Origin of the sequence: Streptomyces sp. NPDC050509 (assembly GCF_044457965.1) — a bacterium.
Taxonomy (GTDB): domain Bacteria; phylum Actinomycetota; class Actinomycetes; order Streptomycetales; family Streptomycetaceae; genus Streptomyces.
The window spans coordinates 1-112,365 of the sequence record NZ_JBITHL010000004.1; the positions used below are offsets into that span (position 1 = coordinate 1).

Genomic DNA, 112,365 nt, shown 5'->3' on the forward strand with positions numbered 1-112,365 from the left:
GGGGGGGGGGGGGGGGGGGGGGGGGGGGGGGGGGCGGGGGGGGCGGGGGCGGGGGGGGGGGGGGGGGGGGGGCGGGGGGGGGGGGGGGGGGGGGGGGGGCGGGCGCCGCGGGGGGGGGGGGGGGCCCTGGGGGGGGGGGGGGGGGGGGGGGCGCGGGGGGCGCCCCCGCCGCACCCCACCCCACCCCCTCAGGAAGCCCCTCAAGCGGCGGTGAGCTGCTCCGGAAGCGCCGCCGCGTGCACCACCACCAGCCCCGACACCGCTCGCGTCAGCGCCACGTACAGCCGCCGCAGCCCCGTCCGTTCGTCCGGTTCGCCGTCGACCACCGCCGACGGCTCGTCCAGCACCACGTAGTCGTACTCCAGCCCCTTCGCCAGCGACGCCGGTACGAGCGTGAGCCGCGCCTCGGCGTTCGTCTCCTCGCCCGGCGCGAGATACCCGAGCCCCGCCGCCGTCAGCGCCTGGGCCAGCGCCGGGATCCGGGCGTCCGCCGCGATCAGGCCGATCGACCCCTCGTGCGCCAGCGACTCCCGGCACGCCGCGACCGTCGCCGCGTCCAGCTCCGCGGGCTCCGCCACCGCCCGTACCGCGAGCGATCCCGGCGACTCCCGTACGGAGGCCACGGGCGCCAGCCCCGGCGAGATCGCGGGCAGCAGCCGGGACGCGTACGCGATCACCTCGCGGGGCACGCGGAAGCCCGCCGTCAACTCCTCCACCAGCGCCTCGGGTTTGCCGAGGTGGTGCAGCGCGTCCGCCCAACTCGACGTCGCCCACGGTGTCGTGCCCTGTGCCAGGTCGCCCAGCACCGTCGCGGAACCGGTCGAGCAGCGCCGGCCCACCGCGCGGTACTGCATGGGGGAGAGGTCCTGCGCCTCGTCGAGCACCACATGGCCGAGCGAGTGCGTACGGGCGATCAGATCGCCCGCCTCGTCGATCAGCACGGCGTCCGCCGGAGACCACTTCGCGGACTTCACGCTCCGCGCCGGCTTCGCCCACAGGATCGTCTTCTGCTCGTCGGCGCTCAGTACGCCGTCCGCGTGGACGGCCAGGAACTCCGCGTCGCCGAGCAGCCGCAGCACCAGCTTCGCCGGATCCACCTGCGGCCAGACGGACTTGACCGCCGCCTTCACCGCGGGGTTGCGCGCCACCGCGTTCTGCACCCGGTCGTCGGGCGCCTCGCCCGCCTCCTCCATCCGTACCAGCACGGCGTGCGCGATGCGCTGCGGCAGGGCCTCGTGCGCCGCGCCGTACCGCATGTCGCGGGCGAGCAACTGCTCGACCATCTCGGTGAGTTCGTGCACCGGCACCCGCCAGCGCCGCGAGCCGCGCACCACCACGACCGGCTCCGTCGGCTGCGTGACGTGGGACCGTACGGCCCGCCGCAGCACCTCCGCCATCCGGGCGTCGCCCTTGATGACGGCGGCGTCGGCCGGATCCGTGCCGCGCACCTCCGTGCCGGCCGCGACCAGATCCGCGACCGTCGCCTGCTTCACCTCCAACTCGCCCAGGGTGGGCAGCACCTGCTCGATGTAGTGGAGGAAGGAGGCGTTCGGCCCGATGACCAGCGTTCCCGTACGGGCCAGCCGCTCGCGGTGCGCGTACAGCAGATACGCGACCCGGTGCAGCCCCACGGCCGTCTTCCCGGTGCCGGGCCCGCCCTGCACGCACACCGTGCCGCCCAGACCGCTGCGGACGATCTCGTCCTGCTCGGGCTGGATCGTCGCGACGATGTCCCGCATGGGGCCGACGCGCGGACGCTCGATCTCGGCCTGGAGCAGCTTGCTGGAGGTGTCGGCCTCCGTCGGGTCGGAGAGGTGCTCGTCCTCGTACGCGGTCAGCTCACCCGCCGTGTAACCGAAGCGGCGGCGCAGCGCCACGTCCAGCGGCTTCCCCCGGGACGCCTGGTAGAAGGGCTGCGAGACGGGGGCGCGCCAGTCGATCACCATGGGGTCGCCGTCGGCGTCGTGGACGTGCCGCCGCCCGATGTAGAACGACTCCCCCTCGGCGCCCTCGGCCTCCTCCGCGCCGACGGCGTGCAGATAGTCGAGCCGGCCGAAGAAGAGCGGGGTGTGGGCGAGATCGGCGAGCGCCTTGACGCGCTCGTCGATCTGGGACTGGAGGACGGCGGCGTTGACCCAGTTCGCGGTGACATCGCGGATGTCGAGGGCCTGCACGTCCTCGCGCATCGCGCGCAGGGCCGAGCGGGAGGCGCCGAGGTGGGCGCGTTCGCGCGCGAGGGGGCCAGGGGGGTCGAGTGGCGCGGGCACGGTGTTGCCTCCGGGGCTGTACGCACGCCGACGGGCCGCGCTCCGTCCGTCCGGCGCCGTACGGGGTCCGTACGTGCGGGACGGCCGGGCGGCGGGTTCCGTTCCGGCGTGGCTCACGTCATGGCGGTCGGCCGTCCGGTTTCCGTCCGGACGACGGCGCTCCCAGAGGAGGGAGGCGGGCAAGGTGCAGGAGTGTAGCCAGCGGACGTCGGCCGGGCGAATGCTTTTCGCCGCGCGGGAGCCGTCACCCCGTGGTACAGCACGAGGTCCATCCCTCAGGGGACCCCGCCTGGCCGAAAGTCGTACACGGGCTCACATGAGGTTCAAACCAAGGGCCGATGTGCTCCACAGGCGCCGGAGCGACCATGGATACATGAGCACAGCAACTTTCACCCCGGTCCACGCCCCGCAGAGCGCGCCGCTTCCCGGTGCGACCGCGACGGGCTCCGTCCCCCACCCGGGTCACCCGGTCGGCAACACGCTGCGCGCGGCCAAGGTCTTCCTGACCACGGCGTTCAACGTGGCCGTGATGGGGGAGTACGCGGAGGAGGCGGGCATCAAGCACCGTCGCTGATCCACTAGGGTCGCGGCCGTGACCTACCGGACCGTGACCTCTCGCTCACTCATCGCAGTGGGCGCGCTCGTCCTCTCCCTCGCCGTGTTCGCCACCGTCTGCGTCACCCGGCCCGTCCCGCTGGCCGACACCCGTGTCTACCGTGCGGAAGGCGCCGCCGTCCTCGGCGGGGACGACCCCTACGGGATCGAGCTGTACGGCCCCGGCCCCGGCGGATCCGGTCCCTACGGATCGGGCCTCGACGGCACCGGCCTCGACGGCACCGCGTACCCGCCCTTCGCCGCGATCCTCTTCGTACCGACCACCTGGCTCTCCGCCGGCGCCCTCAAAGTGGCCTTCGTCCTCGGCAACATCGCGCTGCTGGCGCTGCTCGTACGGCTGTCCCTCCGGCTGGTGGGCCGTTCCTCCACCGCCCCCGTGGCCACCCGATACGCGGTCGCCGCGACCCTGGCCGTGGCCGCCGGACTCTGGCTCGAACCCGTCGCCCGGACCATTCTCCTCGGCGAGATCACCCTCGCCGTCGCCTGCCTCGTCCTGTGGGACCTGGCGCGCCCCGACCACGCCCTCGGCAAGGGCTTCGCCCTCGGCATCGCGGCGGGCATCACCCTCACCCCGGCCCTCTTCATCGCCTACCTGCTGCTCACGTCCCGGGTACGGCAGGGGCTGACCGCCCTCGCCGCGCTGACCGGCACCGTGCTGCTCGGGATGCTCGTACTCCCGTACGCCAGCGGCGAGTTCTGGACGAACCAGATCTTCCGGACCGACCGCGCAGGCGCCGCGTGGGCCGCCGGCAACCAGTCCCTGCACGGACTGCTGGCCCGCCTCCTGCACACCCCCGAGCCGGGCGCGGTCTGGGCGGTCGCGGCCCTGCTCACGGCCGCCGCCGGACTGTGGACCGCCCGCCGCGCCGTCCTACGGGCGGGGTCGGAGAGCTGGGGCGTCCTGCTCACCGCCCTGACCGCGCTGCTCGTCACCCCGGTGAGCTGGTCGCACGAATGGGTCTGGTGCGTACCGCTGCTGGCGGCCCTGCTCGCCGAACGCCGCCTCCGCACGGCCGCGCTCGCCGGGGCGGTCTGGACGGCGCGGAGCTTCTGGGCCGTACCGTACGAGGGCGAGCCCGCCCTGCGGCTCCCGTGGTGGCAGCAGCCCCTGATCTCCCCGTACGCGCTCTGCGCCCTGGCCCTCCTGGCCCACACGGCCTGGCGGCACACCCGGGCCCGCGCCGGCACCGGGCCCCTGTCCACCCTGCCGGGGCCCCGGTCCCCCCGGGGCCGCCCCCTCACCCCTCGGTGAGGAGTTCGTCCGCGTCGACGATCCGGTACGCGTACCCCTGCTCCGCCAGGAAGCGCTGCCGGTGCGCCGCGAAGTCCTGGTCGATCGTGTCGCGCGCGACCACCGAGTAGAAGCGCGCCTCGTGGCCGTCCGCCTTCGGCCGCAGCACCCGGCCGAGCCGCTGGGCCTCCTCCTGGCGGGAGCCGAACGTACCGGAGACCTGGATCGCGACCGTCGCCTCCGGCAGGTCGATCGAGAAGTTCGCGACCTTCGACACCACCAGCACCGAGATCTCGCCCTGCCGGAACGACTCGAAGAGCTTCTCGCGCTGCGCGTTGCTCGTCTCGCCCTTGATGACCGGCGCGTCCAGATGCTCGCCCAACTCGTCGAGCTGGTCGATGTACTGGCCGATGACGAGCGTCTGCTCCCCCTGATGCTTGCGCACCAGCGCCTCCGTCACCTTCCGCTTCGTCGCCGTCGTCGCGCAGAAGCGGTACTTCTCCTCCGTCTCGGCGGTCGCGTACGCGAGGCGCTCGCTGTCCGTGAGGTTGACCCGTACCTCGACACAGTCCGCAGGAGCGATGTACCCCTGCGCCTCGATCTCCTTCCACGGCGCGTCGAAACGCTTCGGCCCGATGAGCGAGAAGACGTCCGACTCGCGGCCGTCCTCCCGTACGAGCGTCGCCGTCAGCCCGAGCCGCCGCCTGGCCTGGAGATCGGCCGTGAACTTGAAGACGGGCGCGGGCAGCAGATGCACCTCGTCGTAGACGATCAGGCCCCAGTCGCGCGAGTCGAACAGCTCCAGGTGCGGGTAGATGCCCTTACGGCGCGTCGTCAGCACCTGGTACGTGGCGATCGTGACCGGCCGGATCTCCTTGCGCGTACCGCTGTACTCGCCGATCTCCTCCTCGGTCAGCGACGTGCGCTTCACCAGCTCGTGCTTCCACTGGCGGGCCGAGACGGTATTGGTCACCAGGATCAGCGTCGTCGCCTTGGCCTGGGCCATCGCACCCGCCCCGACCAGCGTCTTCCCGGCCCCGCACGGCAGCACGACCACACCGGAACCGCCGTGCCAGAACCCCTCGACGGCCTGCTTCTGATACGGCCGCAGCGCCCACCCCGACTCGTCCAGCTCGATCGCGTGCGCCTCACCGTCCACGTAACCGGCCAGGTCCTCGGCCGGCCAGCCCAGCTTGAGCAGCGTCTGCTTGATCTGGCCGCGCTCGGAGGGGTGCACGACGACGGTGTCCGGGTCGATCCGGTTGCCGACCAGCGGCTGGACCTTCTTGGAACGGAGGATCTCCTCCAGCACGGGCCGGTCGGTGGAGGTCAGGACCAGGCCGTGGGTGGGGTGCTTGGAGAGGGTGAGCCGCCCGTAGCGGGCCATCGTCTCGGCGACGTCCACGAGCAGGGCGTGCGGCACGGGGTAGCGGGAGAACTCCACCAGCGCGTCGACCACCTGCTCGGCGTCGTGCCCGGCGGCCCGGGCGTTCCACAGGCCCAGCGGGGTCAGCCGGTAGGTGTGGATGTGCTCGGGGGCGCGCTCCAGTTCGGCGAAGGGCGCGATGGCACGACGGCAGGCGTCGGCCTGGTCGTGATCGACTTCGAGCAGCAACGTCTTGTCGCTCTGGACGATTAGGCAGGACACACATACCTCCGGATATAAGGTCGTCTCATGACAGAAACAACGCCTGTCACAGCACGGGCTATGCCCCGCGCCCGACGCCGGAAGGGCGTCCCGGCCGGCGCGCCGGGGATGCGCGCCGCTATCTATGTTCGCCTATCGCGCGAAACCGACGAGACGACTTCGCCGGAACGCCAGCGCGCGGCCTGTGAAGCGTTGTGCGAGGCACGCGGTTGGGAGGTCGTGGCCGCCGAGGAAGACATCGATGTCTCGGGCTTCTCGCGCGGGCTCGACCGGCCGGGACTGCAACGCATCCTGACCAGGCTCGCCGAGCTGGACGTGATTGTGTTCTTCAAGATCGACCGGCTTGCACGCTCGACGGTCGACTTCGCGGAGATCATGCGACTCGCCGAGCACCAGAGCGTTGCGCTCGCGTCGGCGACGGAGCCGCTCGACCTCACGTCGTCCATGGGCCGGGCCATGGCGAAGGTGATCGCGGTCTTCGCCGAGCTGGAGTCCGACACCATCGGGATGCGGGTGTCCAGCGCGCACGAGCACCTGCGCCGCGAGGGCCGCTACACCGGCGGTCGGGTCCCGTACGGGTACATGGTTGTCCCCAACCCCAACGGGGCGGGCAAGGTCCTCGCGGTCAACGAGGTCGAGGCCAAGACGATCAAGCGGATCGTGGAACGGGTCCTGACCAAGGACTCGCTGATGCAGATCATCAACGACCTCAACAAGGAGGGCGTCCCGTCGCCCGGCCACGCCTCACGCCAGACCACAGGCAAGCGCAGCGACTCCAAGCAGTGGTACACGACGACGCTGCGCAGCCTTCTGGGCAACCCCCAGTTGCTCGGCCAGGTCATCGAGGACGGAAGGCCGATCCTGCGGACGGACGGCCTGCCGCTGGTCAACCGCCCGCCGATCCTCGACACGGACACCTGGCAGGCGCTCCAGGACGAGTTGGAGCGCCGGGCCAATCCCGGTGAGAAGCGCCGGGAGGGGACGTCGCTGCTGCGCGGCATCATGCACTGCGCAGTCTGCGGCGAGCGCATGTACACCTTCAGCGGGCGCAACGGTCAGCTTCGGTACCGGTGCATCGGCCCTCTGAAGTACCGCCAGCGGGCGGCGAAGGGGGAGGAGAAGCCGGGCGTGAAGTGCTACGGGCCGACCGTGGCCGGGGTGACCACCGAGGAGTACGTCACCGAGCAGTTCCTCGCGAGGTACGGGCACCTTTCCGTGATGCGGATGGTCCAGGAGGTGGGCGAGGACTTCCGCCCGCAGATCAGGCAGGCCGAGGAAGCGTTGGCCGACCTGCAAAAGGATCGCTATGACCGGGGCCTGTTCAGAGGCGACGACGGAGCGATCCGGTACGCGGAGCAGTACGCCAAGCTGGAAGAGCGACTGGCGACCCTGAAGGAGAGGCAGCGAACGGCGAAGCCTGGCGGCGTGAAGGCGGAGCCGACCGGAGAGACGCACGCCGAGCAGTGGAAGCGTTCGGACGTGGCCGGTAAGCGAGATTTGCTGTTGAACGCGGGCGGCTACGTGGAGGTGGCACGCGCGCGGCGTGGCGGCAAGAAGCTGGACACGTCGCGTCTGTCGGTGTACTTCGGCGAGGAGGGGCACATGCGGCGGGCGGCAGCGACGAAGGATAGCGAACGGGAGACCGAGGCGGCTGACAGCCAGAGCTGACGCCGACGTCACCGGACACACGCAGCGGCGCCCCCACCGGATGGACGAGGTGGGGGCGCCGCTGCGTGTTCAGGGAGTCTTCGCCATCTTCGAACATGCAGGTCGGAGGCTCTGGCGTGGCGCTTGCTCGGGATACTCATGCTGATCTCGGGCGGCCCACGGCCGGCGACGGCGTCCGCGAGGGGCGCAGCAAGATCTTCGTTGTTTGTAGTGTGCGGCAATGACAAGAAGCGAACGGCTCGCGGAGCAGTCGGACTGGTACTGGCGCAAGAACTTGCGGCCACGGCTGGAGGGTCTTACCGACGAGGAGTACTTCTGGGAGCCGGTGCGCGGCTGCTGGAGCATCCGACCACGTGGTACGTCGGCCGCACCGATGTCGGAAGGTTCGGGAGAGTGGACGATGGACTTCGCGTCCCCTGGCCCGGAGCCGGCGCCGGTGACCACGATTGCCTGGCGGCTGGCGCACATCATCGTCTCCTGCCTGGGCTATCGGGTCGGATGGTACTTCGGCGGCCAGGACGTCGACTCCGAGACATTCGCCTACGCGGGGACCGCTGACGAGGCGCTGAAACAGCTCGATGAGATGTATGGGAGATGGAACGCGGGGGTCCGCGAGCTCTCGGACGCTGACCTGGAGAATCCGCCCACGGTGGGTCCCGAGCGGTTTCCCATGGAGAACAGAGTCCTGCACGTCAACAGGGAGCTGATCCATCACGGCGCTGAGATTTCCCTGCTGCGCGACCTGTACCGCTGGCAGGACGGAGCCGTACCGCGCCGAATATGACTTTCGGTAACCGGCGATCGAGCTTCGGAAACGTACGTGGACTCCGTGACGCTCCGTGGCTGCGAGCTCTAGGTGGCGTGCTGGTCGGGGTTGTGCCAGGGGCCGATGACCTTGATAGAAGGGCGGCAATACGACAGCGTCGCACCGTCGCGGGTTGTGAACTCGACTGTCTCTGCGACGAGTTCGCAGAGGGCGTCCCCGTCCGTCTCGGACAGTGCCTTCCTGAGCGTGGGGACGGACTCTGCCAGGTCCCAAGAGGGGGAACGCGTCACGCCACAAGATCTACCGGTTCAGGGCCCGCCGCGAGGACGAATCCCGAAGATTGATCACGACCCGATACGCGCCCTAGGGCATCCGGATGCCAAACGACCAGTGTCGCGCATCGCGCGCCGATCCGGCACCCGCGTCGATCGGCCGCCCGCGCGGATCCGGCACCCGGGCGTATCAGGCACCCGCCCGGGGACCGCGTATCCCGGCGGGGCGGGGGCATCAGGTGGCTATGACCGCTGAGACGGAACGGACCGGGCCGGCGCAGGCCGCTCCCGGGGACACTTCACGTGGCGCGCAGGGGTGGCGGAAAGCACGAGTCCCCCGGCGCTCCTGGGGCCGGAGCGCGCTCCGGGCCCTGATCATGGCGGTCGCCTTCGTCGCCCTGGTGGGGTTCGCCGCCGTGCTGGCCGAGATGACGCTGACACCGTCCCCGGTCTCCGCCGACCTCGCCGGGTCCAACCTCCGGCCCGGACACTCGCTGCTCCAGTACGCCGAGGACTACACGTTCCTCGCCGCGTGCAAGCAGATCGGTGGAAACCTGCTGATGGGGGCGCCCTTCGGGGTGATCCTTCCGCTGCTCATGCCGCGCAGGCTGCGGATGGTACGGGTGCTGGTGCTGACCGCCGTGGTGATGGCGCTGGTGGAGCTGGCGCAGGGCGCGATGGTCGAGGGGCGCGCCTTCGACATCGACGATGTGATCCTGAACACCGGCGGCGCGCTGATCGCGTATCTGCTGCTGGGGCGGTGGGTCTCGCGGCGGTTCCACATGCTGAACGCCCCGCGGCCGGAGCCGGGGCCTCGACCGGAGCCGGGGTCCGGGCCGGGGGGCGGGAAGCCGAAGGTGTCCGTGGAGAAGCCCGCCGCACCCCTGTCCGCCCGGCTCCGGCGGCTCAGGCCGGGTCGTCGGCCAGCTCCGCCACGCCCGTGATGCGGTGCAGCGGGTACGTACGGACCTCGTCGGCCGTGTGGTCGTACGCCGTCACGTAACCGCCCTCCACCCGTACCGGCGCGATGACGCGCTGGCTGGCCGCGCCGTCCGCGCTGACGTAGCCGATCCAGACCGCCGAGCCCGTCATGGCGGCGGCCTGGACGGTCGCGAGCGTCTCGGCGGACGTCGTCCGGGGGAGCGCCCCGTTCACGTCGGCCAGGGAGAGACCGGCGGACATCGCCGCCGCGGCCGACAGCGTGGCCGATCCGGACACCGTCGGCTCGGGCACCGGCCTGCGGACCACCGTCGCGGCCATGTCCCCGGCCCGGATCGCCCGGACCGCCGCGCTCAGCAGCGTCCGGTCCGGCGTGGGCGGCCCGTCAGGGACCGGTACCGGCGCCGCGCGGGGCGGGGTGCGGTGCGCGTGGGCGCGAGTGATCATCACATCGCCGTCGGCGGACTCGGCGGCGGGCGCGAACCCCATGGTGCGCAGCCCTTCGAGCAGCGCCCCCGCGTCCGCGTGCGCCGCGAGCACGGTCGGGGCGAGGCGGCGCAGCCGCAGGCCCTGCGAGCGCTTGTCGGCCAGGATCTCGTCGAGCACGGCCTCGTCGTCGCACCGTACGTACGCGGAGGCCACGCCGACCCGCAGATGGCCGTGCTTCCGCGCCACGTCGTCGATGAGGTAGGCGAGCGGCTGCGGTACGGGCGTACGGCTGTGGTTCTTGAGGAATTCGTGCAGGTCGGAGGCGGATTGCCCGGCGTCCAGGGCGCGCCGTACGGACCCGGGCGTGAAGCGGTAGACGGTCGCGCCGCCCTTCGACTCGACCTCGGCGGCGACGGACAGCAGCTCGGCGAGGGGGCGCAGGAGCGGGCCGGGTGCCACGGCGGTCAGGTCGGCCTGGAGGAGTACGTGGTCCAGGGCCTCGGGCAGGAGCGGCGCGAGGGCGTGGGCGGCGCGGAGCCCGGCGGGGGAGAGGCGGGTGGCCTGGTGGGCGGACTGGTGGGCGGGGCTCCGGTCCGTACCCGTACCCGTATCCGGGCCGTCGCCGTCCAGCAGCGCGCGGGCGTGGGACGACAGCGCGCCCCGGCCCGTGATCCCCAGCATCTCCGCCTCGTTCAGCGTCCACGCCGCGAGGCGCCCGCGCAGGTCGTCCGAGCGGCCGGCGGCGGACGCGCCGCGCAGGGGGCGTTCCCAGCGCAGCCGGGCGAGCAGCGACTCGGGGTCGGGGGCGGTGCCCGCGGGGAGGGTGGCGAGGAGTTCGAGGATCCGCCGCCGTACCTCCGGCGCGGGGCCCCGGTCCAGGTCCGTGCCGAGCGCCGCGAGCGTACGGCCCTTGGAGTCCTGGCTGCCGACCAGGCCCGCCGTGCGGGTCGCCGTCAGCCAGGCGCCGGCGAGGTGGGCCCAGCGCTCGGGCGCGGGCCGCTCCTGCCAGTCGTCGTAGGCCGGGGTCGGCGCGTACCGCTCGTCCGTCTCGCCGTCCGACGCCAACAGCCCTGCCGCGTAGGCGAGTTCGACCCAGAAAGCGGCGACGGGCTCGGTGACGTCGAGGGCGGTGGCGGTGCGCTTGAGGTCGCGTACGGAGAGCCCGCCGGCCCGCAGGACGTTCGGGCCGCCCTCGTTCCAGTCCTTGGCCAGCTCCTCGACGGTGGCGAGGGCGGTGAACGCCTGGCCCGCGGCCGTGCTGTCCACCACCTGCGGTCGGGCGGTCTCCGGCCGGGCGGCTTCCGCGCGGGCGGCCGGCGGCAGGAACCGGCCGGCCTGGGCGCGCGCGGCGGCCGACCCGGAAGCCGCCCCCTCCGTACGCGGTGCGACCGCGGGCGCCGCGGGCTCCGGCTTGCGGTGCGCGCGCCCGGCGCGCAGATGGAGCGCGGCCTCGCGCGGCAGGACGACCGTCCGCGTCGTCGCGGGCAGCAGCAGCCCCCGGTCGCGCAGCCAGCGCACGGGCGGGGTCGGGCTCGACGTCACCTCGCCGTACGGCGGCCCCCACACCAGCCGGTCCAGCACCGACAGCGCCTCCATGGGCGCGGTGTCGAGCAGCGCCGCCATACGCGTCCGGTCGATGAAGAGCGCGGTGAGCGAGGCGACGGCGGAGACCGGGTCGTGGGTGGAGGGCAGCGCCGTCGCGGTCAGGATCTCCTGGAGCCGGCCCGGCGACATCCCGGCCGTGGCCTCGGCGACGGTCGGGCCCAGCCCGGTCGGCGAGGGGTGGGTGGCGGACGGCGCCAGCAGCTCGCGGGCGGTACGGACGAGGCGCAGCCGGTCGTCGGCGCCCCAGATCAGCGCCTGGTCACGCAGGGTGGCCACGGCGGTGGGCAGCGCCGCCTCGATCCGCTCGTCGCCCTCGTCGCCGGTCAGCAGCGCGCGCAGCGTGTCGTACGGCGCGGGCTCGGGCGCCACGGCGAGCGCCTCCGCGGTCTGGAGCGTGAACCGGTCGAGCCGTTCCAGCGCCCGTACGACGGAAGCGCGGGTTCCGGCGCGGGTCGCGAGCTGGGACAGGTCGCCGGGCACGGGGTTGAGCAGATCGGGCCTGGCGCGCAGCAGGGCGGCGAGCGAGTCGTCCCCCTGGGTGCGCAGGGCCTCCGCGAGCGTGCGCGGTGGCGTACCGCCGGTTCCTTCGGGCACGTGCGCCTCCTGCTCAGCCTTCGCGGGTCCCCATCCGTTCCACGTTAGCCCGTGAAGGCCCCACCGCTCGTGTACCTGGGGTGGGGCGGGCCGCGGGTTTTCCGGGGTGCGGTGGATTTCCGGCGTTCTCCGGCGTCCTCCGGCGTTCTTCGTACTGGCTTGGTACCGGCTTCGTACCGGATGTACGGGGTGGACGCACGGGGGAGGAGTTCGACACCATCGCGCTGTGGCCGCCGTGGTGGCGGTGGTCACGCCTGCCCGGGGTGTGCGGTGCGTGTGTGCGGAGGACAGTGTGGGGATCGAGAGCGATCAGCTCGTCTACGACTACCTGAGTCGCGTCGGGGACGCGGCCCAGCAGCAGCACCTGCCCTCGGGGGACCGGATGCGGCTGGTCTCGACGCTGCGCAACGAGATCGACAAGCAGCGCGGGAAGTTCGGCACCGACAGCCCCGCGGCCGTCCGCCGGATCCTGGGACGGCTGGGCGAACCGCACGTGGTGGTACGGGAGGCCGCCAGACGGGACGGCGATACGGCGGCGGCGCGCGCCCCGGACGCGCCGGAGGTCGCCGTACCGGTGCAGCGGACGGGGCTGGCGAAGGGGCTCGGCCTGCTGGGACCGAAGGGATCCAGGGAGCCGAAGGGTTCCAGGGACGCGAAGGGGGCCAAGGGGGCGAAGGCGCCCGCGACGCCGAAGGAGTCCACGGAGCCGAGGCCGCCCGAGCCGCCGAAGCCGCCGGAAGCCCCGCCCACCGAGCCCCCGCCCGTAGCGCCGCCCCTCGTCCCGCCTCCCGTGGGCGTACCCGACACCGGTCCGGAGGCCGACCCGGGGCCCAGGATTCCCGCTCAGGCGTCGGATTCCCCCGCCACCCCGGCGGCCTCCGCACCCGCCCCGCCCGCCCCGCCGAGGACACCGCCCCGCGCGCACCGGCAGCCCGACTGGTGGCGGATCGAGCAGGGCCCCCCGGGGCCGGCGGGCATGGCGGACCTGTCGATGGAGCCGACGCACGGCTTCGTGGGCGGGGTCGAGATCCCCGACATGCTCAAGCCACCGCCGAAGAGGACGGCGAAGCCGGCGGAGGCCACGGATCCGGAGTCGGCGGCGGACGGCGCGGACGGCGCCGGTACGGAGGCCACCGAGGCCCCGGAGGACGCGGAGAGCGGCACACCCCGCCGCCGGAGGCTCCGGCTCCGCCCCCGGCCGCGCCAGGCCAAGGCCAAGGCCAAGGGCAACGGCCTGTCCAACCCGTTCCTGCTGCTGGCGGCGGCCCTGCTGGTCGCGGGCGCGTTCCTCGGCTCCTGGCTGGCGCTCGGCGGCGGCTGGCTCCTCGCGTACGCCTCCCGGACCCTCTCCCGCGCCGAGGCGAAGTGGGCGGTCTTCGGCCTCCCGGGCGTGTCAGCGGCCGGCGGTCTGGTCTGGATCTGGGGCCGGACGGACGGCCGGTGGGGCGAGGTGATCCCGAAGGACGGGATGGCGGACGCGCTGTCCGGGGTCTGGCCGGTGGTGCTCCGTACGGCGGCGGTGTCCTCGGCGCTGTACCTGGTGTGGCGCGCGCGGCGGAAGACCGCGCGCTAGGCCCGCGTCCGTGTGCGCGTCGGGTGGCGCTACCGCAGGGTGATGGCCTGGACGGGACAGGTCGCCACGGCCTCGCGGACCGCCGGATCGTTCCCGTGGTCCGCGTGGTCCGCGTCCCCCGCGCCGCCCGTGTCCTCCGGCAGCAGCTCGGCCACGCCGTCGTCGTTCTGGGTGAACACGGCGGGCGCGTGCAGGACGCACATCGCCGCGCCGATGCACCGTTCGGTGTCGATGCCGATCCGCATGCCGGTGGCCATGGCGTCGGCGCTACCAGGCGATCGGAAGCTCGGCCACGCCGCCCAGCAGCGCGTGCGGGACGCTGCCCCGTACCTGCTCCGGAGCGACGGCCAGCCGGAGGGACGGAACGCGGCGCAGCAGGGTGTCGAGGGCGATCTCCATCTCGGCGCGGGCCAGGTTCTGCCCGACGCACTGGTGGATGCCGTAGCCGAAAGCGACATGGCGGCCCGCCTTCCGGCGGATGTCGAGGAGGTGCGGATCCTCCCAGGCGCTCGGGTCCCGGTTCATCAGCATCGTCGAGATGATCACGCCGTCACCTTCCCTGATGGTCCGCCCGGCGATCTCGATGTCGGCCGTCGCCACCCGCTGCAAACCGTCCGTGACCGAGATGAGCCGGGTCAACTCCTCGACCGCGCCCGCCGTCAGCGACGCGTCGTTCCGCAACGCGGCGAGCTGGTCCGGGTGTTCGAGCAGGGCCAGGACGGAGGTGGCGATCGTGCTGGACGTGCTCTCGTTGCCGCCGACCATCAGGACCGAGCAGATCGTCACCAGCCCCTCCAGATCCACACCGCCGTGGTCCGTGGAGCCGTGGTCCCGGGCGCTCGCGATCATGTCGTCGATCAGCCCGTCGCCGGGCACCCGCGCCCGCCGCGCGATCAAGTCGCGGAGATAGCCCAGGATTTCCTGGAACGCCAGCGCGGGCGAGTCCGCGTCGTCCGCCTCGGCCGGGAAGAGCGCGCGCCGGGAGCACGCGTCGAGACGGGGGCGGTCCTCCTCCGGTACGCCCAGCAGCGCGAAGGTCGAGTCGGAGGCGAGCGGCAGGGTGTAGGCGGGGACCAGGTCCGCCCGGTCGCCCTCGGCGAGCATCCGGTCGAGCAGCGCCTCGGCGGTCCGCTCGATGTGCGGGCGCAGGGCGGTGATCCGGCGGATGCCGAAGCCCGAGGTCAACAGCTTGCGCTGGCGGGCGTGTTCGGGGTCGTCCGTGCCGATCAGGGGGAGGGCGGCGAACCGCTGGGAGCCGAGCCGCTCCGTCAGGAAGGGGAAGTCGGGGTGGTCGGTGTTGGAGGAGAGCCTCGGGTCGGGCAGCAGCGCGCGCCCCTCGGCGTTCCCGGCGACCAGCCAGACCTGCCGGCCGTCGTACAGGCTCACCCGCGACAGTGGCCCGGCCGCGCGCAACAGCTCGTAGCCCGTGGGCATTTGATACGGGCAGGTGCGTTCCATCGGATAGCCGGGGCCCTGGTCCGCCTGGTCGGCGGTCGATGTCGAAGGGGTGTCGGCCGGGGGGTCGGCGGTAGCTGTCACGGTCTTCCTCGCCATCTTCGGGTTCCGTGGTCGCCCGTGAACACCCTGCCGACCAGCGGCGGTCGGCGCCTCAGGAAGCGCGCGGGTTCATCCGTACGGGGCCGCGGGTGTTCACATGTACGTGGGCCGTCCGGCGTCCCGGGCCGTTTCTCCCGGTCCCTCCGCCTCGTTGTTCCTGGCGCCCTGCGGACGGCCTAGGCGAAGGCGGCGTACTGTGAGCGACGGACGGATCGGCCACGAGGAAGCTCCGGGGGAAGCCCCGGGGGACGCCACGCGTCTCATGGAGATCGCGGGGGGCGGTTGCGCCTCGCGCGTACTGGCGGTGGCGGCCAGGCTGCGTATCGCCGATGTGCTGGACGGCGGCTTCCTGCCGGCCGACGAGATCGCCGAACGCACCGGGGCCGACCGCGACGTACTGCCCCTCCTCCTCCAGGTGCTCGTCACGTGCGGGATCTTCGAGCGCGACCGCCACGGGGCCTTCGGACTGGCGGCGGGCTCCGCCGCGCTGAGGAGCGATCACCCGGGATCCCTGCGGAACTTCGTCATCCTGCTGGCCGAGACGTACGACGACGCCTTCGGCGGGCTGCTGGAGACCGCCCGTACCGGACGGTCCGGGTTCGAGCAGGTCTTCGGCGTCCCGCTCTACGAGTACCTGGGACGCACCCCGGAGGCGGAAGGCGTCTTCGACGCGGCGATGGCGGAGCTGGCGGTTCCGGCAGCCGCCGCGCTCGTGGAGCGGTTCGACTTCTCCGGGGTGCGGCGGGTGGTCGATGTCGGCGGCGGCGACGGCACGATGATCATGTCGATCCTGACGGGGAACCCGCACCTGGAAGGCGTCTGCGTCGACCGGCCGAGCGTCTGCGAACGGGCGGACGCCAGGCTGGCCGCGACCGCCGGACACCCCCTCGCCGGCCGGCTCAGGTTCCACCCCTCGGACATCTTCCAGGAGGTGTCCGAGGGAGGTGACCTCTATCTGCTCAAGAACGTCCTGCACGACTGGTCCCACGAGGGCGGCGTACGCATCCTCAGCGCGGTACGCCGGGCGATGACCCGTACCGCGCGGACGCACGCCCCGGGGGTGCCGCGGCCCCGGCTGATCGTGATGGAACCGCTCCTGGAGACGGAATCGGACGCGGCCCACTCCCTCTTCCAGACGGTGATCTGCGGAAAGGAGACCCGCAGCTTCGGGCGCCACGACGATCTGCGCGCGCTGCTGAGCGCGGCGGACTTCGGCGTGCTCTCCGTCGAGCGGCTGTCCAGCGGGCACCACGCCTTCGAGTGCGCGGCCGGCCGAACGGCGTCACCCGGCTGATCCGCCCCCGGCCACCACGGCGTTCCCGTCCGCCCCTGCTTCCCCGGCCTTCGGGCTGTACGGCGCCCCCGGCACGACCAGCGGTGACCCCGTCACCGGGTCGGGGACCACCACCGACTCCAGCCCGAAGACCTCCCGTACCAGCTCCGCCGTGACGATCTCCCCCGGCGCGCCCTCCGCCACGATGCGGCCCGCCTTCATGGCGACCAGGTGATCCGCGTACCGGGCCGCCTGGTTGAGGTCGTGGAGCACGATCACGACCGTACGGCCCTGCTCGTGGTTGAGGCGGCGTACCAGGTCCAGGACCTCCACCTGGTGCGCGATGTCCAGGAAGGTCGTCGGTTCGTCCAGGAGGAGCAGTTCCGTCTCCTGGGCCAGCGCCATCGCGATCCAGACCCGCTGGCGCTGCCCGCCCGACAGCTCGTCCACCGGCCGCTCCGCGAGCGCGGTCACGTCCGTACGGGCCATCGCGTCGGTCACCGCGCGCTCGTCCTCGTCCGACCACTGCTGCCACCAGTGCTGGTGCGGCTGCCGGCCCCGCGCGACCAGGTCGGCGACCGTGATCGCCTCCGGCGCCACCGGCGACTGCGGCAGCAGGCCGATCGACTGCGCGATCCGCCGGGTCGGGATGCGCGCCAGCTCCGTACCGTCGAGCAGGACGGAACCGCCCTTCGGCCGCAGCAGCCGGCCCAGCGCGCGCAGGGTGGTCGACTTGCCGCAGGCGTTCGGGCCGACGATGACGGTCACCCGCCCGTCGGGTACGGCCAGGTCCAGTGCGTGGACGACCGTACGGTCCTCGTAGGCGAGCGTCAGCTCACGCGCGACGAGCTTGCTCATCCCTTGCCTCCCGTGCCGGTTCCCGCGGTGCGTCCGCGGATGATCAGCCAGATCAGATACGGGGCGCCCACCGCCGCCGTCAGTACCCCCACCGGCAGTTCGGTCGGCGAGAACAGCCTGCGCGCCAGGAGATCAGCCAGGACGACGATCACCGCGCCCATCAGCGCCGAGCACACCAGCGGGATCTGCGCCGTACGCGTCATGCGCCGGGCGATCTGCGGCGCCAGCAGGGCCACGAAGTCCACCGGTCCCGCCGCGCCCGTCGCCACCGACGCCAGCACCACACCGAGCAGCACCAGACCGAGCCGGACGCGCCCGAGCCGTACACCGAGCGCGGTGGCGGTGTCGTCGTCCATCGAGACCGTGCGCTGCGCGTACGCCGCCCACGCCACCGCGGGCACGGCAGCCAGCAGCACCCAGCCGAGCGGTGTGGCCACGTCCCAGCCGCGCCCGTTGAGTGAGCCCGTCATCCAGACCTGGGCCTGCTGGGCGACCAGGTAGTCGCCCTTGGTCAGGAAGAGCGTGGTGATCGAGCGCAGCGCGATCGCGAAGCCGATCCCGATGAGCACGAAGCGCGTGGCGTGCAGGCCACCGCGCCACGCGAAGACGTACACCAGCGCCGCCGCCACGATCCCACCGGTGACGGAGAGATAGGGGAGTACGGAGAAGGACGTCACCCCGTAGGTCATCGCGCCGACCGTGAGCGCGCTCGCGCCCTGGCTGACGCCGATGATGTCGGGGCTGGCGAGCGGGTTGCGGGCGACGGTCTGGATCAGCGCGCCCGCGACGCCGAACGCGAGCCCGACGAGCAGCCCGACCACCATGCGCGGCAGCCGCAGCGTCCCGACGACCAGCTCCTGCGCGGACGGCTGCCCGGTGAGGACCTTCAGGACCTCGGCGGGGGGTACGAAGCTCTCGCCCACGCTCAGATACGCGACGCACACGGCGGCGAGGAGGACGGCGAGCCCGGCGGCGGCGACGGCGGAGCGCCGGTGCAGCAGGAACGACGCCCGCGCGGCCCGTATCCGCGTGTACCCGGCGGGCCGCACGCCGGACCGTGCCGGTACGGCGTCCACCGGGGTCCTCGTCGTGACGCTCACGCGGGCACCGCCTTCCGCCGTACGAGCGTGACCAGGAACGGCACCCCGATCAGCGCCGTCATCACCCCCGCGGGAACCTCGCTCGGCGGGAAGACGATCCGGCCGATCACATCGGAGACCAGCAGCATGACGGGACCGATCAGCGCGGCCATCGGGAGCACCCAGCGGTGGTCGGTGCCGACCAGCGCGCGGGCGATGTGCGGAACGGCCAGCCCGATGAAGGCGATCGGCCCCGCCGCCGCGACGCCCACGCCCGTCAGCACGGTCGCGCCGACGCCGCCCAGGATCCGTACCGCCCCGACGTTCTGGCCCAGCCCCTTCGCGACGTCCTCGCCGAGCGCCAGCGCGTTCAGACCACGCGCCACGGAGACCACCAGGACCGTACCGACGAGCAGGAACGGCCAGACCTGACCGGCCACTTCGGCGTTCCGGCCGGCGAGCGACCCCACCTGCCAGAAGCGGAACTCGTCCAGTGTCGCCGCGCTCGTCGTCAGGACCGCCATCGTCACCGACACCAGCAGCGCGTTGATCGCCGCGCCGCCGAGGGCGAGCTTGACGGGGGTCGCGCCGCCGCGCCCCCGGGCGGCGATCGCGTACACGGCGACGGAGGCGACGCCCGCGCCCGCGAACGCGAACCACACGTAGCCGGTCAGGGTGTGCACCCCGGCGAAGGCGATGGCCAGGACGACGCCCACCGAGGCGCCCTGGCTGACGCCGAGGATGCCGGGGTCGGCGATCGGGTTGCGGGTGATGCCCTGGAGTGCCGTACCGGCGAGGGCGAGCGCCGCGCCGACCATCAGCCCGATCAGCGTGCGCGGGACGCGGAGTTGGCGGATGACCTCGGCGTCGTCCCCGTGCCCGGTGCCCAGCAGCGCGTCGACGACGGTGGACGGGGCGACGGCCCGCGCCCCGACGGCGAGGCTCAGCAGGACCGCGAGCAGGACGGCCACGACCCCGGCCACCGTCCAGCCGATCCGGCGGACGACGAGTCCGCCCCTTGCGGTACGGGGCGGCGGGGTCGTCGGGACGACGGCGACTGGCATCGGAACCCATCGGAGGCGGTCGGCGCGGTCGGGGGCGGAGACGTCGGAGAGGGCGGTAAGGCTTGGCGGAGAGAGTGGGTAAGGCTTGGCTAAGTCTAAGCACCCGGATCAAGCCACCTCACGGGGCCGACCTGCCCGCGGGCGCCCCGGGCAGAATGGCCCGCATGGCACCCTCCACGACATCGACGACAACGACGGCATCCACGGCATCGGCGGCATCGCGTACGGACCGTCCGGGGCCGGTGGTCGGCTTCGACCTCGACATGACCCTCATCGACTCACGGCCCGGTATCCACGCCGTCTATCAGGCGCTTTCCGCCGAGACCGGGGTGCACATCGACGCCGACCTCGCCGTCAGCCGGCTAGGCCCGCCGCTCGACCAGGAGCTGAGGCACTGGTTCCCCGAGGCGCGGATCGCGGAGATGGGCGACCGGTACAGGGAGATCTATCCCACATTCGCCATCGCCCCGACCCTGGCGCTGCCCGGCGCCCGCGAGGCGATAGCCGCAGTCCAGGCGCTCGGTGGCCGCGCGATCGTCGTCACCGCCAAGCACGAGCCGAACGCCGAGCTCCACCTCGGCCACCTCGGCATCGAGCCGGACGCGGTCATCGGCTGGCTGTGGGCCGAGGCCAAGGGCGAGGCGCTGCGCGAGCACGGCGCGTCGGTGTACGTCGGGGACCACACCGGCGATGTGCGCGGGGCGCGTACGGCGGGGGCGCTCTCCGTGGCCGTACCGACGGGTCCGTGCGACGAGGAGGAGCTGCGTACGGAGGGGGCGGACGTCGTCCTGACGGATCTGACGGCGTTCCCGGCCTGGCTGGAGGGGTACGTCGGCAACTCGACGGCGCTCTGACGTACCCGGCCCTTCAGCCCTTGTCGCGGCTGCGCTGGGCTGCGACCGAGCGCAGGACGCCCGCGCCGGCGACGGCGAACCCCACGCCCATCAGCATCGAGACGGCGTAGGCGATCGTCGGGAACGGGTCCGAGCCGAGGAACAGCGGCGTCACCGTGACGAGGGTGGCCACGGCACCGAGGATGAAGACGATCGCACCGGCCCGGACCAGACCGTCACCGGGTCCGGCCTCGTCGCGCGCGGAGCCCATCGGCCGGCCTGTTGATCGGGGTGCAGGAGTAGCAGTCACCTCACCAGGGTAGTTCCCTGCGGAAGGCAGCGGACAGGAACCGTCCGGCAACGTCTTGTCACCAGCCCCTGGGCCATTAGCCTTGGGTGTGGCGGGTCGACGACCCGCTGTAGTGCTATCCAGAGCCGTTTCGCGCGCGCCAGCGCCCCAACGAGTACAAGGACGAGGACAGACGTGCCTACCGGCAAGGTCAAGTGGTTCAACAGCGAGAAGGGCTTCGGCTTTCTCTCCCGCGACGACGGCGGCGACGTCTTCGTCCACTCGTCGGTCCTCCCCGACGGAGTCGACGCCCTCAAGCCGGGCCAGCGTGTGGAGTTCGGTGTCGTCGCGGGCCAGCGCGGTGACCAGGCGCTCTCCGTGACGGTCCTCGACCCGACGCCCTCGGTGGCGGCGGCCCAGCGCCGCAAGCCGGACGAACTGGCCTCGATCGTGCAGGATCTGACGACGCTGCTGGAGAACATCACCCCGATGCTGGAGCGGGGCCGCTACCCCGACAAGGTCCACGGCGCGAAGATCGCGGGCCTGCTCCGCGCGGTGGCCGACCAGTTGGACGTCTGACCGCCGGCCGCCTCACGCCCGTAGCCGTACCCCGAAGGCCGGAGCGCGCACGTCACCTCATGTCCCACCGACATGGCGTCACGTCCCCGCTCCGGCCTTCTTCCGCGCCTCCCCGACCCGTGCCGAGGGAGTGGCTCAGACGAAACGCAGGGCGTCCGCCGGGAGGGCCGGAACCAGGCCTTCCGCCGCCGCGCGGGTCAGGAGGCCGCGGATGGCGGCGTAGCCGTCCTCGCCCAGGTCCGCGGTGAACTCGTTGACGTACAGGCCGATGTGCTGGTCCGCGACGCCCGGGTCCATCTCCTGGGCGTGCTCCTGTACGTACGGACGCGACGCCTCCGGGTCGTCCCAGGCCATCCGGACCGAGCGGCGGACCGAGTCCGCCAGCAGCCGCAGGGTGTCCTCGCCCAGGGAGCGCTTCGCGACGATCGCGCCCAGCGGGATCGGCAGGCCCGTCGTGGACTCCCAGTGCTCGCCCATGTCGGCCAGGCAGTGCAGCCCGTAGTTCTGATAGGTGAAGCGCGCCTCGTGGATGACGAGTCCGGCGTCCACCTTGCCGTCCCGTACCGCCGGCATGATCTCGTGGAAGGGCAGGACGACGATCTCGCCCACCCCGCCGGGGACCACGTCGGCCGCCCACTGCCGGAAGAGCAGATACGCCGTCGAGCGCTCGCTCGGTACGGCGACGGTCTTCCCGGTCAGGTCGGTGCCCGGCTCCTTCGTGAGGACCAGCGGACCGCAGCCGCGGCCCAGCGCGCCGCCGCAGGGCAGCAGCGTGAACTCGTCGAGGATCCAGGGGAGTACGGCGTACGAGACCTTCAGGACGTCGAACTCGCCGCGCTCCGCCATGCCGTTGGTGATGTCGATGTCCGCGAACGTGACGTCGAGTTCCGGCGCCCCCGCCACCCGGCCGTGTGCCCAGGCGTCGAAGACGAACGTGTCGTTCGGGCACGGCGAGTACGCGATCCGAAGCGGCGCCGTGGAAGCGGAAGTGGAGGGCGTCATGACGGCTCCTCGAAAACGGGGGTGAGCAGGGTGAACGCGTTCCGCAGCGACTCCAGCGCCCGGCCGATCTGCCACGACGCGCGGTCGCGCGGGCCGACGGCGTTCGAGATCGCGCGGACCTCCGTACACGGTACGCCGTGGACGGCGGCGGCCTCCGCGACCCCGTACCCCTCCATCGCCTCCGCCGCGGCCCGCGGATGACGCGCGGTCAGCTCCGCCGTACGCGCGGCCGTGCCGGTCGCCGTCGAGACGGTCAGGACGGGCGCGAGGAGCGCGGGGACGGCGGGGTCCGTGTTCAGCACCGCCGCCATCCTGGCCGCGAGTTCGGCGGGCGGACGGTGTACGGAGCGGCCGAAGCCCAGTTCGTCGACGGCGGCGAAGCCGTCGGGGGAGTCCGCGCCCAGATCGGCCGCGACCATCGAGTCCGCGACGACGAGCGAGCCGATCGGCGCGTGCGGCGCGAAGCCGCCGCCGATCCCCGCCGAGACGACGAGATGGTACGGAGGGTCGTACGGGGAGGACGCGAGCGCAGTCGCCGTGGCGACCGCGGCGGCCGTCGGGCCGACCCCGCCCGCCATGACGTCGATCACCGGTATCTGCACGGAGCCGGGCCGCGGCGTGTACTGGGCGTGGCCCGTCATCTCGTAACCGCCGGTCAGCTCCCGTACCCCACTGGCCGCGTACCGGCCGAGCCCGGCGGCCACGGCGTCGGCCTCCGCCGCCACGGCCGTCACGACCAGTACACGCATGACGGAACCTCTCGAAGCGACGGTCAGGGGCGGATCAGCGAGGGGCGGGGTCGGCCGGCGACGACCGGGACGGCTCAGGAGCAGGAGCGGGAGCAGAAGCGGGAGCTAGCTCTTCTTGAACTGGAAGTGCCAGACACCGGTCAGGGACTTGCCCGAGGTCTCGACCACGCTGACCTGCGTCTCGTTGGTCGTCTCACCGGTCTGGCTGGAGAAGAACGCGCTGGCCGGGATGGTCCGGTACGTCTTCTTGTACGGCTCCTGCTCGGCGGGCTGGCCGTTGATGAAGAGTGTCCAGCCGCGCTCGGCGATCTCCGGGTCGACACCGAAGCGGATCTTGTCGTCCACGGCGACCGTCAGCGTCCTGTCGGCCTTCTTGTTGAGGCAAGGCTGCATGTCCGCCTCCTTGATGGCCTTGCCGTCGTTGTAGCAGGCCGCCTCGGTGTTGACCGAGTCGCTGTTGACCGTCACGGTCGCGAGCGGCGTCGGCTTGTCACAGGCGGCGAGGACGAGGAGTCCGGCGGACACCGCGCCGAGGGCGGCGCCGGCCCGGCGGTACCTACCAGAGAAGAACGCAACGGTCATGGGCGGAAGGCTATCGCCCGCCCCGGTTCACGCCACACGCGGGTGCGGCGAGCCGCGCCGCGCCGTGGTCAGCAGTCCCCGTACGGCCACGAGCGCCCCCAGCGCCAGGATGCCCGCCGCCACGCCCATCCCCAGCACCCCGTTGAGCGGCAGCGCGATACCGATCGCGCCCCCGACCACCCAGGACATCTGGAGCAGCGTCTCGGAGCGGGCGAACGCGGACGTCCGTACCTCCTCCGGGACGTCGCGCTGGATCACCGCGTCCAGGGACAGCTTCGACAGCGCCTGCGAGAACCCGGCGACCGCGCACAGCACCGCCATCATCACGCCGCCGAAGAGCAGCGCCGCCAGGACCGTGGTGAACAGGGCGATGCCCAGCATCGTGGCGATGATCACCTCGGGGCCGCGCGCCTTGAGCCAGGCGCCGACCGTCGTACCGAGCGCGTTGCCCGCGCCGGCCGCGACACCGACGATGCCGAGGGAGACGGCCGCGTTCTGCCCGGCGATCGGGTGTTCGCGCAGGAGGAAGGCGAGGAAGAAGGTCAGGAAGCCGGAGAGGAGGCGGTGCGAGGCGTTGGCCTGGAGACCGTGGAGTACGGAGGGGCCGACCGTCCGCAGCGTGGGCCGCCGCTCCTTCTCCCCCCGGCCGTTCCTGCCGTGGTCCACGGTGACCAGCCGGGCCTTGCGCTCCCCCTTCGCCGAGTCCACCGTGGGCGGCAGCGTGAACGCCAGGACCGTACCGCCGAGGAAGATCAGACAGGCCCCGTACAGCGGCCCCCGCGGCCCGATCAGATGCAGCCCGGCGGCGATCGGCGCCGCCACACCGGTGGCCAGCAGACCGGCGAGCGTGACGCGGGAGTTGGCGCGTACGAGCGAGAAGCGCGGCGGCAGCAGCCGGGGCACCACCGCGCTGCGCACCACCCCGTACGCCTTCGAGGCGACCAGCACCCCGAGCGCCGCCGGATACAGCTCCAGGCCCCCGGTGATCACCGCGGTCGACATGGCGATCGCGAGGACGGCGCGGGTCAGCATGGCGGTGGCCATGGCGGCGCGGCGGCCGTGCGGCAGGCGGTCCAGGAGCGGGCCGATGACCGGGGCGAGCAGGGCGAAGGGCGCCATCGTGACGGCGAGGTAGAGCGCGACCCGGCCGCGCGCCTCGTCGGTCGGCACGGAGAAGAAGACGGTCGAGGCGAGCGCGACGGTGATCATGACATCGCCCGCGCCGTTCACTGCGTGCAGCTCGATCAGCTTGCCGAGCCCGGACTCGCCCGCGCCGTGCGCGTGGGTCGCCTTCCTGATCCCGCGCGCGGAGGCGGTGAACGGCAGGCGCAGCGCTCGTCCGACGGCCCGCCCGGTCCTCCGGAGCGGGCCGTCGGACGCGTACGCGTCGGACGACCTTACGGCTGCCACCTCGTCATAGTGCCCCAAGGGCCTCTGGCGCGAACCGATCCGGCGGATGACGGGGCCGTGACAGTCCCGCGACGGAGGAGCCGGCACGGGCCGCCGGAGGGCCGGAGGATGTTCACCCGACGCCGTCTGCCCAGGCCGGCGCCGGGTACGCGTACGCCCGGCGCGGATACACCCGGGCGGGGGACGGGGACACGTACACCTGGACGAGGCCGGGGCGCGGGGCACGAGGCCGGGGCGCGGGGCGTCAGGCTCCCGTGTCCCGTCTGCCCCCCGTCCCGGTCGCGCCGCGCCCGTACCGTAGGACGCCGGGGAACTCACCCGGCCGGTCGGGAGAGCCTCCTCCACAGCTCACCGTGGGGTTCCACTCGGTTACGGCCTGGTTGCGGAGTGGCCCGAAGCGCGGGAAAGGCGACGTGCAGGTGGGCGGCGGGCGACGGAGAGGGTAGCGTGCGTAGCGCGCCACCGGCGGTTGTTCTCGGCCGCGCGCCTCTTTGTCATCCCGCAGAATGGATGACAGTAGGCGTGCCCGAGGAGAGATCGGGCGTGGACGTCGATGCGGCCCTCTGGTCCGCTCCGCCCTCGGCTCGTACATCGCGATTCGGCCGGCGCACCCGTGAGACGGCGTAGGAGAGAAGCGAGACCTGTGAGTGCTGCGACGACGCGAAGCCGAATCCCTGACCGTCTGTGCGCCGAGGCGGTAGACCTCGCCCGGTCGGCTGCCGAGGAGGCCGCCGCCCCCGGTGTGGTCGGGGAACATGTCACGGCGGTGGCTGACGGGGACAGGGTCGTCACCCACTTCTTCGAGTGCAAGGAACCCGGTTACCGGGGCTGGCGCTGGGCGGTGACGGTCGCCCGCGCCTCCCGCGCGAAGAACGTCACGCTGGACGAAACGGTGCTGCTGCCCGGCTCGGACTCCCTGCTGGCCCCCGAATGGGTGCCCTGGAGCGAGCGGCTGCGCCCCGGCGACATGGGCCCCGGCGACCTGCTGCCGACCGAGGCGGAGGACCTGCGCCTGGAGCCCGGCTACTCGGGCGAGGACATGCCCCCGCCGAACTCCGTGGTGCCCGAGGTCACCCCGCGGAACCTCGCGGACCTGGTCGAGGCGGAGGACGCGGCCGAGGTCGCCGCCGAGGACGCCGCCGGCCTGGCCTCCGACCTGGCGGGGCCCGGCACCGACGCCGCACCGGCCGTGCCCGCGCGCGGCACGATCGCGGCGGTCGCCGAGGAACTGGGCATGCGCCGGGCGCGGGTCCTCTCCCGCTACGGGCTCCACGTGGCCGCCGACCGCTGGGACGAGTCCTTCGGCGCGAAGACCCCCATGGCCCAGGCGGCACCCGCTCCCTGCGTCTCCTGCGGCTTCCTGCTGCCCCTGGCGGGCTCGCTGCGCCAGGCGTTCGGCGTCTGCGCGAACGAGTTCTCCCCGGCGGACGGCCGCGTCGTCTCCCTGGCGTACGGCTGCGGCGGCCACTCGGAAGCGGCGGTCATGCCCAAACCCCTGCGCCCGGCGCCCCCGGTCCTGGACTCGGTCGGCGCGGACGCCTTCCCGCTCCGCCCGGCCCGGGACAGCGGCTCGGTCCTGACGGGCGCGGCGCCGGACGGGGACACGGAGGATCTGGGGCACTCGTAGGCGGGGCGGGCAGGGCCCGTTCCGGCGGGGCTCACCCCCCCCGCTGTCCGCGCACTCCTGGCTGTCCCCGCCGCTCCGGCACTGGTGCCCCGAGCGGCCGGGGCCGCCCGTGCTCTCCGTGAGCCGCGGCTCGCACAGCACCCCGGCGCGGGTCGGGCAGGGCGGCAGCGGCGCCGGATGGGCGCGGTCGTACGCGTCGTTCCAGACGCCGAGCGTGACGAGCAGCGCGAACGCGGCGACACACAACTGGGCGCCGCCCGCGTAGGGGTGCCCGGTCCGCAGAAAGCCCACGGCGACGCACACCACGGCGAGCGTGAACACGGCGCACCAGACCGTGGGCGTCCAGTCCATCGGCGGCGCCTCGACAACGGTTCCAAGAGGCCCGTCGCCCGCCACCGCCCGATCCCACCCGCGCGCCAGCAGGAACACGCCCATCACCAGGGCGACGAGGACCTCCAGCACGAGCACGAGCGCCCCGGCACACCCACCGCCCAGGCCGCTTCCGCCGCCGCCGCTCGTCTCCGCCGGAAGCGACGCACGGGTTCCAGGGGTGAAGGCCATCCTCGTACATTCGTACGGAACCTACCCCTCCGTACCCCCGGCACCCGAACCGAGACCCGACCGCGGCCGACCCGGTGTCCGGCTACCGTGTGGCGCCGTCAGGCCAGAGCACGGTGCCCGGTGATGCCGACGCGCATGGAGGTTCCTCCCGCAGGTACATGGAGACGGGTGACGAACTCGGGGTAGCGGGGTGGGTCGCAGCGACAGCTACGGTTGGCGCAGGTAGGTGCGTTGCCAATCGGCCGAGGACATGCCCTGTGCGGCGTCGGCGAGTTCGATGGCTGAGGCGGTCTTGAGCTTCGCGCGGGTGCTGTCGACCCATTCCTGGGCGTTGCGGTAGCCCTGTTCGAGGTACTCCAGGCCCTGGATCATGCACTCCAGCTGGTCCGCGTCATGGGCGACCAGGACTTCCAGGGAGTCGCCGTTCTCGTAGTCGTCGACGATTGCCTGCACGCCTGCGGCTACGGCGGGGTGGGCGTCGGCGACCTGGTCGGCGGTGACGGTCTCGTTCTTCTTCGCGTCGAGGTAGCGGCGGCCGATCCACGGGATGTCACCGACCCGCGTCTCCTGGGTGTCGTGGAAGGTGCACAGCAGGGCGACGCGTGCGGGGTCGGCGCCCTCCATCATGGCCAGTACGGAGCCGATGACCGCGGTACGGAAGCTGTGCTCGGCGATCGTCTCGGGGTCCTTCACTCCCACGATCCACCAGCCCGACCGCTTCGAGCGCTTCAGGGCGCCCATCTCCATCAGGTAGCTCACGGAACCCTTGGCGTGCCGGTCATCGCTCATGCGGCCAGTCCTCTCCGGTGGATCACGAGTTGTTCAGCCTTGGACCGTAATGCCGGGTCTCTTTCGGCAGGTACATGGCCATGTATGCCTTGGGGACCGGTACCGGGGCTCGGCCTGGTCATGGACGACTGCGGTCTCCAGCCCGGGTGAGGGGCCTGGTCATGGAGGCGAAGACGGGAGAGTCGGGGAAGGGCTGCTGTTCGCCGACCTTCTCGTAGCCCCATGCCTCGTAGACGGCCTGTACGGCGCCGTTGCCGGCGGTGGGGTCGACGAGGAGGGTGACACGTTCCTCCGTACGCCGGGAGAGCCACGTGTCGTGAATCCGGCGGGCGACGCCCCGGCCGCGCCACTGTTTGCGGACGACGATCTCGTTGAGAGCGACGGTGCGGCGGCCGTCCTCACGGGTGTACGCGCCCGGCAGGGGCGTTGTCATCGAACTCCACCAGCCGGTACCCGCCCCAAGGGCCATGCCGAAGCAGAAGCCTGCGACCTCATCACCGTCCCGCCCAAGGGCCGCTGTCCACCCGGGACGCGCCGCGTAGGCGGTGAGCCGTTCGTCGAACCGTTCGACGTCGTGGAAGGGTCCGGTCAGCCCGAAGTCCCGGTGACGGACCTCGGAGTGCAGATCGAGAATCGTCTGCCGGATCCGGGGCAGTTGCCCGGCGGTGTACAACTCGACAACGACGGTCATGCGTGACCTCCTTGTGTGGTGGCGTACCGCTCGGTCCACAGGGCGGTGGTACGAGCTCCGGGCGCTGCGGTGGACAACTCGCGGGTGAAAGCAGCTGCCAAGTGGCCGGTGCGTCCGGTCGGTGCACCTTTTCCTGCGGGGGCCAGTACGGATGCGGCGGTGACGCAGGCCTGCTCGAAGTCGTGCTGCCGAAGCTGTGCCAGCGCCAGATGAGCGGTGTAGTACTGGCGGTTACGGACGCATTCGGGACGCAGCACGGCGAGGGTGCGATGAAGGTACGCCTCGGACTGGTCGTGGCGCCCCAGATACGCCATCGCGAGGGCACCGAGACCGAAGAGTTCCGACTGGTCGTAGAAGCCGAGCCAGGTGGGCCGGGGTTCCGTCAGGTCTGTTCGTGAGAAGGAGTCGACGGCCAGGTCGAAGCTGCGGAGGGCCGCCAGATGATCCCCGGAATTGGCTTGGTTCACGGCAAGTCGCGAAGCCGCCAGGGAACGCATCAGCGGATCTCGGCGGCATGCTTGTGTGGCACGACCCGCATCGGCCGCTGCGAGCGCGTCTTTCCGGCGTTGCTGCTGATTGAACAGGATCCCCGTATGCCCCCACAGGAAAAGTTGTATGTCGGAGCTGCCGGCGAGCCCTGCCAGAGTCATGGCCCGGTCGATATGGCGCTCCGCACGGTCCGGCCGCCGTGCGTCGAGCGCCGCCCACACGGCGGTGCCGGTGAATGCTGCGGCGAGGTAGTAGAGGCGTGAGCGCACACGCTGGGAGGCGTGCCCGGCCTTCTGTAACTCAAGGGCGCGCTGCACGAAGGAGAGTGCGCGAGTCTCCAGATCGGCTGTACCGCCGTGCTGGTTGTCCGCGGCGATGAGCTCCGCGAAAGCGGCTTCCAGACGGTTGGCGTCCGCCATGCCGACGCGCCGCGTAGCGGCGTCGGATGGAGAGGGGAATATGGTTGCTGCCGCGACTGCGGCAGCGGTCCCGGCGAATGCGCGACGCCGCACAGGATCCTCCGTATGCACTGACGTGGTTGACGAGCTGGAGCGACAGGCCGTGGCCGCGAAACCTAACTCTTCGGCCAAGCAGCCGAATTCCTCTTCAAGTGCTCGGCGTTGTCGTGCTCTTGGCGCCTTGGTTTTTCCGGCGATCCAGTTCCGTACATGACGATCGGTCACCGTTCCCGTCCTGCCGGTGAAGGATTCGATGCGCAGGTTGAGCGAGTCTGCGAGCTCCTGCTGGGTGAGGCCGGCCGCTGCCATTCGTGCTGCCAGAAGCGTATTCCGCGTCATCCCGCAAAGGTAGCGATGTGGGACAGGAGCTGTCATGTGGTGGGCAAGTAGGTAAAAGTTTCCGGTCGTCGGCAGGGCTTGATGTCCTTCAGCTTCCTGGGAAGACCGCTGCCGGGGCGGTTGGCTGACGCAGGTGAACCTCATCCCAAAGAAGGACACTCGGCTGCCCGTACTCATCGGGCCTCCGCCTCAGCTCTTGCTCGTCGGCGCCCCCGAGTCGGTGCGGGCGGCCCGTGCCTATGTGCGTGAGTTCGTGGCGTTCCATGTGCCGGAGACGGGTGAGAGGCATGTGGACGATCTTCAGCTCGTGGTCTCGGAGTTGGTGACGAATGCGGTGCGGTACGGGACGGAGCCGGGGGATTCGGTGCTGGTCGTGCTGGCGGTCATGGATGCGTGTGTGCGGGTGGAGGTGCGGGATCCGGTGCGGCGGCGGCCCCGGTTCCGGGGGGCGTCGCAGGAGCGTGACCGGGGCAGGGGGCTGATCATCGTCGAGGCGCTGGCGGAGTGCTGGGGTGTGGCGGATCGGCCGTTCGGGAAGGCCGTGTGGGCCGAGGTGGCCCGGTGAGCGGGCCATCCGGCAGCCAACGGGGCGCCGCCGGTGCGGGGTTCGGGGCCGGGCGGGCCGGGGCCGGGCTGCCGGCCGCCTCCGTGGCCGGGCCGTATGCCGGTGTCGTCGCGTCCGGCTGGGCGCGGCCCCGGTGTCCTCCGCTTCTGTGTACCCGCAGGCCCGCCTCGCGGGACTGGCGGCGCGCGCTTCTCACGTACCTACGGCGGAGGGACGTGGGTGTGCGGGGCGTCCGGTGACGTCGCGGCACCGCTGTTCTCCGCTGGTGCCCGTGCTGGCGTCGGCGGCGCTGGTCGTGTTCGTCGTGAGCCTTATCAGCGATCACCTCGACCGGTAGGCCCGTACGCCTACGCCTCCTGCTGTGCCCCTCGAACCCCCGCTCCGGCCGGTACTCCCGGCGAAGGAACGACCGGCCGGAACGGGACAGGGCCCGAACGAACGGGCCCGGCAACTGCACCCAACGGCACAGGAGGCCAACGATGCGACACCCCACCGCCCCGGTCAAGCACGGCGGAGACGACACCAGCGACAGCGACCAGGACGACTCCAACCCCTCCGGTGGCTGCGGCGACGGCGACGGCTGCGGACGCCGGTAAGCAAGAGCGCCAGAACGACACGGCGGCCCCGAACCCACCCGGGACGGGGCCGCCCCCAGGGAGATCCATGTCACCCCACCACCACGCCTACCTCTGGCACGGCCACGGCACCCTCCTAGTCACACCCGGCGACGCCCACCGCCGCCCCGGCCACCCCGAGTTCCCCACCGCCCCCGTCATGCCCCTCGAAACCGCCCACTGGCTCCTCAAGGCGTCCGCCCACGTCCGGGCCACCTTCCCCCGGCCCACCGAAGCCGCCGCCTGGTACACCGAACAACTCCAGCAGCACACCGGCATCCTCACCGGCACCTACGCCCCCGCGCCCGACCCCGGTGAGATCGTCCGGCGACTGACCGCCCGCGAAGACCTCGTCGGCGGCTGGTGGACCACCGGCGGACGCTTCCTCCACCTCGGCCTCATCGCCTGCGGACCCCACCCCCACCGCCCCCAACACCCCTGCCCCCTGCGGACGGGGCAGGCGTCGGCGTCCCCGGGGGCGCCGACGCCCTGATGGTGGGGGGTCAGCTCTGGTCGATGCCGAGGGTCAGGCTGCCGGTGTAGCCGGCGGTGGTGGAGCCGGTCACGGTCATGAGGCCCGCGGCGGCGCCTCCGTTGCCGTAGATGCCGTCCTGCGCGAGCGTGGTGCGGGGCACGGTGTTGGTCGAGTACGGCGAGACACGGGCGACGGCCGCGGTGATCGCCTCGTCCACGAAGAGCTGGCCGGTGTGCAGTTCCTGCCCGCCGCTGAAGGAGCCGTCAGAGGTCAGCGTGACGTTCGTGTGCACCTTGGCGTGGAAGTGGATGCACCGGCCGCGGTACCAGCCCGGGTAGATCGTCGTGATGCGGGCGATGCCGTCGCTGCCGGTCAGCACGCCACCCCGCAGGAAGGTGCCGTTGTCGGGCTCCTGATGTCCGTTGTTGCCGACGAAGCCGGAGTACTCGCCGAGCGCGTCGCTGTGCCACAGCTCCACGAGCGCCCGGTTCAGGGGCGCGCAGGTGCTGTTGTCCACGACGGTGAGGGTCAGCTTGAGGGGGATGCCCGGTTTGCCCTCGGTGAGGTCGGCGCGGACGAGGGCGCCGTCGAGGTAGTACGGGCCTTCCGTCAGCTCCTTGGTGAGCGTGCAGACGGCCGTGGCGGCGACGGGGGCCGTGCGGCCGGCCCCGTTCTCCGTCGTCGTCAGCTTGTTGGTGCCGGCGGCGGCGACGGTGAGCGCGGCGGCCGTGGCGCCGGTCCCGAGCAGTACGGTGCGGCGCCGGATGAGGGGATCGTTGTTGTCTGTCATGGGCACGGCACCGTAGGGACGTCGACTGTCAGCCGCCTGTGAATTGGGCAAAGTGACGGGGTGTCAAGGCGAGGACCGGTCGCGACCGGACGGCCGGGCTCCGGACACGGCCTACCGGGGCTGGGTCAGTGGTTGGCCGGGGCCTCGTCGGGCACCCAGCGCAGGATGTCACCGGGCTGGCAGTCGAGGGTGCGGCAGATCGCGTCGAGCGTCGTGAACCGTACGGCCTTGGCGCGGCCGTTCTTCAGCACGGCGATGTTGGCGGGCGTGATGCCGACGGCCGCGGCGAACTCGCCCACCGACAGGCCGCGTCGGGCGAGCTGGACGTCGAGGTCGATGATGATCGCCATCAGACGACTTCGGCGATCTCGGTCTGCAGATCCGTCGCCTTGTGCAGGAGGCTTCGCATGATGACGACGAGCATCGCGAACCCCGCCCCCACGCCGGCGGTCACCGTCGCCGCGCCCAGCGCGCCGATGAGCTCCATGCCGTCACCGGGCGAGGGGATGCCGAACACGGCCAGATGTCCGGTGACCCCGAGCGCCAGCAGCGTCGCCACGGCCGAGGATCCGATGATGACGTCGACCCACCGGAAGGCCAGCGGCGTGAAGATCGCGTCGCGCTGGACCATGTCGAGCAGCATCCACGTGGCGACGAGCGCGACCTGGACGCAGGCGATGCCGATGATGGCCACCGTCACGTACGGCACGGCGAACGGCCCGTAGGGCGGGAAGCGTTCGACCTCGTCGGCTGCCGTCGTCGGGATGACCACGATCTGGCCGAAGAGGCCGAACATGATCGCTGCGGCGATACCGACCCGGAGCATGCCGATGAAGAGGTGATTCATGTATCGATTGTCGATAGCTATCTATCGAAAGTCAATCGATCGACGGGTCGGCGGCGGTCGTACGCGTGGTCAGGTCGGCGTCCGTGATGGGGCGGAGCACGCGACACGGCGTCCCGACCGCGACCACCATGGGCGGGATGTCCCTGCTGACGACGCTGCCGGCGCCGATGACCGATCCGTAACCGATACGGACCCCCGGCAGGACGACGGCGTTGCTGCCGATCCACACCTTGTCCTCGATGACGATCGGCTCCGAGAACCGCCCGAAGTCGGCGCGGCGCGCCGGGTGGACCGGATGTCCCGTCGTCGTGAGCGTCACGTTGGGGGCGATCATGACGCCGTCCCCGATGCGGATCTCGACGTCGTCGACGAACGCGAGGTTGACGTTCCCGAAGAAGTCGTCGCCGATATGGACGTTGCTGCCGAAGCCGGCGCTGAACGGCGCGTTCAGAATGGTGCGTTCGCCGACCGAGCCGAGGATCGCGACCAGTAGTGACCTGCGGGTGTCGGTGTCGCCCGGCGGGGTGTGGTTGTACGCGAAGATGAGGTCGGTACGTCGCCGCGGGGCCTGGAACGCCGCCTCGGACTCGGTGTGGACGAGACCTTGCCGTATGCGGTCCAGAACAGCCTGCTCATCACTTTCCAGCACCGACGCGCCCCCTCCGTACAGACGAACGGACAAGCAAACAGACAAACGAACGAACGACGCACGAGGTTAGCGGAGCGGGAGAGGGGCGCCCAGCTCGGTCGCCGGGCGCGGGCCGAAGATGCGCCGGTCCGCTTCGGCGATGGGGACGTCGTTGATGCTTGCCTCCCTGCGGCGCATCAGCCCGTCGTCCGTGAACTCCCACAGCTCGTTGCCGTAGCCGCGCCACCACTGGCCGGCCGCGTCGTGGCACTCGTACTGGAACCGCACCGCGATCCGGTTGCCATGGAACCCCCAGAGTTCCTTGCGCAGCGCGTAGTCGAGTTCGCGGGCCCACTTCTCGCGCAGGAAGGCCACGATGGCGGCCCGGCCGGTGAGGAAGGTGTCCCGGTTCCGCCAGACCGAGTCCTCCGTGTAGGCGAGCGCGACGCGTTCGGGATCGCGGGTGTTCCACGCGTCTTCAGCGGCCTGGACCTTCTGGATCGCGCTCTGCTCGTCGAACGGCGGGAACGGTGGCCGTGGCGGTGGTGTCATGGCGGGCTCCTCTGCTCACAGGGGCGGGTTGGCGGGCGAGTACTCGGGGGCGGACCAGCGCAGGGGGCTGGCGTGCGGGGTCTCGACGACCTCGGCGACCGTGAAGCGGTTGGTGCGGCCGTGCGCGCCGAACGCGGTGGTCGCGGTGCCGGAGAGCTGGAGCGTGGTGCCGGTGCTCCAGTCGAGGAACAGCAGTCCCGCGCGCGGATCGTTCTCAAGGTTGCCCAGGGTCAGGAACATCGAGTTTCCCCCGTAGTCCTGCCAGGAGAGTGCGTTCGGCGCTGTCACCCGGACGAATCCGGGGTTGCCGCCGCGATGGCTGGCGTCGGCGCCGTCGGCCGACGCGGTGGCGATGAAGAAGGTGTCGGCGGCATGGATGAACCTCTCCTGACCGGGGGTGAGTTCCCGGCCGTGCCGCACGGCACCGGACCGGGCGGGGACGGATTCGTGTTGGTCCCGCTGGAGGTCCCGCTTCTGCAGATACTTCGGGCAGTTGGAGAAGACCTGCTCGGCCTCCACCGCGAACCCGCGCGCTGTCGGCCCGGCCGTGCCGTTGAGGCGCATACGGCGGCGGGTCCGCGGATCGAGGGCGATGGTGCCGACCGCCGTGCCCTCGGCCGCGAGCGCCGCGGCGAGCGGGTCGCCGTCCGGCAGGCCGCCCGCGACCGAGATCCGCCGAGGGCCCGTGGCCCGTACGAAACCGGGCGCACCGGTGAGCAGCGAGCTCCACATGCGGCCTGCTCCGTCCGCCGCGCCGATGACCAGCATCGGCTGAAGACCGAGGAAGGCCGCGGCCACGTCACGGATGTCCTGCCCGATGGAGCGGCCGACGTGGTCGGCCGCTTCGCGTACGCCGACGCGGGTCTGCACGGCGCGCGAGCCCTGGTGGTAGGGATCCATGGTCCTCAGCTCCTCATCCTCTTGGCCTCTCGGCTCCTCAGTCCCTCAGTCCTTCAGAAGAATCCGCAGGTCGGTGCGGCTGCCGACGGAGCGGGCGCGCCCGCCGCACCCGTGGGTACGGAGATCTCCAGCCGTGTGCCGTCCGGGTCGTGGAAGAAGATGCCGCCGGAGGGCGCGCCTTCCTGGTGGGCGACGATCCCGTCGTACGCGAAGCCCACACCCCGCTCGCGGAGCCGGGCCTCGAACGCCTTCACCTCGTCGATCGTCCCGGCCTCCCAGGCCAAGTGGTGCAGCCCGGCGAGGCCCGGGGCGTACGCGCCGTCCGCCTGCTGCCACAGCGTGAGCGTGAGCTGTCCGTCCTGCCCCAGGAAAGCGAAGCGCCGGCCCTCGTCGCTGCCCTCGCCGAGCACGTCGAATCCGAGCACCTCCCCGTAGAAGTCGAGCGAGCGTTCGAGATCGGTGACGTTCAGGCCGACGTGGCCGGCTCGCAGTGTGCTGGTCGCCGTCATGGCGGACCCCCTCGCTTTCGGTTCGATCTCCATCGGGTCGATCGCTTCAGGCTAACCTCTGAATGGGACTTTAAGGGTTAGAGGGGAGGGGGTCAACCCATCACATACCCTTGAGTGGTTAGCCGACTGGAGGGGGTACGGACATGAGCGAGGAGCCACGGATGCCGGCGACCGACCCGCGCCCCCTGACCGGAGAGCCCGTCTCGCTGGATCTGCTGAACACCCGCTGGATGTACGACGGCGTACGCCAGGACCTGCTGACCGGCACCGAAGGGCTGCGCATCTGGCTCGCGGGCAACGGGCTCGACCGCCGCTTCCCCGCCGACGCCGCGTCACTGGAGCACGTGCTGCTCGCCCGGGAGGCGCTCGCCTCCGCCGTCGACAGCCCCGGCGGCGCGGCCGGCATCGAACGCGTCGACGCCGTACTCGGCCACGGCCGGATCCGCGCCACCCTGACCGCCGCGGGGCCCGGGGAGGAGACGGAGTTCGAGGACCCGTCCTGGGGTGCGGCCTGGACCGCGGCGCACGACTACCTGAACCTGTTGCGCGCCGCCCCCGACCGGATCCGGGGCTGCGCGCACGAGGCGTGCATCCTGCACTTCTTCGACACGTCACGGAACGGCACCCGCCGCTGGTGCTCCATGGCGTCCTGCGGCAACCGGGCCAAGGCCTCCCGCCACTACGCGAGAACACGCGAGAGCTGAGCGGGCGCGAGCGCATGACCGACGGGGGGATCATGACGGATCATCTGGGACCACTGGAACTGGTCGGGGACCGCTGGATCATCGGGGACCCGAAGCGGGAGGGCGGCTCCTGCCTGGTCCTCACCGCCGAAGGCCTGGAACGCCACGAGTTCGGCGCACCGGCACCTGACGCCGTCGTCCCCTGGTCCAGGTTCGTGGAGCTGAAGATCCGGGCCACCTTCCGTGCGTGGCACGCCACGCGCGCCATGGGGGTGATGGGCGCGCTCGGCGGCGGCCCCCTGGAGACCGGCCGCAGCGGCTGTTCCGTACACGGGCTCCTGCGCCATCCGTACGAGGGATGGTCGGTGAACTACAGCCATCACGAGCGCCCTTACACGGGCCCGCACGTTCTCGTGGTCAAGGCCCTGTTCCAGAAGGCGTCCGAGGCGAAGGCGCTGCACCGCCTCGGTGACCCGGAATGGCTGGGCGCGGCGGTCGCCCGGCTGGCGCCGTTGCGTGCGGGGTGGGCCCCCAAGGTGAACAGCCAGGTGAGCGAGATCATCGAGGACCTCGGCACCTGACGAGTCCCGGGGCGTGCCGATGGGCCGCCCCGACGCCGTCCTGATGGCCGAGGAGCTGGGCTTCACCTACCGGATCATGCACATCGGGCCCGAGGTCGTCCGGGACCTGCTCGACGACATCACCGGCGGGCGCGCACGCATGCCGCGCTTCGACCGGCCCGTGGTCGACGACCCCGTGCTCGCCCGCGCGCTGCGCAGACTGCACCCCGCGCTTGTCGGCGGCGCCGATCCGCTCGTACGGGAGGAGCGGCTGACCGCGGCCGTGACGGCGATGGTCCGGCGCAACGCGTCGTCGCGTACGGGCTCCGCCGCGCCCCGCGAGCTGTCCGGCGGCGGACGGACGATGGCGGCCCGCCGGGTGCGGGCGCTGCTGGACGAGGCGTACGGGCGTGATCTCACCGCTCAGGACCTCGCGGACGCCGCCGGGTGCAGCCGGTTCGCCCTCTACCGGGCCTTCCGCGCCGTGTACGGGATACCGCCCAGCGACTACCAGCGCCTGCTCCGGCTGCGCAAGGCCCGGGGTCTTCTCGTCGCGGGCCACTCGGCGGCCGACGCCGCCGCGCTGTCCGGGTTCGCCGATCAGGCGCATTTCCACCGGTGGTTCGTCCGGTCGTTCGGGGTGACCCCCGGCGTCTTCGGGCGCGCCGCCGACTGCACGACGGGCGCGCGCTCTCGGGTCCGTGTGAGTCAGGAGAGCCAGTCGGCGTAGTGGGTGGGGGCGAGGTGAGCGTGCCCGTCGGTGAGGACGTCGCCCTTCACGGCGGCGAACATGCCGGCGGTGGGGTCGGTGACGACCGTACGGCTGTCGCCTTTTCGGGACAGGGTGATCCGGCCCAGCTCGTCCAGGGGGAAGATCTCAGGGCCGGCGATCTTGTGAATGCCGTTCAGCGGGGGGCCCGCGGCGACGTCCGCCACCGCGGTGGCCACGTCCTTGGCGGCGATGGGCTGGATCGGTGTGGCGGGCAGCCGGACGGTGTCGCCGTCGGTGGTCATGGACAGGACCGTGTCGATGAATTCCATGAACTGCGTCGCCCGGACGATCGAGTAGGGGATCGGTCCGGCCGCGAGGAGGTTCTCCTGGAGCGTCTTGGCGCGGTAGTAGTCCAGCTCGGGCACCTGGTCCGTGCCGATGATCGAGAGGATGACGAAGTGGCCGATGCCGGCCTTCCTGGCCGCGCCCAGGAGGTTGTCCATCGAGGTCCGGAAGAAGTCCGGGGATGCTTCGTCGAAGGTCGGGGAGTTCGTCAGGTTGACGACGACGTCCGCTCCCGCCGCCGCCTCGTCCAGCCCTTGGCCGCTGATGACGTCGACTCCGGTGGACTGCGAGTGCGGTACCGCTTCATGCCCGGCGGCGTTCAGGTTCTTGACGACCTGCGACCCGATCAGCCCGGTACCGCCGATGACAGCGAACTTCATGACATGCCTTTCGTCGTGAGGTGTGTGAGGTGTGTGAGGTGTGTGAGGTGTGTGAGATGTGTTGGAGCCAGCATGTGAGCGTGGATCGGACCACGCCACAGGAGACGCTCGTCCGAGGCATCGGGTCGACCGTGGGGAGCGGGGTGTTCGTCGCCCGGGAGCGGACGGTGTCAGCGGCCGTCGATGAACGTGACCGTCTCGTCGAGCGGCGCCCGGCCGGTGCGGGTGTCATCCACCGTGACGTCCTCGAAGCCGATCGACATGCCGCAGAAGAGGATGAGCTCGTCCGGGGGTGACAGGACCTCCGCGACCGTCCGGTGATATTTCGCCCATGCCATCTGTGCGCAACTGTGCAGGCCTTCGGCTCGGAGCAGCAGCATGACGGTCTGCAGATACATGCCGACGTCGGCCCATTGGGGTGAGCCCATAGCGCGGTCGATGTAGCAGAACAGGGCGGCGGGCGCGCCGAAACAGTCCCAGTTGCCTGCGGCGGCCCTCTGGCGTGCCTCGATGTTCTCGCGGGGAATGCCGAGCGCGCCGTAGCGCTGCTCCCCGAAGGCGGACCGGCGCTCGCGGTACGGGGACTTCAGCGCGGGCGGGTACTGCTCGTACTCCGGCTCGTCCCACGGGTCACCCGAGGTCACGCGCTCGCCTGTGCACTTCTTGAGCTCGGCCAGCGGTTCGTCGGTCAGTACGTAGGTGTGCCACGGCTGGAGGTTCGACGCGGACGGTGACCAGGCCGCGGCGGACAGCGCGCGCTCCAGTACCTCCCTCGTGGCGGGGCGGCCGGTGAACCCGCGCACGGCTCGTCGGCTTGTCACCGCCTCGTAGACATCCAAGATCATCCGCCTCCGTCTGCTCGGTATCCAGCTCCGTTGTGAGTGCGATAGTATCATTCAATACTGTTGCGAGTGTAACTAATCTCGCCGTGCATCCATGGCCCGTGATGACCTCCCCCGGCCCCGCTCTCTGGAGAAAGCCCATGACCACACTGCTGCACATCGATTCGTCCGCGTTTCCCGGCGAAAAGTCCTCGTCCCGTTCGGTCGGAAACACATTCCGCCAGGTATGGGAGGAGCAGCACCCGGAGGGCACGGTGATCTACCGCGACATCGCGGTCAGCCCGGTCCCGCACATCACCGCGGACGCGCACACCGCCGGTTTCGCCGCCTCGTCCGCGCACACCCCGGAGCAGTCCGCCGCGTTCGCCGTGCGCGCGACGCTCATCGAGGAGCTTGAGCGGGCGGACGCGGTCCTGATCGGCGCCCCCATGTACAACTACTCGATCCCGTCGACCCTCAAGGCGTGGCTCGACAACGTGATCCTCTTCGGCCGCACCGCGGGCGAGACCCGCTCCGCCCAGGGCACCCCGGTCGTCGTCGTCGCCAGCCGCGGCGGGTCCTTCGCGCCGGGTACCCCGCGCGAGGGCTACGAGTTCGTCCAGAACTACCTGGAGGCCGTCCTCAAGAACACCCTCGGCATGGACCTCGAATTCATCGTTCCGGAACTCACCATGGCCCCCAGCAAGCCGGACATGTCCGAACTGGTCCCCCTCTACGAGGCATCCCGCAAGCGTGCGTTCGAGGACGCGGGCGCCAAGGCCAAGGAACTCTCGGAGCGCCTCGCCGCGTAACCTCCGGGCCGGGCTCGCCACGAGAGCCGCCCGAGCGGAAAGCGCGCCCGCGCGCCGGCCGACCGCCGTGCGGGCGTGCTTACGCCTCTCCGTCCGTGTGACGGGTGATCCGGGTCAGCAGATCCGCCAGCCGCTCGGGCTCGCCGGGCCCCAGTTCGGCGACCAGACGCTCCGACAGCGGCTCCGCCGAAGCGTGGGCCACGTCGAAAAGCTCGACGCCCTCGGGCGTGATCTCCACTGCCCGCGCCCGCCGGTCCCCGGGAACGGCCTTGCGTACGGCCAGCCCCTTACGCTCCAGATCGTCCACGACCCGCATGATTCCCGCCTTGTCCGACCCTGTAGCCACCGCCAGGTCCCGCTGCACCGTGGGCCCGCGGTCCATGAGGACGATCAGTACGGCGAAATGCCGCAACTCGATGCCGAGCGGCCGGAGCGCCTCGGTCATCACCGCGGCTGCGTGCCAGTGCGCCCGGCGCAGCAACAGGCCCAGGGCGAAAGGCGAGGCATCTCCTGGACGGCCGGTCGCACGCGAGGTGGTGGTCCTGTGAGGGACGTCGGCGGTCATGAGGCCACATTACCTCCGCGTGTTCAGTCGATACGTTATCGATCGAGACCACGGTGGCGGGCCTCGACCGGGCACGTCGTCGGCACATCCCACCGCCCGGGCGGCAGCCGCTCGACGGCGTGCGCCGGCTCCGGGCGGTGGTCCGCGATCCGCTCGGGAGAGCCCGGCCCGGAGCGGGACGGACCATGGACCAGCCGGGACCCCGGCCGAGCCCCGCCGCTCGGATCCGGGACGACCTCGGACGTGTGGCCCGCCGCCCCGCACCCCCACCGCAGCGCGCCGCGCGGTACGTTCGGGCCCGTACGCGGAGACCAGAACGTACGCGGAGACCAGAACAGAGCGGAGTCACAGCGTGAGCGTCAGGACGACCGAGGGGGCCGACCCGTTCGGGACGGCGCGGCTGCGGCGTGGGGTGCTGGACGCGTGGGGGGCCGGCCCCGCGCGGTTCCGTGAGGATGCCAACGCCGAGGAGGACCTGGCCCTCGGCGGCTACCGGGACCGGCTCGTCGTCGAGCTGGCCCAGAACGCCGCCGACGCCGCCGCGCGCGCCGGGGTCGAGGGGCGGCTGCGGCTGACGCTGCGGCCCGCGACCGCCGACGGGCCCGCCGTACTCGTGGCCGCCAACACCGGCGCCCCGCTCGACGCGACCGGCGTCGAGTCGCTCTCCACCCTGCGCGCCTCCGCCAAGCGCGAGGGGCACGAGAGCGCCGTGGGACGGTTCGGCGTCGGCTTCGCCGCCGTGCTCGCCGTCAGCGACGAGCCCGCCGTCATCGGCCGGCACGGCGGCGTCCGCTGGTCCCTCGCCGAGGCCCGCGAGCTGGCCGGGGTGACCGCGCAGGCCAGCCCCGGCCTCGGGGACGAACTGCGGCGCCGCGACGGCCACGTACCGCTGCTGCGGCTGCCGCTGCCCGCCGAGGGCACCGCCCCGGACGGGTACGACACCGTCGTCATCCTGCCGCTGCGCGACGCCGCCGCGACCGCGCTCGTGGAGCGGCTGCTCGCCGGGGTCGACGACGCGCTGCTGCTGACCCTCGCCGGGCTCTCCGAGGTCGCGGTCGAAACCCCGGACGGGGAGCGGGTGGTGCGGCGCTCGCAGGACGCCTCGTACGTCGTCGTGGACGACAGCGCGGGCGGTGCGGACGGTGGCGGCGAGGTGCGCCGCTGGCGCGTGGTCAGCCACCACGGGGCCACCGGGGCGGCCCTCCTCGAAGGGCGGCCCGTGGAGGAGCGGCTGCGCCCGCACTGGGCCGTGACCTGGGCCGTCCCCGTGGACGCCGAGGGCGCCCCGGCCCGGCCGCGCACCGCGCCGGTCGTGCACGCCCCGACCCCCACCGACGAACCCCTCGGCGTGCCCGCGCTGCTGATCGCCACGCTCCCGCTGGACACCACGCGGCGCCACCCCGCGCCGGGCCCGCTCACCGACTTCCTCGTCGCGCGGGCGGCCGACGCGTACGCCGAACTGCTCGCCGGCTGGGAGCCCAACTCCACCGGCCTCCTCGACCTCGTGCCGGGCCCGCTCGGCAAGGGCGAGCTGGACGGCAGCCTGCGCGCCGCGATCCTGGAGCGGCTGCCGCGCATCGCCTTCCTCACCCCGGCCACCCCGGCGGTCCCGCCGGTCCCGTCGGCTCCCGACGACGATCAGGAGGAGGGGACGGCCGCGCTGCGGCCCTTCGAGGCGGAGGTCGTGGAGGGCGCGGGCGCCGACACCGTACGGGTGCTCGCCGAGGTGCTGCCGACCCTGCTGCCCGCCGGGCTCGAACGGCGCCCGGAGCTGCGGACGCTCGGGGTCGGCCGACTGCCCCTCGGCGACGCCATCGAACGCATCGCGGGCGTCGAACGGCCGCCCGCCTGGTGGCACCGGCTGTACGACTCCCTCGCGGGCGTGGACGCCGACCGGCTCTCCGGGCTGCCGGTGCCGCTCGCGGACGGCCGTACGACGATCGGGCCGCGCCAGGTGCTGCTGCCGCTGCCCGGCGGGGAGGACGGAGCCGAGGGGGCCGGGTCGGCCGACCTCGCGCGGCTCGGGCTGAAGGTCGCCCACCCCGAGGCCGCCCACCCCCTGCTGGAGAAACTGGGCGCGCTCCCGGCCACGCCCCGCGCCGTTCTGACGACCCCTCAGGTACGGGCGGCGGTCGCCGCCTCGCTCGACGCGGGCGAGGTGTGGGACGAGGACGCCACCACCCCGGACGCCGAGGAGCTCGCCGAACTGGTGCTGACCCTCGTACGGGACGCGGGACTTGAGGCGGGCGACGAACCGTGGCTCGGCGCCCTCGCGCTCACCGACGAGGACGGCGAACTGGCGCCCGCCGGTGAACTCGTCCTGCCGGGAAGCCCGTTCGCCTCCGTCGTACGTTCCGACGAACTCGCTTACTGCGATGCCGAGTTGGCCGAACGCTGGGGCGAACAGCCCCTCGCCGCCTGTGGCGTCCTCGCCGACTTCGCCCTCGTACGCGCCACGGACGTCGTCCTCGACCCCGACGAACTGGAGCCCAGGGACGGCGACTTCGCCGAACCCGACGACGCCGGACTGCTCGACTCCGTCGACGTCTGGTGCGAGGACGTCCTGGACCGGCTGCCCGACACACCCGTACCGCCGGTCGCCACGGAGATCGTCGCCGTACGCGACCTGGACCTGGTGGACGACGACGCGTGGCCCCAGGCGCTGGCCCTGCTCGCCCGGCCGCCGCTGCGCGACGCGCTCATCCAGCCCGTACGGATCCTGCTCCCCGACGGGACGACGGAGAGCGTACGGTCCTACACCGCGTGGTGGCTGCGCGACCACCCCGTGCTCGACGGACGGCGCCCCGCCGGGCTGCGCTCCGCCACCGGGGACCCGCTGCTCGCCGGGTTGTACGACGCGGTGGACGCGACCGGCTTTGACGACGCGCAGGTGCTGCGCGCCCTGGGCGTACGGACCTCCGTCGCCGCCCTGCTGGACGAGCCCGGCGGAGCCGCCGAGCTGCTGGGCCGGCTCGCGGACCCGGAGCGGGAGGTCGGCGCCGGGCAACTGCACGCGCTCTACACCGCCCTGGCCGACCTCGACCCGGACCAGGTGACCCTGCCGGACGAACTGCGCGCGGTGGTCGACGGCGAGGTGCGGGTGGTCGACGCGGCGGACGCGGTGATCGCGGACGCCCCCGACCTGCTGCCGCTGGCGGGCGGGCTGCCGCTGCTGCCGGTCGCGCCGACGCGCTTCGCGGAGCTGGCCGAACTGCTCCAGGTGCGGCGGCTCGGTGAGACGGTCGTCGCGGAGGTGACGGGGGAGGCGGCGGAAGGCGGCGAGGAGCACGAGGTGCCCGACGCGGTCCGCGCCCTGCTGGGCCCGGCCACACCCGCCACGTACGTCGAGCACGAGGAACTGGTCGCGGGCGGCGCCGAACTGGACTGGCGCCGCACCCCGGACGGGGTGCTGCACGCGGCGACGCTGGAGGGCGTGGCGGCGGGGCTCGCGTGGGCGGCGGGGCAGTGGCCGCGGCGCTTCGAGGTGGCGGCGCTGCTGGAGGACCTGTCGCGTACGGAGGAGCTGGCCAGGGACCGCTGGTTCGACTGATCGGCCGGGGGCGCGATCCGCGCGATCCGCTGATCGGCCGGTCAGCGGATCCGTCGGTTCGTCGGCTGATTTTGGGATCTTCGCAAGAAAGTCATGATTCCGTACAACTATTCACATGCGTACCTCGTCTGGTCTGTCGAGTCACCAGGCTCACAGACCAGATGGGCCCCGCCGTACGAACGACGCACCGCGGGGCCCCTTCTCCACTTGGGGAACGCATGCGTATTCGTGCCACTGTTGCCGCTGTCTCCGGCGCCCTGGCCCTGTCCGCTCTCGCCGTGCCGGCCTCGCAGGCCGCGCAGTCCGGCGCGCCCGGCGGCGACCGTCCGTCCGCTCCGGACTACGGCTTCTCGTCCCAGCACGGCGCCGCCGCGCCGAAGGCCAAGGCCAACGGACTCACCGCCGCGGCGAAGGCCGCCGCCGCCCCGGTCATCACCAAGACGGTGGTGAACGGCGGCAAGCCGATCGTCGTCGGCACCACCGCCACCAAGAAGGTCACGATCGCGATCACCGCGTCCCACGCCTCGGGCATCGCCGACGCCGGCACGATCCTCTGGATCGGCAAGAACCTCGATGACGACGACGCCTTCGCCTTCGTTCAGAACGAGGACAAGGCGACGTGCAAGGCCGCCAACGCCACCACCTCGACCTGCACGCTCACCGTCACGGTCGACCCCGGCCAGCTGATCAACACGGACGCCACGTACTGGAACGTCGGCGCCGCCGTGCTGGCCAAGGGCGGGACGGACGTCCAGAACGACAAGTTCACCAAGATCCGCTTCCAGCGGCTCTCCAAGCTGACCGTCAACGCCTCCCCGGAGCCCGTGAAGAAGGGCAAGACCCTCACGGTCACCGGCAAGCTGTCGCGCGCCAACTGGGAGACCGCCACCTACAAGGGCTACGCCACCCAGACGGTGAAGCTCCAGTTCCGTAAGAAGGACAGCAGCACCTACACCGACGTCAAGACGGTCAAGACCTCCGGCACCGGCACGCTGAAGACCACCACGACCAGGACGACGGTCGCCGGCTACTGGCGCTGGAGCTTCGCCGGTACGGCCTCGACCCCCGCGGTCAACGCCACCGGTGACTACGTCGCCGTCAACTAGCACCGGATCACGGCGGGGCCCGGCAGGCTGACGCCGCCGGGCCCCGTACGCCCAGCGCCTGCCGGGCCCGTACGCCCTACGCGGCGGGGAACCTGCGCCCCACCCACCGCCAGCACATCTCCAGCGCCACCGACGCCACCACCGCGATGCCCACCGCGGCCCACGGCACCGTCGTCCCCACCAGCTTCAGCGCGAAGAAGTGCTGCAACGCCGGTACGGCCAGCACCACCAGGAACGCCGCCCCCATCGACAGTACGAGGCAGATCCGCCACCACGTGTACGGGCGCGCGACGATCGCCAGCACCCACATGGAGACCAGGAACAGCGTGAGCGTGGCCGCGCTGGTCTCCGCGCCGAGCGAGTCGGGGCCGGTGTAGGAGTGCCGGGCCAGCAGATACGTGGTGAACGTGGCGACGGCCGCGATGACGCCCGAGGGCACCGCGTACCGCATCACCCGGCGGACGAAGTGGGGCTGGGCGCGCTCCCTGTTCGGGGCCAGCGCCAGGAAGAACGCCGGGATGCCGATCGTCAGCGTCGAGAGCAGCGTGAGATGGCGCGGCAGGAAGGGGTACTCGACCTGGAAGCACGCCACCAGGATCGCCAGCAGCACCGAGTAGACGGTCTTGGTGAGGAAGAGCGTCGCCACCCGCGTGATGTTGCCGATGACCCGGCGGCCCTCCGCCACCACCGAAGGCAGCGTCGCGAAGCTGTTGTTCAGCAGCACGATCTGGGCGACGGCCCGGGTCGCCTCCGAGCCCGAGCCCATCGCGACGCCGATGTCCGCGTCCTTCAGCGCCAGGACGTCGTTGACGCCGTCCCCCGTCATCGCGACCGTGTGCCCGCGCGACTGGAGCGCGCCGACCATGTCGCGCTTCTGCTGCGGGGTGACCCGGCCGAAGACCGCCCCCGCGTCGAGCGCCTCGGCCATCCCCTCCCGTTCGGCGGGAAGATGCCGGGCGTCGACGGTCTGCTCCGCGCCGGACAGACCGAGCTTTCCGGCCACGGCGCCGACGGAGACCGCGTTGTCGCCTGAGATGACCTTCGCGGCGACGTCCTGGTCGGCGAAGTACGTGAGGGTCTCGGCGGCGTCGGGCCGCAGCCGCTGCTCCAGTACGACGAGGGCGGTCGCCTCGGCGCCGGACACGGCCTCGGGGGAGTCGAGGTCGGGACCGCCCGCGCTCACACCCGTACCGACGCGGGCGAGGAGCAGGACGCGCATCCCCTGCCGGTTGAGGTGGTCGACCTCGGCGAGCGCCGGATCGTCCGAGGGCAGCAGTACGTCGGGCGCGCCGAGCAGCCAGCGGGAGAGTCCGTCGCCGTTCCCGGTCGTGGCGCCGTCCGCTCCTTCGCCGCTCTCCTCGAACTCCTCGAACGCGGCGCCGCTGTACTTCCGTACGGACGAGAAGGGCAGCGCCGCCGCCACCGGCCACCGCCCGCGCTCGTCCTGGTACGCGTCGATGATCGCCTGGAGGCTGGCGTTGGGGCGCGGGTCGGACTCCCCGATCGCGCCGAGCACCTTCCGTACGTACGACTCGTCCGCACCCCCGAGCGGACGCAGCTCGCTGACGTCCATCCCGCCCTCGGTGAGCGTGCCCGTCTTGTCGAGGCAGACGACGTCGACGCGCGCGAGCCCCTCGATGGCGGGCAGCTCCTGGACGAGGACCTTGAGCCGGCCGAGCCGGATGACCCCGATCGCGAAGGCGACGGAGGTCAGCAGCACCAGGCCCTCGGGGATCATCGGGACGATCCCGCCGACGGTCCTGGCGATGGAGTTCTTGAAGTCGTTCTGCTTGACGACGAGCTGGCTGAGGATGAGCCCGGTCGCGGTCGGGATCATCATCCAGGTCACGTACTTGAGGATCGTGCTGATGCCGTTGCGCAGCTCGGAGTCGACCAGCGTGAAGCGGGACGCCTCCTCGGCGAGCTGCGCGGCGTAGGCGTCGCGCCCGACCTTCGTCGCCTGGAACGCGCCCCCGCCGACGACCACGAAGCTGCCGGACATCACGGGGTCGCCGGGACGTTTCAGCACCGGGTCCGCCTCGCCGGTGAGCAGCGACTCGTCGATCTCCAGACTGTCGGCCTCGGCCACCACGCCGTCGACCACGACCTTGTCGCCGGGGCCCAGTTCGATGAGGTCGCCGAGGACGATGTCGGAGGTGGAGATCTCGGCGGCGACCCCGTCCCGCCGTACGGTCGGTCTCGCCTCGCCGATCACCGCGAGCCCGTCGAGGGTCTTCTTGGCGCGCAGCTCCTGGATGATGCCGATACCGGTGTTGGCGATGATCACGAAGCCGAACAGGGTGTCCTGGATCGGCGCGACGAAGAACATGATCACCCAGAGCACGCCGATGATCGCGTTGAATCGGGTGAAGACGTTCGCCCGGACGATCTCGGCGGCGGACCGGCTGCTGCGGACGGGTACGTCGTTGACCTCCCCGCGCGCCACATGCTCCGCCACTTCGGCGGCGGTCAGCCCGGTGTGCCGGCCGGCGGGCGGGGGAAGCGTCATGGGGTGTACGGGGTCCAGCTCGGCGCCCGCGTCGATGGCGGGGGTGGTGGGGGCCGGGGAGCCCCGCTCCGTGCCGTCCGGCTCCGCGCCGTCGGTGTTGATCTTCGCCCGCTGCGTCATGTTCCGACCGTACGGTGGGGAGGGCCCCGCCACCCGCCGGCCGGAGCGAAGATCAGACCCCGGGACGACGGTTCGGGTGCGGAATCGTCCCTGGGCACTACGGGCCGGGGCGGAGCCGTAAGGGGCACGCCCCTACGGGCCGGAGGCGCCGGGCCCGTCCTCGTCGGGCCCTGTGGTCCCCTCGGCGTCGGCTTCGGCGTCGGCTTCCGCAGCAGCGGCAGCACGCTTGAGCGCCGCGTCCCGGCCGCGTACGTACCAGATCCCGATGAGTCCGAGTCCGGCGCCGGCGAGGCAGGTCCAGATCCACCAGGTGTGCCCGTGCTCGCTGTACCAGCCGTAGAAGGGGAGCTGGAGGAGGAAGAGGGCGAACCAGATGATCGTGCCGCCCGTGACGGTGCCGACGACCGGCCCCTCCAGAGGCTCGGGCGCGGCGCGCTGGGGCGTAGAACCGGTCATGGGATCAGTGTAAGTGGGGGTGCGCGGAGGACGGGGAGCAGGCGGCTCAAGGGTCTACGCGCGGAGATAGCGATCTTCTTACGATCTGTTCATACTGAAACGGTTTGTGGGTGTCTGGTTTTGTTCGGTGAACATCCATGCGTTTGAACATCAATGGAAACCCGATGAACACATCGGTAACACATCGGTCTGATCAAGTTTCGCCGCAGTCCCCGCTCTGCCCCGTGCCGCCCGTACCGCCCCACCACCCGCCCCTCCCCTCGTACGACGTCTGAGGTTCCGCATGCCTTCCTCGGCCACCGCTCCGGTCGGTTCCGACGCCCAGCCGCCGACCCCCGGGCAGTCGTCCGGCGGACTTGACGGCTTCTTCAAGATCTCGGAGCGCGGCTCCACGATCGGCCGTGAGATACGTGGCGGCTTCGCCACCTTCTTCGCGATGGCCTACATCATCGTGCTGAACCCGATCATCCTCGGCAGCGCGAAGGACATGTACGGGCACCAGCTCGACAACAGCCAGCTCGTCACCGCCACCGTGCTGACCGCCGCCTTCTCCACGCTCCTGATGGGCGTCATCGGCAATGTGCCGATCGCCCTCGCGGCCGGCCTCGGCGTCAACACCGTCGTCGCCCTGCAACTCGCCCCCCGGATGAGCTGGGCGGACGCGATGGGCATGGTCGTCCTCGCGGGTCTGCTGGTGATGCTGCTCGTGGCCACCGGTCTGCGCGAGCGCGTGATGAGCGCCGTACCGCTCGGGCTGCGCAAGGGCATCGCGATCGGTATCGGCCTCTTCATCATGCTGATCGGGCTGGTCGACTCCGGGTTCGTCTCCCGTATCCCGGACATCGCCCGGACCACCGTGCCGCTCCAGCTCGGGGGGAACGGGCATCTGCACGGCTGGCCGGTCCTCATCTTCGCCATCGGCGTGCTGCTCACCCTCACGCTGATCATCCGCAAGGTGCCGGGCGCGATCCTGATCTCCATCGTCGCGATGACGGCCCTCGCGATGATCATCGACGCGGTCACCAAGGTGCCGAGCTGGGGCCTGACGGCCCCGAAGTGGCCTGGCAATCCGGTCGCGAGCCCGGACTTCGGCCTGATCGGGAACGTCAGCCTCTTCGGCGGCTTCGAGAAGGTCGGCGTCCTCACCGGGGCGCTGTTCGTCTTCACCGTGCTGCTGTCGTGCTTCTTCGACGCGATGGGCACCATCCTCGGCGTCGGCGACGAGGCCAAGCTGATGGACAAGAACGGCAACCTGCCCGGGATGAACAAGGTCCTCTTCGTCGACGGCATCGCGGTCGCCGCGGGCGGCGCGGGCTCGGCCTCGGCCAACACCTGTTACGTGGAGTCCACGGCGGGCGTCGGCGAAGGGGCCAGGACGGGGCTGGCGTCCGTCGTGACGGGCCTGCTCTTCACCGTGGCGCTGTTCCTCACACCGCTGGCGACGATGGTCCCGTCCCAGGCGGCGACGCCCGCGCTGATCGCGGTGGGCTTCCTGATCCTGGCCGGTTCCGTACGGGACATCGACTGGAGCGACTTCACGATCGCCGTGCCGGCCTTCCTGGCCATGGTGATGATGCCGTTCACCTACTCGATCACCAACGGCATCGGCATCGGCTTCATCACCTTCAGCGTGCTGCGCCTGGCGACCGGGCGGGGCCGCGAGGTACCGGCGGCGCTGTACGCGGTCTCGGCCGTCTTCGTCTTCTACTACGCGATGCCGGCGCTGGGCCTGACCTGAGGCGCACGCCGGGTCCCCCGGCCCGCTACTGCTACCGCTTCCGCTACTGCTACTGCTACTGCTACTGCTACCGCTACTGCACGCCGCCGTAGAAGCGCTCGGTCTCGTCGACGGCCGCCTTGAAGCGCTCGTCGAAGTCGTCACGAATGAGCGTCCGGGTCACATAGTCCTGGACGCTCATTCCGCGTATGGCGGCATGGTGGCGGAGCCGGTCGAGCAGCTCACCGTCGATCCGCAGGCTGAGCACTGTCGATCCCATACGCACCAGGGTCGGGCGCGCGCGTCGCCCGGCGGGTCACTTTCTGCCTCAGTCTCACTCGTACGAGTGATTCGACCCCAGGGAATCCGGCCGAGAGTCGTGTTGCGCCCCGGTGGTATTTAGCTTGGGTAATGAGTTAAGCTAAGTACATGCCTGACCTGCCCCACGGTGACGAGCATGAGAACGACGCCGCCGTGAACGCTCTCCGCTCCGCCGTCATGCGGCTGGGCCGGCGCCTGAAGCACCAACGTGTGGACGAGTCGCTGTCCCCGACCGAGATGTCGGTCCTGGGTACTCTCGCGCGCTGTGGCTCCGCCACTCCGGGCGAGCTGGCCCGCAAGGAGCACGTGCAGCCGCCGTCGATGACCCGCATCGTCGCGTTGCTGGAGGCGAAGGGTCTTGTCAGGCTTGAGCCGCACCCCGACGACCGTCGGCAGAAGGTGGTCAGCCAGACCGAGCGGGCCGAGGCGATGCTCGAAGAGAGCCGCCGTAAACGCAACGTCTGGCTGGCGACCCTCGCCGAGGGCCTGGACGAGGACGAGTGGGCGAAGCTGCGCGCTGCCGCTCCCGTGCTGGAGAAGCTCGCCCATTTGTAGACCGCGCGCCGTAAGGAGGCGAACCCCCATTGAGTACGGGATCCGGAGCAGACTCCGCCCCCGCACCGCAATCCACCCACGACAGCACCACCCCTGAGAGCACCACGCCTGAGGGCCCCACCCCGGTCGGCACGCTCGCCGACGGCACCGTCCCCGAGGCGGACGACCCCGACTCCATAGGCTCCACCGACGGCACCGGTCCCCTCGGCCGTACCGAACCGATCTCCCCCACCGAACCGATCTCTCCCGTCGGCCTGACCGGTCACCGTGACCCGAACGGCCGTACCGAAGCGACCGACTCGACCGGCGGCACCGGACCTGTCGGCGGTACCGACTCGACCGGCGGTGACGACTCCGCCGAGAGCAAGCCGGCCACCGGCGGAACCTTCTCCTCGCTGAAGATCCGCAACTACCGTTTGTTCGCGACGGGCGCCGTCGTCTCCAACATCGGTACGTGGATGTCCCGTGTCACCCAGGACTGGCTGGTCCTGAGCATCACCGGCTCCTCCGCCGCCGTCGGCATCACGACGGCCCTCCAGTTCCTGCCGATGCTGCTCTTCGGCCTCTACGGCGGCGTCATCGCCGACCGCTACCCGAAGCGTCAGCTCCTGCTCTTCACCCAGGCCGCGCTGGGCCTGTGCGGCGTCTCCCTCGCCGTGCTGACGCTCTCCGGACATGTCCAGGTCTGGCACGTCTATCTGCTCGCTTTCCTGCTCGGCATGGTCACGGTCGTCGACAACCCGACCCGCCAGTCCTTCGTCTCCGAGATGGTCGGCCCGGACCAACTGCGCAACGCGGTCAGCCTCAACTCGGCCAACTTCCAGTCCGCCCGGCTGGTCGGCCCTGCGGTCGCCGGTGTGCTGATCACCACCGTGGGCAGCGGCTGGGCGTTCATGCTGAACGGCCTCTCCTTCCTGGCCCCGATCATCGGGCTGCTGCTGATGCGCCCGCACGAGCTGCACCGGTCCGTCCGCGTACCGCGCGCGAAGGGGCAGCTCAGGGAAGGGCTCCGCTACGTACGCGGCCGTCCCGACCTGATCTGGCCGATCGTCCTCGTCGGCTTCATCGGCACGTTCGGCTTCAACTTCCCGATCTGGCTGACGGCCTTCGCGCACGAGGTCTTCGAGGGCGGAGCCGGGCTCTACGCCTTCTTCAACATCCTGATGGCCGCCGGCTCCCTGGCCGGCGCCCTGCTCGCCGCCCGCCGCCGCTCCAGCCGGGTCAGGCTGCTGATCCTGGCGGCGATGGCCTTCGGCCTGCTGGAGATCGTGATCTCCTTCTCGCCGTCCGTCTGGATGTTCTCGCTGCTGCTCCTGCCGATTGGCATGATCGGACTGACGACGAACATCAGCGCCAACACGAGCGTCCAGATGGCCGCGGACCCGGCGATGAGAGGCCGGGTGATGAGCCTCTACATGATGGTCTTCGTCGGCGGCACCCCCATAGGCGGCCCGCTCCTCGGCTGGGTCACCGACACGTACGGTGCCCGCGTCGGCTTCGCCACGGGCGGCGTGGTCTCCCTGCTCGCGGCGGCGGCGATCGGCCTGATCCTCACGCGGGTGGTGGGGGTACGGCTCAAGGTCGACCTGCGCGGCGGACGGCCGCACATGGAGTTCGTACCGAAGGAGGAACGCGAACAGCTCGCGACGGCGGCGTGAGCCGTGGCCTGTGAGCCGTGAGTGACGACGGTGGTTCCGGTCGACCGGAACCACCGTTTGTGTCAGTCGCGGGGGAACTCGTCGGTCTTCAGGACCAAGCCGGTCCTGACGGCGCCGAGGTTGATGTCCGTGCCGAACGCGACGCTCAGTTCAGTGGTGTATTCGCGGTTCTTCGGCCCGGTGAAAAGATGGCAGCGGCCGGTGAAGGGGTCCGCGACGAGATAGGCGGGGACATCGGCGGTGGCGTACGCGATCTTCTTGGAGCCGTAGTCGTTGACCGCGGTTCTCTTGGAGACGACTTCGACGACGAACTCGACATCCTCATGGCGCCAGCGCCCCCTGTCGTCCTGCACGGAGCCCTCCGCCAAGGAAGCGACATCGGAGCAGAAGCCGTTGAAGTGCCCGGGATAGTCGATGCGTACGTCGGATGCCAGACGCTTCCGCGGATACGCGGCTCGCAACTGCTCGATGATGTCCAGGGTGATTTCCCAGTGCACCTGGCGCTGCGCCGACATGAAGATGTTCCCCTCGACAATCTCGACCTTCACTCCCCCGGGGACGGGCATCTCCTCAAGCGCGTCGAACAGCCTGTCCAGCGTCAGCTCGGCGCCCCCGTCCACGACGGTCATCCGGCGCTCCTCCCCGCTCCCGCGTGGATGCGGTAGCCGCGCGGTACAACGATACGCACGGTGACCGGGTAACGCCCCGTCTGTCATATGACCGGCAGAATCGTTCCATGAGTCCGACGATGAGCCCGACGACACTCAGACTGTTCGCCGCCGTCCTGCCGCCCGCCGCTGCCGCCGCCGAACTGGCCGATGTCGTACGGCGCCTGCGCGACCTGCCCGGGGCCGACGGGCTGCGGTGGACCGGGCAGGAGGGGCGGCACTTCACGCTCGCCTTCATGGGCGAGGTGGAGGAGGCGCTGCTGCCCGAGCTGACCGTACGGCTGGAGCGGGCCGCGTACCGGACCGAGCCGTTCCGGCTCCGGGTCCGCGGTGGCGGGCACTTCGGCGGCCGTACGCTGTGGGCCGGCGCCGCCGGAGGCATCGACGAGCTCCGGCTCCTCGCGGAACGTGCCGACGCCGCCGCGCGCCGGTCCGGGGTGCCGATGGAGGAGCACCGCTCCTACCGGGCCCACCTCACGCTCGCGCGTGGCCGCACGGCCGACGGCGTGGACCTCCGGCCGTACGTCGAGGCCCTGAGCGGCTTCGAGGGCAGGCCGTGGGACGTGTCCGAGCTGGTTCTCGTACGGAGCCGGCTGCCGGTCTCGGGCGTGGCGGGGGAGCAGCCGCGGTACGAGGCGATCGCGCGCCGCCCGCTCGGCCGGGGCCGTCGGGGGCACCCGGGCGGCGGTTCTGTCGGACCCGGCCGTTAGTCTCGACGTGTGGACCCGAAAACCCGTAACCGCATCATGGCCGCCGTGCTCGTGCTGATGTTCGCGATCATCGCCGTGGCGGCGGCGGTCGGCTAGCCCCTGTTCAGGACAGGGCCCGGCCGACCGCCGCCCTCGTCACTCGTCGCCGTAGGTACAGACGCGTGTCTGTACCTACGGATCCGCGCTGACGGCTCCTACCAGGCGAAGGCTTCCGGCGAAGGCCCCGGGCCGGGGAAGATCTCGTCCAGCTCCGACAGGACCTCTTCGGACAGCGTGACATCGACGGCCCGTACGGCCGATTCGAGCTGGTCGAGCGTGCGCGGGCCGACGATCGGGCCCGTCACCCCCGGCCGGGTCAGCAGCCAGGCCAGCGCCGCCTCGCCCGGGTCGATGCCGTTCTTGTCGAGCAGGTCCTCGTACGACTGGATCCGCGCGCGGGTCGCGGTGTCGGCGAGGGCGTCGGCGGAACGGCCGGCGGCGCGCCGCCCGCCCTGCACCTCCTTCTTGATCACGCCGCCCAGCAGACCGCCGCCGAGCGGCGACCACGGGATGACCCCGAGCCCGTACTCCTGCGCGGCCGGGATGACCTCCATCTCGGCGCGGCGCTCGACCAGGTTGTAGAGGCACTGCTCGCTGACCAGGCCGTACGAGCCGAGGCGGCGGGCGGTCTCGTTGGTCTGGGCGATCTTCCAGCCGGGGAAGTTGGACGAACCCGCATAGAGGATCTTGCCCTGCTGGATCAGGGTGTCGATGGCCTGCCAGATCTCCTCGACCGGGGTGGAGCGGTCGATGTGGTGGAACTGGTAGAGGTCGATGTGGTCGGTCTGGAGCCGCTTGAGGCTCGCGTCGACCGCGCGGCGGATGTTGAGGGCGGAGAGCTTGTCGTGGTTGGGCCAGGGGTCGCCGTCGCCGCCCATGTTCCCGTAGACCTTGGTGGCGAGGACGACCTTGTCGCGGCGGTCGCCGCCCTTGGCGAACCAGGTGCCGAGGATCTCCTCGGTGCGGCCCTTGTTCTCGCCCCAGCCGTACACATTGGCGGTGTCGAAGAAATTGATACCCGCGTCGAGCGCGGCGTCCATGATGGCGTGGCTGTCGGCCTCGTTGGTGAGAGGGCCGAAGTTCATCGTCCCGAGGACGAGTCGGCTGACCTTGAGTCCGGTGCGTCCGAGCTGCGTGTACTCCATGACTCCACACCCAACTCGTTCGAGCGCACTCAAGGCAAGAGTGGGTACGCCTTGTGGCGGCCTGTTGTCATCGGTCCGACGGGTCGTGGCCCGTTCACTTACGAGTGACCGTAAATCAGCCGATCGGCTTCTTTCGGGCCATTGTTCGCGGTTTGGGCATGATGGCCCCCTTTCGTGATCAACCTCCTCTCCGAGCGGCCGAGCACGGGCCCTCATGTCCGTCCGTCCTCGCATCGGAACACCGGAGGTTTCTTTGATCACTCGTACACGACGCACCGTCGCCGCCGTCGCCGCGACGCTCGCTCTCGGCGCGGGCGGCCTGCTGGCCGCCGCGGCGTCGGCGACGGCCGCACCGGCGACGGCCGCACCGGAATCCCGGGCCGCGCTCTCCTGTAGCCACCGGCTTCTGACCGGAAGCGGGGGGCACAAGGGCGCGGCCATCACCTGCCAGGGGTCCACCTTCACGGGCGTCGTCGACTGCAAGAAGGGCGATCTCGTCTACCGGCACTTCGGCAACCGGGCCGCCTCGGGCGGTACGTCCACGGTCTGGTGCGACCTCGGGGCCCAGGTGGTGTTCGCGGGCGGAACCCCCTCGTGAGGTCCGTCAGGTCCGTCTGAGGTCCTTGTGAGGTAGCGGGCGGCGGATCGGCCCGTCTGTCGATGGGTCAGTCCGCGAACGCGTCGAGCGCGGCCCGCACTTCGCCGCGCTGGGCTTCGCTCCCCTTGTGGCCCGCGTCGTCGATCACCACCAGCCGCGCGTCCGGCCAGGCCCGCGCCAGCTCCCAGGCGGTGCCGAGGGGCCCGGCCAGGTCGTGCCGCCCGTGGACGAGGACGCCGGGGATGCCGGCCAGCCGTCCCGCGTCGCGCAGCAGGGCGCCCTCCTCCAGCCAGGCGCCGTGGGCGAAGTAGTGGGCGCAGATCCGGACGAACGCCTGTCGCTGGAGCGGCGGCCGATCGGCGTACGGGGTGGGGGAGCCGTGGGGTTCCTGGGAGAGTACGGCGTCCTCCCAGGCGCACCAGTCGATGACGGCCCGCTCCCGTACGGCGGGGTCGGGGCTCTCCATCAGACGGGCGTAGGCGGCGACGAGGGGAAGGGCGGCGGCCGTACGGTGGTCCAGCCCTTCGGGGACAGCGGCCCGTTCGTCGGTCCTCTCCTGCCGGGCGCCGTCGCGGAAGCGGTCCCACTGCTCGGGGAAGAGCCGGCCGGCGCCCCCGTACAGCCAGGCGGTCTCCGAGCGCCGGGTGGTCGTGACACCGGAGAGGACGATCTCGGAGACGCGCTCGGGGTGCCGTTCCGCGTACGCGAGGATCAGTGTGGACCCCCAGGAACCGCCGTACAGCAGCCAGCGTTCGATCCCGAGATGGTTCCGCAGCCGTTCCATGTCGGCGATGAGATGGTCGGTGGTGTTGTGGCGCATGTCGGCGGCGGGATCGCTCGCGTGCGGGGTGCTGCGCCCGCAGTTGCGCTGGTCGAACAGGACGACGCGGTAGCGCTCGGGATCGAAGTGCCGCCGGGCGTACGGGGTGCAGCCCGACCCGGGGCCGCCGTGGACGACGAGCGCGGGCTTGCCCCGGGGGTTGCCGCTGACCTCCCAGTGCACGCGGTTGCCGTCGCCGACGTCGAGCAGGCCGTGGTCGTAGGGCTCGACGGGCGGGTGGACGGGGGAGGCGGCGGGGACGGAGGTCATGGCACGCCACGCTACGCGGGGTGGCAGGCTGGGGGAATGCGTTTTCCCTCGCGTGGCCCTGGCCGCCGTTCCGGAGCTGTCGCCGCACTGCCGGCCGTGTTCGCCTCCGCCTCCGCGTTCGTGCTGCTCGTTTTCGGATCGGCCACGGCCGCCGTGGCCGACGACGGGAAGCCCGATCAGAGCTTCACGATCAAGGACGACCGGATCACCGAGTCCAGCGGACTGGCCGCCAGCCGTCTGCACCCCGGCGTGTACTGGACGCACAACGACAGCGATGACGGACCACAGGTGTACGCCGTGGACTCCCGTACCGGCGAGACCGTCGCGACGATCACCATGCGGGGCGTCGGCAAGCCCCGGGACGTGGAGGCCATTTCCCTCGGGTCCGACGGGAACGTCTACGTCGGTGACATCGGCGACAACCTCAACGGCACCTGGGACCACGTCTGGATCTACCGTTTCCCCGAGCCGAAGCAGCTCAAGGACGCGACGGTGCGGGCCACGCAGTTCACCGTGAAGTACGCCGACGGGGCGCGTGACGCCGAGGCGATGATGGTCCATCCCCAGACGGGGCGCGTCTACATCGCGTCGAAGAACGAGGACGGCGGCGGGCTGTACGAGGGCCCGGCGGAGCTGTCCTCGTCCGGTACGAACACCTTCCGGCGGATCGGCGAGGTGCCGTGGGTGACGGACGGGGCGTTCTCCCCGGACGGCGAGGAGTTGACGCTCCGCTCGTACTTCAGTGCCCGCGCCTACGCCTGGAAGAACGGCCGGCTCGGTGCTGACCACCGCGTACGGGCGCCCATCCAGCGGCAGGCGGAGTCGGTGACGTACACGACCGACGGCAGCGCGCTGATGTTCGGCTCGGAGGGCAGCCGGAGCGATGTCGTACGGGTGGACCTGGACAAGGGATCCGGCGACAACGCGTCCTCCGGAGGCGGAAGTTCCTCATCCGGTGGCGGCGGTACGGGGAGTACCGCCTCCGAGAAGACGGGGAACGCCACGTTCGGGGCGATCGTCCTCGCGGCCGGTGCGGTTCTGTACCTCGGCTACAAGCGGCTGCGGCGCAAGGGCTGAGGCGACAGGGACGCAGACGTTACGGGCGCCGCTCGACGGCGTCCGATGACTGCGGTTGCGGCTGTGGTTGCGCCGGTGGCCGCGCCTGCTGCCGTGCCGTGCGCTGCTCCACCAGGACCTCCAGGCCGTCCAGCAGCCGCTGGAGCCCGAATTCGAAGTGGTCGAAGTCGGAGCCGAACGACTCCTCGGAGAGCCCGGCCATGACCGGGTACACGCCGCTGGTCATGGCCCTGGACAGGAAGGGCTCCTGGGCCTTCCAGAACTCCTCGTCCGTGGTGCCGCTCATCTTCTCGGCCTCTATGGCGTGCACCTGCGTACGCGCCGTGCCGATCACATAGCCCTCGACCATGATGATCACCGAGACCCGCTCGGGGTCGCTCAGCCCCATGTCCTGAAGGCGGGACAGGGTCTTCTCCAGTCCCCTGACCGCGTTGGGTCCGAGGACGGGCCTGGCCTGGTTGACCGAGAGCAGCCAGGGGTGACGCCGGTGCAGGGCGAGGGTCGCGCGCGCCGTCGCCTCGACGGCCGCGCGCCAGCCTGTGTCGATGCCGCCGGGCGGATCCTCCGTCTCGCCCTGGACGTGGTTGAGCATCAGGTCGAGCAGCTCCGTCTTGCCCGGGATGTAGCGGTAGAGCGACATCGTGCCCGTGCCCAGCTCGGTCGAGAGGCGGCGCATGGACACCGCGTCGAGGCCCTCGGCGTCGGCGAGCGCGACGGCGGTCGTGACGATCCGGCCCAGCGTGAGGCCGGGTTTGGGTCCTCGGCTGGGGCGCTCGCCCGTGTCCCAGAGGAGTTCGAGACTGCGTGCCGGATTGCCGCTGCCGCTCTCTTCGGTCGAGGTCATGGGGTCAGTTTAATGCCTCCCGAAAAAAATGGGTACGGCGTACTCTTTTGTGGGTACGCTGTACTCAGTTCGGTCGGGAGACCGGTGACAAGAGGGGGGCTGTGGTGGCTGTGGGCGAACACGCGGTTCTGGCGGAGGACATTCAGAAGCGGTACGGGGAGAAGCGGGCGCTCGACGGCTTCGATCTCGCGGTGCGGCGGGGGACGGTGCACGGGCTGCTCGGGCCCAACGGGGCGGGGAAGACGACGGCGGTCCGGGCCCTGACGACCCTGCTGCGGTTCGACGGCGGACGGGCGGAGGTGGCGGGCGTCGATGTGGCGCGCGACCCGCGAGCGGTCCGTAGCCGGATCGGGCTGGCGGGGCAGTACGCGGCGGTCGACGAGATTCTGACCGGGCGGCAGAATCTGGAGCTGTTCGGCCGGCTCTTCCATCTCGGCGGGAGACGCGCTGCGCTGCGCGCAGGTGAGCTGCTGGAGCGGTTCGACCTGGCGGACGCGGCGGACCAGAGCGTCGGCGGATACAGCGGCGGGATGCGGCGGCGCCTCGATCTGGCCGCGTCGATGATCCTCGCCCCGCAGGTCCTCTTCCTGGACGAGCCGACGACGGGGCTCGACCCGCGCGGGCGGGGAGAGGTCTGGGCGGCGCTGCGCGCGCTGGTGGCGGACGGCACGACCGTGCTGCTGACCACGCAGTATCTGGAGGAGGCGGACAGGCTGGCCTCCCGGATCACGGTCATCGACCAGGGCCGGGCGATCGCGGACGACACCCCGGCCGAGCTGAAGAACACCGTCGGGGGCGACCGGATCGAGGTCGTGGTCAGGGAGGCCGGCGACATACCGGCGGCGGTGCGGGCGGTGGCCCGGGGCGCGGGAGGTGACGCGCGGGTGGAGACGGACGACGAGAAGCGGCGGGTGCATGCGCCGGTGCGCGACCGGGTCGCGGCGCTGACAGAGGTGGCGCGGACGCTTCAGGACGAGGGGATCGCGGTGGAGGACATCGGGCTGCGGAGGCCGAGCCTGGACGACGTCTTCCTCCAGTTGACGGGAAAGGAGATGGCGGCGGCATGAGCGCCACCCTGAAGGACAGGACCGCCGACGTGGCGGATGATGCGTACGGGGCCGATCGCGGCCGGGCGTACTGGGCGGTGGTCGACTGCTGGACGGTCGTACGGCGCTACCTCACCCACTTCCAGCACCAACCCTCCGCCATCGCCTGGCAGTTGGGGTTCCCGATCATCTCCGTGCTGCTGTACGGGTATGTCTTCGGCAGCGCGATGCGGGTGCCCGGCGGCGGGGACTACCGGCAGTTCCTGATGCCGGGGATGTTCGCCATGACCATGGCCTTCGGCTTCATGAACACGGCGGCCATCGTGGCCACGGAGCGTACGAGAGGGGTCATCGACCGGTTCCGGTCGATGCCGATGGCCCCCTCAGCGGTGGTCACGGGACGGGGCGTGGGCGACCTGATCACCGCGTGCGCCGAGCTGACGATCCTGGCCGCCACCGCGCTCGTGATCGGCTGGCGTTCGAGCGGCGGCGTGCTGAACACGCTGGCGGCGTTCGGGCTGCTGCTGCTCCTGCGCTTCGCGCTGATCTGGGTGGGGGTCTGGCTGGGACTGCTGGTCCCCGGCCCCGAGCAGGCCGGCAATCTCTTCGCCGTCGCCTTCCCGGTCACCACGATATCCAGCATCTTCGTGGCGCCCTCGCTGATGCCGGACTGGCTGGGCGCGGTGGCCGTCTGGAACCCGGTGTCGGCGACGGTCACGGCGACGCGCGAGCTGTTCGGCAACCCGGTGGCGAGCGGGGGCTCCTGGCCGGAGGAGCACGCGATGTTCCTGTCGGTGGCCTGGCCGCTGGTGCTGACGGCGATATTCGTCCCCCTCGCGGTGAGGAGGTTCCAGGGGCTCGGGAAATGAGCGACGGGCCCCGGCGCGCACAGGACAGCGTCCACAAGCGCCGGGGCCCGTACGGACCACGAGAGCCGCCGGAGCGGCCGCGATGGTGTCAGAGACGCTCGATGACGTAGTCGATGCAGGTCGTCAGGGCCTCGACGTCCGCCGGGTCGATCGCCGGGAACATCGCCACGCGGAGCTGGTTGCGGCCGAGCTTGCGGTACGGCTCGGTGTCGACGATGCCGTTGGCGCGCAGCGCCTTCGCCACAGCGGTCGCGTCGATCGCGTCGTCGAAGTCGATCGTGCCGATGACCTGCGAGCGCTTCGCCGGGTCGGTCACGAACGGCGTCGCGTACTTGGACGCCTCGGCCCACCCGTACAGGTTCTGGGAGGAGGCGGCCGTGCGGCCGACCGCCCAGTCCAGGCCGCCCTGGGAGTTGAGCCAGGTGAGCTGCTCGTTGAGCAGGAAGAGCGTGGCGAGCGCCGGGGTGTTGTACGTCTGGTTCTTCAGCGAGTTGTCGATCGCCGTCGGCAGCGAGAAGAACTCCGGGACGTGACGGCCCGAGCCGTGGATACGGGCGGCGCGCTCCAGGGCGGCCGGCGAGAAGACGGCGATCCACAGGCCGCCGTCGGCGGCGAAGGACTTCTGCGGGGCGAAGTAGTAGACGTCCGTCTCGGTGATGTCGACCGGCAGACCGCCCGCGCCGGACGTCGCGTCGACCAGGACCAGCGATCCCTCGTCGGCGCCCGCGACCCGCTTGACGGGCGCCGCGACACCCGTGGAGGTCTCGTTGTGGGTGAACGCGTAGGCGTCCACGCCCGCCTCGGCCACCGGGTCCGGGTGCGAGCCGGGGTCGGCGGAGATGACGGTCGGGTCGGCCAGCCACGGCGCGAGCTTGGCCGCCTTGGCGAACTTGGAGGAGAACTCACCGAAGGAGAGGTGCTGCGACTTGTTGTCGATCAGTCCGTGCGTCGCGACGTCCCAGAAGGCGGTGGAGCCGCCGTTGCCCAGGATGACCTCGTACCCCTCGGGCAGCGAGAAGAGGCTGCTCACTCCGGAGCGTACGGAGCCGACCAGGTTCTTCACCGGGGCCTGCCGGTGGGACGTGCCGAGGAGAGAGGTACCGGTGGCGGCCAGCGCGTCCACCGCCTCCGTCCGCACCTTGGAGGGGCCTGCGCCGAAACGGCCGTCGGCGGGCTTGATGTCAGCGGGAATCTGGATATCGGCCACGGGCCGGAGCCTAGCCGTTCCCGAAACGGGACGGAAACGTGTCCGTCGGATGAGACACCCCGCTCACACCCCTGCGCACACCCCCGCGTACACCTCTGCTCACACCCCGCTCAGGCCCCTGCCGGTACTCCTCGCTCCTCGCTCACGCCCCCGTCAGGTGGACGGGGAGGTCGAACAGATCGTTCTGGGTGACCACGGGCTTGTTGCGGAGCTCCGTCGCCGGTACCGCCAGGCGCAGGCCGGGGAAGCGGGCGTACAGCGCGGGCAGGGCCACGGCCGCCTCCAGCCGGGAGAGGGCCGCGCCCGGACAGACGTGCGGGCCGTGGCCGAAGGAGATGTGGCGGTTGGGGGTGCGGGTCGCGTCGAAGCCGCCGGCCGCCGGGCCGTGCTGCTGTTGGTCGCGGCCGATCGCCCCGTACGACACGATCAGCGCTTCACCCGCAGGGAGGACGGTGTCCCCGACGGAGATGTCCTCCGTCGCGAACCGGAAGAGGACGTGCGAGGTGGGGGACGACCAGCGCAGGGTCTCCTCGATCACGTTCTCCCACGGGATCGTGCCCGCCAGCACGAGCGCGCGCTGTTCCGGGTGGGTCTCCAGGGCCACCACGGCGTTGACGATCAGGGTGATCGTCGTCTCGTGGCCCGCCGCGACCATCACCATCAGGGTGTTGCGGATCTCGTCCGCCGTCAGCCGGTCGCCGTCCTCCGACGCGGCGATCAGCGCGCTGGTCAGATCGTCGCCCGGCGCCCCGCGCCTGGTCTCGACGACCCGGGCGAACAGCTCCCCGAGGTCCGCCATCATCCGCGGCACCTCCTCCGGCGGAGTCTGCGTCGAGAAGAACTTCTCGTACAGCTCCTTCAGCCGGGGATGGTCCGCGGGGTCGACGCCCATCAGCTCGCTGATGACGCTCATGGGCAGGCGGTACGCGAACTCCGCCTTCAGGTCGACCGGTCCCCGCGGCTGCTCGGCGAGGCCGTCCAGCAGGGCGGACGTCAGCTCCCCGATACGGGCGCGCAGCCGCTCCACCCTGCGTACGGTCAGCGCCTGCGCGACCAGCGCCCGCAGCCGGCGGTGGTCCGCCCCGTCCACGGTCAGCAGGGAACGGCCGGGGTTGGCGAGCCCGATCAGCGGCCAGTCCAGCGGGATCTCGCCGCGCTGCCACGCGCTCCAGACGTCGATGTCCTTGACCAGCCGGGCATCCGTGAGGAGCCGGCGCGCCTCGGCGTGGTGCGTCACCGCGTAACAGGGCACCCCGCCGGGCAGCACGACGCGGGCCAGTGGGCCGGCCGCCCGGAGCGCGGCGCTCTCGGCGTTCAGGTCGGTGACGAGCGGATCCAGCACGACCGGGGCGGGACCGGTCCGGTGTGCGTGGGGACAGTTCATACCGTGCCTCCGTGAGCGATTCGTCAGCAGCCGAACGGGTCAGGGGGTCAGTACGGGTCAGGGGTCAGTACGGGGCAGGGGGTCAGTACGCCGGGCCGTACACCGGGGTGGGGGTGAAGAGCACCGGGAGTTCCGCGAGCCCCCGCTGCCAGGGCGACTGGCGCCAGGTCAGCGACTCGGCGGTGACGGCGAGGTCGATGTCGGGCAGCCGGTCGAGCAGCACCTCGATGCCCGCGCGGGCCACGACCTCCGCGATCTCCTGCGCCGGGAACGGGCAGCGGTGCTCGCCGTGCCCGAAGGAGAAGTAGGCGTTGTTGCCGCCGGTGAGCGTCGAGCTGTCCGTACGGACCTGGGGGTCGTAGTTGGCGCCCGCGATGCCCAGGATGAGCATGTCGCCGGCCTTGATGTGGCGATTGCCGAGGCTGGTGTCGCGGGTGGCCCAGCGGCCCGCGACGTTCTGGGTGGGGGCGTCCTCCCAGAGGACCTCGTTCATGGCCTCGGCGACGCTGTGCCGGCCGCCGGAGAGCGAGGCGGCGAAGCGGTCGTCGGTGAGCATCAGCCGCAGCGAGTTGCCGATCCAGTCGGCGGTGGGCTGGTGGCCCGCCACCATCATCACCATCAGGTCCTCGGTGACATCGGTGTCGGTGAAGCCGCGGGTGTTGCGGAGCATCCGGGAGACGACGTCCTGGCCGCCCGCGACATGCTTCTCCCGCAGCAGCGTGGCCACCGACTCCGCGAGGAAGCGCTGGCCCGCCAGCGCGCCCGCGCTGCCGTCGGTCAGGTCGTTGAGCGCCTTGACGATGGCGGGGCCCTGCTCGTCGGGGAAGCCGTAGATCCTGGCGAGCACCCGGACCGGGAGGAGCTTCGCGTACTGGGAGATGATCTCCGTACGGCCCTCGGTGCAGAAGCCGTCGATGAGCTCGTCGGCGAACTCCTCGGCGTACCGCTTGAGGACGAACGGGTCGACGGCCTCCAGCGACTCGCTGATCATCCCGGCGCGCCGGCGGTGCTGTTCACCGACGGTGTAGAGGATGGACCCGTGGTCGCGGCCGATCATCGGTGCCAAGGGCCAGTCGTCGGGGACGTGGTCCCACTGGTTCCAGAGGGCGGAGTCGCGGCTGAAGAGCGCGGGGTCGTTCGTGACCTGGTGCAGTTCGCGGTAGCCGAGGACCAGCCAGGCCGGGAGGTCCCCTTCGAGGAGTACGGGGGCGACGGAGCCGTGGTCGCGCCGCAGCTCCCGGTAGAGGCCGGTGGGGTCGGTCCGGTGGCGGGGGCTGCCGAGGGGGACGGCCCCGTTCCTGAACCCGCCGCACGCGGCCCGGCCGGCTCCGGTCCCGTCGCTGCCGGTGTCCTGGTCCGGTGTCGTCACTGCATGCCCTCCGAGGACGGGTCGATCGTGTCCGCGGCGTTCTTCTCGGCCAGGGCGGACAGGGTGTGCAGGTGCTCCACGAGCGTGATCAGCACGTACTTGCTGGACGAACGGTCCCGCGCGTCGCACTCCACCATCGGCACGTCCGACGCGATGTCCAGCGCCTCGCGGATCTGCTCCTCCGTGTGGAGCGGCCCGCCGAAGTCGTTGCACGCCACGATGAACGGCGTGCCGTGGTGCTCCAGGCGGTCGATCGCGTACCAGGAGTCCGCGAGCCGGCGGGTGTCGACGAGGACCACCGCGCCGAGCGTTCCGGAGAAGAGCCGGTCCCAGAGGTACCAGAAACGTTCCTGCCCGGGGGCGCCGAACAGATAGAGCACCGACCGCTTGTCGAGGGATATCCGGCCGAAGTCGAACGCGACCGTGGTCGAGGTCTTCCGGCGCAGCCCGTCGAGGTCGGCGAGTTCGTCGATCCCCTCGCCCGCGCGGGTCATCGTCTCCTCGGTGTTGAGGGGACGGATCTCACTGACGGAACGGACCATGGTGGTCTTCCCGACGCCGAAACCACCGACGACGACGATCTTCAGACCGTTGTCGGCGGTACTGGCGAGGGACGGACCGCCCGGCGAAGAGCCGGTGGGCCGTTCAAAGGTTGCGGAGTCCAACGAGCACCTGCTCCAGGATGTGGGGATCGGGCAGCCGGCCGGCCGAGCGATCCGTACGGGGATGACGAGCGCTGATCCGGCCCGTGTCGAGCAGGTCGGCGAGCATGATCCGGACGATGCTGCCCGGCAGTTGGAGCTGGGCGGCGATCTCCACGACGGCCGTCGGGGTCTGGCACATGCGCAGGATCGTGACGTGTTCCGACTGCATGCCCGGGGTCGGATCGGACTCCGCGACCACGAGTGTCACCAGGTCGAACATGTCCGAGTCCGACCGGCTGCGCCCTCCGGTGAGGGTGTACAGCCGGTCGGGGGATTCGTCCCGGCCGGGGCGCCCCGGGCGCCCGGAGGGTCCGCCGGGACCCGAGCCGCTCATACGGAGCCCGTGGCGCCCGTGCCCGTGGTACTCGGGGTCGGGGACGAGGACGCCGACCGCGGGGGTGTGCTGAGGTGTTCACCGAGCTGCTCGACGAGTTCGCTCATGTTGTGCCCGACCAGGCCGACATCGGAGTCCTCGGCGGCGACGACCGCGAGATGGGCGCCCTCACCGGCCTCCACGATCAGCAGGAGGCCGCCGTAGAACTCGGCCATGGCGGACCGTACGCCGCCCTGCCCGTTGCCGAACTCGACGGACGCGCCGTGCGACAGGCTCTGGATGCCGGCCGCGATGGCGGCGAGCTGGTCGGCCTGGTCGACGGAGAGTTCGGGCGTACGGCACAGCCTGAGGCCGTCCCGGGAGAGGACCAGCGCGTGGCGGGTGCCGGGGGTGCGCTGGAGCAGGTTCTCCAGCAGCCAGTTGAGCTTCTCGTCGGTGGGGGTGCCGTTCATCGGGAATCGCCTTCCGGATCCGGGTGCGTGGTCGTGGCCGGGCGTTGCGGGTTGTCCCGTACGGCCTTGCGGAAGCTGCTGAACCGGGCCGCCTGGACGGCCGGGCTCGTGGCGGGTGTCGTGGGTGCGGGGGACGCGGCGGACGCGCCCTCGCCGGTACGGCGCATGGAGGCGGCGAGGGTACGGCCCCGGCGCCGCTTGGGCAGCCCGCTCTCGCCCAGCTCCGGGTCCGGTTCGGGGGCGGGCGCGGGGGCCGGGGTGGGCTTCGCGGCGGGTTCGGGGGCCGGTTCGGGGGCAGGGGCAGGGGCGGCGGGCGGCGGCGCGTCCGGCGCCGGGGCAGCCGCCGGGCCCGCTGTCGTCGGCTCCTCCCTCGGCGGGGGCGCCTGATCCGGTGCCGCCGATGCCGATGCCGTCGTTGGCCTCGGTGCCGCCGGTGCCGCCGGGGCTCCCGGGCGCAACTGCGTGATCAGATCCTGGGGCAGCATCATCAGCGCGCCCGTACCACCCCGCGCCGACGGCCGGAACGAGACCGTCAGCCCGTGCTTGCGCGCCAGCCGGCCGACCACCGCCAGCCCGAGCCGGGTGCCCGACAGCCCGCTGAGGTCCGACGGGACCGCCGTGACGGCCTGTTCGGCGCGGCGCAACTGGACGTCGCTCATCACCAGGCCGCTGTCCTCGACGGTGATGACGATCCCGGCCGGCACCTCCTCCACGTACACATGGACCTCGGCGGTCGGCGGCGAGAAGTTGGCCGCGTTGTCGAGGAGTTCGGCGAGCGCGTGCATGACGCCCTCGGCGGCGTGCCCGGCGATCGCGACCTGGCTCGTCGAGTGCAGCCGTACCCGCTGGTAGCCGCTGATCCGGCCCATCGCGCCGCGCAGGATGGACTCCATCACGATCGGCTTCGCCCAACGCCGCCCGGAGCGCGCGCCGGTCAGCACGGCGAGGGAGTCGGCGAGCCGGCCCGCCTGCGCGGTGCGGTGGTCGAGGTGGAGCAGATCGCCGAGGACGTCCTCGTCGGTGTGACGGTGCTCCATCTGGCGCAGGTCAGCGAGCATGCCCGTCGCGAGCGCCTGCATCCGCCCGGCGGCGTTGGCGCAGGCGGAGAGGGCGGCGGCGCGGTGGGACTCGCTGCGGGAGACGGCGTCGGCGCCGCGCCGCGCGTCGGCGACGGCGTGCCGTACGTCCTCGGCGGCCTGCTCGGCGTCGCTTTCGAGTCGCTCGATACGTGCGGCGAGCCGGGCGTTCCGCTCGCGGAGCTGCTCACGGACGGCCGTGAGGTGCGCGACGGCGGTGACGGCGGCGACGAGCGCCGCGGCGCCGCCCCAGGCGAGCGGCGTCCGTACGGCGGTGGGGGCGTCGGACACGGCCCACAGGCAGAGGAGGCCGCTGACGGCAGCCGATATCAGCAGGGCCGGTGCGGTGAACCGGAGTGAACGGCGCAAATTCGGCTACCTCGGAGACGGAGCGGTGGGGGGAGGAGCAGGGCGGACGGGGACGGGGACGGGGGTGCGGCGGGCGGAGTACCCCTCAGGTAACCGTCCGGGGATTCCCGGGGGACCGCGGGGAGGACTACGTAACGTGCTCAAACGGTGGCCACTATATGAGAATTGACGATCAGATTGGGAGGTTCCTGTCCGCTTTCTTCTCCCGTCCCGGGGTGGTGGAGATCGAAAACCTCGATCTGCCCGCACTCCGGGGGCATCCTGGAGACATGGCCGATCAGGTTGAGCAGCGTGAATCGACAGCAGCGGCGCTCTATACGTCCTCCGCCCTCGCGCAGGAGCTGAAATCAGCCATGCGCGGTGAGGTGGACTTCGGGGCGGCCGCACGGGCACTCATGACCATGGACGCGTCCAACTACCGCCGGGTTCCGGTCGGCGTGGTCGCGCCGCGCGACACGGCGGACGTGGCGGCGGCCCTCGCGGTCTGCGGAGAGCACGGCGTACCGGTGGTGCCGCGCGGCGCGGGCACGTCGATCGCCGGGCAGGCCACGGGCGTCGGGGTGGTCCTCGACCTCACCCGCCATCTGCGCTCCGTCCTCTCGCTGGACGCGCGGGCCCGTACGGCGGTCGTCCAGCCCGGCGTCGTCCTGGACGATCTGCGCGCCGCCGCCCGCCCGCACGGACTGACCTTCGGCCCCGATCCGTCCACCCACAGCCGGTGCACGCTCGGCGGGATGATCGGCAACAACTCGTGCGGATCGCACTCGGTGGCCTGGGGCACGACCGCCGACAACGTCCATGAGCTGTCGGTCCTGACCTACGGGGGCGAGGCGCTGCGCCTGGGCCGGGGCTGGGGTCCTGGCGCGGGCTCCGGTGCGGGATCCGGCACGCACTCCGGCGCGGGATCCCCGCCGATGGGCGCGCCCGCCGGGCTGCGCGCGCTGGTGGACCGGAACCTGGCGCTCCTGCGCACCGGCTTCCCGGCCGCGATGCCCCGCCGGATCTCCGGGTACGCGCTCGACGCGCTCCTCCCCGAGAACGGCACCGACCTGGCCCGCGCCTTCTGCGGCAGCGAGGGCACCCTCGGCGTCGTCACCGAGGCGACGGTACGGCTCGTCGAGTCGCCCGCCGCCCGCGCCCTCGCCGTACTTGGGTACCCGGACGAGAGCGCCGCCGCCGAGGCCGCCGCTGGGCTGCTCCCGTACGGTCCGCTCACCGTCGAGGGCATGGCCGAGGACCTGGTGCGCAGCGGCCACGACCTGCCGCGCGGCGGGGCCTGGCTGTTCGTGGAGACCGGTGGCGCGACCTCGGCGGAGGCGCGCGCCCGCGCCGAGGAGATCGTGCGCGCGGCCGACGCGCTCGACGGCGCCGTCGTGACCGACCCGGCCGGGCAGCGGGCGCTGTGGCGCGTACGGGAGGACGCGGCCGGCACGGCGACGCGCATGCCGGACGGCAGCGAGGCCTGGCCAGGATGGGAGGACTGCGCGGTCCCGCCCGCCCGACTCGGCACCTATTTGCGGGAGTTCAGGGCGCTGCTGGGCGAACACGGGCTGCGCGGCACGCCGTACGGGCACTTCGGCGACGGCTGCATCCATGTCCGTATCGACTTCGACCTGTTGAGCGAGGACGGCGTACGCCGCTTCCGCCGCTTCTCGGAGGAGACGGCCGAACTCGTCGCCGCGCACGGCGGCTCGCTCTCGGGCGAACACGGCGACGGGCTGGCCCGCGCGGAGCTGCTGCCGAAGATGTACGGGGACGAACTGGTCGGCCTCTTCGGAGAGTTCAAGGACGTCTGGGACCCGCGGGGCGGCCTGAACCCGGGCGTCCTGGCCCGTCCCGCCCGCCTCGACGAGAACCTGCGCTTCTCCGTACTGCCGCGCGAGCGGGTCGACGTCGCGTTCGGCTACCCGCACGACGGACCGGGCGGAGGCGACTTCTCGGCGGCCGTACGGCGCTGCGTGGGCGTGGCCAAGTGCCGGGTGGCAGGGCCCAGTTCGGGCGAGAGCGTCATGTGTCCCTCCTTCCGCGCGACGGGCGAGGAACAGCACTCGACGCGCGGACGCGCCCGGCTGCTCCACGAGATGCTCGCGGGCGAGGTGGTGGACGCCGGCTGGCGCTCGACGGAGGTACGGGACGCCCTCGACCTGTGCCTGTCCTGCAAGGGCTGCCGCAGCGACTGCCCGGTGGGCGTGGACATGGCCACGTACAAGGCGGAGTTCCTGCACCACCACTACGCGGGCCGACGGCGCCCGGCGGCCCACTACGCGATGGGATGGCTGCCGCTCTGGCTCCGGCTGGCGGCGCCCTTCGCCCGCGTACTGAACGCGGCGGCGCGGGTACGGCCCCTGGCGGCGCTCGCGAAGCGGCTCGGCGGGATCGCCCCCGAGCGGACGATCCCGGCGCTGGCGCCGCAGACGTTCGGACGGTGGCTGCGGCGCAGGCGGCGGGCCGAGCGCGAGGGTGCGAGGAGCGGCGGGCCGAAGGCGGTGCTGTGGCCGGACACCTTCACGGAGTACCTGTCGCCGTCGGTCGGACAGGCGGCGGTACGGGTGCTGGAGGCGGCGGGCCTCGACCTCGTGACACCGGGGGCCGGGGCGGGGAGCGGGGACGCAGGGGGCGGCAGGGGCGGCGGTGGCGGCAGGGTCTGCTGCGGGCTCACCTATGTCTCCACGGGCCAGCTCGACCGCGCCCGTACGGTCATGCGCCGCACCCTCGACGTGATGGAACCGCTGCTCGACGCGGGCCTCCCCGTCGTCGTCCTCGAACCGAGCTGCGCCGCCGCGCTCACCACGGACCTCCCGGAACTCCTCGGCGACGACCCCCGCGCCGCCCGCCTCGCCGCGTCCGTCCGTACCTTCGCCCAGACGCTGGAGGAGTGCGCCCCGCAGTGGCGGCCACCGCGCCTGGACCGCGCGGTCGCGGGCCAGACCCACTGCCACCAGCACGCGGTCCTGGGCGACGCGGCGGAACGCCGGCTGCGCGAACGAGCGGGCCTGACCGGCGCATTGAGCGGCGGATGCTGTGGCCTGGCGGGCAACTTCGGCTTCGAGAAAGGCCATTACGACGTATCGGTGGCCTGCGCCGAGGATCAACTGCTGCCCGCGGTCCGGGCGGCCGGGGACGGTACGGAGATCCTGGCGGACGGCTTCTCCTGCCGTACCCAACTGGCCCAACTGGACGGCACCCGGGCCCGGCACCTGGCGGAGGTACTGGCGGAGGCGCTGGACGACTGACCCCTGGCCCGTCGCCCCGCTCCCGGGTGTGCCTCAGTCCTGTTCCTCGCCGCTGACAGCTGCCTCGTACGCGAGCAGGGTGTCGACGAACATCCGCCGTTGATCGGGCGTCAGGGGAGCCAGCGCCTTCCGCCAGGCCGCCGCGCCCGGGGCGAGCCAGTCCCGGATCGCGGGGAGCCGCTCGGCCGCGATGCCGATGATCCGCCGGCGCCGGTCCGTCTCGTCCTCGCGCCGTTCCAGGATTCCCATCCGGCTCAGGTCGCCGATGAGCAGGCTGACCGTCGTCGGTGCGACCTCCAGCCGGGCGGCCAGCTCGTTCACCGCCATCGGCCCGTCGAGGAGCAGATTCGACAGCAGGGAGAGGTGGCGCGGCGCCAGCGGGAAGGACCGCAGCTCCTCGGGCACGGGGATCTTCTTCACCCGGCCCACCATGCGCGGCATGAGCAGCAGCAGGGCCCTTACGGCGTCGTCGACATCGCCAGGCATCGATCTCCTCACCTCTCGGCCGTTCAGAGCCTCTTGGCCAGCCGGCTATTTACCTTTGACCTCAAAGGTGTTTTGCTTGCAAAGTAAAGTTCTCTCCATCCTACGTATCGCCTGCGTACCGGCGTGAACGGAGATCCCACCCATGCCGCACTTCAGCGTGCACATCCGCGAAGAAGCCCTCGACGGGACGGTCGAACCCAAGCTGATCGGCGCCCTGACCGACGCGGTCGGCGCCGTCTTCGGCGAGAATTTCCGCCGTCTGGTCGGGGTGGACCTGATCGGCGTCCCGCAGCACCGCCGGGGCATCGGCGGCGTCCCCACCGGGAACGACGCCCCGCTCGTCACCCTCAGCATGCGCGAGGCCGCCTACCACCTCCCGCAGATCCCGGACGCTCCCGCCCGGCTTGTCGCCGCGATCACCGACGCCCTGGTCGGCGTGCTCGGCGAGAGCGTCCGCGAGCAGGTCATCGTGACGATCGCCGGCGTCCCTGAGGGCCGCACGGGCGTCGCCGGCACGGTGGCGTAAGCGGCTGTACGTCGTCGGCGGGCCGGTAGCGCCCGGTACTTCCCGCTCCGGCGCGAACCGGACCACGCGGCGCCACGGGGCCTGCCGGCCGCCGTCGCCCCCGATGGCACCCTGCTCATCGCCACCCACGACCTCGCCGACCTGTCGCCGCGCCCGGAGCAGGGCTTCGACCCCGGCGACTACTACCAGCCCGACGACATGGCCGGCCTGCATCACCCAGCGGATGCCGGCCGGCGTGCGCCGGGGGTCGGCGTACGTCCCGGTCTCACCGACCGTGGACGGGGCGAACGCCACCAGGTCGGCAATCAGGCCGGGCGCCGGCCGTCCGCGGTCCGGCACCCCGAAGACCTCCGCGGTCAGCCCGGTCATCTTGTGGACGGCCGTCGGCAGGTCCAGCACGCCGCGCTCACGCACGTACCGGCCCAGCACCCGGGGGAAGCTCCCGTACAGCCGAGGATGCGGCTTGCCGCCCAGCCCGACGGGCAGGCCGTCGGTGCACACGCTGGTGCGCGGGGCGCGCAGCACCGTCTCGACGTCCCGTTCGTCCATGGAGAAGTCGACCATGTGCACCTGGAGGTCCTCGGTGCGCAGCAGATGCACGATCACCTCGAACGGCGCCATGCCCCGCGTTCCGGCGAGTTCGGCGAGCGTGGCGCCCTCATGGCCGTGGCTGCGGGTCGAGGACACCATGATCCGGTCATGTCCGTCCCCCGCCACGATGTTCTCCCAGCCGTGGTCGGCGGGGTCCTCGACCTCGGCGCGGGCGCGGTCGACCTGGACCGGATCGTCGAGCCTGCGCCGCACCAGGTCGTCGTCGCGCCCAAGATCGCGCGGGACTTCGTCACGTCGCTGCTCGGCGTCAGCCGGCATCTCCGTCTCGTGGACGACGCGCGCCTGTGCGTCACCGAGATCGTGACGAACGCGCACCGGCATTCCGGTACGCGCCTGATCCGCGTTCATGTGACGGTGAACCGCAAACGCGTCACCGTCTGCGTCGCCGACGAGAACCCCTGGGCTCTCCCCGTACCCGGCGCTCCCGCGCCCGCCGTCGACGTCGAACGGGAGAAGGGGCAGGGGCTGTTGCTCGTCGCGCGGCTTGCCGTGGCGTGGGGCGCGACGATCTACGGGGGTTGCTCGCCCACCCACAAAGCCGTCTGGTTCACGCCGGCCGGGAGCGAGACGGCGGATATGTGACGGAGCACGCGGCCCCGGACACGCCAAAGTCAACGCACCCGCGCCACTTGGCGTTGCCGAGTGGGGCACGTGCTCACGGAAGCCGAAACTGATCGGCCCGGCGACTCGTCTTGAAGGACAAGGTCAAGTGGACGGGAAGCCATGGTGGAGCAGGTAAGGGCGGACAGCGGTGCTACGTCGACATCGCCGTCGACGGTGACGGCGGTGCTCCGGCGCGTGGTCGGTGCGGGGGAGGGCGCGGAGGGGCGGTCGGCGTGGCGGCGGGGGCGGGTGCTTGCCGGGCTGGCGGTGGTGACGGCCGGGCTGCTGGCGTTCCACCGGGCTGTGCCCAACTCCGTGGGGCGGCTGGGGAGTCTGCTGGAGGCGTTCCTGCCGTGGCTCGGCCTGGTGGTCCTGGTGCTGCTCGGCCTGGCGTTGCTGCGCCGTTCGGCCCTCGCGCTGGTGGCCCTGCTCCTGCCGGTCGCGGCGTGGACGTACCTCTTCGGCGGGCTGCTGCTGCCCGCCCCCGATTCCGGCCCGCGTGACCTGGTCGTGGTGCAGCACAACGTCAGCGACGAGAACGCCGACCCCGCGGGTACGGCGCGTGCCCTGGCCGGTGCCGAGCCCGATCTCATCGCGCTGGAGGAGCTGGTGCCCCCGGCGCTGGCGGTCTACGAGAAGACCCTCGCCCCGGACTACCCGCACCACGAGGTCCGGGGCACCGTCGGACTCTGGTCGAAGCACCCGCTGGCCGATACCCGGCTGCTGGACATCAAACCCCGGGGGATCGGGGAGGGTTGGAGCCGCGGGCTGCGGACCGTGGTCGGCACACCGCGGGGCGAGGTCGCCGCGTACGTCGCGCACCTGCCCTCGATCCGTGTCGGGGCGAGCGGTTTCGCGTCCGCCCTGCGGGACGAGAGCGCCGGCCTGCTGGGGGAGGCGGTCGCCGCCGAGAAGGTGAAGGCGGTGATTCTGCTCGGCGACCTCAACGGCACGGTCGACGACCGGGGTCTCGCCCCGCTGACCTCGCGGCTGAACGTGGCGGAACGGGGCATGGCCTTCAGCTTCCCCACCGCCCTGCCGCTGGCCAGGATCGACCAGGTCATGGCCCGTTCGGGGACGGTCGCCCATATCCGTACGCTGCCCGCCACCGGCAGCGACCACCTGCCGGTGGCCGCCCGGATCAGACTGGAGTGAGGCCGGAGTCCGTTCAGACGGCGTCGGCGCCGTGGGAGGTCTCGGCCACGTCGACCATGTCGGAGCCTTCGCGCCGTATCCGCTCGACTCCCCAGGCGCCGAGCGGCCCGAGCGCCTGGTTGAGCGTGTGCCCGTGCTCGGTCAGGGAGTACTCGACGCGTGGCGGCACCTCCGCGTACACCCGCCGGTGTACGAGACCGTCCGCCTCCATCTCGCGCAGGTGCTGGGTCAGCATCTTCTCGCTCACCCCCGGCAGCCCGCGGCGGAGTTGGGCGAAGCGGCGTACGCGATGGGCGTCGAGTTCCCAGAGGATCAGCCCCTTCCACTTGCCGCTCACCACATCGAGCCCGGCGTCGATGCCGCAGATGTAGGGCCCGCGTCTCGACGTCCTGGCCATCGCTGATCCCCTTGCTCAAAGGTGACTTGGAGGTGTGTACGGCTTACCAGAAGGTAAGTACCGCAGAAAATAGTGGGTACTTCCGAGAATAGGGGCGCCCTCCGAGCATGGAGGGGTGAACGAACAACAGAGACACACCACTCGCCAGAACAGCGCTGTCACCGTGATCGGACTCGGCCCGATGGGGCAGGCGATGGCCCGCGTCCTCCTCGCCGCCGGCCACCAGGTCACCGTCTGGAACCGCACCGCGAGCCGGGCCGACGGACTCGTCGCCTTCGGGGCGACGCGCGCGGCGACACCCGGCGAGGCGGTCGGGGCGAGTGACCTCGTGATCCTCAGCCTCACCGACTACCGGGCGATGTACGACGTCCTCGGCGGCGCCACCGCGTCGCTCGCCGGCCGGACGCTGGTCAACCTGAGCTCCGACACCCCGGACCGTACCCGCGAGGCGGCGACCTGGGCGGAGGGGTACGGCGCCGCCTTCCTCGCCGGTGGTGTCATGGTCCCGGCGCCGATGGTCGGCACGGTGGCGTCCTCCGTCTACTACAGCGGCCCCGCCGAGGCGATGGAGCGGCACCGGGCGGCGCTGACCCTGCTCGGCACGCCGAAGCATCTGGGCGAGGATCCGGGCCTCGCCCAGATGATGTACCAGGCCCAGCTCACGGTCTTCCTCTCCACCCTGTCCGCGCTGATGCACGCCACCGCGATGCTGGGCACCGCGGGCATGAAGGCCGAGGAGACACTGCGGGAGCTGCTTCCCTTCGTCGACTCGATCGGCGCGATCCACCGGGCCGGCGAGGAGACCCCCGGGGCCGCGCTGGACGCCGGGGAGCACCCCGGCACCCTCAGCACGGTCACCATGATGGGCGCGACGGCCGACCACATCGTCGAGACCAGCACGTCGCTCGGCCTGGACCTCGCGCTCCCCCTGGCCGTGCGGGCCCACTACCGGCGCGCGATCGAGGACGGGCACGGCGGCGACAACTGGACCCGCATCATCGACGGCATCCGGGAGCCGCGCTGAGCGACGGCGGGGCCGGGATCGCGCTGAGCGACGGCGGGCCGGGGAACACAGGCCCGGCCGCGGCCCGTCGTTATGCTGAAGCCGTGACACCGGGAGCCGAGCGGGGGACAGCAGCGACAGCGGGGACGGCAGCGACAGCGGGAACGGCATTGCGCGCGGACGCCGCGCGCAATCGTGCCCGGGTGTTGCGGGTCGCCCGTGAGCAGGTGGCAGCGGGTGACGACTCGCTCCAGTTGAACGCCATCGCCCGGCTCGCGGGGGTCGGCGTCGGGACCGTCTACCGGCATTTCCCCAACCGCCACGCCCTGGTCGAAGCGCTGTCGGTGGAGCGCTTCCGGGCGCTTGTCGACGAAGCGCGGGCCGCCGCCGCGGAGGAGGGGCCCCGCGCGGGGCTGCACCGCCTGCTGCGGTTCGCTCTCGACCGCTTGTCGGACGATCCCGGATTCGCGGCCGTGCTGGAATCCGTCAGCGACGCCGAGGCGCGGACCTCGGAGCTGAGGGCCGAGCTGGACGGCGCGGTCGCGGAACTGCTCGACCGCGCCCGCCGCGCCGGTGTCATCCGGCCCGACATCGAGGCGGACGACGTACGCCGTCTGCTGTGCGGCATCGACCACGCCGTACGTTCCGGGGAGAGCGGCCCCCGGTATGTCGAGATCTACCTCGACGTCCTTCTTGAGGGCCTGCGCCCGCCGCGCTGAGGCGCCACCACCTGAACCACCGTGGCCGGGGACGGACCTGGCCCGCCGCCGCCGCACTCCTCCCTAACCGGATAGCTATCCGATTGTGCTACCGTCCCCGACGTCAAGCGGATAGCTATCCGATAATGCATACGGTGGAGGGCGGCCCTGTGGAGCAGCGGGCAGTAGTGACGGCCGGTACCGGAGGGATCGGGCTGGAGACCGCGGTGGGGCTGGCGGCGGCCGGGCTCTCCGTCACCGTGGTCGGCCGCGACGCCGACCGCGGCGCCCGCGCACTGGAGCGGATCAAGGCGGTCGCCCCCGCGGCGGAACCCGCGTTCGTGGCGGCGGACCTCGCGTCGCTGGACGGCGTACGGACGCTCGCCGGGCGGCTGGCGGCCGACGGGCCGCTGAAGGTCCTGGTCAACAACGTGGGCGGGATGTTCGCGGACCACCGGAGGACCGTCGACGGCATCGAGGCGTCCTTCGTCCTCAACCACCTCTCGCCGTACCTGCTGACCGAGCTTCTGCTCGACCCGCTGCGCGCCGCGCGGCCGAGCCGGATCGTGAACGTCAACTCCGCCGCCGTCCGGGCCGCGAAGCCCCGGTTCGACGCCGTCGAGCCACCGGGCGGCTACTACGGCCTCCACTGGTACGGGCGGGCGAAGCTCGCCAACCTCGCCTACACCCTGGACCTGGCGGAGCGCCTGCGCTCCACCGGCGTCTCGGTCTTCGCGGCCGATCCCGGCGGCGCCGCCACCGAGATGACCGGCAACGGCACGGCCGGCTCGTCCGCGATCGTCTCGCCGGGGCTGCGCCTGGTGTGGCCGCTGGTCCGTCTGGCCATCGAACGCTCCACCTCGGGCCCCGCGTCGGTGGCCGCCCGGTCGTCCGTCTTCGCCGCCACCGACGCCTCCCTCGACGGGCGGACGGGACTGCTCATCGGGGCCCGGTCCCGTCCCGTGTCCCCGCATCGCAGGAGCACCGACCGGCGCACGGTCGATGACGTCCTCCGGCTCAGCCGGCAGTGGGCGCCCGTCACCACCGGCTGACCTGTGCGCCGTTCCGGCCCGCTCACTCCTCGGTCCGGCCGCCCGCCGCCACCTTGTCGGACCGCGACGGCTTGCCGTCCTGCGGTCGCGGCCCGTACGCCATCAGGAAGCGGTCCCTGAAGGTGTCCATGCGCCAGACCGGGGCGTCCGGGCCCGGCTTCAGGCCGTCCTGCCAGCCCCAGTCGGAGATCCGGTCCAGGACCGCCGGGTCGCGCGCGACGACCGACACCGGGACGTCGCGGCCGGCGCCGGGGCCCGTGACGGTCGCGTTGGGCTGGTGGTCGCCGAGGAAGACCAGGACCGTGTCGTCGGTGCCGTACTTCTCCACGTACGAGATGAGGCTGGTCAGCGAGTACTCGATGGCCCGGCGGTACTCGGTGCGCAGCTTCTCGGGGTCCGCCAGCACCTCCTTCGGGTCCGTGCCCGCCTTCTTGATGCCGTGGTAGACCGAGCCGTCACCGATCTCGTCCCAGCCGACCATCTCGGGGATGGGCGACCACGGGTTGTGGCTGGAGGCGAGGACGATCTCCGTCATCAGCGGTTCGCGGTCCTTCTTGCCGTGCTCCAGGCGCTCGTACGCGTCCAGGCTGTACTGGTCGGGTACGGGCGACCAACTGAACTTCGGGCCCCGGTAGCCGATGTCCCGCGAGTCGTAGATGTGGTCCAGGCCGAAGAACTTCCCCTCCGGCCAGGAGCGGGTGACGCCCGGCATGATGCCCACCGTCCGCCAGTCGCCCGTGCGGCCGAAGGCGCCGGTGAGGGTGAGGCGGTCGCTCGACGTGACACTGCGGTAGCGCTGCTGGTTCTTGACCCACATGCCGGACATGAAGGTGGAGTGCGCCAGCCAGCTTCCCGCGCCCGCCACCGGCGAGGTGAGGAAGCCGCTCTCGGAGGCGAACCCGGCCGCCTTCAGCCGGGCGGTCCCGTCCGCCAGCACGTCGCCCACCTGCGGCGCCATCGCCGGGTCCTCGATGGCGCTGCGGCCGTAGCTCTCGATGAACGTGAAGATGACGTCCTTGCCGCGCAGCCCGGTCAGGAGCTGGTCGCCCGGGGTGTCGCGGAAGTGGTCGACGGCGGCTTCCTTGGCGAACTGCTTGCCGTCCTTCAGTCCGGCGCTCACCAGATCCGCGTGGTTCTGTACGAGATCGGCCGCCGTCCTGGACGCGACCGGCGCCCCGGCGACCTGTATGCCGAGCGCCGTGCAGGTGACCCACACGGTCCCGAACAGCAGGGTGGTACGGGTCGTCGCACCGCTGTGGCGGACCAGGAGGCCGGCCAGCCGTACGGCCGCCAGCGTCATCAGGACGACCAGGGCGAGGGCGAGGACCACCACCCCGATCACGGCGGCGATCGCACCGGCCCGGCCGAGCGTGTCCCGGAGGAACGACTCGGCGTCGTCGAACAGGATCCAGTCCAGCACCAGGTCGAACGGCCGGTCCAGGACCGTGTGGAAGCCCATGTCGAGGAAGTTGAGGAGCGTCACCAGACCGAGGGCCGCGCCCGCGACCGCCGCCGCCACCCGGCCCGCCCTGGGCGGCAGGACCAGCAGCACGGCGGCGCCGATGATCGCCTCCACCGGTATGTGCGCGAAGGCGCGGGGGGTGATGAGGGGGGTCTCGTTCGGGAGGAGGAGGGCGAGGAGGACCAGCACGGCGGCCAGGGCGGTGAGCGTCCAGGACCCGGCCCGGACCAGGACCGGGTACCGGTCCCGTACGGCGACGGGCGCGGCCTGCTCCTCCACTGCCGCCGCCTCGTCGGGGACGGTGGCGTCCGCAGGCGGTCCGTCCGGCTCGTCCTTCGGGGGCCCGGTCGGCGTCGGGCCCTCCTGGGTGGTCGCTCCGTCCGTGTTCAGCAGGCGGCGAGCGCGCGTCCAGAGCGACAACCTGAAGGTCCTTCCGTGCGAAACCCTTGGTGGCACGGCGGACCGGGCCCGTCGGGCCGGACCGCCGCCAGACTGTACGGACCTGCGGCGGTTTCGGTTCAACCGTCCCGGTGCGACGGTGGACGCGTCCAGGCGTGGTCGGCCCGAGAAGTATATTATTTTGAATCGCGCGTCCAGTGTGTTGGACTGTCGTCGTACCGCTGAGACTGGCCGATCGGCTGACTTACCGACTACTGATGGGAAGGGGTTGTGGTGGAGGAGTCGCGTACCGCCGCCGTGGGTGCTGCCGTGCCGGTGCCCGAAGCCGTTGCGGCAGGGGTCGCCGACAGGGCCGGTTCCGGTGCGGATCCCGGCTCCGGCCCGGCCTCCGGTTCCCGGCGCCGGGCCCTCGGGCCCGTCGCGCTCGTCGTCGCCGGCGGGCTCTCCGTGCAGTTCGGGGCGGCCGTCGCCGTCATGCTGATGCCCCGTACCGGCGTCCTCGGCATCGTCACGCTACGGCTCGGGCTCTCCGCGCTCGTCATGCTCGCCGTGTGCCGGCCGAAGCTGCGCGGGTACGCGCGCGCCGACTGGGGGACCGTCGTCGCGTTCGGCGCCACGCTCGCCGCCATGAACGGCCTCTTCTACCAGGCGCTCGAACGTATCCCGCTGGGCGTCGCCGTCACCCTGGAGGTCCTCGGCCCGCTCGCGCTCTCGGTGATCGTCTCCCGGCGGCTGGTCAACCTCCTGTGGGCGGTGCTCGCGCTCGGCGGGGTGGTGCTGCTCAGCGGCGGCGACTTCGGCCGGCTCGATCTGGTCGGGGTCGCGTACGCGCTCGGCGCGGGCGCCATGTGGGCGACGTACATCGTCTTCAGCGCGCACACCGGCCGCCGCTTCCCGCAGGCGGACGGGCTGGCACTGGCCATGGCGGTCGGCGCGCTGCTCATCCTGCCGCTGGGGATCGTGGAGTCGGGGGCGAAGCTGCTGGTGCCGTCCACGCTGGGGCTGGCCCTGGTGGTGGCGCTCATGTCGTCGGTCCTGCCGTACACCCTCGAACTGCTCGCGCTGCGGCGGCTGCCCGCACCCACCTTCGCCGTGCTGATGAGCCTGGAGCCGGGGATCGCGGCGGCCTGCGGCTTCCTCCTCCTGGACCAGGCGCTCGCCACGCTCGACGCGCTGGCGATCGCGCTGGTCATCGCGGCGAGCATGGGCGCCGTACGCACCCAGACGCGGAAGCGGACGCGGGTGGCGAAGGTGGAAGGGACGGCGAAGGTGGAAGGGGCGGAGAGGGTGGCGAAGGCGGAGAGGGTGGCGAAGGCGGCGAAGGCAGCGAAGTAAAGCAAGCATGCTTGCTTGTTTGTGCGGGCGCTGCCATGCTCCGGGACACGCACACCGCCGTGCCCCGAGGGGAGCGCATCCGTGTCCGACGCCGTTGCCGTGTTCGGCGACCTGAAGGCCGAGAGCGATGAACTCGACCTGATCGTACGGGGGTTGGGCGAGGCGCAGTGGGCGAGGGACACCCCCGCCCCCGGCTGGACCGTCGCCCACCAGATCGCCCACCTCGCCTGGACCGACGCCGTGGCGCTGCTCGCCGTGACCGACCCCGGCGCCTTCGCCGTGGAGGCGGAGCGGGCCGCCGGGGCCCCCGCCACCTTCGTGGACGAGGCCGCGCGGGCCGGGGCCGCACAGCCGGTCCCCGTACTCCTCGCCCGGTGGCGCGACGGCCGTGAACGCCTCGGCGCCGCCCTCGACAAGGCCCCGCCCGGTGCGCGGTTCCCGTGGTACGGGCCGCCGATGAGCGCCCCCTCCCTGGCCACCGCCCGGCTGATGGAGACCTGGGCGCACGGCCAGGACATCGCGGACGCGCTCGGTGTGACGCGTACGCCGACGGCGCGGTTGCGGCATGTCGCCAGAATCGGCGTACGGGCCCGCGACTACGCCCATCTCGTACGGGGCGAGGAGCCGCCCGCCGAGCAGTTCCGTGTCGAACTGACCGGGCCGAGCGGTGAGTTGTGGGCGTACGGGCCCGAGGAGGCCGGCCAGTACGTGACCGGGCCCGCGCTCGACTTCTGTCTGCTGGTGACGCAACGGGCCCACCGCGCGGACCTCGCCGTACGGGCGAAGGGCGCCGACGCCGACCACTGGCTGGAGATCGCGCAGGCGTTCGCCGGGCCGCCGGGGGCGGGCCGCGCGCCCAGGGGCTTACCGGGCCGGGGCGTGTGAGCGGGGTGGGCGGCGGCGAGGGATTACCCCGTCCCGGCATACCCCGTCCCGGCATACCCCGTCCCGGCATACCTCGTCCCGGCATACCTCGTCCCCGCATACCCCGCCTTGGCGTACCCCGCCCCCGCGTGCTGCGGATCGGGAACGCGTCCGGGTTCTACGGCGACCGCTTCGACGCGCTGCGCGAGATGCTCACCGGCGGGCCCCTCGATGTACTGACCGGGGACTACCTCGCCGAACTGACCATGCTCATCCTCGGCCGCGACCGCCTGAAGGACCCGCGCGCGGGGTACGCGAAGACCTTCCTGCGGCAGTTGGAGGAAGGGCTCGGGCTGGCCCGCGACCGGGGCGTCCGGATCGTCACCAACGCGGGCGGACTGAACCCGGCCGGACTCGCCGACGCCGTAAGGGAGTTGTCCGAGCGGGTCGGTGTGCCCGTACGGGTCGCCCATGTCGAGGGCGACGACCTGCTGCGGCGGCGGGAGTGGGGCGACGGCGTCCTCACCGCCAACGCCTACCTCGGCGGCGCCGGGATCGCCGCCTGTCTGCGGGCCGGCGCGGAGGTCGTCGTCACCGGGCGCGTCACGGACGCGGCGCTGGTCACCGGGCCCGCCGCCGCCCACTTCGGCTGGTACGAGGCGGGACCGGCCGACCGCCCAGGCCCCGGCCGTGGCCCAACTCCTGGCCCCGGCCCCGGACCCGACCCCGGACCCGACCTCGACGCCCTCGCGGGCGCCGTCGTCGCCGGGCATGTGCTGGAGTGCGGCACGCAGGCGAGCGGCGGGAACTACTCCTTCTTCACCCGGCACGACGTACGCCGACCCGGCTTCCCCCTCGCCGAGATCCACGCCGACGGATCGGCGGTCATCACCAAGCACGACGGTACGGGCGGGGTCGTGGACCTCGGCACCGTCACCGCCCAACTGCTCTACGAGACCGGCGGCGCCCGGTACCCGGGCCCCGACGTGACCGCCAGGATCGACACCGTACGGCTCCACCAGGAGGGCCCCGACCGCGTCAGGATCACGGGCGTACGCGGTGAACCGCCGCCCCCGGAGCTCAAGGTCGGGCTCAACCGGATCGGCGGCTGGCGCAACGAGATCGTCTTCGTCCTCACCGGACTCGACATCGAGGCCAAGGCCCGCCTCGTACGCGCCCAGGTGGAGGACGCCCTCGGCGCGCCTGCCGCGCCCGGTGCGCCCGGTGCATCGGCCGTATCGGCCGCGCCGGCCGCGCGCCGCCGCCCGGCCGAGGTCCGCTGGGAGCTGTCCCGTACGGACCGGCCGGACGCCGCCACCGAGGAGACCGCGAGCGCCCTGCTCCGGCTCGTCGTGCGCGACAGCGACCCGGAGGCGGTGGGACGGGCGGTCACCGGGGCGGCGGTCGAACTGGCGCTCGCCAGCTACCCGGGCTTCCATGTGACGGCCCCACCGGGCAAGGGCGCGCCGTACGGGGTCTTCGAGGCGGCGTACATCGACGCGGACGAGGTGACGCAGATGGCCGTACTGCCGGACGGGACCCGTCTCGCCATCCCGACTGCCTTACGCAGCACGGTCGTTGACGACGCTCCCGAGTCACCGCCCGGACTTCCCGAGCCGCTGCCCGCCGGGCTGCCCACCCGCCGCGTCCCCCTCGGGGCCGTCGCGGGCGCCCGCAGCGGTGACAAGGGCGGGGACGCCAACGTCGGGGTCTGGGTGGAGAGCGAGGCCGCGTGGCGGTGGCTGGCGCATGAGCTGACCGTCGACCGGTTCCGCCAACTCCTCCCGGAGGCCGCAGGGTTGACGGTCGAGCGGCATCTCCTGCCGCACCTCCGCGCCGTCAACTTCACCGTCGCGGGGCTGCTCGGCGAGGGCGTCGCCGCACGGGCCCGGTTCGATCCCCAGGCCAAGGCGCTGGGGGAGTGGCTGCGCTCGCGCCATGTCGACCTTCCCGTGTCGCTGATCGCCAGATCTCCGGAGGTCCCGCAGTGACCGTGCTTCCCTCCGCCCTCGACGCCACCTCCGCCGAGTACGCGGCCCACCGCGACGCCATGCTCGCCAAGCTCGCGCGGCTCGACGCCGAGCAGGCCAAGGCCCTCGCGGGCGGCGGCGAGAAGTACACCGCCCGCCACCGCGCGCGCGGCAAGCTCCTCGCCCGGGAGCGGGTCGAGCTGCTGCTCGACCCCGACACCCCGTTCCTGGAGCTCTCCCCGCTGGCCGCCTGGGGCAGCGAGTATCCCGTCGGTGCGTCCATGGTCACCGGTGTCGGGGTGGTCGAGGGCGTGGAGTGTGTGATCACCGCCAACGACCCGACCGTACGCGGTGGTTCGTCCAACCCCTGGACCCTGCGCAAGGCGCTGCGCGCCAACGAGATCGCGTACGCCAACCGCCTCCCGCTCATCAGCCTGGTCGAGTCGGGCGGCGCCGATCTCCCCTCCCAGAAGGAGATCTTCATCCCCGGCGGGGCGCTCTTCCGCGATCTCACCCGGCTCTCCGCCGCCGGGATCCCCACCGTCGCCGTCGTGTTCGGCAACTCCACGGCGGGCGGCGCGTACGTCCCCGGGATGTCCGACCACACCGTCATGATCGAGGAGCGGTCGAAGGTCTTCCTCGGCGGGCCGCCGCTGGTGAGAATGGCCACGGGCGAGGAGAGCGACGACGAGTCCCTGGGCGGCGCCGCGATGCACGCCCGTACGTCGGGGCTCGCCGACCACTTCGCGCGCGACGAGCCCGACGCGATCCGGCAGGCCCGGCGCATCGTCGCGCGCCTCAACTGGCGCAAGGCGCAACCGGATCCGGCGCCGGGTCCGGGTCCGGGTCCGGTGGAGCCGCCGCGGTACGACGAGGACGAGCTCCTCGGGATCGTCCCCGGCGACCTGAGGATCCCCTTCGATCCGCACGAGGTCGTCGCCCGGATCGTGGACGGCTCCGACTTCGACGCGTTCAAGCCGCTGTACGGGCCGAGCCTGGTGACGGGCTGGGCCCGGCTGCACGGCTTTCCGGTCGGCATCCTCGCCAACGCGCAGGGGGTGCTGTTCTCCGCCGAGTCGCAGAAGGCCGCGCAGTTCATCCAGCTCGCCAACCAGCGCGACATCCCGCTCGTCTTCCTCCACAACACCACCGGCTACATGGTCGGCAAGGAGTACGAGCAGGGCGGCATCATCAAGCACGGCGCGATGATGATCAACGCGGTGGCGAACTCGAAGGTCCCGCACCTCTCGGTCCTGATGGGCGCGTCCTACGGCGCCGGCCACTACGGCATGTGCGGCCGGGCCTACGATCCGCGCTTCCTCTTCGCCTGGCCGAGCGCCAAGTCCGCCGTCATGGGCCCGCAGCAGCTCGCGGGCGTCCTGTCGATCGTGGCGCGCGCCTCGGCCGAGGCGAAGGGCCAGGTGTACGACGAGGAGGGGGACGCGGCGCTGCGCGCGGTGGTGGAGCGGCAGATCGAGTCCGAGTCGCTGCCGGCGTTCCTGTCGGGGCGGCTGTACGACGACGGGGTCATCGATCCGCGCGACACCCGCACCGTCCTCGGCCTGTGCCTGTCCGCCGTGCACAGCGCCCCGGTCGAGGGCGTGCGCGGCGGCTTCGGCGTCTTCCGGATGTGAGGTCCCGTGCGGTCCTGTGAGGTTCCGTGAGATCCCCTGTGAGGTCCAGATGATCGAGTCCTTGCTCGTCGCCAACCGGGGCGAGATCGCCTGCCGTATCTTCCGCACCTGCCGTGAGCTGGGGATCTCGACCGTCGCCGTGTACGCGGACCCCGACGCGGGCGCGCTGCACGTACGGGACGCCGACACCGCCGTACGGCTGCCGGGGGCCGCGCCCGCCGACACCTATCTGCGCGGCGACCTGATCGTGGCGGCGGCGCTCGCGGCGGGCGCGGACGCCGTCCATCCGGGGTACGGATTCCTCTCCGAGAACGCGGAGTTCGCGCGGGCGGTCCTCGGCGCGGGGCTGGTGTGGATCGGGCCGCCGCCGGAGGCGATCGCGGCGATGGCGTCGAAGACCCGGGCCAAGAGGCTGATGGCGGCGGCCGGCGTACCGCTGCTGGCGCCCGTCGACCCGGCCGCCGCCACCGGGGCCGAGCTGCCCCTGCTGCTGAAGGCGGCGGCGGGCGGCGGCGGGCGCGGTATACGTATCGTCCGCGAACTGGGCGACCTGGGGGAGGAGTTGACGGCGGCGTCGGCGGAGGCGCGGGCCGCGTTCGGGGACGGCGAGGTCTTCGCCGAGCCGTATGTGACGGGGGCCCGCCATGTGGAGGTGCAGGTGCTCGCCGACGCGCACGGCACGGTGTGGGCGCTCGGCACCCGCGACTGCTCGCTCCAGCGCCGCCACCAGAAGGTGATCGAGGAATGCCCGGCGCCCGGCCTGCCCGACGCGCTCCGTACGGAACTGGCCGGGGCGGCCGTCGCCGCCGCCCGCGCGGTCGGCTACCGGGGCGCGGGCACGGTCGAGTTCCTGATCGCGGACGGCGGACGCCCGTACTTCCTGGAGATGAACACCCGCCTCCAGGTCGAACACCCGGTCACGGAGGAGGTGTTCGGCCTGGATCTGGTCGCCCTGCAACTCTCCGTCGCGGAGGGCGCCGCCCTCCCGCCGGGGCCACCGGCCGCGCGCGGGCACGCGGTGGAGGCGCGACTCTGCGCGGAGGACCCGGCGGACGGCTGGGCCCCGCGCACCGGCCGCCTGCACACGCTGGAGGTGCCGGGGACCGGGGATGCCGCCGGGAGCGGTGTCACCCCGGGGGCCGGGGATGCCGCCGGGGACGAGGGCATCGCCCGGAGCGGGAGCGTCGCCGCGCCCCGGCTGCGTCTCGACACCGGGTACACCGGGGGCGACACCATCGGCGTCCACTACGACCCGCTCCTCGCCAAGGTCATCGCCTGGGCGCCCACCCGGGAGGCTGCCCTGCGCCGCCTTCGGGACGCGCTGCGCCGGGCCAGGGTGCACGGTCCCGTCACCAACAGGGAGCTGCTCGTACGGTCGTTGGGCCACCCGGACTTCGCCGCGGGGCGCCTCGACACCGGCTTCTACGGCCGCCACCTGGACGCCCTGACCGCCCAGGACCCCGGCCCCGGCGCGTGGCACGCCGCCGTCGCCGCCGCACTCGCCGACGCGGCGTCCCGGTCCCTGCGCGGCGGGGTCCCCGCCCGGCTCGGCGGCTGGCGGAACGTACCGTCGGCGCCGCAGAGCAAGACGTACGGCGACCACGAGGTCCGTTACCGGGCGACCCGCGACGGATACGTGGTCGAGGCCGAGGCAGGAGGGGCAGGGGAAGCCGGAGGGAACGGGGGCGCCGGGAACCCAGGGGACGCGGAGGACTCCGGGGGCTCCGGGGGCGTACGGGTCATCGCCGTCTCGCCCTCCCGCGTCAGCCTCCGCATCGGCGGTGTCGTACGCCACTTCGACGTCGCCGCGTACGGCGACGAGGTGCACGTCGACTCCGCCACCGGCGCCTACCGGCTGCTCGCGCGGCCCCGGTTCGCCGGTCCCGGTCGTACCGCCGAGGCGGGTTCGCTGCTCGCGCCCATGCCCGGGACCGTCGTACGGGTCGCGGACGGGCTGACCGAGGGGGCGCGGGTCGGTGCGGGCCAGCCGCTCGTCTGGCTGGAGGCCATGAAGATGGAGCACCGCGTCGTCGCGCCCGCCTCCGGCACGCTCACCGCACTCCTCGCCGTCCCCGGCCGCCAGGTCGAGGTCGGTGCCCTGCTCGCCGTCGTCACCGCCACCGACGCACCGGAGGAAGATCCCTCATGAGCGGCACCAGTACCCGCACCAGCACCGGCACGATCCCCCGTTTCCTGGCCGAGAGCGAGGAGCACACCGCGCTCCGCGCCGCCGTGGCCGCCCTCGGCCGCCGCCACGGGCGCGGCTACGACCGCGAGACCCTGTGGCGCGAGGCCGGCGCACTCGGCTACCTCGGCGTGAACCTGCCCGAGGAGTACGGCGGCGGAGGCGGCGGCATCGCCGAACTCTCGCTGGTGCTCGAAGAGTTGGGTGCGGCGGGCTGTCCGCTCCTGCTGATGATCGTGTCGCCCGCCATCTGCGGCACGGTGATCGCCCGCTTCGGTACGGAGGCCCAGAAGCGGCAGTGGCTCCCCGGCCTCGCCGACGGTTCCCGCACCATGGCCTTCGGCATCACCGAGCCCGACGCCGGATCCAACTCCCACCGCATCACCACCACCGCCCGCCGGGACGACCAGGGCGACGGCTGGATCCTGAACGGCCGCAAGGTCTTCGTCTCCGGCGTCGACATCGCGGACGCCACGCTCGTCGTCGGCCGGACCGAGGGCCGTACGGGGAACGGGGCGACCGGCTCCCTCAAGCCGTGCCTCTTCATCGTCCCGCGCGACGCCGACGGCTTCGCCCGTACCCCCATCGACATGGAACTCCAGGCCGTGGAGAAGCAGTTCGAGCTGGTCCTCGACGATGTACGGCTGCCCGCCGACGCGCTCGTCGGCGACGAGGACGCCGGGCTGCGCCAGCTCTTCGCCGGGCTCAACCCGGAGCGCGTGATGACGGCCGCGTACGCCCTCGGCATGGCGCGGTACGCGCTCGACCGCGCCGTCGAGTACGCGAAGACCCGCCAGGTCTGGGCGGCGCCCATCGGCGCCCACCAGGCCATCGCGCACCCCCTGGCGCAGTCCCACATCGAGATCGAACTCGCCGAGCTGATGCTGCGCAAGGCCGCCCACCTCTACGACGCGGGAGACAGCGCGGAAGGTGGCGCGGGAGGGGGCGCGGGCGAGGGCACCGGCGCGGGCGAGGCCGCCAACATGGCCAAGTACGCCGCCGGGGAAGCCTGTGTGCGCGCCGTCGACCGGGCCGTGCACACCCTCGGCGGCAACGGTCTCACCCGCGAGTACGGTCTCGCGTCGCTCGTCACCGCCGCCCGTGTGGCCCGGATCGCGCCCGTCAGCCGCGAGATGATCCTGAATTACGTATCCCACCAGTCCCTGGGTCTCCCCAAGTCGTACTGAGACAGGCGATTCTGGCCCTCCTGACGCCGACGCCCCGCACCCCCGGTGCGGCCGTCCGCGCCGAGCCCGCAGCGAAGGGGATCCGCCATGGTGCACCACGGGGTTGACGGGGTCCGGGAGGGCCACGGGGTCCATGTGTTCCGCAGCGAGTACGCGGACGTCCCGGCCGTCGATCTGCCCATCCACGAGGCCGTGCTCGGCCGCGCCGCCGCGTACGGCGACACCGTCGCGCTCATCGACGGGACGACCGGCGTGTCCACCACATACGCCCAACTCGACGCCGCGCACCGGCGGATCGCCGCCGCGTTCGCCGACGCGGGGGTGTGCAAGGGCGATGTCCTCGCCCTGCACAGCCCCAACACCGTCGCGTATCCGGCGGTGTTCTACGCGGCGACCCGGGCCGGGGCCTCCGTCACCACCGCCCATCCCCTCGCCACCCCGGAAGAACTCGCCGCCCAGCTCCGCGACTCCGCCGCCCGCTGGATCGTCACCGTCTCGCCGTTACTCGAAGTGGCCCGAAGAGCCGCCGAGTTGGTCGGTGGGATCGAGGAGATCTTCGTCTGCGACCGGGCGCGCGGACACCGCTCGGTCCTCGACCTGGCGCGGTCGTCCGCACCCTTACCCGAGATCGCCATCGACCCCGGCGAGGACGTCGCGGCGCTCCCGTACTCCTCGGGCACCACCGGCGTCCCCAAGGGCGTGATGCTCACCCACCGTTCGATCGCCACCAACCTGGCGCAGCTCGAACCCGTCATGGGGATGGGCCCCGGCGACCGGATCCTGGCCGTACTGCCCTTCTTTCACATATATGGCCTCACCGCTCTGATGAACGCGCCCCTGCGGCACGGCGCGACCGTCGTCGTCCTGCCCCGCTTCGACCTCGACCAGTTCCTCGCGGCCATCGAGAAGTACCGCGTCAACGGGTTGTACGTGGCCCCGCCCATCGTGCTCGCCCTCGCCAGACACCCGGCCGTCGCCCGGTACGACCTCTCCTCGCTCGACTACGTCCTGAGCGCCGCCGCCCCGCTGGCCCGCCCGCTCGCCGCCGCCTGTGCGGCACGGCTCGGCCTGCCGCCCCTGCGGCAGGCGTACGGCCTCACGGAGCTGTCGCCCGGCAGCCATGTCGTCCCGCTCACCGCCGAGCACCCGCCGCCCGGCACCGTCGGCAAGCTGCTGCCCAGCACCGAGATGCGCCTCCTCGACCTGTCGGCCGAGGAGGGGACGGAACGCGACGCCGCCCCCGGCGCCGAGGGCGAGATCCTGGTGCGCGGCCCGCAGGTCATGAAGGGCTACCTCGGCCGCCCCGAGGCCACGGCCGGGATGATCGACCCGGCGGGCTGGGTGCACACCGGCGATGTCGGACGGGTGGACGCGGAGGGATGGCTCTTCGTCATCGACCGGGTCAAGGAACTCATCAAGTACAAGGGTTTCCAGGTCGCCCCGGCCGATCTGGAGGCCCTGCTGCTCACCCACGACTCCATCGCGGACGCGGCGGTGATCGGGGTGTACGAGGACGACGGCAACGAGGTGCCCAAGGCGTTCGTCGTACGCCGCGCGGGCGCGGAGGAGCTGACCGAGGCCGATGTCATGAGGTTCGTCGCCGACCGCGTCGCCCCGTACAAGAAGGTCCGCCGGGTCGAGTTCGTCGGGGGCGTGCCGCGCGCCGCGTCCGGCAAGATTCTCCGACGGGAACTGCGGGACCGTGAAACGCGGGGCCGTGAAACACGGGAGCGTGAAGCGCGGGACCGTGAAACGCGGGAGCGGGACGTGCGGGAGCGTACGGTGCGGGACCGCGAAAGGGAGAACACGTGACACCGAACACACCGTCCGCCCGGCCGACGGAATCCCGGGAGCCCCCGGACGCGCTGGTGACGACCGCCCACGACCGGGGCATCACCACACTGACCCTCGACTCGCCCGCGAACCGCAACGCCCTGTCGGCGCGGCTGGTCGACGCGCTCTCCGACGCGCTGGCGGCCTGCGGCGCCGACCCGGCCGTACGGGCGGTGGTGCTCACGCACACCGGCACCACCTTCTGCTCGGGCGCCGACCTCAAGGCCCCGGCCAACCCGTACACCTTCGTCGGCCTGATGCGGCAGATCGTCGCCCTGCCCAAGCCCGTCGTCGCGCGGGTCAGCGGCCATGTCCGGGCCGGCGGGCTCGGGCTGCTCGGCGCGTGCGACCTCGCGCTGGCCGACCGTACGTCCGACTTCGCGTTCACGGAGGTACGGATCGGGGTCGCCCCGGCGGTGATCTCGCTGCCGCTGCTGCCCCGGATCTCACCGCGCGCGGCGGCCCGCCACGTCCTCACCGGGGAGCGCTTCGACGCCGTACAGGCGGTCGCGGCCGGGCTGATCACCGAGGCCGCCGACGAGGTGGACGCCGCGCTCGCCCCCGTCCTCGACGCGCTGCGCGCCGCCTCGCCGCAGGGGCTCGCGGAGTCCAAGCGGCTGCTGACGGTCGATGTCCTGGACGCCTTCGACCGGTACGCGGAGGACCTCGTCCAGCGCTCCGCCACGCTCTTCATGACGCCGGAGGCGCGCGAGGGCATCGCGGCGTTCCTCGAACGGCGGGACGCGGCATGGGTGATCTAGAACCACAGGGGTCACAGGGGTCACAGGGGCCACCGAGGCGACTGGGACCGCCGGGACCGCCGACGGCGCCGGAGGCGATGGCGTTCGGGCCGAAGCAGGAGCGCAGCCGCGCCACGCGGCAGCGGCTGCTGGAGGCGGCCGTGGCCTGCCTCGCCGCGTACGGCTGGGCGGGCTCCACGGTCTCCGTCGTCGCCGAGCGGGCGGGTGTCTCGCGTGGCGCGGCGCAGCACCACTTCCCGACCAGGGAGGACCTGTTCACGGCCGCCGTCGAGCAGGTCGCGGAGGAACGGTCCGCCGCGCTGCGCGCCCTGGTCCCGGCGGGCCCGGGACACCGGCGCGCGGCGGTGGAGGGCATCGTGGCCCTCTACACGGGCCCGCTGTTCCGCGCCGCGCTCCACCTGTGGGTCGCGGCCTCGGACGAGGAGCGGCTACGGCCCCGGGTCACCGAGCTGGAGGCCCGGATCGGCCGGGAGACGCACCGGATCGCGGTGGAGCTGCTGGGCGCGGACGAATCCGTGCCGGGCGTACGGGAGACGGTGCAGGGGCTGCTGGACATGGCGCGCGGGCTGGGGCTCGCGACGCTGCTGACGGACGACCGGCGGCGGCGCGAGCGGGTCGTGGCCGAGTGGGCGCGGATCCTGGACGCGACGCTGGGCTGAGCGGCCCCGGAGGGAAAGCCGCCCGCCCCGGCGGTCTCGGACGGCCCCGCCGGGCTCAGACGATCCCGGCGGGCTCAGACGATCCCGGTGATGTCGTCGAACCCGTCGATCTCCCGGGGGTCGCGCGTCCCCGGCCCGACGTACCGCGCCGACGGGCGCACCAGCCGCCCCGTCCGCTTCTGCTCCAGGATGTGCGCGGACCAGCCGGCGGTCCTGGCGCAGGTGAACATCGACGTGAACATGTGCGCGGGGACCTCCGCGAAGTCCAGCACGATCGCCGCCCAGAACTCCACGTTCGTCGCCAGCACCCGGTCGGGCCTGCGCGCGTGCAGCTCCTCCAGCGCGGCCTTCTCCAGCGCCTCCGCCACCTCGAAGCGCGGCGCCGCCAGCTCCCGGGCCGTACGCCGCAGCACCCGGGCCCGCGGGTCCTCGGCCCGGTACACCCGGTGGCCGAAACCCATCAGCCGCTCGCCCCGGTCGAGCGCCTGCTTGACGTACGCCGTCGCGTCGCCCGTGCGCTCGATCTCCTCGATCATGCCGAGGACGCGCGAGGGCGCGCCCCCGTGGAGCGGCCCGGACATCGCGCCGACGGCGCCGGAGAGCGCGGCGGCGACATCGGCGCCGGTGGAGGCGATGACCCGGGCGGTGAAGGTGGAGGCGTTCATGCCGTGCTCGGCGGCCGACGTCCAGTAGGCGTCGACGGCCTTGACGTGCCGGGGGTCCGGCTCGCCGCGCCAGCGGATCATGAAGCGCTCCACGACCGAGTGCGCCTGGTCGATCTCGCGCTGCGGGACCATCGGCAGCCCCTGCCCGCGGGCCGACTGGGCGACGTACGAGAGCGCCATCACGGCGGCGCGCGCCAGATTGTCCCGGGCCGTGCGCTCGTCGATGTCGAGGAGCGGCTTCAGCCCCCAGACGGGCGCGAGCATGGCCAGGGCGGACTGGACGTCGACACGGATGTCCCCGGAGTGGACCGGGATCGGGAAGGGCTCGGCGGGCGGCAGACCGGGGTTGAACGCCCCGTCGACCAGCAGGCCCCAGACGTTGCCGAAGGACACCTGCCCGACCAGGTCCTCGATGTCGACGCCCCGGTAGCGCAGGGAGCCGCCCTCCTTGTCCGGTTCGGCGATCTCCGTCTCGAACGCGACGACGCCTTCGAGTCCCGGGACGAAGGAGGTGTCGAAGTCGGACATCAGGCGGCTCCTCGCGTGGTGTGCGGCGTCACGTGTGCGGTGTCGTGACGTGTGCGGTGGCGACATGTGGGGTGGCGACATGTGAGGTGGTGACGTGTGGGGTGGTGCCTGAGTGGTGGGGAGGACCACAGGGGTGTGGTCGGCCTGCCCCAGATTTTGGCGGGTTTCGACGGTACGGAAAGACGCGGCGGCGCGTGATAACCGGCACACTGCCAGATTTTGTCCCCCGAGGGTTGGCGGTCCTCCGTGCGGGGCAAACTCGGCCCTGCGGCAGGATGATCCCGTGCCTCACGAGACCCCGGAATCCTCCGCGGCTTCCGCCGCTCCCGCCGTTCCCGCAGATCCCGCCACGATGCGTGAGCAGTACCGCACCACTCCCCTGCTGGACATGGACCTCGCCGCCACTCCCATGGACCAGTTCGCCCGCTGGTTCGAGGAGGCCGCGGCCTGCGGCTTCTCCGAGCCGAACGCGATGGTGGTCTCCACGGCCACCCCCGAGGGCCGCCCGTCCTCGCGCACGGTGCTGCTGAAGGGGTACGACGGCCGCGGCTTCGTCTTCTTCACGAACTACACCTCGCGCAAGGGCCGGGAGATCGCCGCCAACCGCCAGGTCTCGCTGCTCTTCCCCTGGCATCCGCTGTCCCGGCAGATCATTGTCACGGGCACGGCGGTCCGGACCGGCCGCGACGAGACGGCCGCGTACTTCCGCACCCGCCCGCACGGCTCCCAGCTCGGCGCCTGGGCCAGCGACCAGTCCACCCCGATCGGCTCCCGCGAGGACCTGCTCCAGCGGTACGAGGCCCTGGCGGCCCGCTATCCGGAGGGCGAGCAGGTCCCGGTGCCGCCGCACTGGGGCGGCTTCCGGGTCAGACCGGAGACGGTCGAGTTCTGGCAGGGCCACGAGAACCGGCTCCACGACCGGCTGCGCTACGTCCACGGTGAGGGCCCGGACGGGCGGCCCGGCTGGCGGGTGGAACGGCTCTGCCCGTAGCCCCTGGCGCCGTAGCCCCGTAACGGCTTGGCCCCGTAGCCCCGTAGAACAGCAGAACCCCGCAGGCTCTGGTTCCTCCGAGGAGGAGCCGGCCGGACGTACCGGCGAGCCTGCGGGGCGGTGACTGCTGTGGATTGGGCCGGCGGGTTCACCGGCTCCGCACGGAGTGCGACGTCGGGCTGTCAGCCCGCAGCCACCTCACGAGTCCGGAAAGAAATCACTTCCGAATCACCTCCTTTCGGTGTGCTCACCACTCTAGGAAGCGGACCGCCACCGCTCAACCCAATTAACGGGTCGCTTCCGGAGCCGGTGATCGGGGACGATTTCGGGGAACGACGTGTGAGGTGGGCCACTATCGAGTTGAATGATCGTAGGTGCGGCAGCAGAGTCAGCGGCACAGGCGGAGACGTCCCGCAGGGGGTACCAGCATGAGTGCTTCTCGGAGTGAGACCGCCAATGCTCCCGGGCCGGACGAACCGGGGTCCGCTTCCGGGGCGGACGCCGGCGCCGGATCCGGGGGCCGGGCGGCGCCGGGCCGGGACGGGCCGGGGTCCGATCTGCTCGCGGCGCTGCTCGACGGGATGGACGCGGCGCTCTGCGCGTTCGACGCGGACGGCGTGATCACGCACTGGAACCGCGAGGCGGAGCGGATACTCGGCTGGTCCGCCGAGGAGGCCGTCGGCCGGCACGGCTTCGCCGGGTGGGCCGTACGGACCGCCGACGCGGACGAGGTCCAGGCGCGGCTGATGGCCGTGATGGACGGCCCCGACCGGCAGGTGGACGAGTTCGCCCTGCTGCGCAAGGACGGCGGCCGGGTCCTGATCCGTACGCAGTCGTCCGGGATGCGCGGCGCGGACGGCAAGCCCGCCGGGGTGTACAGCGCCTTCAGCGAGGTCCATGAGCAGATCGACCTCGAACGGTCCATCGCGCTCAGCGAAGCGCTTTTCGAGGACGCGGCCTGGGGTGTCGTCCTCGTCGACGTCGATCTGCGGCCGACCGTCGTCAACGTCCACGCGGCGCGGCTGCTCGGCTCCGGGCGCGCCTCCGTGCTGGGACGGCCGCTGGGCGAGCTGATCACACAGGGCGTGGAGGAGCTGGAGTCGGCGCTCCACCATGTGCTGTCGGAGGGCGCGTCGTCCGCCGTCGCCGAGCTGTGGATGACGGTCCGCACCCCGGACGGCGAGCGGCGGCGCTGCTGGCGGTGCGGCTTCCTGCGGCTGGCGTCACCACTGGCGGAGGAGCCGGTTCCGCTGGGTGTGGGCTGGATGTTCCAGGACGTGACGGAGCAGAAGCTGGCCGTGCAGGAGGCGGACCGGCTGCGGTTCCGCGGCAGCCAGTTGCACCGGGCGGGCCGGGCGGCGGCCGAGTGCGAGGACCCGATGGAGGCGGCGACGGTCTATCTGGACTTCGCGCTGGCGGGCTTCGCCGACCACGCCCTGATCGATCTGGTGGCGGAGGGCCGGCGCCCCGGAGGACTCGCTTCCGGTGCGTCCGGTCCCGTACGCCTCGTCCGTACGGTCGCCACGCCGGGCGGCGGAGCCTCGGGGCCCAGCACGCCGACCGGGTCGGGCTCCCTACCGGTGCGGTACGCGGCCGGGCATCCGGCGCTCCAGGCGATGGACCGTACGGGCTCGGTCCGGGCCAGCGCCCCGACGGGCAGGAACGGCGCGAACGGCGGCGGCGACGCGTACGGCGCCGCCGGCGCACCGCCGCCGAAGCCGGTGCCCGCGCCCGTGTGGGCGGCGTCCCGGCAGTGGCCGGAGGACTCCGTCCACGCCCTGTGCACGGTGCTGCGCAGCCGCGGCAGGTCGCTGGGCGTGGTGACCTTCCTCAGGGGCGCGAGCCGCACCGAGTTCGAACGGCCCGACGCGGTGTACGCGGAGGACGTGACCGTACGGATAGCCGCCTGCCTGGACCTCAGGGCCCTGCTGCCGGACACGGACGCCTGAGCGGGGAGCGCCTGAACCCGGAACGCCTGAGCGGGGAGCCGCCGGGGCCGGGAACCTCCCGAGCGGTAGGCGGACGCCCCGTACGGACACGGCGCCGGACAGGCTGAGCCGTCCGGCGCCGTACCTCAGGCTGTGCCCGAGCTGTTCTCCGCCGCCGCCACCGGCGGCAGCATCGTGACCGGCTCGGTCTCCGCGTCGTTGTGCCGCAGTGCCCAGTTCTCCAGGGCGATACGGCACGCGTGGTCGACATGGCGCAGACCCGACAGGTCCAGCTCGATCGGCTTGTCCTTCGGCAGCGCTTCGAGCTGCTCCATGATCCGGGGCAGCCGCAGGAACGTCGCGTTCCCCGTCACGGAGACCACCAGCCGGCCGCCGGTGAGCTCCCGCACGTCGACGTGGAGGTGCGAGATCTCCCAGGCCGTCTTGACCACCGCGAGCAGCAGCCCGAGCACCACGCCCTCGAAGAGGTTGGTGACCAGGACCGCGATCGCCGTGATGGCGAGGATCACGGCCTCGCCGCGGTGCTCCCGCCACAGCGGGGCCAGGTCCTTCACGGGGATGAGCTTGCACCCCGCGTGCACCAGGACGCCCGCGAGCGCCGCCAGCGGGATCACGCCGATCGCCGCGGGCAGCAGCGCCGCGAAGAGCAGCAGCCACACGCCGTGCAGGATCCGGGAGAGCGAGGTGCGCGCCCCCGCCTGGACATTGGCGGCGCTGCGCACGATGACCGCGGTCATGGGCAGCGCGCCGAGCGCGCCGCAGATCGTGTTGCCGACGCCCTGGGCCATCAGCTCCTTGTTGTAGTCGGTGCGCGGCCCGTCGTGCATACGGTCGACGGCGGCGGCGCTGAACAGGCTCTCCGCCGAGGCGATCAGGGTGAAGGCGAGGACGGTGCCGAGTACGGCGACGCCGCCGAGCTGGCTGAAGTCGCCGAGCCCGGGCGGGCTGACGGACTCCAGCAGGCCCTTCACCTCGACCTTGGCGATCGACAGGTCGAACAGCAGCGTCGCACCGGTGGCGAGCGCCACGGCGGCCAGCGGTCCCGGCACCACGCGGACCTTCGCGGGGAGCTTGGGCCACAGGACGAGGACGGCGACCGTACCGGCGCCGACGGCGAACGCGGTCAGCGCCGTACCGTTCGTGAAGATCTCGCCGACCAGCCCCGGGAGGCCCGTGAGCTTGGGGATGCCGCCGGACGGCTGGGGGGTGTCGGCCATCGCGTACACCTGGCCCAGGACCAGCACCAGGCCGATGCCGGCCAGCATGCCCTGCACCACGGCGATGGAGATGGCCCGGAACCAGCGGCCGAGGCCGAACGCCCCGAGCGCGAGCTGGAGCAGCCCGGAGACGAGGACGATGACGCCGAGCGCGCCCAGACCGAAGTCCTGGACGGCTTGGTAGACGAGGACGGTGAGCCCGGCGGCGGGGCCGCTCACCTGGAGCGAGCTGCCGGGCAGGAAGCCCACGACGATGCCGCCGACGATGCCGGTGACCAGGCCGAGTTCGGCGGGCACCCCGGAGGCGACGGCGACGCCCACGCAGAGCGGCAGAGCGACGAGGAAGACGACGAGTGACGCGAGGATGTCGCGCCTGAGGACCTGGCGGTCCTTCAAGAGGGTGAGCATGAGGGTGTCCTAGCTGTGAGACGGGGACGAACGACGTGGTGCGGCCAGGGTCGGACGACCTCAGCCACGGCCGGTTGCCGTGGCTGAGGTCGTGCCCTGGGCCGTGCTCACAGCGGTCTGAAGTCCCCGTCCAGCTCGGGCCGGTGGCTGCTCACGGCCCCGGTGTCCACTTCGTAGTACCAGGCGTGCAGCGAGAGTTGCCCGTCGGTGAGCCGCTCCCGTACCGCGGGATAGCCGCGCAGGGTGTCGAGTTGCGCCGCGGCGTGCTGCTGCACGGCGTGGGCGAGCTCGCGCGCGGAGGGCTGCCCGGTCGCGCAGTTGTCCAGCCAGCCGCGCACGGCCGGGACGGCGGACAGGTCGTCGCCGCGCACCATGGCTCCCACCGCGCCGCAGTGTGAATGACCGCAGACGACGATGTCGCGGACGTTGAGCACGCGCAGCGCGTACTCGATGGTGGCGGTCTCCCCGCCGGGCCGCTGCTCGTCGTACGAGGGGACGATGTTGCCCGCCGTACGCAGTTCGAACAGCTCCCCCGGGCGGGCGCCGGTGATGAGGGAGGGGATGACTCGGGAATCCGAGCAGGTGATGAAGAGGGCTTGGGGCGCCTGCCCCGCGGCGAGTTCACGGAACTCGTCGGGACGCTCCGCCACCTGGACGGAGAACGAACGGGCGTGGTCGATGAGTGACTTCATGATGGCCTGCCTCCTGCACCCCCGGTCTTGCCGGGGCGCGGTGTGGTCGGGTCAGTGGGGGGTGAAACGAGATAAGAGCGGGATAAGAGCCGGCCGGTCAGGCGGCGTGAATCCTGCGTCTCGGGGTGAGCGCGTGGCTCGGTCGGAATCTCACTGCTCGCCCTTTCCTTCGCGTGGATACGTGGATACACGGATGCCCGGTGCCGAAGCTCCAATGATGCAGCACCGCAGCCTCCACCACTTTGCCTGAACATTACCTGTAGATGAAAGCTCAAAATTCCGCCAAGTGTTCCTTTCGTGACGCAAAGTGGCGGTTCTGGATCGTGTGTGCGAGCAGAGTTCATGCGAACGGTTCCCGCAGACCCCGGTATTCACCGGGGGTCCCGTGGCTATCCCGTCGCGCGGGCGAAAGAACGTTGCATTGGTGACGCGGAGGCGCCCGGGCGCGTCCCGGCGATAGTTTCGGGCGTGTGTCGCGGAAGGCGTCGGAGCGCTGCTTCGAGGCGCGTCGTGGCCGCGGCGGAGCTGAGGCGTGGAGAAACGGGAGGAGTGGAGAGAGCGGAGGAGCGGGAGAGAGTGGAGGAGCGGGCGGATCAGTGCCGGTAGAAGATCCGGTCCCGGTTCTCGGTCATCACCCGGCCGTTCCACTCGGTGCCGCCGTCGACATTGCCCGACCGCAGCAGCGGCGGCTCGATGCCGCGCCCGGCCAGCTCCCCGGCGCCCGCGGCCATCATCGCCTGCATCAGGGCGCTGGTGACGACCGTGGAGGCTGGCGCGAACGGCGCCGCTACGCCCGGGGCCGTCAGCTCCGCGTCGCCGACCGCGATCCCGCTGTCGAGGACGATGTCGCAGTGGTCCTTCAGGAACGTCCCGCTGCGGTGCCGGGAGCGCGTCTGCGTCGCGTACGCCACGGAGGTCACCCCGATCACCGTCAGCCCCAGGGCCCGCGCGTTCATGGCCATCTCGACGGGCAGCGCGTTCCGCCCGGAGAGGGAGACGATCACCAGCAGGTCCCCGGCGGTGGCGGGGCTGGAGTCCAGCACGGCCGCCGCCAGGCCCTCCACCCGCTCCAGCGCGGAGCCGAGCGGGGCGGGCATGACGTCGACACCGACGACGCCGGGGACGACGAGCAGATTCATGGTGGCGAAGCCGCCTGCCCGGTAGACGACGTCCTGCGCGGCGAGCGAGGAGTGCCCGGCGCCGAAGGCGAAGAGCCGGCCCCCGGAGGCGACCGTGTCGGCGACCGCGGTGCCGGCCGCGGCGATCCGCCCGGACTGTTCCTCCCGTACCCTCCGGAGCAGGCCGATCGCCGCGTCGAAGAACTGGTCGGCAGGCTTGCTCTCGCTCGTCGAGCTCATCGAGGAGCCCCTTCCGGAGGTGGGGATCAGGGGCGGGTTCCCGGGCGGGAATGTCTGTGCCGCGGATCACGTTGAGGTCTGGACCATTGCTCTGTCAATACCGCTGTCCGCACCGCTGTCCGCCCGGGAGGGGCCCGGCTCCGCAGGGTCTCCCCGGCCGGTCTTCGCGCGGCCTCCGCGCGACTGTCCCAAGGACCGTGCTCTCCTGCGAGGCACGCTTGTCGGTGGCATGCGTCAGAATTGAGTCAGGGCCAGCGCACGATTTATTCGAGGGGCACGAATGTCCGGACTGATCGACACGACGGAGATGTATCTCCGCACCATCCTTGAGCTGGAAGAGGAAGGTGTGGTCCCGATGCGCGCCCGGATCGCGGAGCGGCTCGATCAGAGCGGCCCGACGGTCAGCCAGACCGTGGCGCGGATGGAGCGCGACGGCCTGGTGACGGTCGCGGGCGACCGGCATCTGGAGCTGACGGAAGAAGGGCGCAGGCTGGCGACGCGCGTCATGCGCAAGCACCGGCTCGCGGAATGCCTCCTGGTCGATGTCATCGGCCTGGAGTGGGAGCAGGTGCACGCCGAGGCGTGTCGCTGGGAGCACGTGATGAGCGAGGCGGTGGAGCGCCGGGTGCTCGAACTGCTGCGCCACCCGACGGAGTCGCCGTACGGGAACCCGATCCCGGGGCTGGAGGAGCTGGGCGAGAAGGCCGAGGCCGACCCCTTCCTCGACGCGGGGATGGTGAGCCTGGCGGAGCTGGATCCGGGCGCCGAGGGCAAGACCGTCGTCGTACGGCGGATCGGTGAGCCGATCCAGACGGACGCCCAGCTCATGTACACCCTGCGGCGGGCGGGCGTACAGCCCGGCTCTGTGGTGAGTGTGACGGAGTCGCCTGGTGGGGTACTGGTAGGGAGCAGTGGCGAGGCGGCGGAGCTGGTGTCCGAGGTGGCGTCGCACGTCTTCGTAGCCAAGCGCTGAGACCGGCGGACCCGGTCGCGGGCTGCCGGTGGTGAGGGCGCCCGAGGGCGCTCGGGGGGTGACGCGGCGGACGTGGGGAGCGTCCGTGGCGGCGGGGGAGGGACGGCTGATGCGTGGCGTGATCTGCTCGTACGGCGACGGGGGCCGGTGGCGGCGCGCCCCGGCGCGCGCTTCTCGCGAGCCGGGCCCCGGCGCCTCGCGGCACCGGAGCCCGGCCGCCCCCACGCCGACCCGGAGCCCCGAGCTCCCAGGGTCGTCCCCTTCGGACCGTCATCCCCGAGCGGCCCGCCTCCCGGAGAAGATCTCCCCTGGAGGCCGCCCGGCAATCCTGGAGCGTGGTCACTCGAACGAGCGGTGTTACACACGAGACCCGCGTGTTCGAATAAGAGTTCGATAGCCTGGCGTGGTGCGGGTCCAGGACCGGTCGGTCCGGGACCCGGGCCCCGAGTCCGTGAGCGAGTCGGTGGGACCGAAGGGGGTGCCGGGACGCATGGTGCGGCGTATCGATGTAACCGGAACGGACGGCGTACGTCTCGCTGCCTGGGAGTTCGCCGACCCGCCGGGGGCCACGGCAGGCTCCCCGGTGGACGGCTCCGGGGTCTTACTGCTGCACGGCCTGATGGGCCGCGCCTCGCACTGGGACGGCACGGCGCGCTGGCTCGCGGCCCGGCACCGGGTGGTCGCGTTCGACCAGCGGGGCCACGGCCACAGCGAGAAGCCGCCGGAGGGCCCCTTCACCCGCGAGGCGTACGTCGACGACGCGGAGACCGTGATCGAGCGGCTGGGCCTCGCGCCCGTCACGCTCATAGGCCACTCGATGGGCGCGCTCACGGCCTGGCAGTTGGCCGCCAAGCGCCCCGACCTGGTCCGCGCCCTGGTCATCTGCGACATGCGGGCCTCGGCGCTGGGCGCGGCGTCCCAGCGGGAGTGGGGCGACTGGTTCCGCACCTGGCCGGTGCCGTTCGCCTCGCTCGCGGACGTCCGGAAGTGGTTCGGCGAGGAGGACCCCTGGCTGGAGCGCCCCACGCCGGCCCGCGGGGACTTCTTCGCGGAGGTCATGGCCGAACGCCCGGACGGCTGGCGCCCGGTCTTCTCGCGCCGCCAGATGATGACGTCCCGCGACACCTGGGTCCATGACGCGCACTGGGACGAACTGGCCCAGGTCCAGTGCCCCACGCTGGTGGTCAGAGGCCTGGACGGCGAGCTGGGCAGGGCCGAGGCCCAGGAAATGGTCCGGGTGCTCCCGAGAGGCCGGTACGCGGAGGTGCCGGACGCGGGCCATCTCGTCCACTACGACCGCCCGGAGGAGTGGCGGGCGGCGATAGAGCCGTTCCTGGAGGGCGTGCTGACGGGGTGACCGGGGGCGAGTGACCGGGGGTGGGGGCTGGGGGTGGGCGTTGGCTGCGCTGGTGTGGTGGGTGCGGGTTCGGGCCGAGGTGTGACGGGCGTGGCCCGGTGGTGCATTGCTCACCGCGCCCCGCCCCCTCCTGGGTTTGATGTTCGCGGTTCCGGGGCGAGCGTCAAGGGCGCTCCTTCGTCGCGTCGGCTGCGCCGATGTCGCTGCGCTCCACCCTTGACCCTCGTCCCTCCACCGCTGGTAGAGCAGTGGGGAGGGGGCGGGGGGGAGGGGTCCCCTGGGAAACACCGATGTCCCTGGGGTCCGTTCCAGGCTGGCCGGTCGGCTCGCCCTGCGGGGCGCGCGGTCGTGGAGTGGGGCGGCTGGGCTTTCGTCAAGCGGCTCTCCTCCGGGTGTGGGTGGGGGTGCATGCCCCGCTGGTCACTCATGGTGGGTGGGAAGAGGATGTCGGGCGGACTCCGGTGGCGTAAGACGTAAGCGGAGTGACGTATGTGACTGATGTGACGAGGGAGGCGGCTCTCGGGGAAACCGTGTGCCGGGAGTCCCGTTCTGGGGAGTTCCTGGCACCCGATCGAGGAATCCGGGGCCGCCGTCACCCTCACCGGCACCCTCGCGCCGCCTTTCCGGCCCGACCATGCCTCACCCGGGTCGATCACCACCGGCCACCCACGGCGGGTGACCAGCGGGGCATGAGTCTCAGCGCACGTCCGGTGGAGAGCCGCTTGACGAGAGCCGGGCCACCCCACTCCACGACCGCGCGCCCCGCAGGGCGAGCCGGCCCGGCAGCCTGGGGCCGGCCTCAGCAACGAGCATGGCCCCCAGGGGACCCCTCCCCCCGCCCCCTCCCCACTGCTCTACCAGCGGTGGAGGGACGAGGGTCAAGGGTGGAGCGCAGCGACATCGGCGCAGCCGACGCGACGAAGGAGCGCCCTTGACGCTCGCCCCGGAACCGCGAACATCAAACCCAGGAGGGGGCGGGGCGCGGTGAGCAATGCACCACCGGGCCACCGCATCCGGGAAGCGCTGTACGGCGCAGCGAAACGGGGCCGGTATCCGGGCGGCCGGTCGCCGGAACCGGTCGAACCATCGGGGCTTCCGGTGCCGTCGGCGACGGGTGCGGGGCGCCAGGGGCGGTACGTACGCGGGCGCGTGCACGGGCAGCACCGTGAGCGTGTACCGCCCGCTGGGGTCGACGGCGCGGAGAGTGAACGCGGCGCCCGCGAGGAGCTGGTTGCGCGCCGCCGCTTGCGCCTCGAAGTTGTCGCACCAGGACCGGAGTTCGGTGGGCGCGTCGGTAGCGGGGGTTTCCTCGTGAACGAGTACACCGGGCGGGGCCCACGGGGAACACGGGTCGGGGTCGAGTCCGTCGGCGATGCGCCGGGCCTGGCAGCGCAGGAACGAGAGGGCCAGGTCCGGGGACACAGTCTGTCGTGCGGCGAGGACGACGCGTACCCATGTGCCGGGGACCGGACCCTCGCCGGTCACGGTCACGTGGTAGAGGCGCGTACTCACCTCCGCTTCCCCGCAGGCCCCTGCTGCTTGCGGTGCAGAGCGGCCAGGGCGCGCAGTTGCAGCCGTTCCCGTTCGGTCGCGGGACGGATCGCGACCAGCGTCGCCTGCCAGGTGTGGCCCGAGGGGCGGATCAGCCAGGCCGCCGATCCGGCGAAGGACCGGATGACACCCGGCATGTCCGCCCGGGGATCGAACACCGCCGTGCCGACGCGCAGTTCGGGCGTCGTACGGGACGGGCGGCCGGCCGGGGAGGTCACAGCACCTCACCCCTGCTTCGCGCGTTCGCGCGGGCGGTTTGGGCCCGCAAACGCTCTCCGGGGCTCGCCGGCCGCACACCCTCGGGGGCAACAGTCCATTCCGTACCGCCGGTTACGGCACGCAGGGACCAGAGCCCGCACCACTCACCCCGAAACTCACCGACCCGCTCCTGTGCGTCGACCATCAGCGTGCCAAGGGTTGGGACGTGCGGGGGCTCCCGCCGCTCGGCGGGAACGCTCCTTTCGGACACGACCACTCCTCTCCGTAGTGAATCCACTACCCAGAGCGGTCAGCGTGGCTTAGGGTTGGGGAATCCTCAACTTGTGTGGACCGATCGGAGAGTTGGTTGTCCGGATGGTGAACCGTAAGGATCTTGACCCCGAAGGATCGCCCGGTGCGCGCTTCGGCCAGCGGTTACGCACGCTGCGGGACGAGCACGGCTGGACGCAGGACGAGCTAGGGGCACGCATGGGGTGCACCGGGACACATATTTCTGCCGTAGAAACTGGTCGGCGCCCGCCAACTCATCGCTTCGCGGCTAGTGCTGACAGGGTGTTCGGCACCGGAGACAGGCTCGAACGCCAGAGCCGCGCCGTAAGGAACACCGCGATACTTGAGGGCTTCCCGGAGTTCGTTGCTCACGAGGTACGCGCGGCAGAGATCAGGCTCTTTGAGCTGGGCATCATTCCGGGGTTGCTCCAGACCCCCGAATACGCCGCAGCCATCACCACGGGCGCCGTGCGACGGGGCGCGATCACAGAGCAGCAGGCAGAAGAACGGTTGGCGCTACTCGCGAAGCGGCAAGCGTCCCTGGAGCGAACTCCCGCACCTCTGGTCTACGCAGTGCTGGACGAGAGCTGCATTCGGCGGCCGGTGGGCGGCCCCGGAGTCATGGCTGAGCAGCTCGACCGGCTTGCGGCGTTCGCCGAACTGCCCTCAACGGTCCTCCAAGTGGCTCCGTACGATCTCGGCGAGCGGCGTGCGTTCGATCTGCCCCTCTACATCCTGACGATGCCGGACCGCTCGCTCATGGCCTACGCCGAGTCCGCACTGCAAGGGCGACTGGAGCGCGATATGAGGTTCATCCAGCCCTTGTTGACGGCCTACCATCAACTACAGGCCGAAGCCGCTTCACAGGCGGCATCCGTGGCCATGATCAACAAGGCCCGAAGGGATACCCCGTGACGACCGAGCCCCTGCACTGGTTCAAGTCCTCCTACAGCAGCAACGGCGGTGCCTGCGTGGAAGTCGCGGCGAACCTCGTCGCCTCGCGCGGCATGGTCCCCGTCCGTGACTCGAAGGATCCGCGCGGCCCGGTGCTGGACTTCCCCGCCGGTGCGTTCGCCTCCTTTGTCGCGGGCGTCAGGGCCGGGCAGTTCGGCGCCGTCTGAGATCAGTTAGTTGGGAGAGGGCACCCCGTGACGACCGAATCCCCTCATTGGTTCACGTCCTCGTACAGCAACAACGGCGGCAACTGCGTGGAAGTCGCGGCGAACCTCGTCGCCTCGCGCGGCATGGTCCCCGTCCGTGACTCGAAGGATCCGCGCGGCCCGGTGCTGGACTTCCCCGCCGGTGCGTTCGCCTCGTTCGTCGCGGGCGTCAGGGCCGGGCAGTTCGGCGCCGTCTGACCGCGCGGGGGCGGGGCGGCTACGGAAACGCCCCGCCCCCGCCCCCTCACCCCTTGCTGACCGCCGTCAGGATCTCCGGGAGGCGTGTCGCCGTCTGCGGGGCCGCCAGGCGCAGTCCGCCGAGGGCGATCAGTGCGCCGTACGCCGTGCCCACGGGGAGCAGGAGCCAGGTGCGGTCGCCCAGGTTCGTGAGGTGGAGCCAGATCGTCAGGGCGAGGACCGGGGCGCAGAGCAGGGCCGCGCCGAGCATGCCGCCGAAGATGGAGATCCAGGCGAGCCCCGCCTGGCCCGGGGCGACGTTCTTGTAGCCGCTGTCCTGGGGGATGGAGTACGGGAAGCGCGCCGAGGCCACCGCGCCTGTCGCCAGCATCGCGCCGAGCAGGGCGAAGGAGAGGCCGAGGGCCTCCGGGAGGGCGGTCCAGTCGCCCAGCACGGCCGCCGTGGCGACGGTGACCAGCGTCGCGTACGGCAGCGTGACCACCAGCAGGGCGAGTGCCCGCGCCCGCAGTTCCAGGTAGGCGTCCCGGGTCGAGGAGATCGTCAGCGCGACCATCCAGAACGCCGAGGTGTCCTGGCCGAACTGGTTGTACATCTGGATGCCGAGCATGCCGGCCGCGAAGCACGCGAAGTAGATCGTGCCCGTGCCCTGGAGCGCGTTGAACAGCGGCACGATCAGGCCGATCGCCAGCGAGGTCGCCCACGCGGCCTTCGTCTTGGGGTCGCGCCACACGTACCGCAGGCTGCGCTTCATCACCGTGGCCGTACGCCCCTCGGGGAACGCCGCCGCCAGCAGGCGTCCCGGGCCCCGGCCCGCCGTCGCCTCCCTGCGGCCCTGCTGCCCGGCGCCCAGTGTCGAGCCGTCCGGGGCCGTCATCAGCTTCACCAGCGACCGCTGCCACGCGTACAGCAGCGCCGCCAGCGCGAGGCCCGTCAGCAGCAGTTGCGCCACGGCGCGCCCGTACGCGCCCTCGCTCACGGAGCCGACCGCGCCGAGCGCCGCCGCGGGCGGCAGCCACCGTACGACGCCCGTCACCGGGTCGAGCGCCGCGAGGCCGCCCGCGTCGCCCAGGCGCTGCGCGGCGAAGTTGACGATCTGGACGCCGACGGCGATCACCAGTCCGCTCAGCACGGCCAGGTCGCGGCCCTTGCGCGAGGTCAGCAGCCGGATGTTGGCCGCCGCGACGGCCCGCGCGAGCGCGACGCACACCAGCAGCGCCAGCGGTACGGCGAGGACCGCGACGGCCGCCGCGCCCGCGCCGTGCGCCGTCGCGATGGCCGACCCGGTCAGCAGGCAGAGCGTGAACAGCGGCCCGATCCCCACCAGGGACGTCACCAGCAGCGCCCGTACCAGGGGCTCCGGCCGCAACGGCAGCATCACGAGCCGCGTCGGGTCCAGGGTCTCGTCACCGCTGGGGAAGAACAGCGGCAGCACCGCCCAGCCCAGCGCCAGCACGGCGGTCAGCAGCACCACGACGGTGTCCACATGGGCGGTGTCGCGCAGCAGCACCAGGCCGAGTACCTGCGCCGCCGTGACCAGCAGCACGAGGACCACGGTCGCGACGTACGCGGCGGTACGGCCCGAGGACTGGCGCAGTCCGTTGCGCAGCAGGGAGAGTTTGAGCCGTACGAAAATGGGGGTGAGCGGGGGAGTGGCCGGGCCTGTGGGTGCGGTGCTCATCGCGTACCGCCGCCCAGCCAGTCGAGGTGGTCCCCGCCGCCCTGTCCCTGCGCGCCGACGAGTTCGAGGAAGGCGTTCTGGAGGGACGCCGCGTCGCCCCGTACCTCCGCGAGGGTGCCCTGTGCGCGGATCCGGCCCGCCGCCATCACCGCGACCCAGTCGCACAGCGACTCCACCAGCTCCATGACATGGCTGGAGAAGACGACGGTGGCGCCCGAGGCGGTGTAGCGCTCCAGGACGCCCCGGATCGTCTGCGCGGAGACCGGGTCGACGCCCTCGAACGGCTCGTCCAGGAAGAGGACCTGCGGGTTGTGCAGCAGCGCCGCCGCCAGTCCGATCTTCTTCCGCATGCCGGTCGAGTAGTCGACGACGAGCTTGTGCTGCGCGCCCGCCAGGTCGAGCACGTCGAGGAGCTGCGTGGCCCGCTTGTCGACCTCGGGTCCCGGCAGCCCCCGCAACCGTCCGTTGTAGCCGAGGAGTTCGCGCCCCGAGAGCCGTTCGAAGAGCCGCAGCCCCTCCGGCAGGACCCCGATCCGCGCCTTGACCTCGGCCGGGTCACGCCAGACGTCGTGTCCGGCGACCACGACCCGGCCCTGGTCGGGACGGAGCAGGCCGGTGATCATGGAGAGGGTGGTGGTCTTGCCCGCGCCGTTCGGTCCGACCAGCCCGATGAACTGGCCGGCGGGCAGTTCCAGATCGATGCCCGCGACGGCGATCTGCTCACCGAAGCGCTTCCACAGCCCCTCGACCCGCACGGCCGCCGCCGTGACCGACCCCGCCTCTCGTGTTGTCCGGTCCGGCATGACGCACGACCTCCCCGTGTCCCGTAATTCCCTGACATCCCTTTTCCGGGAGTACGGGAACCACCCTACGTACGCCGTGCGCGCCTGCCCCCGCCGTGCCGTGCCTACCCGTTCCCGCCCCGCGCGTTCCCGCCGTACCCGTTCCCGTTCCCGTTCCCGCCCTGCCCGTTCCCGCCGTACCCGTTCCCGTTCCCGCCCTGCCCGTTCCCGCCCCGCCCGCGCCGGGCCCGTACCGCTGCCGCCTCCTGGCCGCACGCGTACGCCAGCGGGCTGATCAGCTCCGCCACGTCCGGCAGCCAGCGGTTGGCCGGGGTCGGCCCGCACGCCCACTGCACCGCGCCCCTGCCGCCCACCCGGGTCGGCGGCGCCGCCACGTAGTGGCCCTCGCCGCGCGCGTCCAGGTCGACCGACTCCGGGGCCCAGCCCAGTTGCCGTACGAGGGCGTCCGCCTTCGCCGCCCCGCCGGTCAGCACGAGGAAGACCATCCGCCGGTCCGGGGTGCGGATCACCGGGCCCAGCGTCAGCGCCATCCGCTCCATCCTGGCCAGCGCCAGGAAGCCCGCCGACTCCGGTACGTCCAGCACGTCGAAGGCGCGCCCCGTCGGCAGCAGGACCGACGCGCCCGGCTGCTTCGACCACAGCCTCCGTACCGCCGCCGGGCTGCCCGTCGCCAGGCCGGCCCACTCGGGGCCCGTGGCGTGCGCCCCCGGGGAGGCGCACTCCGTCCGCTCGCAGGAGCACCGCTCCCCGCCGGCCACCGGCACCAGCCGGGTGCCGGGGAACACCTCCCAGTGCCGCTCTTCCGCGTACCGCACCGCACTGTCGAGCAGCAGGTCGCCCCGCTGCCCGGGGATCCGGGCGGTGTCCGTGACTCCGATGGTCTCTTCCACGCAGAGCACAACTCCCGCCACCAGCACGGGTTACGGGCGCGAGACGGCGCGCCACGCGCCTTGATCACGCAAATGGGGCGCATCGATGCATGTATGGGGGCGCGCGGGAAGGGGTGGAGCGGTACGCGGGTAACCACCCTCGGGGGTCGGACACCATATGGGCAGCGCAGGGCCGCGCACGACCGGTGCTCGGTCGTGGGCCGGCCGTGGTCATGGAGGTTTCCGGAAAGACCTAGATTATTTGCGTTATTGCCGAACATGCGCATTCTCCGCACATTTGCCGGGCAGTGTTCACAGAGTTGATCACTGCGGCCACAGGGGGTATTCCATTGGCAGCCAGGCCACTCGTCGCGCGCCAGCCGAACGAACGGCTCCAGGCGCTCATCCAGGAAGCCGGGTGCTCCAACGCCGGGCTCGCGCGGCGCGTCAACATGGTGGGAGCGGAGCGCGGGCTGGACCTGCGCTACGACAAGACATCGGTGGCCCGCTGGTTACGCGGCCAGCAGCCGCGCGGCCGGGCCCCGGGCATCATCGCCGAGGCACTGGGCCGCAAACTGGGCCGTACGGTCACGATCGACGAGATCGGCATGGCCAACGGGAAGAACCTCGCCTCGGGGGTCGGCCTCCAGTTCTCGCCGACGGTCATGGGGGCGATCGAGCAGGTCTGCGAGCTGTGGCGCAGCGACGTCGGGCGCCGGGACTTCCTCTCCGGCTCGGCGGTGGCCTCCTCGGCGCTCGTCGAGCCCAGCCGGGACTGGCTGATCACGGGCGCCGACTCGGCGGTCGCGCGCAACACCGGGGCGCGGGTGGGTGATTCGGACGTCGAGGCGGTACGGGCGATGACCCGCGCGCTCATCGCGCTGGACCACCGCTTCGGCAGCGGCCATGTCAGGCCGGTCGTCGTGCACTACCTGAACAGCGTGGTGGCGGGGCTGCTGGCCGGTTCGTACCGGGAGACGGTCGGCCGCCGGCTCTTCTCCGCCGTGTCCCGGCTGACCGAACTGGCCGGGTACATGGCGGTCGACACCGGCCAGCCGGGGCTCGCCCAGCGCTACTACATCCAGGCGCTGCGCCTCGCCCAGGCCGCCGGGGACCGGGGGTACGGGGGGTACGTCCTGGCCGCGTCCATGAGCCATCTCGCCGCCCAGCTCGGAAACCCGCGCGAGATCGCCCAGTTGGCGCGCGCGGCGCAGGAGGGGACGCGCGGTCAGGTGCCGCCGCGGGCCCAGGCCATGTTTCACGCGGCGGAGGCGCGCGGCCACGCGCTGCTCGGCGACACCCGTACCTGCGAGGCGGCGGCGGGCCGGGCGATCACGGCGCTGGAGCACGTGGACGACGGCGCGGGGGAGGACCCGGACTGGATCGAGCACTTCGACCACGCCTACCTCTCCGACGAACTGGCGCACTGCTACCGGGATCTGGGCCGCCCCGAAGCGGCGGCGCGGCACGCCTCGGCGGCGCTGGAGGGCCACCCGGAGTCCCGGGCGCGGCGCCGGGCGATCGGCCTCGTCCTGCTGGCGACGGCACAGGTCCAGCAGCGCGAGGTGGAGCAGGCGTGCCGGACCGGCACGCGCGCCGTGGAGTTGCTGGGGACGCTGCGCTCCAGCCGGGGCGCGGAGTATCTGGAGGACCTCCAGCAGCGGCTGGAGCCGTACGGGGACGAGCCCGCGGTACGGGAGTTCGGGGCGCGGCTGGAGATCCAGGCGGCCTGAGGGCCGGTCGGGCCGCCCGAGTCCCGTGGGTGGTGGCCCGATTTCAGCGTGGCCCGATTCCCGCGTGGCCCGGTGGGGGCAGGGCGCGGCGTTTTCGTGGGGGTGTCGTGAGGGCGCGGTGCGGACACCGTGCCCTCGGTCAATTCCGCTGGGACGCGTACGACTTCACGCCCTCCACCTGCGTCTTTGCAGGTCGGGGCGTTACCGGTCCGACACCCTCCCGACGCGCGTGTTCGAAGGCGCGATTCACCCGGTAGCGTGAACCGACGATTCGGTAGGTCCAGACGTTCCACACGTAGGAGTCCCGGTGACGCACAGCGGACAAGGGGATGAGCCGCAGTATCCCGCCGCTCGCCCCGCGCACGAAGGCGTCGTGCTGCCCAGCGACGGCAGCGGGCCCTGGATCCCCGGCTCGGCCGCGGACCAGACCCCGCCCGCACCGACGCCGGTGCCGCCCGCGCTGCCGCCGACGGGTGCCCACCAGCCGGGCGCCCAGCCGTGGGGGCAGCCGCAGCAGCCTCAGCCGCCGCAGCAGGCGTACGGGCAGGATCCGCACGCCCCGCACGCGCCCCACGGAGCGCAGGGCATACCGCAGGGCCCGCCGCAGGGGTACGGGGCGCCCGCGGGATCACCGTCGTACGACCAGCCCTACCAGCAGTCCCACCAGCAGCCCTACCAGCAGTCCTCCCCGCAGGGCGGCCAGGAACCGTACGGGGCCTACGGCGCGCCGGAGCCCACGCCGTCGTACGGGAGACCGGGGGGCGCTCCGTACGACGCGCCCCCGCCGCCGCAGCAGGCGTACGGGCAGCCCCTGCCGCCTTCCCCCGCGCAGCCGCTGCCCCCGCCGTACGGGGAGACGCAGGCGTACGGGGAGAGCCAGTCGTACGGGGAGACCCCGCCGTACACCGAGCCCCAGCCGTACCCCCAGTCCCAGCCGCCCCAGCAGTACGGGGAGCCCCAGCCCCCGCAGCAGGGCGGCTACGGGCAGCCGATGCCGCTGCCCGCCGAGGCGCCCGCGCCCGGCAGCGCGGACGCCACCCAGTACCTGCCGCCCGTCGCCGCCGCGCCCGGACTCGGTGACGCGGACGCCACCCAGTTCATCCCGCCGGTCCCGGCCGCCTCGCCGGGCTCGCGGGGGCCCGGCGTGCTGCCGCCCGAAAGTCAGGGCAACGCGGCCGACGCGACCCAGTTCCTGCCGCCCGTCGCGGCGGCGCGGGGCTCCGACGCGGAGGCCACGCAGTTCATCGCCCCCGTCCCCGCCGGGCCCGCGCCCGCCGCCGCGGGACCGGCCCCGTACGGCGTACGGCCCGGCGCCCCCGGCGACCGGCCGCCGCCCGCCGAGTTCGACAACCTCTTCCGCTCGGACGGCGAGGCGTCCGGGTCCACCCAGAAGATGCCCCGGATCGAGACCCCGGCGCCGCCCGTCGGCGGCCGGCGGGCCGCCCGGGGCGGCGGAGCCGGATACCAGCCGCAGCCGCAACCCCAGCCCCCGTCCCCGCCGTACGGCGCCCACGCCACGCCCGGCGGCCCCGGGCCGCACGAGCCGCGCGGACGCTCCGCGGGCCGCCGTACGTCCTCACGGGTCCCGCTGATCGCCGCCGTCACCGCCGGCATCGTCGCCCTCGGTCTGGGCGCGGGCGCGCTGATGAGCGGCGGGGGCGACGACGACCCGTCCCAGGACGACAGCAGGACGGTGGCGTCGGCGACCTCGCCCCCGGCCACCGAGTCGACCACCCAGGCCGCCCCTGACCCGGTGAAGACGCAGGCCCAGGAGCTCGACAAGCTGCTCGCCGACAGCAGCAGCAGCCGTGAGTCGGTGATCAACGCTGTCAACTCCATCAGGTCCTGCGACAACCTCGGCCAGGCCGCCACCGATCTGCACGCCGCCGCCGAGCAGCGCCGCGGTCTGGTGACCCGGCTGGACGCGCTGACGGTGGACAAGCTGCCCGGCCACACCGAGCTGACGTCCTCCCTCACCGACGCGTGGGAGGCGTCCGCCTCCGCCGACGACCACTACGCGGCGTGGGCCAAGCAGGTCGGGAAGAAGAAGGGGTGCAAGGACGGCCAGGCGCGCGTCACCTCGGAGCGCTCCAAGGGCGACCGGGCGAGCGGCGAGGCGACGGCC

At 72.1% G+C, this 112,365-nt stretch carries 103 protein-coding genes and 1 pseudogene (1 of these 104 only partly in view); 52 read left to right on the plus strand and 52 right to left on the minus strand.

What is annotated here, in order from left to right:
- Window positions 1-200: 200 nt before the first annotated feature.
- On the minus strand, window positions 201-2,186 hold the full coding sequence (locus ACIBJC_RS12500; RefSeq protein ID WP_399292305.1) for a HelD family protein: 1,986 nt from the start codon (window positions 2,184-2,186) through the stop codon (window positions 201-203).
- 454 nt (window positions 2,187-2,640) lie between these two features.
- On the opposite strand from ACIBJC_RS12500, the gene ACIBJC_RS12505 reads away from it, so the two are divergent.
- Complete coding sequence (locus ACIBJC_RS12505; RefSeq protein ID WP_399291251.1) at window positions 2,641-2,841, plus strand: hypothetical protein; 201 nt, start codon at window positions 2,641-2,643, stop codon at window positions 2,839-2,841.
- 18 nt (window positions 2,842-2,859) lie between these two features.
- Window positions 2,860-4,134, plus strand: coding sequence for a glycosyltransferase 87 family protein (locus ACIBJC_RS12510; protein WP_399291254.1), 1,275 nt, complete (start codon window positions 2,860-2,862; stop codon window positions 4,132-4,134).
- Here ACIBJC_RS12510 and ACIBJC_RS12515 read toward each other — a convergent pair.
- Window positions 4,121-5,761, minus strand: coding sequence for a DNA repair helicase XPB (locus ACIBJC_RS12515; protein WP_399291257.1), 1,641 nt, complete (start codon window positions 5,759-5,761; stop codon window positions 4,121-4,123). The two genes, ACIBJC_RS12510 and ACIBJC_RS12515, sit on opposite strands and share 14 nt — an antisense overlap.
- Before the next feature lie 27 nt (window positions 5,762-5,788).
- Here ACIBJC_RS12515 and ACIBJC_RS12520 point away from each other — a divergent pair, with 27 nt between their 5' ends.
- The 3 genes from ACIBJC_RS12520 to ACIBJC_RS12530 all read left to right on the plus strand — a co-directional run bounded on the left by ACIBJC_RS12520 (window position 5,789) and on the right by ACIBJC_RS12530 (window position 9,411).
- The gene (locus ACIBJC_RS12520; RefSeq protein ID WP_399291260.1) at window positions 5,789-7,429 is read left to right on the plus strand and encodes a recombinase family protein; all 1,641 of its coding nucleotides are present in this window, start codon (window positions 5,789-5,791) and stop codon (window positions 7,427-7,429) included.
- A 220-nt stretch (window positions 7,430-7,649) separates the two neighbouring features.
- A complete protein-coding gene (locus tag ACIBJC_RS12525) occupies window positions 7,650-8,213 on the plus strand; it encodes a DinB family protein (protein ID WP_399291263.1) in 564 nt (187 codons plus the stop codon).
- A 499-nt stretch (window positions 8,214-8,712) separates the two neighbouring features.
- The gene (locus ACIBJC_RS12530) at window positions 8,713-9,411 is read left to right on the plus strand and encodes a VanZ family protein (RefSeq protein ID WP_399291266.1); all 699 of its coding nucleotides are present in this window, start codon (window positions 8,713-8,715) and stop codon (window positions 9,409-9,411) included.
- On the opposite strand, the gene ACIBJC_RS12535 is transcribed toward ACIBJC_RS12530, so the two are convergent.
- Window positions 9,374-12,034, minus strand: a complete 2,661-nt coding sequence (locus ACIBJC_RS12535) for a helicase C-terminal domain-containing protein (RefSeq protein WP_399291269.1) — start codon at window positions 12,032-12,034, stop codon at window positions 9,374-9,376. The two genes, ACIBJC_RS12530 and ACIBJC_RS12535, sit on opposite strands and share 38 nt — an antisense overlap.
- 292 nt (window positions 12,035-12,326) lie before the next feature.
- Here ACIBJC_RS12535 and ACIBJC_RS12540 point away from each other — a divergent pair, with 292 nt between their 5' ends.
- The gene (locus tag ACIBJC_RS12540) at window positions 12,327-13,607 is read left to right on the plus strand and encodes a hypothetical protein (protein WP_399291272.1); all 1,281 of its coding nucleotides are present in this window, start codon (window positions 12,327-12,329) and stop codon (window positions 13,605-13,607) included.
- Between the two features lie 29 nt (window positions 13,608-13,636).
- Here the strand turns inward: ACIBJC_RS12540 and ACIBJC_RS12545 are convergent, their stop codons facing one another.
- Window positions 13,637-13,864, minus strand: coding sequence for a ferredoxin (locus ACIBJC_RS12545; protein ID WP_399291276.1), 228 nt, complete (start codon window positions 13,862-13,864; stop codon window positions 13,637-13,639).
- A 10-nt stretch (window positions 13,865-13,874) separates the two neighbouring features.
- Complete coding sequence (locus ACIBJC_RS12550) at window positions 13,875-15,161, minus strand: cytochrome P450 (protein WP_399291278.1); 1,287 nt, start codon at window positions 15,159-15,161, stop codon at window positions 13,875-13,877.
- A gap of 199 nt (window positions 15,162-15,360) precedes the next feature.
- On the opposite strand from ACIBJC_RS12550, the gene ACIBJC_RS12555 reads away from it, so the two are divergent.
- Window positions 15,361-16,458, plus strand: coding sequence for a methyltransferase (locus ACIBJC_RS12555; protein ID WP_399291281.1), 1,098 nt, complete (start codon window positions 15,361-15,363; stop codon window positions 16,456-16,458).
- Here ACIBJC_RS12555 and ACIBJC_RS12560 read toward each other — a convergent pair.
- Genes ACIBJC_RS12560 through ACIBJC_RS12570 form a run of 3 tightly spaced genes read right to left on the minus strand, consistent with a single transcriptional unit; the run spans window position 16,447 to window position 19,438 of the window.
- Window positions 16,447-17,295 carry an ABC transporter ATP-binding protein gene (locus ACIBJC_RS12560; RefSeq protein WP_399291284.1) on the minus strand — a complete coding sequence of 283 codons (849 nt, stop codon included), beginning with the start codon at window positions 17,293-17,295 and terminating at the stop codon, window positions 16,447-16,449. The genes ACIBJC_RS12555 and ACIBJC_RS12560 overlap by 12 nt on opposite strands.
- Complete coding sequence (locus ACIBJC_RS12565) at window positions 17,292-18,395, minus strand: FecCD family ABC transporter permease (RefSeq protein ID WP_399291287.1); 1,104 nt, start codon at window positions 18,393-18,395, stop codon at window positions 17,292-17,294. The genes ACIBJC_RS12560 and ACIBJC_RS12565 overlap by 4 nt, the downstream gene beginning before the upstream one ends.
- Window positions 18,392-19,438, minus strand: coding sequence for a FecCD family ABC transporter permease (locus ACIBJC_RS12570; protein ID WP_399291290.1), 1,047 nt, complete (start codon window positions 19,436-19,438; stop codon window positions 18,392-18,394). Before ACIBJC_RS12570 ends, ACIBJC_RS12565 begins: the two co-directional genes overlap by 4 nt.
- Before the next feature lie 155 nt (window positions 19,439-19,593).
- Here ACIBJC_RS12570 and ACIBJC_RS12575 point away from each other — a divergent pair, with 155 nt between their 5' ends.
- Window positions 19,594-20,292 (plus strand): HAD family hydrolase, encoded by a 699-nt coding sequence (locus ACIBJC_RS12575; RefSeq protein ID WP_399291293.1) that lies wholly within the window; start codon window positions 19,594-19,596, stop codon window positions 20,290-20,292.
- Between the two features lie 13 nt (window positions 20,293-20,305).
- Here ACIBJC_RS12575 and ACIBJC_RS12580 read toward each other — a convergent pair whose 3' ends face one another.
- Complete coding sequence (locus tag ACIBJC_RS12580) at window positions 20,306-20,542, minus strand: hypothetical protein (protein ID WP_399292307.1); 237 nt, start codon at window positions 20,540-20,542, stop codon at window positions 20,306-20,308.
- 213 nt (window positions 20,543-20,755) lie between these two features.
- Here ACIBJC_RS12580 and ACIBJC_RS12585 point away from each other — a divergent pair, with 213 nt between their 5' ends.
- Window positions 20,756-21,139 carry a cold-shock protein gene (locus ACIBJC_RS12585; RefSeq protein WP_329824936.1) on the plus strand — a complete coding sequence of 128 codons (384 nt, stop codon included), beginning with the start codon at window positions 20,756-20,758 and terminating at the stop codon, window positions 21,137-21,139.
- A 135-nt stretch (window positions 21,140-21,274) separates the two neighbouring features.
- Here ACIBJC_RS12585 and ACIBJC_RS12590 read toward each other — a convergent pair whose 3' ends face one another.
- The 4 genes from ACIBJC_RS12590 to ACIBJC_RS12605 form a co-directional block, all read right to left on the minus strand.
- Window positions 21,275-22,141, minus strand: a complete 867-nt coding sequence (locus ACIBJC_RS12590) for a 1,4-dihydroxy-6-naphthoate synthase (RefSeq protein WP_399291297.1) — start codon at window positions 22,139-22,141, stop codon at window positions 21,275-21,277.
- Window positions 22,138-22,890: a futalosine hydrolase gene (locus tag ACIBJC_RS12595; RefSeq protein WP_399291300.1), complete on the minus strand. Its 753-nt coding sequence runs from the start codon at window positions 22,888-22,890 to the stop codon at window positions 22,138-22,140. The genes ACIBJC_RS12590 and ACIBJC_RS12595 overlap by 4 nt, the downstream gene beginning before the upstream one ends.
- 105 nt (window positions 22,891-22,995) lie before the next feature.
- Window positions 22,996-23,472 carry a DUF2771 domain-containing protein gene (locus ACIBJC_RS12600; RefSeq protein WP_329824939.1) on the minus strand — a complete coding sequence of 159 codons (477 nt, stop codon included), beginning with the start codon at window positions 23,470-23,472 and terminating at the stop codon, window positions 22,996-22,998.
- A gap of 27 nt (window positions 23,473-23,499) precedes the next feature.
- Window positions 23,500-24,882: an MFS transporter gene (locus ACIBJC_RS12605; RefSeq protein WP_399291302.1), complete on the minus strand. Its 1,383-nt coding sequence runs from the start codon at window positions 24,880-24,882 to the stop codon at window positions 23,500-23,502.
- Between the two features lie 643 nt (window positions 24,883-25,525).
- On the opposite strand from ACIBJC_RS12605, the gene ACIBJC_RS12610 reads away from it, so the two are divergent.
- Window positions 25,526-26,509 carry a DUF3027 domain-containing protein gene (locus tag ACIBJC_RS12610; protein WP_399291304.1) on the plus strand — a complete coding sequence of 328 codons (984 nt, stop codon included), beginning with the start codon at window positions 25,526-25,528 and terminating at the stop codon, window positions 26,507-26,509.
- A 109-nt stretch (window positions 26,510-26,618) separates the two neighbouring features.
- Complete coding sequence (locus ACIBJC_RS12615) at window positions 26,619-26,774, plus strand: hypothetical protein (protein WP_399291306.1); 156 nt, start codon at window positions 26,619-26,621, stop codon at window positions 26,772-26,774.
- A 503-nt stretch (window positions 26,775-27,277) separates the two neighbouring features.
- On the opposite strand, the gene ACIBJC_RS12620 is transcribed toward ACIBJC_RS12615, so the two are convergent.
- The 3 genes from ACIBJC_RS12620 to ACIBJC_RS12630 all read right to left on the minus strand — a co-directional run bounded on the left by ACIBJC_RS12620 (window position 27,278) and on the right by ACIBJC_RS12630 (window position 29,836).
- A complete protein-coding gene (locus ACIBJC_RS12620; RefSeq protein WP_399291310.1) occupies window positions 27,278-27,859 on the minus strand; it encodes an HD family hydrolase in 582 nt (193 codons plus the stop codon).
- 118 nt (window positions 27,860-27,977) lie between these two features.
- On the minus strand, window positions 27,978-28,550 hold the full coding sequence (locus ACIBJC_RS12625) for a GNAT family N-acetyltransferase (RefSeq protein ID WP_399291313.1): 573 nt from the start codon (window positions 28,548-28,550) through the stop codon (window positions 27,978-27,980).
- Complete coding sequence (locus tag ACIBJC_RS12630) at window positions 28,547-29,836, minus strand: Tat pathway signal protein (RefSeq protein WP_399291316.1); 1,290 nt, start codon at window positions 29,834-29,836, stop codon at window positions 28,547-28,549. The genes ACIBJC_RS12625 and ACIBJC_RS12630 overlap by 4 nt, the downstream gene beginning before the upstream one ends.
- Before the next feature lie 133 nt (window positions 29,837-29,969).
- On the opposite strand from ACIBJC_RS12630, the gene ACIBJC_RS12635 reads away from it, so the two are divergent.
- Together ACIBJC_RS12635 and ACIBJC_RS12640 are read left to right on the plus strand one after the other, a co-directional pair.
- Window positions 29,970-30,401: an ATP-binding protein gene (locus ACIBJC_RS12635; RefSeq protein WP_399291319.1), complete on the plus strand. Its 432-nt coding sequence runs from the start codon at window positions 29,970-29,972 to the stop codon at window positions 30,399-30,401.
- Between the two features lie 663 nt (window positions 30,402-31,064).
- Window positions 31,065-31,508, plus strand: coding sequence for a hypothetical protein (locus ACIBJC_RS12640; RefSeq protein ID WP_399291322.1), 444 nt, complete (start codon window positions 31,065-31,067; stop codon window positions 31,506-31,508).
- A gap of 10 nt (window positions 31,509-31,518) precedes the next feature.
- Here ACIBJC_RS12640 and ACIBJC_RS12645 read toward each other — a convergent pair whose 3' ends face one another.
- The 7 genes from ACIBJC_RS12645 to ACIBJC_RS12675 form a co-directional block, all read right to left on the minus strand.
- A complete protein-coding gene (locus ACIBJC_RS12645; RefSeq protein ID WP_399291325.1) occupies window positions 31,519-32,280 on the minus strand; it encodes an intradiol ring-cleavage dioxygenase in 762 nt (253 codons plus the stop codon).
- A gap of 125 nt (window positions 32,281-32,405) precedes the next feature.
- Window positions 32,406-32,630, minus strand: a complete 225-nt coding sequence (locus ACIBJC_RS12650; protein WP_399291328.1) for a helix-turn-helix domain-containing protein — start codon at window positions 32,628-32,630, stop codon at window positions 32,406-32,408.
- Entirely contained in the window at window positions 32,630-33,127 is a 498-nt protein-coding gene (locus ACIBJC_RS12655) for a DUF2975 domain-containing protein (RefSeq protein ID WP_399291331.1), read from the minus strand. The genes ACIBJC_RS12650 and ACIBJC_RS12655 overlap by 1 nt, the downstream gene beginning before the upstream one ends.
- 31 nt (window positions 33,128-33,158) lie before the next feature.
- Complete coding sequence (locus ACIBJC_RS12660; protein ID WP_399291334.1) at window positions 33,159-33,776, minus strand: sugar O-acetyltransferase; 618 nt, start codon at window positions 33,774-33,776, stop codon at window positions 33,159-33,161.
- A gap of 66 nt (window positions 33,777-33,842) precedes the next feature.
- Entirely contained in the window at window positions 33,843-34,307 is a 465-nt protein-coding gene (locus ACIBJC_RS12665) for a nuclear transport factor 2 family protein (protein WP_399291337.1), read from the minus strand.
- 15 nt (window positions 34,308-34,322) lie between these two features.
- Complete coding sequence (locus ACIBJC_RS12670; RefSeq protein WP_399291339.1) at window positions 34,323-35,207, minus strand: pyridoxamine 5'-phosphate oxidase family protein; 885 nt, start codon at window positions 35,205-35,207, stop codon at window positions 34,323-34,325.
- Between the two features lie 53 nt (window positions 35,208-35,260).
- On the minus strand, window positions 35,261-35,716 hold the full coding sequence (locus tag ACIBJC_RS12675) for a VOC family protein (RefSeq protein ID WP_399291342.1): 456 nt from the start codon (window positions 35,714-35,716) through the stop codon (window positions 35,261-35,263).
- 143 nt (window positions 35,717-35,859) lie between these two features.
- Between ACIBJC_RS12675 and ACIBJC_RS12680 the strand changes: the two genes are divergently transcribed.
- The 3 genes from ACIBJC_RS12680 to ACIBJC_RS12690 are packed head-to-tail and all read left to right on the plus strand — an operon-like array spanning window position 35,860 to window position 37,689.
- Window positions 35,860-36,420 (plus strand): CGNR zinc finger domain-containing protein, encoded by a 561-nt coding sequence (locus tag ACIBJC_RS12680; RefSeq protein ID WP_399291344.1) that lies wholly within the window; start codon window positions 35,860-35,862, stop codon window positions 36,418-36,420.
- A gap of 32 nt (window positions 36,421-36,452) precedes the next feature.
- Complete coding sequence (locus ACIBJC_RS12685; protein WP_399291347.1) at window positions 36,453-36,980, plus strand: hypothetical protein; 528 nt, start codon at window positions 36,453-36,455, stop codon at window positions 36,978-36,980.
- Between the two features lie 19 nt (window positions 36,981-36,999).
- Entirely contained in the window at window positions 37,000-37,689 is a 690-nt protein-coding gene (locus ACIBJC_RS12690) for a helix-turn-helix domain-containing protein (RefSeq protein WP_399291350.1), read from the plus strand.
- Here the strand turns inward: ACIBJC_RS12690 and ACIBJC_RS12695 are convergent.
- Together ACIBJC_RS12695 and ACIBJC_RS12700 are read right to left on the minus strand one after the other, a co-directional pair.
- Window positions 37,668-38,396 carry an SDR family oxidoreductase gene (locus ACIBJC_RS12695; protein WP_399291353.1) on the minus strand — a complete coding sequence of 243 codons (729 nt, stop codon included), beginning with the start codon at window positions 38,394-38,396 and terminating at the stop codon, window positions 37,668-37,670. The two genes, ACIBJC_RS12690 and ACIBJC_RS12695, sit on opposite strands and share 22 nt — an antisense overlap.
- 170 nt (window positions 38,397-38,566) lie before the next feature.
- Window positions 38,567-39,235, minus strand: coding sequence for a nitroreductase (locus tag ACIBJC_RS12700; protein WP_399292309.1), 669 nt, complete (start codon window positions 39,233-39,235; stop codon window positions 38,567-38,569).
- A gap of 143 nt (window positions 39,236-39,378) precedes the next feature.
- Here ACIBJC_RS12700 and ACIBJC_RS12705 point away from each other — a divergent pair, with 143 nt between their 5' ends.
- The gene (locus ACIBJC_RS12705; protein WP_399291355.1) at window positions 39,379-40,029 is read left to right on the plus strand and encodes an FMN-dependent NADH-azoreductase; all 651 of its coding nucleotides are present in this window, start codon (window positions 39,379-39,381) and stop codon (window positions 40,027-40,029) included.
- Between the two features lie 79 nt (window positions 40,030-40,108).
- Here the strand turns inward: ACIBJC_RS12705 and ACIBJC_RS12710 are convergent, their stop codons facing one another.
- Window positions 40,109-40,594: a MarR family winged helix-turn-helix transcriptional regulator gene (locus tag ACIBJC_RS12710; protein ID WP_399291358.1), complete on the minus strand. Its 486-nt coding sequence runs from the start codon at window positions 40,592-40,594 to the stop codon at window positions 40,109-40,111.
- Between the two features lie 352 nt (window positions 40,595-40,946).
- On the opposite strand from ACIBJC_RS12710, the gene ACIBJC_RS12715 reads away from it, so the two are divergent.
- On the plus strand, window positions 40,947-44,144 hold the full coding sequence (locus ACIBJC_RS12715; RefSeq protein ID WP_399291361.1) for a sacsin N-terminal ATP-binding-like domain-containing protein: 3,198 nt from the start codon (window positions 40,947-40,949) through the stop codon (window positions 44,142-44,144).
- Window positions 44,145-44,362: 218 nt separating this feature from the next.
- Window positions 44,363-45,250: a DUF5707 domain-containing protein gene (locus ACIBJC_RS12720; protein WP_399291364.1), complete on the plus strand. Its 888-nt coding sequence runs from the start codon at window positions 44,363-44,365 to the stop codon at window positions 45,248-45,250.
- A gap of 76 nt (window positions 45,251-45,326) precedes the next feature.
- On the opposite strand, the gene ACIBJC_RS12725 is transcribed toward ACIBJC_RS12720, so the two are convergent.
- Window positions 45,327-47,879, minus strand: a complete 2,553-nt coding sequence (locus ACIBJC_RS12725) for a cation-translocating P-type ATPase (protein WP_399291367.1) — start codon at window positions 47,877-47,879, stop codon at window positions 45,327-45,329.
- A gap of 132 nt (window positions 47,880-48,011) precedes the next feature.
- Entirely contained in the window at window positions 48,012-48,335 is a 324-nt protein-coding gene (locus tag ACIBJC_RS12730; protein WP_399291370.1) for a DUF2530 domain-containing protein, read from the minus strand.
- A 283-nt stretch (window positions 48,336-48,618) separates the two neighbouring features.
- Here ACIBJC_RS12730 and ACIBJC_RS12735 point away from each other — a divergent pair, with 283 nt between their 5' ends.
- Entirely contained in the window at window positions 48,619-50,073 is a 1,455-nt protein-coding gene (locus ACIBJC_RS12735) for an NCS2 family permease (RefSeq protein WP_399291373.1), read from the plus strand.
- Window positions 50,074-50,146: 73 nt separating this feature from the next.
- Here ACIBJC_RS12735 and ACIBJC_RS12740 read toward each other — a convergent pair whose 3' ends face one another.
- The gene (locus ACIBJC_RS12740; protein WP_329824961.1) at window positions 50,147-50,332 is read right to left on the minus strand and encodes a ribbon-helix-helix protein, CopG family; all 186 of its coding nucleotides are present in this window, start codon (window positions 50,330-50,332) and stop codon (window positions 50,147-50,149) included.
- Window positions 50,333-50,481: 149 nt separating this feature from the next.
- Here ACIBJC_RS12740 and ACIBJC_RS12745 point away from each other — a divergent pair, with 149 nt between their 5' ends.
- Window positions 50,482-50,928: a MarR family transcriptional regulator gene (locus ACIBJC_RS12745; protein WP_329824962.1), complete on the plus strand. Its 447-nt coding sequence runs from the start codon at window positions 50,482-50,484 to the stop codon at window positions 50,926-50,928.
- 254 nt (window positions 50,929-51,182) lie between these two features.
- Window positions 51,183-52,586, plus strand: coding sequence for an MFS transporter (locus tag ACIBJC_RS12750; RefSeq protein ID WP_399292311.1), 1,404 nt, complete (start codon window positions 51,183-51,185; stop codon window positions 52,584-52,586).
- Between the two features lie 62 nt (window positions 52,587-52,648).
- Here the strand turns inward: ACIBJC_RS12750 and ACIBJC_RS12755 are convergent, their stop codons facing one another.
- Window positions 52,649-53,215, minus strand: a complete 567-nt coding sequence (locus ACIBJC_RS12755) for a Uma2 family endonuclease (protein ID WP_399291378.1) — start codon at window positions 53,213-53,215, stop codon at window positions 52,649-52,651.
- Between the two features lie 107 nt (window positions 53,216-53,322).
- Here ACIBJC_RS12755 and thpR point away from each other — a divergent pair, with 107 nt between their 5' ends.
- Entirely contained in the window at window positions 53,323-53,964 is a 642-nt protein-coding gene (gene thpR / locus ACIBJC_RS12760) for an RNA 2',3'-cyclic phosphodiesterase (RefSeq protein ID WP_399291381.1), read from the plus strand.
- Between the two features lie 194 nt (window positions 53,965-54,158).
- Here the strand turns inward: thpR and ACIBJC_RS12765 are convergent, their stop codons facing one another.
- Window positions 54,159-55,148: an aldo/keto reductase gene (locus ACIBJC_RS12765; RefSeq protein WP_399291383.1), complete on the minus strand. Its 990-nt coding sequence runs from the start codon at window positions 55,146-55,148 to the stop codon at window positions 54,159-54,161.
- Window positions 55,149-55,401: 253 nt separating this feature from the next.
- On the opposite strand from ACIBJC_RS12765, the gene ACIBJC_RS12770 reads away from it, so the two are divergent.
- Complete coding sequence (locus tag ACIBJC_RS12770; protein ID WP_399291386.1) at window positions 55,402-55,746, plus strand: hypothetical protein; 345 nt, start codon at window positions 55,402-55,404, stop codon at window positions 55,744-55,746.
- A gap of 67 nt (window positions 55,747-55,813) precedes the next feature.
- On the opposite strand, the gene pip is transcribed toward ACIBJC_RS12770, so the two are convergent.
- Window positions 55,814-56,836, minus strand: coding sequence for a prolyl aminopeptidase (gene pip / locus ACIBJC_RS12775; protein ID WP_399291388.1), 1,023 nt, complete (start codon window positions 56,834-56,836; stop codon window positions 55,814-55,816).
- 36 nt (window positions 56,837-56,872) lie between these two features.
- On the opposite strand from pip, the gene ACIBJC_RS12780 reads away from it, so the two are divergent.
- Window positions 56,873-57,913, plus strand: a complete 1,041-nt coding sequence (locus tag ACIBJC_RS12780) for a WD40 repeat domain-containing protein (protein WP_399291391.1) — start codon at window positions 56,873-56,875, stop codon at window positions 57,911-57,913.
- Between the two features lie 19 nt (window positions 57,914-57,932).
- On the opposite strand, the gene ACIBJC_RS12785 is transcribed toward ACIBJC_RS12780, so the two are convergent.
- The gene (locus ACIBJC_RS12785) at window positions 57,933-58,757 is read right to left on the minus strand and encodes a TetR/AcrR family transcriptional regulator (protein ID WP_399291393.1); all 825 of its coding nucleotides are present in this window, start codon (window positions 58,755-58,757) and stop codon (window positions 57,933-57,935) included.
- Between the two features lie 110 nt (window positions 58,758-58,867).
- Between ACIBJC_RS12785 and ACIBJC_RS12790 the strand changes: the two genes are divergently transcribed.
- Together ACIBJC_RS12790 and ACIBJC_RS12795 are read left to right on the plus strand one after the other, a co-directional pair.
- Window positions 58,868-59,824: an ATP-binding cassette domain-containing protein gene (locus ACIBJC_RS12790; protein WP_399292313.1), complete on the plus strand. Its 957-nt coding sequence runs from the start codon at window positions 58,868-58,870 to the stop codon at window positions 59,822-59,824.
- Window positions 59,821-60,672, plus strand: a complete 852-nt coding sequence (locus ACIBJC_RS12795; protein WP_399291396.1) for an ABC transporter permease — start codon at window positions 59,821-59,823, stop codon at window positions 60,670-60,672. The genes ACIBJC_RS12790 and ACIBJC_RS12795 overlap by 4 nt, the downstream gene beginning before the upstream one ends.
- Window positions 60,673-60,760: 88 nt before the next feature.
- On the opposite strand, the gene serC is transcribed toward ACIBJC_RS12795, so the two are convergent.
- From serC to ACIBJC_RS12830, 7 genes are all read right to left on the minus strand, one after another.
- Window positions 60,761-61,879 (minus strand): phosphoserine transaminase, encoded by a 1,119-nt coding sequence (gene serC, locus ACIBJC_RS12800; protein WP_399291399.1) that lies wholly within the window; start codon window positions 61,877-61,879, stop codon window positions 60,761-60,763.
- A gap of 142 nt (window positions 61,880-62,021) precedes the next feature.
- Window positions 62,022-63,263 (minus strand): cytochrome P450, encoded by a 1,242-nt coding sequence (locus tag ACIBJC_RS12805; protein ID WP_399291402.1) that lies wholly within the window; start codon window positions 63,261-63,263, stop codon window positions 62,022-62,024.
- Window positions 63,264-63,345: 82 nt separating this feature from the next.
- On the minus strand, window positions 63,346-64,632 hold the full coding sequence (locus ACIBJC_RS12810) for a cytochrome P450 (RefSeq protein WP_399291404.1): 1,287 nt from the start codon (window positions 64,630-64,632) through the stop codon (window positions 63,346-63,348).
- Window positions 64,629-65,297 (minus strand): GTP-binding protein, encoded by a 669-nt coding sequence (locus tag ACIBJC_RS12815; RefSeq protein WP_399291407.1) that lies wholly within the window; start codon window positions 65,295-65,297, stop codon window positions 64,629-64,631. The genes ACIBJC_RS12810 and ACIBJC_RS12815 overlap by 4 nt, the downstream gene beginning before the upstream one ends.
- Window positions 65,278-65,670, minus strand: coding sequence for a DUF742 domain-containing protein (locus ACIBJC_RS12820; protein WP_329824976.1), 393 nt, complete (start codon window positions 65,668-65,670; stop codon window positions 65,278-65,280). Before ACIBJC_RS12820 ends, ACIBJC_RS12815 begins: the two co-directional genes overlap by 20 nt.
- Window positions 65,667-66,122 (minus strand): roadblock/LC7 domain-containing protein, encoded by a 456-nt coding sequence (locus ACIBJC_RS12825; protein WP_399291410.1) that lies wholly within the window; start codon window positions 66,120-66,122, stop codon window positions 65,667-65,669. Before ACIBJC_RS12825 ends, ACIBJC_RS12820 begins: the two co-directional genes overlap by 4 nt.
- On the minus strand, window positions 66,119-67,567 hold the full coding sequence (locus tag ACIBJC_RS12830; protein ID WP_399291413.1) for a sensor histidine kinase: 1,449 nt from the start codon (window positions 67,565-67,567) through the stop codon (window positions 66,119-66,121). Before ACIBJC_RS12830 ends, ACIBJC_RS12825 begins: the two co-directional genes overlap by 4 nt.
- A 269-nt stretch (window positions 67,568-67,836) precedes the next feature.
- On the opposite strand from ACIBJC_RS12830, the gene ACIBJC_RS12835 reads away from it, so the two are divergent.
- Entirely contained in the window at window positions 67,837-70,800 is a 2,964-nt protein-coding gene (locus tag ACIBJC_RS12835; protein WP_399291416.1) for an FAD-binding and (Fe-S)-binding domain-containing protein, read from the plus strand.
- Window positions 70,801-70,833: 33 nt separating this feature from the next.
- Here ACIBJC_RS12835 and ACIBJC_RS12840 read toward each other — a convergent pair whose 3' ends face one another.
- A complete protein-coding gene (locus ACIBJC_RS12840) occupies window positions 70,834-71,286 on the minus strand; it encodes a MarR family transcriptional regulator (RefSeq protein ID WP_399291419.1) in 453 nt (150 codons plus the stop codon).
- A gap of 352 nt (window positions 71,287-71,638) precedes the next feature.
- On the opposite strand from ACIBJC_RS12840, the gene ACIBJC_RS12845 reads away from it, so the two are divergent.
- From ACIBJC_RS12845 to ACIBJC_RS12855, 3 genes are all read left to right on the plus strand, one after another.
- A complete protein-coding gene (locus ACIBJC_RS12845) occupies window positions 71,639-71,812 on the plus strand; it encodes a tautomerase family protein (RefSeq protein WP_399292315.1) in 174 nt (57 codons plus the stop codon).
- A 699-nt stretch (window positions 71,813-72,511) separates the two neighbouring features.
- The gene (locus ACIBJC_RS12850; protein ID WP_399291422.1) at window positions 72,512-73,006 is read left to right on the plus strand and encodes an ATP-binding protein; all 495 of its coding nucleotides are present in this window, start codon (window positions 72,512-72,514) and stop codon (window positions 73,004-73,006) included.
- Between the two features lie 141 nt (window positions 73,007-73,147).
- Window positions 73,148-74,182 (plus strand): endonuclease/exonuclease/phosphatase family protein, encoded by a 1,035-nt coding sequence (locus ACIBJC_RS12855; RefSeq protein WP_399291425.1) that lies wholly within the window; start codon window positions 73,148-73,150, stop codon window positions 74,180-74,182.
- A gap of 13 nt (window positions 74,183-74,195) precedes the next feature.
- Here ACIBJC_RS12855 and ACIBJC_RS12860 read toward each other — a convergent pair whose 3' ends face one another.
- Entirely contained in the window at window positions 74,196-74,579 is a 384-nt protein-coding gene (locus ACIBJC_RS12860; RefSeq protein ID WP_399291428.1) for a winged helix-turn-helix transcriptional regulator, read from the minus strand.
- 115 nt (window positions 74,580-74,694) lie between these two features.
- On the opposite strand from ACIBJC_RS12860, the gene ACIBJC_RS12865 reads away from it, so the two are divergent.
- From ACIBJC_RS12865 to ACIBJC_RS12875, 3 genes are all read left to right on the plus strand, one after another.
- Complete coding sequence (locus ACIBJC_RS12865; protein WP_399291431.1) at window positions 74,695-75,603, plus strand: NAD(P)-dependent oxidoreductase; 909 nt, start codon at window positions 74,695-74,697, stop codon at window positions 75,601-75,603.
- A gap of 83 nt (window positions 75,604-75,686) precedes the next feature.
- On the plus strand, window positions 75,687-76,301 hold the full coding sequence (locus tag ACIBJC_RS12870; RefSeq protein WP_399291434.1) for a TetR/AcrR family transcriptional regulator: 615 nt from the start codon (window positions 75,687-75,689) through the stop codon (window positions 76,299-76,301).
- 134 nt (window positions 76,302-76,435) lie between these two features.
- Window positions 76,436-77,332 carry an SDR family NAD(P)-dependent oxidoreductase gene (locus ACIBJC_RS12875; RefSeq protein ID WP_399291437.1) on the plus strand — a complete coding sequence of 299 codons (897 nt, stop codon included), beginning with the start codon at window positions 76,436-76,438 and terminating at the stop codon, window positions 77,330-77,332.
- Window positions 77,333-77,354: 22 nt separating this feature from the next.
- Here the strand turns inward: ACIBJC_RS12875 and ACIBJC_RS12880 are convergent, their stop codons facing one another.
- Window positions 77,355-79,214 carry a sulfatase gene (locus ACIBJC_RS12880; protein ID WP_399291439.1) on the minus strand — a complete coding sequence of 620 codons (1,860 nt, stop codon included), beginning with the start codon at window positions 79,212-79,214 and terminating at the stop codon, window positions 77,355-77,357.
- 252 nt (window positions 79,215-79,466) lie between these two features.
- Here ACIBJC_RS12880 and ACIBJC_RS12885 point away from each other — a divergent pair, with 252 nt between their 5' ends.
- The 9 genes from ACIBJC_RS12885 (at window position 79,467) to ACIBJC_RS12925 (ending at window position 91,621) form a co-directional block, all read left to right on the plus strand.
- Entirely contained in the window at window positions 79,467-80,528 is a 1,062-nt protein-coding gene (locus ACIBJC_RS12885) for an EamA family transporter (RefSeq protein ID WP_399291442.1), read from the plus strand.
- A gap of 81 nt (window positions 80,529-80,609) precedes the next feature.
- Window positions 80,610-81,413, plus strand: coding sequence for a TIGR03084 family metal-binding protein (locus ACIBJC_RS12890; protein WP_399291445.1), 804 nt, complete (start codon window positions 80,610-80,612; stop codon window positions 81,411-81,413).
- Between the two features lie 188 nt (window positions 81,414-81,601).
- Entirely contained in the window at window positions 81,602-83,383 is a 1,782-nt protein-coding gene (locus ACIBJC_RS12895; protein ID WP_399292317.1) for an acyclic terpene utilization AtuA family protein, read from the plus strand.
- The gene (locus tag ACIBJC_RS12900) at window positions 83,380-84,996 is read left to right on the plus strand and encodes an acyl-CoA carboxylase subunit beta (RefSeq protein ID WP_399291448.1); all 1,617 of its coding nucleotides are present in this window, start codon (window positions 83,380-83,382) and stop codon (window positions 84,994-84,996) included. Before ACIBJC_RS12895 ends, ACIBJC_RS12900 begins: the two co-directional genes overlap by 4 nt.
- Before the next feature lie 49 nt (window positions 84,997-85,045).
- Window positions 85,046-87,145, plus strand: coding sequence for a biotin carboxylase N-terminal domain-containing protein (locus tag ACIBJC_RS12905; protein ID WP_399291451.1), 2,100 nt, complete (start codon window positions 85,046-85,048; stop codon window positions 87,143-87,145).
- Window positions 87,142-88,368 (plus strand): acyl-CoA dehydrogenase family protein, encoded by a 1,227-nt coding sequence (locus tag ACIBJC_RS12910; protein WP_399291454.1) that lies wholly within the window; start codon window positions 87,142-87,144, stop codon window positions 88,366-88,368. Before ACIBJC_RS12905 ends, ACIBJC_RS12910 begins: the two co-directional genes overlap by 4 nt.
- An 87-nt stretch (window positions 88,369-88,455) precedes the next feature.
- Entirely contained in the window at window positions 88,456-90,180 is a 1,725-nt protein-coding gene (locus ACIBJC_RS12915) for an AMP-binding protein (RefSeq protein ID WP_399291457.1), read from the plus strand.
- Window positions 90,177-90,962, plus strand: a complete 786-nt coding sequence (locus ACIBJC_RS12920) for an enoyl-CoA hydratase family protein (RefSeq protein ID WP_399291460.1) — start codon at window positions 90,177-90,179, stop codon at window positions 90,960-90,962. The genes ACIBJC_RS12915 and ACIBJC_RS12920 overlap by 4 nt, the downstream gene beginning before the upstream one ends.
- 77 nt (window positions 90,963-91,039) lie before the next feature.
- Window positions 91,040-91,621: a TetR/AcrR family transcriptional regulator gene (locus tag ACIBJC_RS12925; protein WP_399291463.1), complete on the plus strand. Its 582-nt coding sequence runs from the start codon at window positions 91,040-91,042 to the stop codon at window positions 91,619-91,621.
- Window positions 91,622-91,695: 74 nt separating this feature from the next.
- On the opposite strand, the gene ACIBJC_RS12930 is transcribed toward ACIBJC_RS12925, so the two are convergent.
- Complete coding sequence (locus tag ACIBJC_RS12930; protein ID WP_399291466.1) at window positions 91,696-92,814, minus strand: citrate synthase 2; 1,119 nt, start codon at window positions 92,812-92,814, stop codon at window positions 91,696-91,698.
- A 352-nt stretch (window positions 92,815-93,166) separates the two neighbouring features.
- Here ACIBJC_RS12930 and pdxH point away from each other — a divergent pair, with 352 nt between their 5' ends.
- The gene (gene pdxH / locus ACIBJC_RS12935; RefSeq protein WP_399291469.1) at window positions 93,167-93,805 is read left to right on the plus strand and encodes a pyridoxamine 5'-phosphate oxidase; all 639 of its coding nucleotides are present in this window, start codon (window positions 93,167-93,169) and stop codon (window positions 93,803-93,805) included.
- A 428-nt stretch (window positions 93,806-94,233) separates the two neighbouring features.
- Window positions 94,234-95,754: a PAS domain-containing protein gene (locus ACIBJC_RS12940; RefSeq protein WP_399291472.1), complete on the plus strand. Its 1,521-nt coding sequence runs from the start codon at window positions 94,234-94,236 to the stop codon at window positions 95,752-95,754.
- Between the two features lie 125 nt (window positions 95,755-95,879).
- Here ACIBJC_RS12940 and ACIBJC_RS12945 read toward each other — a convergent pair whose 3' ends face one another.
- The 3 genes from ACIBJC_RS12945 to ACIBJC_RS12955 form a co-directional block, all read right to left on the minus strand.
- A complete protein-coding gene (locus tag ACIBJC_RS12945) occupies window positions 95,880-97,379 on the minus strand; it encodes a SulP family inorganic anion transporter (protein WP_399291475.1) in 1,500 nt (499 codons plus the stop codon).
- A gap of 107 nt (window positions 97,380-97,486) precedes the next feature.
- Window positions 97,487-98,071: a carbonic anhydrase gene (locus ACIBJC_RS12950; RefSeq protein ID WP_399291478.1), complete on the minus strand. Its 585-nt coding sequence runs from the start codon at window positions 98,069-98,071 to the stop codon at window positions 97,487-97,489.
- 593 nt (window positions 98,072-98,664) lie between these two features.
- Window positions 98,665-99,429 carry an SIS domain-containing protein gene (locus tag ACIBJC_RS12955; protein ID WP_399291481.1) on the minus strand — a complete coding sequence of 255 codons (765 nt, stop codon included), beginning with the start codon at window positions 99,427-99,429 and terminating at the stop codon, window positions 98,665-98,667.
- A 280-nt stretch (window positions 99,430-99,709) separates the two neighbouring features.
- Here ACIBJC_RS12955 and ACIBJC_RS12960 point away from each other — a divergent pair, with 280 nt between their 5' ends.
- Together ACIBJC_RS12960 and ACIBJC_RS12965 are read left to right on the plus strand one after the other, a co-directional pair.
- Window positions 99,710-100,402 (plus strand): metal-dependent transcriptional regulator, encoded by a 693-nt coding sequence (locus ACIBJC_RS12960; protein WP_329825003.1) that lies wholly within the window; start codon window positions 99,710-99,712, stop codon window positions 100,400-100,402.
- A gap of 490 nt (window positions 100,403-100,892) precedes the next feature.
- A complete protein-coding gene (locus ACIBJC_RS12965) occupies window positions 100,893-101,759 on the plus strand; it encodes an alpha/beta fold hydrolase (protein WP_399292319.1) in 867 nt (288 codons plus the stop codon).
- A 1,508-nt stretch (window positions 101,760-103,267) separates the two neighbouring features.
- Here the strand turns inward: ACIBJC_RS12965 and ACIBJC_RS12970 are convergent.
- Both ACIBJC_RS12970 and ACIBJC_RS12975 read right to left on the minus strand, forming a co-directional pair.
- Window positions 103,268-103,528: a hypothetical protein gene (locus tag ACIBJC_RS12970; RefSeq protein WP_399291486.1), complete on the minus strand. Its 261-nt coding sequence runs from the start codon at window positions 103,526-103,528 to the stop codon at window positions 103,268-103,270.
- A complete protein-coding gene (locus ACIBJC_RS12975; RefSeq protein ID WP_399291489.1) occupies window positions 103,525-103,779 on the minus strand; it encodes a hypothetical protein in 255 nt (84 codons plus the stop codon). Before ACIBJC_RS12975 ends, ACIBJC_RS12970 begins: the two co-directional genes overlap by 4 nt.
- A gap of 104 nt (window positions 103,780-103,883) precedes the next feature.
- On the opposite strand from ACIBJC_RS12975, the gene ACIBJC_RS12980 reads away from it, so the two are divergent.
- From ACIBJC_RS12980 to ACIBJC_RS12990, 3 genes are read left to right on the plus strand one after another with little or no spacing between them, the layout of a single operon-like run.
- Window positions 103,884-104,714 carry a helix-turn-helix domain-containing protein gene (locus ACIBJC_RS12980; RefSeq protein ID WP_399291492.1) on the plus strand — a complete coding sequence of 277 codons (831 nt, stop codon included), beginning with the start codon at window positions 103,884-103,886 and terminating at the stop codon, window positions 104,712-104,714.
- A complete protein-coding gene (locus ACIBJC_RS12985) occupies window positions 104,711-104,920 on the plus strand; it encodes a DUF397 domain-containing protein (protein WP_399291495.1) in 210 nt (69 codons plus the stop codon). The genes ACIBJC_RS12980 and ACIBJC_RS12985 overlap by 4 nt, the downstream gene beginning before the upstream one ends.
- A gap of 27 nt (window positions 104,921-104,947) precedes the next feature.
- Window positions 104,948-105,157, plus strand: a complete 210-nt coding sequence (locus ACIBJC_RS12990) for a DUF397 domain-containing protein (protein ID WP_399291497.1) — start codon at window positions 104,948-104,950, stop codon at window positions 105,155-105,157.
- A 46-nt stretch (window positions 105,158-105,203) separates the two neighbouring features.
- Here ACIBJC_RS12990 and ACIBJC_RS12995 read toward each other — a convergent pair whose 3' ends face one another.
- The 3 genes and pseudogenes from ACIBJC_RS12995 to ACIBJC_RS13005 all read right to left on the minus strand — a co-directional run.
- Window positions 105,204-106,835: a transporter gene (locus ACIBJC_RS12995; RefSeq protein ID WP_399291499.1), complete on the minus strand. Its 1,632-nt coding sequence runs from the start codon at window positions 106,833-106,835 to the stop codon at window positions 105,204-105,206.
- Window positions 106,832-107,638: an ABC transporter ATP-binding protein gene (locus tag ACIBJC_RS13000; RefSeq protein ID WP_399291501.1), complete on the minus strand. Its 807-nt coding sequence runs from the start codon at window positions 107,636-107,638 to the stop codon at window positions 106,832-106,834. The genes ACIBJC_RS12995 and ACIBJC_RS13000 overlap by 4 nt, the downstream gene beginning before the upstream one ends.
- Before the next feature lie 221 nt (window positions 107,639-107,859).
- Window positions 107,860-108,537: pseudogene (locus ACIBJC_RS13005) on the minus strand (bifunctional DNA primase/polymerase); the annotation flags it as partial.
- 320 nt (window positions 108,538-108,857) lie between these two features.
- Here ACIBJC_RS13005 and ACIBJC_RS13010 point away from each other — a divergent pair.
- Window positions 108,858-110,240, plus strand: a complete 1,383-nt coding sequence (locus ACIBJC_RS13010; protein WP_399291503.1) for a transcriptional regulator — start codon at window positions 108,858-108,860, stop codon at window positions 110,238-110,240.
- A gap of 307 nt (window positions 110,241-110,547) precedes the next feature.
- Window positions 110,548-112,365, plus strand: the 5' portion of a protein-coding gene (locus ACIBJC_RS13015) for a hypothetical protein (protein WP_399291505.1). Its footprint extends 81 nt past the window's final position; only the first 1,818 of its 1,899 coding nucleotides appear in the window; its start codon is at window positions 110,548-110,550; its stop codon lies off the right edge, out of view.

Excerpts from the sequence above, each read along its gene's own strand:
- ACIBJC_RS12845 (WP_399292315.1), top strand. The coding sequence starts at position 71,639 with ATGCGCGAGGCCGCCTACCACCTCCCGCAGATCCCGGACGCTCCCGCC.
- ACIBJC_RS12755 (WP_399291378.1), bottom strand. The coding sequence starts at position 53,215 with ATGACCGTCGTGGACGGGGGCGCCGAGCTGACGCTGGACAGGCTGTTC.
- ACIBJC_RS12530 (WP_399291266.1), top strand. The coding sequence starts at position 8,713 with ATGACCGCTGAGACGGAACGGACCGGGCCGGCGCAGGCCGCTCCCGGG.
- ACIBJC_RS12520 (WP_399291260.1), top strand. The coding sequence starts at position 5,789 with ATGACAGAAACAACGCCTGTCACAGCACGGGCTATGCCCCGCGCCCGA.
- ACIBJC_RS12835 (WP_399291416.1), top strand. The coding sequence starts at position 67,837 with ATGGCCGATCAGGTTGAGCAGCGTGAATCGACAGCAGCGGCGCTCTAT.
- ACIBJC_RS13000 (WP_399291501.1), bottom strand. The coding sequence starts at position 107,638 with ATGCCGGACCGGACAACACGAGAGGCGGGGTCGGTCACGGCGGCGGCC.
- ACIBJC_RS12650 (WP_399291328.1), bottom strand. The coding sequence starts at position 32,630 with ATGGCGATCATCATCGACCTCGACGTCCAGCTCGCCCGACGCGGCCTG.
- ACIBJC_RS12895 (WP_399292317.1), top strand. The coding sequence starts at position 81,602 with ATGCTCACCGGCGGGCCCCTCGATGTACTGACCGGGGACTACCTCGCC.
- ACIBJC_RS12695 (WP_399291353.1), bottom strand. The coding sequence starts at position 38,396 with ATGAAGTTCGCTGTCATCGGCGGTACCGGGCTGATCGGGTCGCAGGTC.
- ACIBJC_RS12960 (WP_329825003.1), top strand. The coding sequence starts at position 99,710 with ATGTCCGGACTGATCGACACGACGGAGATGTATCTCCGCACCATCCTT.
- ACIBJC_RS12850 (WP_399291422.1), top strand. The coding sequence starts at position 72,512 with ATGTCCGTCCCCCGCCACGATGTTCTCCCAGCCGTGGTCGGCGGGGTC.
- ACIBJC_RS12505 (WP_399291251.1), top strand. The coding sequence starts at position 2,641 with ATGAGCACAGCAACTTTCACCCCGGTCCACGCCCCGCAGAGCGCGCCG.
- ACIBJC_RS12645 (WP_399291325.1), bottom strand. The coding sequence starts at position 32,280 with ATGACAGACAACAACGATCCCCTCATCCGGCGCCGCACCGTACTGCTC.
- ACIBJC_RS12825 (WP_399291410.1), bottom strand. The coding sequence starts at position 66,122 with ATGAACGGCACCCCCACCGACGAGAAGCTCAACTGGCTGCTGGAGAAC.
- ACIBJC_RS12685 (WP_399291347.1), top strand. The coding sequence starts at position 36,453 with ATGACGGATCATCTGGGACCACTGGAACTGGTCGGGGACCGCTGGATC.
- pip (WP_399291388.1), bottom strand. The coding sequence starts at position 56,836 with ATGACCTCCGTCCCCGCCGCCTCCCCCGTCCACCCGCCCGTCGAGCCC.
- ACIBJC_RS12765 (WP_399291383.1), bottom strand. The coding sequence starts at position 55,148 with ATGGAGTACACGCAGCTCGGACGCACCGGACTCAAGGTCAGCCGACTC.
- ACIBJC_RS12840 (WP_399291419.1), bottom strand. The coding sequence starts at position 71,286 with ATGCCTGGCGATGTCGACGACGCCGTAAGGGCCCTGCTGCTGCTCATG.
- ACIBJC_RS12725 (WP_399291367.1), bottom strand. The coding sequence starts at position 47,879 with ATGACGCAGCGGGCGAAGATCAACACCGACGGCGCGGAGCCGGACGGC.
- ACIBJC_RS12575 (WP_399291293.1), top strand. The coding sequence starts at position 19,594 with ATGGCCCGCATGGCACCCTCCACGACATCGACGACAACGACGGCATCC.
- ACIBJC_RS12785 (WP_399291393.1), bottom strand. The coding sequence starts at position 58,757 with ATGACCTCGACCGAAGAGAGCGGCAGCGGCAATCCGGCACGCAGTCTC.
- ACIBJC_RS12820 (WP_329824976.1), bottom strand. The coding sequence starts at position 65,670 with ATGAGCGGCTCGGGTCCCGGCGGACCCTCCGGGCGCCCGGGGCGCCCC.
- ACIBJC_RS12705 (WP_399291355.1), top strand. The coding sequence starts at position 39,379 with ATGACCACACTGCTGCACATCGATTCGTCCGCGTTTCCCGGCGAAAAG.
- ACIBJC_RS12560 (WP_399291284.1), bottom strand. The coding sequence starts at position 17,295 with ATGAGCAAGCTCGTCGCGCGTGAGCTGACGCTCGCCTACGAGGACCGT.
- ACIBJC_RS12600 (WP_329824939.1), bottom strand. The coding sequence starts at position 23,472 with ATGACCGTTGCGTTCTTCTCTGGTAGGTACCGCCGGGCCGGCGCCGCC.
- ACIBJC_RS12550 (WP_399291278.1), bottom strand. The coding sequence starts at position 15,161 with ATGGCGAGGAAGACCGTGACAGCTACCGCCGACCCCCCGGCCGACACC.
- ACIBJC_RS12930 (WP_399291466.1), bottom strand. The coding sequence starts at position 92,814 with ATGTCCGACTTCGACACCTCCTTCGTCCCGGGACTCGAAGGCGTCGTC.
- pdxH (WP_399291469.1), top strand. The coding sequence starts at position 93,167 with ATGCGTGAGCAGTACCGCACCACTCCCCTGCTGGACATGGACCTCGCC.
- ACIBJC_RS12665 (WP_399291337.1), bottom strand. The coding sequence starts at position 34,307 with ATGACACCACCGCCACGGCCACCGTTCCCGCCGTTCGACGAGCAGAGC.
- ACIBJC_RS12625 (WP_399291313.1), bottom strand. The coding sequence starts at position 28,550 with ATGACCGTCGTTGTCGAGTTGTACACCGCCGGGCAACTGCCCCGGATC.
- ACIBJC_RS12995 (WP_399291499.1), bottom strand. The coding sequence starts at position 106,835 with ATGAGCACCGCACCCACAGGCCCGGCCACTCCCCCGCTCACCCCCATT.
- thpR (WP_399291381.1), top strand. The coding sequence starts at position 53,323 with ATGAGTCCGACGATGAGCCCGACGACACTCAGACTGTTCGCCGCCGTC.
- ACIBJC_RS12780 (WP_399291391.1), top strand. The coding sequence starts at position 56,873 with ATGCGTTTTCCCTCGCGTGGCCCTGGCCGCCGTTCCGGAGCTGTCGCC.
- ACIBJC_RS12730 (WP_399291370.1), bottom strand. The coding sequence starts at position 48,335 with ATGACCGGTTCTACGCCCCAGCGCGCCGCGCCCGAGCCTCTGGAGGGG.
- ACIBJC_RS12740 (WP_329824961.1), bottom strand. The coding sequence starts at position 50,332 with ATGGGATCGACAGTGCTCAGCCTGCGGATCGACGGTGAGCTGCTCGAC.
- ACIBJC_RS12670 (WP_399291339.1), bottom strand. The coding sequence starts at position 35,207 with ATGGATCCCTACCACCAGGGCTCGCGCGCCGTGCAGACCCGCGTCGGC.
- ACIBJC_RS12745 (WP_329824962.1), top strand. The coding sequence starts at position 50,482 with ATGCCTGACCTGCCCCACGGTGACGAGCATGAGAACGACGCCGCCGTG.
- ACIBJC_RS12680 (WP_399291344.1), top strand. The coding sequence starts at position 35,860 with ATGAGCGAGGAGCCACGGATGCCGGCGACCGACCCGCGCCCCCTGACC.
- ACIBJC_RS12500 (WP_399292305.1), bottom strand. The coding sequence starts at position 2,186 with ATGCGCGAGGACGTGCAGGCCCTCGACATCCGCGATGTCACCGCGAAC.
- ACIBJC_RS12675 (WP_399291342.1), bottom strand. The coding sequence starts at position 35,716 with ATGACGGCGACCAGCACACTGCGAGCCGGCCACGTCGGCCTGAACGTC.
- ACIBJC_RS12940 (WP_399291472.1), top strand. The coding sequence starts at position 94,234 with ATGAGTGCTTCTCGGAGTGAGACCGCCAATGCTCCCGGGCCGGACGAA.
- ACIBJC_RS12620 (WP_399291310.1), bottom strand. The coding sequence starts at position 27,859 with ATGAGCGATGACCGGCACGCCAAGGGTTCCGTGAGCTACCTGATGGAG.
- ACIBJC_RS12690 (WP_399291350.1), top strand. The coding sequence starts at position 37,000 with ATGGGCCGCCCCGACGCCGTCCTGATGGCCGAGGAGCTGGGCTTCACC.
- ACIBJC_RS12980 (WP_399291492.1), top strand. The coding sequence starts at position 103,884 with ATGGTGAACCGTAAGGATCTTGACCCCGAAGGATCGCCCGGTGCGCGC.
- ACIBJC_RS12580 (WP_399292307.1), bottom strand. The coding sequence starts at position 20,542 with ATGGGCTCCGCGCGCGACGAGGCCGGACCCGGTGACGGTCTGGTCCGG.
- ACIBJC_RS12950 (WP_399291478.1), bottom strand. The coding sequence starts at position 98,071 with ATGAAGTCACTCATCGACCACGCCCGTTCGTTCTCCGTCCAGGTGGCG.
- ACIBJC_RS12955 (WP_399291481.1), bottom strand. The coding sequence starts at position 99,429 with ATGAGCTCGACGAGCGAGAGCAAGCCTGCCGACCAGTTCTTCGACGCG.
- ACIBJC_RS12855 (WP_399291425.1), top strand. The coding sequence starts at position 73,148 with ATGGTGGAGCAGGTAAGGGCGGACAGCGGTGCTACGTCGACATCGCCG.
- ACIBJC_RS12735 (WP_399291373.1), top strand. The coding sequence starts at position 48,619 with ATGCCTTCCTCGGCCACCGCTCCGGTCGGTTCCGACGCCCAGCCGCCG.
- ACIBJC_RS12545 (WP_399291276.1), bottom strand. The coding sequence starts at position 13,864 with ATGGCCACCGGCATGCGGATCGGCATCGACACCGAACGGTGCATCGGC.
- ACIBJC_RS12630 (WP_399291316.1), bottom strand. The coding sequence starts at position 29,836 with ATGACGCGGAATACGCTTCTGGCAGCACGAATGGCAGCGGCCGGCCTC.
- ACIBJC_RS12720 (WP_399291364.1), top strand. The coding sequence starts at position 44,363 with ATGCGTATTCGTGCCACTGTTGCCGCTGTCTCCGGCGCCCTGGCCCTG.
- ACIBJC_RS12910 (WP_399291454.1), top strand. The coding sequence starts at position 87,142 with ATGAGCGGCACCAGTACCCGCACCAGCACCGGCACGATCCCCCGTTTC.
- ACIBJC_RS12965 (WP_399292319.1), top strand. The coding sequence starts at position 100,893 with ATGGTGCGGCGTATCGATGTAACCGGAACGGACGGCGTACGTCTCGCT.
- ACIBJC_RS12590 (WP_399291297.1), bottom strand. The coding sequence starts at position 22,141 with ATGACGCCCTCCACTTCCGCTTCCACGGCGCCGCTTCGGATCGCGTAC.
- ACIBJC_RS12915 (WP_399291457.1), top strand. The coding sequence starts at position 88,456 with ATGGTGCACCACGGGGTTGACGGGGTCCGGGAGGGCCACGGGGTCCAT.
- ACIBJC_RS12925 (WP_399291463.1), top strand. The coding sequence starts at position 91,040 with ATGGCGTTCGGGCCGAAGCAGGAGCGCAGCCGCGCCACGCGGCAGCGG.
- ACIBJC_RS12710 (WP_399291358.1), bottom strand. The coding sequence starts at position 40,594 with ATGACCGCCGACGTCCCTCACAGGACCACCACCTCGCGTGCGACCGGC.
- ACIBJC_RS12570 (WP_399291290.1), bottom strand. The coding sequence starts at position 19,438 with ATGCCAGTCGCCGTCGTCCCGACGACCCCGCCGCCCCGTACCGCAAGG.
- ACIBJC_RS12805 (WP_399291402.1), bottom strand. The coding sequence starts at position 63,263 with ATGAACTGTCCCCACGCACACCGGACCGGTCCCGCCCCGGTCGTGCTG.
- ACIBJC_RS12795 (WP_399291396.1), top strand. The coding sequence starts at position 59,821 with ATGAGCGCCACCCTGAAGGACAGGACCGCCGACGTGGCGGATGATGCG.
- ACIBJC_RS12525 (WP_399291263.1), top strand. The coding sequence starts at position 7,650 with ATGACAAGAAGCGAACGGCTCGCGGAGCAGTCGGACTGGTACTGGCGC.
- ACIBJC_RS12860 (WP_399291428.1), bottom strand. The coding sequence starts at position 74,579 with ATGGCCAGGACGTCGAGACGCGGGCCCTACATCTGCGGCATCGACGCC.
- ACIBJC_RS12905 (WP_399291451.1), top strand. The coding sequence starts at position 85,046 with ATGATCGAGTCCTTGCTCGTCGCCAACCGGGGCGAGATCGCCTGCCGT.
- ACIBJC_RS12655 (WP_399291331.1), bottom strand. The coding sequence starts at position 33,127 with ATGAATCACCTCTTCATCGGCATGCTCCGGGTCGGTATCGCCGCAGCG.
- ACIBJC_RS12595 (WP_399291300.1), bottom strand. The coding sequence starts at position 22,890 with ATGCGTGTACTGGTCGTGACGGCCGTGGCGGCGGAGGCCGACGCCGTG.
- ACIBJC_RS12640 (WP_399291322.1), top strand. The coding sequence starts at position 31,065 with ATGTCACCCCACCACCACGCCTACCTCTGGCACGGCCACGGCACCCTC.
- ACIBJC_RS12945 (WP_399291475.1), bottom strand. The coding sequence starts at position 97,379 with ATGCTCACCCTCTTGAAGGACCGCCAGGTCCTCAGGCGCGACATCCTC.